This is a genomic window from Nostoc sp. CHAB 5836 (assembly GCF_020829445.1).
Lineage (GTDB): Bacteria > Cyanobacteriota > Cyanobacteriia > Cyanobacteriales > Nostocaceae > Nostoc.
Window position 1 is genome coordinate 1 of sequence record NZ_JAIVFV010000005.1, and the last position, 92115, is coordinate 92115.

Consider the following 92115-nt stretch of genomic DNA (forward strand, 5'->3'; position numbering starts at 1 on the left):
GCAGGAAGTTATGGAAACCATTGTTCAGGTACAGGAAGTAACCACTGATGTGCAACTCAGTGTAGATGATACAGACCAAATTGCTCGTAAACTAAACAAAACATCGAAACAGTTACAGACAAAGCTAAATCACATTCGGATGCGGCCTCTGTCCGATTTAATCGAACGTTTTCCTAGAGCTTTGCGCGATTTAAATGTAGAATATGGGAAAAATGTCCAGTTAAAAGTTGAAGGTGGCAACACTTTAATTGAACGCAGCATTTTAGAAGCCTTAAACGAACCTTTAATGCACCTGTTAAGGAATGCCTTTGATCATGGTATCGAAGACTCTTCCACTCGCCGCCTTTTGGGTAAACCAGAACAAGGATTAATTGAAATTAAAGCTACCCACCGCAGTAATCGCACCATCATCACCATAGGTGATGATGGTTGGGGCATTTCTCTGGAGAAAATTCGCACCCGCGCCCTAGCTATGGGATTGGATGCTTCTCTACTCGCTAATGCTAGTGACGAAGAACTGTTATCACTAATTTTTGAACCAGGTTTTACCACCTCCGAGCAAGTGACAGCATTATCTGGTCGCGGTGTCGGTATGGATGTGGTTCGCAACAACCTCAAACTAATTCGAGGAGATGTTACAGTTGATACGGAGCCAGGAGTTGGTACTACCTTCACCTTATCAGTACCATTTACACTTTCCGTTGCGCGAGTTCTGCTGGTAGAAATCAACAAAATGCTATTGGCATTTCCCACAGATGTAATTTCAGAAATATCTTTACTCCAAGACGAGCAAGTTTTCCAAATGGCAGGTAGCGAAGTTCTAAATTGGCACGGAACCATGCTACCACTAATTCGCCTGAGTCGTTATTTAGAGTTTAATTGCCTGCGTTATCATAGCCCAGAGTTGGAGATTCCGCCAGCAATTAATACTAGCAGTGTATTAGTAGTTAAAGGCAATAATCAGCTAGTAGCAATACAAATAGACCGTTGCTGGGGTGAACAGGAAGTTGCGGTTCGTCAAGTCGAGGGAAATATACCTTTACCTCAAGGCTTTAGCAACTGCACAATTCACGGTGATGGTCGAGTAGTGCCACTAGTTAATATTAATGAATTGCTGTATTGGATTGCTACGAATCGGCGGACTCACAAAGGCACTCAATTACCATCAGCAAGGTTAAAAACACCGTTCCTCATATTTGATGAAGACAAAATATCAGCAGCAGATGTTAAGCATAAAGGCACAATTTTGATCGTAGATGACTCAATTAATGTTCGCCGCTTTTTAGCCCTGACCCTTGAAAAGGGAGGGTATGAAGTAGAGCAAGCTAAAGATGGTCAAGATGCCTTAGACAAACTCCATAGTGGATTGAAAGTTGAGGCAGTAATTTGTGATATTGAAATGCCTCGGCTTGATGGTTATGGCTTTTTAGGTAAGGTAAATTCAGATATTGATACAAAAAATATTCCAGTCGCGATGCTGACTTCTCGTAGTAGCAATAAACATCGGCAGTTGGCTATGCAATTGGGGGCTAGGGCTTACTTTTCTAAACCTTATAACGAGCAAGAGTTACTCCAAACGCTGGAGGAAATAATTCGTAATGTCGCAGAAAAGGCAGCTTCTAATTGAACGTGAATTCGACAGACCTCTCCCTCCCAGCCTCCCTCTCCGAAGCGGAAAGGGAGGAGCAACACAAAAATGAGCTTTTTAAGCCAATACAGTTCAGTTAAGCATTTCTTTGTTCTCTTTCTTCTCTTTCTTCTCAGGATTTACGCAAAAATCGCCGAAAAGCTTAATTTATCGAACCGCCAAGACGCCAAGAACACCAAGAATTCGTAGAGCGTGCGTAAGTCTTACTTCTCTTTCTTTGCGTCCAACTCTTACGAGACGCACTCACGTTCGACATCGCTATGACCAAACCTTTACCCTGCTTAGATTTTGAGCATTTTAGACACTGCACAAATCACAACAGTATGTGAACGAGGTATTTGATATCAAGTCTAAGTTGCATAAGGGTTTTGAGCTAGTCGTTTAAATCTTTGTGAGAAATCCGGGCCAACTCCTAACTCCTAACTCCTAACTCCTAACTCCTAACTCCTAACTCCTAACTCCTAACTCCTAACTCCTAACTCCTAACTCCTAACTCCTAACTCCCAACTCCCAACTCCCAACTCCCAACTCCCAACTCCCAACTCCCAACTCCCAACTCCCAACTCCCAACTCCCAACTCCCAACTCCCAACTTAATTTCCGAGTTCTCCCGAAAGTATAATTTACCTCATCTCCCTAGCAGGGTGTATTTGTGTTAACATTTATGTAAAGCTAATACCCTGAGCGCAGATAAATGGGGAAAGTTTTAGTCTTAAACGCCTCTTACGAACCTCTCAACATAACGAGCTGGCGTCGCGCTGTCGTTCTCTTAATCAAGGGCAAAGCAGAACGCGTGGAACACAACGGTAAATTCCTTTATTCGGATTTTCCGTTGCCGACCGTGATCCGGTTGCGTCATTATGTACGCGTTCCTTATAAAGAAATTCCTCTGACTCGCCGAAATATATTGCACCGTGATGGTCATGCCTGTCAATACTGTGGTTACACAGGCGATGAGCTGACACTAGATCATGTAATACCGCGATCGCGTGGCGGGGGCGAGACCTGGGAGAACATTGTTACGGCTTGTGTCCGTTGCAATGTCAAAAAAGGCAGCCGCACTCCCCATGAAGCTCATATGCCTTTGCGTCATCCCCCCCGCCAACCCTATAGCAGTCTCTATTTCGAGGTCAGCAAACATCTTAAGAGTGGACTGCACACAGAGTGGCAAAAGTATGTTATAGGTCTTTGATCAAAAAAGCAGAGGAGTAAAGGAGAAACAAGAAATACCCTCTTGTTTTCTAGGGGCGCAAGGTCTTGCGCTCCAATGTTTTTTTGAGTGAAAGTCCCTAAATTAACGCGATGTGCAACTTATCCTTAGAATCCCACTTCCATTCCTCTCCCACACTCCTGAGAGGCTTTGATTCTTGCTCCCCAACGCTCCCCGATATACTAAACTTCCTTGCTTTGAGCACCTATAGGCCCTCTAGCGGAATTTAGTTGATTGTTGAACACTTGTGACTGGCAAAAAATATACTTAGATGTATAGTGCAATATCTTGATATTTTTGAGAAGATCAGAATAATGTGGCTAAATTCAGTGAATTGCTGCTCCTAGTATTTCTGAATTAAAGGAGCCTGACACTTTAAAAAAGTTCCCTATGTACTTGAATTCTCCCGTTACTCAGTTTGAGAGTTTGTCGTTGACCACAGAGCCAAACCCAGAGGAACCTGAAATCGAGAAAGCGCCAGTAGAAGTTGCATTTAAGAGTCCGTCATTACCGCCATCGGTAGGTGATGGGGCTATATATCTTAGTCACCGTGGTAATTCTCTGGCGCAACAAAAGTCAGAAGAACTCCAAAAAACCCTTCTGGCACACCGACACGATCGCCAACTGGTAATTCTGCAAGATTTTCCTGACCCTGATGCCCTTTCTTGTGCCTGGGCTTACCAGTTAATTGCCCAGCAGTATGATATCAAATGTGAAATCATTTATGCTGGCGCGTTGAGCCATCAAGAGAATATTGCCTTGGTGAGGCTGACTAATTTACCTATCCAACGCTGGACGCCGCAAACCCTGAAAACCAAAGATTTGTCATCTTATCAAGGTTTTGTCTTAATTGATAACCAGGGAACCACTTCACAGCTACTATTATCGGTGCAGCAGGCTAGAATTCCCCTAGTGGTACTCATCGACCATCACAGTATCCAAGGTGATCTCCACTCAGAGTTTGAGGATATCCGTCCCTATGTAAGAGCAACGGCAACAATTTTTACTCAATACCTGCAAACAGGATTACTAGCATTAGATAGCAGCATAAATCAACACGTAAAATGTGCTACTGCCTTGATGCATGGCTTGCGATCAGATACAAATCGGTTAATGCAAGCGCAAGAAGAAGACTTTATGGCAGCTGCGTATTTAAGCAGATTTTATGACGCCCAACTGCTGAACGCCATTTTACAGGCGAACCGTTCCAAGCGGGTAATGGATGTGATCGAGCGATCGCTAAAAAATCGCATCGTCCAAAACAACTTTTCCATTGCTGGTGTTGGTTACTTACGCTACGACGACCGTGATGCCATCCCCCAAGCGGCTGATTTTCTCGTCACGGAAGAAAATGTCCACACCGCCGTAGTTTACGGCATTGTTCACGACGAAGACGAAGAACTAGAAATAGTCATTGGCTCCCTGAGAACCAGCAAACTCACCCTTGACCCCGATGAATTCATCAAAGAAGCCTTTGGACAAGACAGCGCAGGGCGCTTTTTCGGCGGTGGAAGGACAAGCGCAGGTGGCTTTGAAATTCCGATGGGCTTCTTATCAGGCAGCAACGAAAATTCCGCTTATGCGAAAATGAAATGGGAAGTATTCGACGCTCAAATTAAGCAAAAACTGCTGAGGTTAGTTAATCCTAGAGACAACCCGATACAGTCAGAGTAGACGAAAATCAAGGAGATTGCGAGAACTCCTAACTCAGGGCTATTTCATTCTCATCTACTTTGCTAGGTGATTGAAGCTAAAAACGCTAATTTGGCAAGTAAGTACGTTGGTGCGAAAAAAGTCAAGTATGTTACGAAACGTAAATAAGCTTAAAACCTTTACTAATGACCAATACTTCGACTTACCTCGACTTCGCTCGGCACAAGTCGCTCAGTACAAGTGACAAAGGACAAATGACAGCCTTAGCCAGTTAGCCTTATTTGCGCCAACCTACTTACTTCAAGTACACCTAACTAGGCAAAGTTTGATTGGCGAACTACTAGCCCGTCTCAGAATGAATTCTGAGTCTAATAGCGAAAGTCGTCTAAAGACGACTGAAAAAAGATTATAGTCCGTTTTAACGGACTTTAGCTATGAGCCCGGAACTTCAGTTCCGGGTGGTTTATGTCTAGAATGAAATAGCCCTGCTCCTAACTCATGCAGCAGTCAAAGTGTTTGGTCAAATAGCATCCCTTCCCGACTTTTGTAAAAAGCTCGGAATTTAGATTTTATTAGAGAGGCTGAACTGATTGGTAGTTTGTGCCTAATGTTAAGAAGGTTGGCACAAATAAAATTAACTCGCACCTACTTATTTATTTGGGAAGGAAGAGCGCCATGAAGTCTATAGAACTCCAAATGTTACAAACTCTCTATGAAGAAGATTTTTGTGCTTGGGTAGAGCAAACCGCAGAACTCTTACAATTGCACCACTGGGACACGCTGGATTTAGAACACTTAATTGAGGAAGTGGTGGACTTGGGTAAGAGTCAACAACGGGCGTTGCAAAGTGCGTTGCGGTTAGTGTTGTCACATTTGTTGAAGTGGAAATATCAACCCGAACATCGTAGTCAAAGTTGGCAAGTGACCATTACCCGTGAGCGACTGAATATAGATGAACTGCTGCAAGAAAGTCCTAGCTTGCGCCGTTTTTTAAATGATGCCAAGTGGATAAATACTAGCTATCAAAGAGCGCGGCGAGAAGCAATGGTGGAAACAAGTTTATCAGAAGATAACTTTGCGATCGCTTGTCTCTTTTCTGTTGATGAGATTTTAGACTTAGACTTTTATCCTAACGCTGACGAATAACCATGTAGAATTTTTGTATAAGTGTAGATATGCCCAATATGATGAGGAGTTATCTGTGAAAATTTCTCAAGATATGCACTTGGAATGGAAATAATACCTTTTGAATTTATCATTCCTAGACGACCTGTTTCGTTACAGACAAAGAAAAGAGAAAATCTTCAGGCATGGAAGAATTTTGTGCGCGTTGAAGCCCAAAAAGTTTGGAAAGATAACAGTCCCATTAAAGACGGCGATCTACAACTGACCTTAGTTTATCTTTGTGATGAATTTCCGGCTGACATCGATAACATTATCAAGCCAATTCAGGATGCACTTGTAGACTTAGTTTTTGAAGATGATAGTTTAGTATCAGATGTAGATAGTCATCGTCGATTTATGTCTGATCCGATTGATATTATCAGTCTACCTTCTTTATTACAGCGTGCTGTCATCACAGGTAAAGAATGTGTTTATGTAAAAGTAAGTGAATCTCAACCACTGGAAAAATACTTATGATTAACAATACTAAAATTCTCTCCGTTCAAAAGGTCAAATCTCTGGCAGAGAGGTACAAAAGTCAAGGATTTCGTGTTTTCTTTAAACCCAAAACAGATGAATTACCATTCGATTTGGGTAACTACCAGCCAGATATGATTGCCATTAAAGACGGCTCAGGTTTGGTAATTTCAGTAAAAACCAACCTCAACCGAGTATCAGTTGATCGTTTACAGGCTTTAGCAGAGGAAGTGAGTAAACATCCAGGCTGGCGTTTTTTATTGGTCACCCTTGAAGACATAGAAGCTAAGTCATTACCTGGAACATCCGAACAACTTCTTTCATGGCAAGATTTAGCTGATCGTTTTCACGAAGCTCATAGGCTGATTGAGAATGATGAAATTGAACAAGCCTTTAAAGCAGCCTTTCTTTTGCTATGGAGTACTTTTGAGGGGACGTTAAGAAAGCGAGCAGTTGATGTGTCAATTCCTATTGAACGTTTTCCAGTTATAGGATTACTAAGACATCTGTACTCTTTGGGAGAGTTATCAATCTCTCAATTTGACCTTGCTCAAGCTTGTTTTGAAGTTCGTAATCGTCTGGCTCACGGATATATTGAAAACCTAACTTTGCCAGTTGTACATAATTTTGACAATTTGGTTCGTGAATTGTTAACTGAATGGAAAGTCAAATTCGATGTTAGTGAACTTTCATCAGAGAATCTAGCTGCTTTTCGTGCCTGGTTTGCGGAATTCGATGCAGCAGCCTGGGATAAACGACAAGAATTAATACAAAATTTAATTAATAAAAGCCTTCTTTTAGCACTAGGAAATGAGAAACTAAAGAAAGAATTAAACGTAAACGACGAACAGCTTATAAATGTCGAATGCGATGTTAGTCAACTTTCATCAGAGGATCTCGCCGCATTTCGTAGCTGGTTTGCAGAATTCGATGCAGCAGCCTGGGATAAACAGATTGAAAAAGATGTGGCTCAACAAGAAAGCCTATCGTCTATTACTGACACTCCAACCTTAGAACCTCTAACCGACCTTGACTCCTGGACTCAGAGTTTAATAGGTGTAATCCAGCTAGAAGAAGAAAATCCGACAGAAAATTATTCTCTTCCTCCTGAAGCACAGCGTCAACTCATAGACTTTATTGCTTTTTTGCGACAAAGATATGCAGTAGTTGAACCTGCCTCTCAGCTACCTGATATTGACTTGATAAATGATAGCTTTATTGGGATGTGGAGCGATCGCCAAGATTTAGCTGATAGCACTGCTTGGGTGCGTGGTGTTCGAGAAAATGAGTGGTCAAAGTCACATGACTAACTCAACCATTGTTGATACTGATATTCTAATTGATGCAGGTCGCAGTGTTAAAGAAGCAGTAAAGTGTTTGCAAAATCTGAAAGCTAGTTCTGGTTTGGCAATTAGCATAATCACACAAATGGAACTAATGGTTGGTTGTCGTAACAAAGTAGAATTACAAACCCTAGAAAATTTCCTTAAGCAGTTTTACATCATTAAGATTGACCAGGCTGTATCTGACACAGCAGTTGATTTATTGCGGTCTTATCGGCTCAGTCATAATTTAGCCATTGCTGATAGTCTGATTGCAGCTACAGCAATAGTCTGGAATTACCCGTTTATCACAAAAAACCAACGGGATTACAGATTTATTCAAGGTTTAAACTTATTACCATATCCGTAACTAGAACATTTAACGCCGCGTTGTACTTGACAAATGGCAGATCAACGAATAGGTAATAATGATTAAGATTAGGATAAGTTAATTCACACCAGACGTAAATCCTAACTAAGCACGGGCTAGCCCTGCTACACTCACAAAATTCAAAGTATGGAACTATATTTAATTCGTCACGGCATCGCCGAAGACAAGGGATTAGGCATCAAGGATGAAGATCGCAAACTTACCGAAGAAGGAAGACAAAAAACTGAGAAAGTTGCCGAGCAACTTGTTAAATTGGGTTTAAAATTTGATTTGATTCTCACTAGTCCCTTAGTGCGGGCCCGCCAAACGGCTGATATTCTCATAGCAGAAAAACTAAGTTCCCAATTAGAGGAATCTAGCTACCTCGCCCCCGATGGTGAAATTTCTAGTTGGCTCAAAGACTGGTTAGAACCAAGAAATTATTCCCAAAATACCCAACTGGCGCTGGTTGGACATGAACCTGGTTTGAGCAATTGGGCAGAAACTCTCCTCTGGGGAGAAGTCAAAGAAAGCTTAGTCTTGAAAAAAGCAGGTATGATTGGGATAAAACTACCAGAAACAGGTTCTGCTTTGGGTCGTAGTCAGATGTTTTGGTTGACCCCACCCAAGTACCTGCTGTAACAGTTTTTCAACATTTTCGATTGTTGTTAGAACCGCTACTGTTATGGCGACAATAAATTTCTGGTAAGTTAGCTTGATCAGATATTTCACAAAGCGAATGGTGTTGCCATGATGGTGTGCGAATACAAGCCTGGTTTAGAAGGCATTCCCGCCGCTCAATCAAGTATCAGCTATGTTGATGGGCAAAAGGGAATACTCGAATATCGTGGCATCCGGATTGAAGAATTAGCAGAAAAAAGTACATTCCTAGAAACTGCTTATCTCTTAATCTGGGGCGAACTGCCAAGCAAAGAAGAACTGGAAGCATTTGAACATGAAGTTCGTTACCACCGGCGGATAAAATACCGCATTCGGGACATGATGAAATGCTTTCCAGAAAGCGGCCACCCAATGGATGCCCTACAAGCTTCTGCGGCGGCTTTAGGCTTGTTTTATTCGCTGCGGGATTTACATAATCCTGCCTATATTCGAGATTCGGTAGTGCGGCTGATAGCAACCATTCCCACGATGGTGGCGGCCTTCCAACTGATGCGAAAAGGCAATGATCCCGTGCGTCCCCGTGATGACTTAGACTACTCGGCCAACTTTCTATATATGCTCGATGAGAAAGAACCCGATCCTTTAATGGCGCGAGTTTTTGATATCTGCTTGATACTTCAGGTTGAGCATACAATGAATGCTTCCACCTTCAGTGCCAGGGTGACAGCTTCCACCTTGACTGATCCTTACGCTGTAGTTGCTAGTGCGGTGGGAACTTTGGGAGGGCCCCTGCATGGTGGAGCCAATGAAGAAGTAATTCAGATGTTGGAAAAAATTGGCTCTGTGGAAAACGTCCGTCCCTACATAGAGCATTGTCTGCAAACCAAATCTAAGATTATGGGCTTTGGACATCGTGTGTATAAAGTAAAAGACCCACGAGCCATAATCTTACAAGGACTAGCAGAACAGATGTTTGAGAAGTTTGGGCATGACAAATTCTATGATATTGCCCTAGAGATGGAACGCGTGGTAGAGGAAAAACTTGCTAGCAAGGGGATTTATCCCAATATTGACTTTTATTCAGGTTTGGTGTATAGAAAGATGGGGATTCCCACAGACTTGTTTACGCCAATATTTGCGATCGCCCGCGTTGCCGGTTGGCTAGCCCACTGGAAAGAACAACTAGCAGAAAACCGGATTTTCCGTCCCACCCAGGTTTACAATGGTCTGCACGAAGTTACTTATACCCCCATTGACCAACGGTAAAGGGGCATGAGGCACTTGTAGTGCCCTTAAGAGCGGCACGCATTCGCGCAGGGCTATTTCATTCTGATCTAGCCCGCCTCAGAATGAATTCTGAGTCTAATAGCAAAAGTCGTCTAAAGACGACTGAGACTCATGTTATAGTCCAATACGCTTGGGTTAAGCATTTCTTCGCTCTCTTTCTCTCTTCTCTCTGTGCCGCGCCAGTTGCTACCCTGCGGGAACGCTAAGAGCGAACAAGTCTCTTAACCGCAAGGGCGCACTGGCAACTCTTTGCCTGGAGCGGTAGCCTGCGGCAAGCCGCAACTCTACAAGACGCAAACGCGAGTGCGTCTACGTTAAAGAAAAAGAGTTTTAGCCCTTTTGTGAACCGTATTGGGTTATAGTCCAATACGCTTGGGTTAAGGAGAATCGTAGGTTGGATTGAACGCAATGAAATCCCACAAACCCCCGAAAATGTTGGGTTTCGTTCCTCAACCCAACCTACGCAAAATCAGGTTTTTAGCTCTAACTGAACGGTATTGGGTTATAGTCCGTTTTAACGGACTTTAGTTATGAGCCAGGAACTTCAGTTCCGGGTGGTTTATATCTAGAATGAAATAGTCCTGCGCACTCGCGTTCGACTACGCAGTTCGACTGCGCTCACCGTAAACTCACCAAGCGCGAAGCCGAAGCATGGGCATTGAAAAGAGGCAGAGGGGCAGAGAGCAGGGGGTAGGGGGGAAAACTCATCTCCCTCATCTCCCTCATCCCCCTCATCCCCCCAATAGCCAATCTCAATGCCAACCATAAGTAGAAGTTCTCATCTCGCTTCAGAGGGCCAAAACCATCCAAGGATATACTAGGCATGGGAATTAGCAGCAAATCTTCAATCAAGCGTCATCTGGGCAAAAATTAAAAATGGGTGAATTTACAGGTATTAATTCAACTAATAGTTGTAATTCACCACGACTCGATGTCTTAAAGAGCGGAAACATGAACTCAGGAATTGACCTCCAAGGAACTTTTATTGAATCCCTCCGGGATTTAGGTTTACCAGCAGGAACAGCCAAAGCGATTTGGATGCCACTGCCAATGATACTGATGCTGATTGGAGCAACAATGGGGGTATTAGTTGCTACTTGGCTAGAACGAAAAATTTCCGCCGCCGCACAGCAACGAATTGGGCCAGAATACCAGGGGCCTTTTGGGTTACTGGTACCTGTAGCGGATGGTTTGAAGTTGGTATTTAAAGAAGATATAGTACCAGCCAAATCTGACCCCTGGCTGTTTACTCTTGGGCCAATTATTGTTGTGATTCCGGTGTTTCTGTCATTCCTGATCGTCCCCTTTGGGCAGAACATCGTAATTAGCAATGTGGGCATGGGCGTATTCTTGTGGATTGCTTTGTCAAGCATTCAACCCATTGGTTTGTTAATGGCTGGCTACGCATCTAATAATAAATACTCCCTCTTAGGGGGGTTGCGGGCAGCAGCGCAATCTATTAGTTATGAAATTCCTTTGGCGTTGGCGGTGTTAGCGATCGCTATGATGTCTAACAGCCTCGACACCGTTGATATTGTCAATCAACAGTCTGGCTACGGCATTCTGGGCTGGAACATTTGGCGACAACCAATCGGTTTCCTGATTTTTTGGATAGCCGCCTTAGCTGAATGCGAACGATTACCTTTTGACTTACCCGAAGCGGAAGAAGAAATCGTCGCCGGGTATCAGACTGAATATTCAGGCATGAAATTCGGTCTTTTCTACCTGGGTTCCTACGTTAACTTGATCCTTTCTTCCTTACTAGTAGCAATTCTCTACCTGGGCGGTTGGGACTTTCCCATTCCCCTCAACCTCATCGCTGGTTGGCTGGGAGTCAGTGAACTAAATCCCGTGTTCCAGATAGTAACTGCGGCCTTGGGGATCACCATGACCGTGTTCAAAGCCTATTTACTAGTGTTTGTCGCCATCCTATTGCGCTGGACAGTGCCACGGGTACGGATTGACCAACTGTTAAATTTAGGTTGGAAGTTTTTGTTGCCAGTTGGTTTGGTTAATCTCCTATTAACCGCCGCCCTAAAACTAGCCTTTCCCTTCGCCTTCGGCGGGTAATGAGAGAGTTAAGAGTTAAGAGTTAGGAGTTAGGAGTTATGAGTTATGAGTTATGAGTTAGGAGTTATGAGTTATGAGTTTTTAATTAACTCCTCATTCTTCACTCCTCACTCCTAACTTTTATCCCCTTAAAAGAGTGAGGAGTAAGGAGTTATAAGTCATGAGTTATGAGTTTTTAATTAACTCCAAACTCCTAACTCCAAACTCCTAACTCCAAACTCCAAACTCCTAACTCCTCACTCCTAACTCCTAACTTTTATCCCCTTAAAAGAGAGACAAAAAATGCTAAAGTTCCTGAAACAAGTTGGTGATTACGCCAAAGAAACAGTACAAGCTGCGCGTTACATTGGTCAGGGGCTTTCTGTTACCTTCGATCATATGCGGCGGCGACCGATTACCGTACAGTACCCTTACGAGAAACTCATTCCTGGCGAACGGTTTCGCGGTAGAATTCACTTTGAATTTGATAAGTGCATCGCCTGTGAAGTTTGTGTTCGCGTTTGTCCAATTAACCTGCCTGTAGTAGATTGGGAATTTGACAAAGCCAGCAAAAAGAAAAAACTCAACCACTACAGCATTGACTTTGGAGTTTGTATCTTTTGTGGTAACTGTGTGGAATTTTGCCCCACTAACTGTCTATCCATGACAGAAGAGTATGAACTTGCCACTTACGATCGCCATGAATTGAACTATGACAGCGTGGCGCTGGGTCGTCTGCCCTATAAGGTAACAGATGACCCAATGGTTACACCACTGCGCGAACTAGTTTACCTACCCAAGGGCATCCTCGAACCCCACGGACTACCCGCAGATGCGCCGCGTGCAGGTGCGCGTCCAGAAGACCTGGTAGAAAAAACAGAAAAATAAATGTCATTTGTCATTTGTCCATTGTCATTTGTTATTTGAATAATGACTACAGAAAAATAAATGTCATTTGTCATTTGTCCATTGTCATTTGTCCTTTGTTATTTGAATAATGACCAATGACCAATGACCAATGACCAATGACCAATGACCAATGACCAATGACCAATGACCAATGACCAATGACCAATGACCAACGACCAACGACCAATGACTAAGGACAAAAAACAGTGAATTTAGCAGAAGGAGTACAGTTAGTATCGCTTGGCATACTGGGCGTGATGATGATTGGGGCAGCTATTGGCGTGGTGCTGTTCTCCAACATCGTCTATTCTGCCTTTTTGCTGGGGGGTGTGTTCATCAGCATAGCGGGAATCTACCTGTTACTAAATGCTGATTTTGTTGCAGCTGCACAAATACTGATTTACGTTGGGGCGGTTAACGTGTTGATTTTGTTTGCCATTATGTTGGTGAACAAGCGGCAGAATTTTGTAGCATTTCCCAACTCTTGGGTGCGGAAAGCATTAACAGGTATAGTCAGTATAGGATTGTTTGGGCTTTTAAGTACGATGGTACTTGCTACTCCTTGGGCTTACTCAGCTGCTCCTGTGGTGGGTGGTGAAAGTTCTATAGTTTTAATTGGAGAGCATTTCTTCACTGACTTTTTACTACCTTTTGAACTGGCTTCCATTTTGCTGCTGATAGCAATGGTAGGAGCAATTATTTTGGCACGCCGCGAGTATTTGCCAGACCTATTGACACCATCCAAACTAGGGCAAACTGTTTTGACTTTGCAAGAACGCCCCAGAGAACTAGTATCAACAACTAGCGAAACAAAAGAGTAATATTTGCGACATGAGTCGCAGATAAACAGCGAGATTTTTTTTAGGAGGGATACTCAGATTCATGCAACTCCAGTACTTTTTATTACTAGCAGCAGCTTTATTCTGCATCGGCATCTACGGATTAATTACCAGCCGCAACGCTGTACGGGTGCTGATGTCAATTGAGTTACTGCTCAATGCTGTTAATCTGAATTTAATGGCATTTTCCAACTTCCTCGACTCAACATTAATTAAGGGTCAGGTTTTCACAGTATTTGTGATTACTGTGGCCGCAGCCGAGGCGGCGGTGGGTTTAGCGATCGTGCTGGCCATTTATCGCAACCGTGATACCGTCGATATGGAGCAGTTTAATCTCCTGAAGTGGTAACTGTGCGTGCAACTCAAGCAGGTAATCATTGCTTATAAAGCGCGGGATGCCCGGAGTAAACAATGGGCAGAAATCTGTGCTAAACAACTAGAAAGTCGCGAGTGCCAGGTGTTGATGGGGCCTAGCGGGCCGAAAGACAACCCTTATCCAGTCTTTTTGGCTTCGGCGGCTCAACCAATCGATCTCGCCTTGGTACTCGGTGGCGATGGCACTGTTTTAACTGGTGCCAGACATTTAGCCCCAGCTGGCATCCCTATTCTGGGAGTGAATGTGGGAGGTCATCTGGGGTTTTTAACTGAGTCGGTGGAAGAGTTTCAGGATACGGAGAAAGTTTGGGATCGGCTGTTTGAGGATCGCTATGCTATCCAACGACGGATGATGTTACAAGCTGCTGTGTATGAGGGTCACGGGTCTAATTTAGAACCAGTGAGTGAGCGTTACCTGGCTTTGAATGAATTTTGTGTGAAACCCGCTTCTGCTGATCGGATGATTACCTCGATTCTGGAAATGGAAATCGATGGTGAGGTAGTCGATCAGTACGTTGGGGATGGGTTGATTATTTCCACTCCCACAGGTTCTACTGGTTACACCGTTTCTGCCAATGGGCCAATCATGCATGATGGTATGGAGGCAATTACCATCACTCCAATTTGTGCAATGAGCCTTTCTAGTCGCCCCCTGGTTTTACCCCCTGGTTCTGTGGTGAGTATTTGGCCTTTGGGGGATTACGATTTGAGTACCAAACTGTGGACAGATGGGGTTTTGGGGACTTCAATTTGGCCGGGACACCGCGTTGATGTGCGGATGGCAGAGTGTCGGGCTAAATTTATTATTTTGCGCGAGAACAATTCGTACTATCAGACGCTGCGGGAGAAGTTGCTTTGGGCAGGTACAAGGGTTCACTACAGCAATAATCACCGTAATTAATTTAGTATTTGAGAGTGCATTTACCGCAGATTGCGATGGCGTAGGCGATCGCTACGTCCACTGCAAGCATCGCAATCAAAATTATCCAAGCCCCTGGATTCATCCGGGGGCTTTCTACGCCGATTTTGATTCTTTTAACTCAACGTGAGTTTGACAAGTCTTATTTGACCTCTCTCCTAGCCCGTCTCCGAAGCGGAGAGGGGAGCAAAAAGCTTAATTTTTCCTTGCTCCTCCCTTTCCGTTTTGGAGAGGGAGGCTGGGAGGGAGAGGTTCAAGGAATAAGGTTTTAGAGAGTTATTGCGTAAGTCCTATGTCTTTTAACTGACTTGCATTTATAGCGTATATCAAAGGAAAATTTTGTATCTTATTGCCAGATTTTTTAGTAATTAATATCCATAATAAAAGTACTCTACCTCTAATCCAAGAAAGTAAAAAAGCTCTCTATCAGTTCTTTTCTCACGAACTGTTTCAATCACGCTTCCACACATTAATGCATAATGTGAGCTATTTGTATAGTGCCTAAATCCCAGTACGGTTCAGTTAAGGTTAAAACTTTTTGTCAAACTTAAATTTTTTAACGAACCGCAGAGGCACAGAGGAATCAGAGATAAGGAAAAAATTCTTAATACGATTCCCAATTCTGCATGAAGATGCACATAATAAGACCCCCCAATGCTTTGGCGGGACTACAGGAGGGTAAATATATGCAGCTTCACGAAGAAACGGTATTAGTTATCTCTGATGAACAAACTCAGATACAATTCTAGCGATCGCACCTCATCAGTCCATCTGACTGGATTATTTTAGATAAATTATTGGGAAAATTACTTATGCGCCATCTCAAATTTACTCCGAGTTGGTTGCGATTTTTAATTATTTTTTTATTGGCGATGGGTATATTGTTCCGCTTTTCTAACCTAGATGGCAAAGTTTACTGGCATGATGAAACTTATGCCTCTTTGCGGATTTCTGGTTACACAATTAATGAAGCAAAAGAGGAACTTTTTAAGAATCGTGTCATTGGTAAAGAAAGTTTTGCCCAGTTTCAAGGTGCAAATTCAGTAAAAAGCTTAAATGACACAATTATGTCTTTGGCAAAAGAAGATTCTCAGCATCCACCGTTGTATTACATAGTAGCCAGATTGTGGATGGAAATCTTTGGTAATTCGGTGACGGCCATTAGAAGTTTATCCGCCTTGATCAGTTTGCTGGTTTTCCCTTGTGCTTATTGGTTATGCCGAGAATTATTTAATGTGCCATTATCGGTTCCGAGTGTAGCGATCGCACTCATGGCAATTTCTCCAATTCACCTAGTATATGCCCAAGAAGCACAAGAATATATTCTCTGGTTAGTCACCATATTACTATCCAGTGCATCTTTACTACGAGCAATGCAGCTGGAATCACAAAATAAAGATGAGCTAGCAAAAGAACGACAACGAGCAGATTTATTCACTATCTGGAGCATTTATGCAGTAACTTTAGCCATTAGTCTGTATACATTTCTCTGGAGTGCATTTGTAGCAGTTGCTCACACAATTTATGTGATGATCACTGCCAAATTTCAGTTGACTGAAACTGTCAGAACTTATCTGCTAGCATCACTGGTAGGTTTTTTAGCCTTCATGCCTTGGATAACAGTTATGATGGGTGACTTTTTTCAATTTTTGATTTCAGCCGATCAGACAGCAAAACAGTCAGATTTTATACCTAACTTTCAATTTTTATTAATCCAGTTAAGCCGGATTTTTTTTGATATAAACCTTAGCTCACAAAATTATCTGGGCTATTTAATTACACCAATTTTTTTAACTTTGGTAGGATATGCGATTTATTTTCTTTGTCAAACAACTAACTATAAAGTTTGGTTATTTATCATTATATTAATTGTAGTGCCAGCACTACCCCTAATAGTACCCAATTTAATTCCTAGAGGCATACAATCATCTCCCGAACCATATTTAATACCATCTTATTTAGGAATCCAAGTAACTGTTGCTTACCTACTGGCTACGCAGCTATATAATAGCAGCGTGTCACGCCGGAGCATTTGGCACATAATTATGGCATTAGTGATTATTTGTGGTCTGATTTCTTCTAAAGTGAGTTCCCAGGCAGAAACTTGGTGGAATAAGGGCATGAGCTATGGCAATCCACAAGTTGCCCAAATCATCAATCAAACGACCCACCCACTTTTGATTAGTGATGCTTTGGGCAATAATTATGGGAATGTTTTTTCTCTGAGCTATCTTTTGGAACCAAAAGCGCGATTTCTGCTGGTGAATCATCAAAAAACTCCCAAAATCCCTGATGGCTTTACTGATGTCTTTTTACTGAATCCTTCAGAGACTTGGCGCGAAACAATAGAAAAAAAATATAAATTCAAGACAGATATTGTTTATAATGATGACTATTATTCGGTATGGAAATTAGCTAAATCTCCTAAATCGCGCTAAGGTAATATTGCTGCTAATAATAATTTATCTGCTAGATGATCGTAGTGTAGGGGCAGAGCAATGTTCCCTATAAGTAGTCTGTATTCCATACAATTTAGAACCCTGATAATCCAATACACTTGGGTTAAGCATTTCCTGCTTCTCTTTTCTCTCTGTGTTCTCTGCGCCTCTGTGGTTCGTAAAAAAAGAGTTTCAGCCTTAACTGAACTGTATTGCCTTATAATCTTTTATTAAGATATTCAAATATGTACTTAATTAAAATTAGCTAAAAATAACAAAAATAAATATTAAACAGATTCTCATCTGAAATTAATTTAAGTGATGATAGGATGCTTTATATTCTCCTTTGATATGAATTTAATGATTCATGGAAAGGTGTTGTATGCAAATAACAGATTTTCTTGGTCTTTTACATCCAGCGATCGCAATTATATTCGTGTTTCCACTTATCGGTACAGTGATTAATTTTGCTTGGCAAACACGCCAACGCCGATTGCAAATTTTAGCCGGGAGTAAAAGCAAAATTCCGCCAGTGGTGGGTGTAGAACATAAGCAGTTAGGTGAAAGACTCACAAGTGCAGTTGTTGGATTAACTTTAATCGGATTAAGCTACCCTATTGGCAAAAATATTATCAAAAATCAATTGTGGAATAAAACACCTTTTCAAGTTGTTTTTATCCTGTTAATATTTGCTGCAACCGTTGCCTCTTTAGTATTTCTTTATCAGGCAAAGCAGAAGGTGTGGCGAGCAGCTTTTGCGACCTTAACTGGTGCAGGTTTGGTAATTCTAGGCTGTCAGGATGGAGTATATCGCCGCACCAATGAGTGGTATTGGTCACATTATTATATTGGTATTACCGCAGCACTGCTGATGATTTTTTCATTAGCAATTGTTCAAGATATTTATCAAGATAAGTCCAATCGCTGGCGCACCGCCCATACAATTTTAAACTGCATTGCTTTGTTGCTATTTATTGGGCAAGGCATGACAGGGGCACGAGACTTATTAGAAATTCCCTTGAGTTGGCAAGAACCCTATATTTATCAGTGTGATTTTGCTAATAAAACTTGTCCAACCCCAAATTCCCATCAGGTAGAATCAGGATTTACGCCTAGTTTAAACTCAGTCCAGATGCTGCCCCTGGATGATTTTTTTGCAGATAGCTAGACCAATAGCTGTACCAGGAAATTCTTGTCTATGTTTATGCTGCTAGTACAATGTCTAAGCTAATTTTGAGGGTTTGTAGTAAGCACTTTAGTGCTTAGAAAATAAGGACTGAAGTCCTTACTACCAACTTACTTCCCGTCAATTTAAACTTGACCGGCGCTCTAGATGCATTGGGGTTTTGGATTGGGATACCTGCGGTAAGCTACGCTAAGGCACTTACGTAGTGTTCATGCAGCTGATGACACAAAAAAAGAGTGGAAAGTTGAGGCTATTACACCATATATCCACTCAAAACTTACTATATTAGAGTTACAACAAGAGAACCACGAGATGATTAAAACTTGGGAAAATTCAAGCCAATTAACGTGACTCAGTTCCTTGATTGGGGCTACCTGCGATAGAATCCTCTCCTGGTGCTTCTGGAGTAGCACTGGGTTTAGCATCACTCTTTTCAGCATCGCCAGTTTTGCGGATACTTTCGTCGATGGGGGTTTGGTAGCCACCAGAAGCAGTAGCGGTAGTTTCTTGATTATTAGATTTTTGTTGTTCAGCCATGATTACATTCCCAATCATTTATTCTTGAGATTATCTTAGGAAAATTGGGGGTTTAAGTACATCTATCTAGAATCTAGTTATGACTGATTTGCTCCTCTATCGGAAGTATTGTTTAGCAAAAATCGTTAGCAAGACTGGCCCTAGTAAATAGTGGTGATTCAAACACAATAGCCCAGCAGAGGAGCCAAGAAGTTGACGTTGATTAGGGCTATAGAGTCTAATTCCACGGGGAGAAACTGGCAATAGTTGAGGTTCTGTCTCTTTTTTAGAAGTAATGTCAACCAAGTAGAAGCGTCCACTGGGAGAAAGTACCCGTGCTATCTCACTAAGCACCTGTTTAGGTTCCAAATAGTGCAAGAAGCTAATAGTGCTGAAAATAGCATCATATTGACCATCAGCAAAGGGAAGAGACTCAGCTTTGCCCTCGATATAAATTAAACGTGGACGGTGGCGGTTGCTCTGTCTTGCTACCCGCAACATATTCGCAGATAAATCCAATCCGGTAGCTCGCAAGTCGGGAAACTGAGTTGCAAGGCGCTCAAGTAAGCGACCAGTACCACAGCCAATATCAAGTACATTTGCTCGCTCTGGTAAATCGACGTACTCCAGCAAGCGTTTGTGAACGGTTCGATAAAACACTGAAGGAAAGAGCCAGTCGTAACTTGGCGCCCATAGGTCAAAAAGTAGCTTTTTATTACTGAAAAAGTCATCAGTCATGATTTTTCGCAGCTTCCCTGAAGCTTGTTGCTTTTTGAGGGTAAGTTTAGCTGCGCCTCCAAGAAGTTGATTAACAACACAAGTTAACTATAGCGATCCTGAATTGGTTATGAGACTGGGCTTTTGTAAGGTTAGTTAAGAGGCAATACTACTCTCTTTGAAAAATCATCGGGAACTATAGCACTTGAATGTGTAGTTAATAGTGTTAGGACTTACGCAATAAGTCTCTGAAACTCTTAGAGACCAATTATAAAGTAAACCTTAAATTGTCGGGTGCGTTATCGCTCTCGTGTACGGCACCTGGAAATATTGTACTAAGTGTGGATAGAGACTCATTCTATTTCTGTAAAGAACCAAAGAACGAGCGATTAGTGCATAAAACTATAGAACTGAACCGTATCTATTTATAGAGGTTCAAATACAACAAACTCAATCTAGTTTGAAATTATCAAGGTTAAAAATTATGACAAGCTTTATTCAAGTCAGGTTACACGACGATCTACTGTACCCAGTCCGCGAGTGCTTGGAAACGATAGAAATTCATAACTCCAAATTGGCTCATTTCCTGTGCAAAATTATTCCTGCTCAATGTCCCTTCGAGCGAGACATCACGCTGTTTGGTCGGAAGCTATTTCACATTCCTCCGATGTGTAAATTAAATCCTCTATACGAGGAAGTGGTTGGTTTGCGTTTTAAAGCACTCTGTTATCTTGCCGATGAATGCGGTGAAGATATCACAGCCTATTGCTAATAGCCATAAGTAGGTCGGCGCAATTAAAGATAACTGGTGATGGCTGTCATTTGTCCTTTGTCATTCGTCCTTGGTAAGGGTTTCAAGCCTGGTTGCGTTTCGTCACATAGTTTGATTTATTTTCACCGACTTACTTAGGACTTACGCAAAATAATGAAAAAACGAACCGCAAACGCGAGTGCGTCTCGTAAGAGTTGGACGCAAAGTACACAAAGGAATAAAAGCTTCAGACAGTTATTGCGTAAGCCCTAAGCCAGTTGGATCGTTCTTTGATCAAGCAGCCATTGGTAATTGCAGACTGACGATTGTTACTTACTTAGGTTTATACTAAGCTAACTTACGCTTAAGTTAGATGTTTAGCTATTAAGTAGCTCACACCTCACTAAGCGTTTCCAGACCGGATTATTACTTAACGTACCCCTGCTGAAATCATTAACATCATCATGACGCACATCTTACTGGTTGAAGATGAAGTCAAACTGGCACGATTTGTTGAATTGGAATTGAATTATGAAGGCTATCAAGTCAGTGTTGCCTACGATGGATTAACTGCACTCATGGCAGCGCGTGAGTTGCATCTGGATTTAGTAATTTTAGACTGGATGTTGCCTGGTTTATCGGGGTTGGAAATTTGCCGCCGCCTGCGAAGTATTGTTGATAAAGTGCCGATAATCTTATTAACCGTCAAAGATGAAGTGAGCGATCGCATTGTAGGCTTAGACGCTGGTGCTGATGATTACCTCGTTAAACCCTTCAGTGTTGATGAATTATTAGCCAGAGTCGCCACTCGCCTGCGAAAAAGCCAGCAAGCAGATGTGGCTGAGGTTTTAGAATTTGAAGACTTGAGTTTAAATCGTCGTACCCGACAAGTGTACCGAGATCAACGGTTAATTGAGTTAACTGGTAAGGAATTTGATTTACTAGAATATTTATTGACCCATCCGCGACAGATAATTACCTGCGATCGCATTTTAGAAGAAGTCTGGGGTTACGACTTCATGAGTGATGCCAACATCATTGAAGCTTACATTTACTACCTACGTCTGAAACTTGAAGCCAATAACGAAAAATGCCTCATTCAGACTGTGAACGGTGTTGGCTACACATTGCGTGATTAAACTTAGAATGGGACATTGAGCATTCTCCCTCATCCCCCTCATCCCCCTTCCAGTCTCAAATAACGGTAAAATCCCAAATTTTTCTATCTTAGCAAAATTTGGAGTTTTTGGCAATCTCAGCAAAAACTCATCCAATTCATAGTTAATTATACTAGGATGCACAAAGCTGTCATCATCATAAAATCCAAAACTGCATGACTTATCTAGAAACAGCAGCGCAATTCTACCGCGAAGTTGCCCAAACTCCACAAGTTGGACTTTGTTGTGTGCAAAGTACGCCCCTGCAACTACCAGGTTTGAAAATTCCTTTGCCAATGCAGGAAATGAACTATGGTTGTGGCACTACTGTTCACCCCACCGAACTAGGAAACCAACCTACTGTGTTGTATGTCGGCGTTGGTGGCGGTTTAGAAGCGTTGCAATTCGCTTATTTTTCCCGCCATGTAAGTGCTGTAATTGCTGTTGAACCGGTTGGGGCTATGCGGGAAGCAGCTGCACGCAATCTGAAAATTGCTGCTCAAGAAAACTCCTGGTTTGACATCAGCTTTGTAGAAATCCGCGAAGGGGATGCTTTTAACTTACCCGTTGCTGATGCTACTGTCGATATCGTGGCGCAAAATTGCCTTTTCAACATCTTTGAGCCAGAAGATTTAACTCGTGCTTTAAAAGAAGCCTATCGCGTATTAAAGCCAGGTGGACGCTTGCAAATGAGCGATCCAATTGCCACTAGTCAAATTCCAGCACATCTTCAACAAGATGAACGACTCAGAGCCATGTGTTTATCAGGCGCACTCACCTATGAAGAATATACTCAACGGATTACAAATGCTGGCTTTGGTCAAGTTGAAATTCGTGCCCGTCGTCCTTATCGTCTACTAGATACCCAAACTTATAATTTAGAAGAAAATCTACTTTTAGAAAGTCTGGATTCTGTTTCCTTTAAAGTTGCTATTCCAGAAGATGGTGCTTGTATATTTACTGGGAAAACAGCAATTTATGCTGGTTCAGAACCATTCTTTGACGATTCAGCAGGTCATTTACTTCAGCTAGGTATTCCCGCAGCAGTGTGTGATAAAACTGCTGCTCAACTTGCGGCTATCAAGCCAGCAGAAATTATTATTACCAAGTCAACTTGGCACTATAGCGGTGGTGGTTGCTGTTAATCTCTTAAAAAAGAATTGAGATGTCAGGAGTCAGAATTTAGAATAATTGTCTGCCACTGGAGAAGAAATGCACAACTTGAATATTTAACTAATTCCATTCTGAGTTATTCTCTATAAACTCCAAAATGTTGTTAATTAGTCTATTTTTAGCTACGCTTTTTTTAGCATATTCCAATGGTGCAAATGACAACTTTAAAGGTGTAGCAACGTTGTTTGGTAGCCGAACTAGCAGCTATCAAACAGCAATTTTGTGGGCAACTTTTACAACTTTTGCTGGTGCTGTAACTGCGACTTTGTTAGCAGGAACACTAATGAAAAACTTCTCTGGCAAAGGACTGTTACCTGATGCGATCGCCAATGCTCCAGAGTTTCATATAGCAGTAGCGATCGCTGCTGGTTTAACTGTACTCATCGCCACCTTGATGGGGCTTCCCATTTCCACAACTCACAGTTTGACAGGTGCTACTGTTGGCGCTGGATTAGTTGCGATCGGACTTCAAGTTAATTTTGCAACTTTGGCAACTTCCTTTATTTTACCTCTATTACTCAGTCCAATTATTGCTATTCCCTTGGCAGCAGGAATTTACAGCTTATCTGGCTATATTAATTCCAAATGGCAGTTACCAGTCAATCATAAAATGATTGATACTTGCCATTTTCTCAGCGCTGGAATTGTCAGTTTTGCTAGAGGATTAAATAACACTCCTAAGATTGTTTCACTCATTCTAATTATTGAGTATTTTTCGATTCAGGGAGGAATGATCACCATTGCGATCGCAATGGCACTTGGCGGTTTACTCAACTCCCAAAAAGTTGCTGTTACTATGAGTGAAAAGATTACCTCAATGAATCATACCCAAGGGTTATCAGCAAATATAATCACCGGACTTCTGGTCATTGCTGCTACTCGGTTTGGGCTGACTGTTTCTACCACTTATGTTTCAGTTGCTTCTATTTTTGGTGTGGGATTGATTAGCAAAAAAGCCAATATGTGTGTTTTTTATCAGATCCTACTATCGTGGATTTTAACTATACCAACTGCTGCAATTATTAGTGGAATCATTTATAGATTATTGCAAGGTTAGAAAAAATGAATATATTTGTGCGATTTTTAAGGAGTAGTAAATAATGCAAACTAAACCAAAAGTTTTACTAGATACAGCAGTCACACCCTTCAACCACAAACTCAGTTCACCTTTGACAAAAAAAGGAATCACTGTCTTACAAATTAATCTAGGTAAGCGTTGTAACCTTGCCTGTACACACTGTCATGTCGAAGCCGGTCCAAAACGTACAGAAGAACTTTCTCCGGAAATTTGCGAACAATTGATTTCGCTAATCCATAAATTTTCCGAAATTAAAATTGTGGATTTGACTGGTGGCGCACCAGAAATGAATTATGGATTTAAGCCATTGGTAGAAGCAGCAAAAGCAACTGGTAAAGAAGTGATTGTCCGGTCTAATTTGACTATTTATTTTGAAGATGGATTTGGTGATTTACCAGAATACTTTGCTAAACACCAAGTAAGAGTTGTCGCTTCCCTACCCTGTTATCTAGCAGAGAATGTTGATAAAATGCGCGGTAGTGGTGTTTTTGATAGTTCAGTCAAAGCTTTGCAGTGGCTTAACCAACTGGGCTATGGTCAAGACCAAAATTTAATTTTGGACTTGATATTTAATCCCAAGTTGCCCATCGGCGAAAAATTTTCCCTAGCTCCCGAACAGACCAACCTAGAACAAGATTACAAAATGTTCTTACAAGAACATTTTGATATTGTATTTAACAACCTCTTCACCATTACCAATCTACCAGTTGGTAGAACTAAAATGCATTTAGAGCGAAAAAAACTGTACACCAGCTATTTGCAGTTTTTAGAGTTGCATTTTAATCCCAGCACAGTTGAACATTTAATGTGTCGAGATGAACTTTCAATTGACTATCTGGGAAATGTATATGATTGTGACTTTAACCAAATGATGAATTTACCTGCAAAAACTCGCAATGGTGAAACCTTGACAGTTGGCAAATTGTTAGAAGCTGGCAGTTTAGACTTGATTAGTGAGGTACAAACTGCTGCTTATTGCTATGGTTGTACTGCTGGATGTGGTTCTAGTTGTGGTGGCGCTTTGCTCTAAGAACTAGGAAACTCTAACTCAACTTGATATAGCAGTGCTAAATCATTCTAGGACTTACGCAATAACTCTTTGAAACTCTTATTCCTTTGCGTCCTTCTCTTACGAGACGCTGCGCGAATGCGGTTCCTTTTTTCATTATTTTGGACTTAAACCCACGGGACTAGTTAAATCCAGGGCTATTTCATTCTCATCTAGCCCGCCTCAGAATGAATTCTGAGTCTAATAGCGAAAGTCGTCTAAAGACGACTGAGAAAAGGTTATAGTCCAATACAGATAATTGTAGGTTGGGTTGAAGGTCGTGAAACCCAACAAACCCCGCTCTTCGGTTGGGTTTCGTTCCTCAACCCAACCTACGCAATACAAGGTTTTTGACGCTAACCCAAGCGTATTGGTCTAAAGACGACTGAGAAAAGGTTATAGTCCAATACAGTTCAGTTAAGGCTAAAACTCTTTGCCAAAGTCAGTTTTTTTAACCGAGTACCGTGGGTTTAAATCCCTCGGTTCAAAAAATAAGCAAGTTTTGGGTCGGGGTCTAAATTCCCGGACGCTCTCTACGAGACGCTACGCGAACGCAGACTCGCTACCGCTACGCTAACACAAAACTTAATTACGAATTACGAATTACGAATTACGAATTAATCTTATTTCCCCTGCCATAGCTGCCGCAATGACTGAAAAATATTTACAAATCTCTCTTCTAGCCAAAGCATAATATAATCAAGCCATTCCAAAAGTTGCTCTAAAGGATGCTTCTCATAGCCAGTTGAAGTTGCTTTGGTTTCGATCCAGTCTGGCTGTGCCTCAACTTGACTGCTTTTTTGAAACTGCTGTTGCAAAATTTCCCCCTTAGGACTCCCGCTTTTAGTTTGGGAAATGCTGGTTCGGGTTTGTTTTGCAGAAGCAATTTTTCCAGCTATTTTTTGAATTGAGGCGACATTACTAGTTGGTTGTTTCCTTTGTACCAAGCCAGATTTGACTTGAGGTTGTTTTACACTCAAATTCTTTTGTGAAAAATGCCCCACTGATAAACTTGAGCCGAAAGCAGGATTTGTCCTTTTAGAAAGCGTAACTGGCTTGTCAGCAACGGTTTTGGTGTCACCAAATAAATCATTCCATGTTAGCCAAGGATCATTTGTTAAGTCTTGGTTCTCCAACAGAGGAGTTTTGGACAAGGCTTTTCTAAGGACTGATGATAATAGTTTGCCTGACAATATCTGATCACTAATTGTTGGCTCAAGTCTTTTTCTATTGCCAGCACCAAAAAAATAATTAAGCGCGGACTCAATCAAAGCCTGAAGGTTCAGTGTATAAGTTTCCAAACTATCAGCAGTGGTGACAATTTTTCCCCTAGCAGCTAATTGGTCTTTACCATAAAGAAATATATTTAAATGAGTTTGGGCAACTTGGGCAATTTCCTGGCTACGTTCTTGTACGGGGACTAAAGCATTTGATTCCAACTTCGCAACAGCTATATCTAGAAATGCTAATAATCTATCTGTATTAAGTAAATCTTTTGGTATTCCTTCAGCTAAAACTGAAATTTTAGCTGGATTTACGGCAGTAAGTTTTACTAAGAATCGGTCAATTTGTGGTAATAAGTGCGTTTCTTTTTTAGCTATAATCAACGGCCAAGACTGCCAGTATTTAGCAACTTCGTTAATAATTTGGTCTTCTAATTTTATCTGCTGCTGAGGTGTTAAGATATCTAGAATTTCATTATCGGCAGTAACCAGTACTAAATTCCGATTCATCAAATTTGTGGCAATTCCCCCTACTATTGGAAGATGGTGTTGAAGTGCATTTTGCAAGTGTGAAGGGTTGAGACTTCTGACTTGATTCTCTGTAATATTTGATGATTGAGTAAGATTAGGGTTATTTGTAGAGTTATTATCAACTAATTTCGACCGAAAAACTCCTAATAGCGCTAAGGGATTGAAAGGTTCAACTGTTTTCACAGGAGTAGAGGCGGGTTCATCAAATGACAAATAATTGAGTGCCTCTAGTATATTTTGAATGGGGCTATCAACATTTGGGAGAACTTTCGGCTGGAAATCGGTATCATTTGGTTGTAACTTTAATCTAGTTTCTGGTTCTTTGGTGTGTAGCGTTTTTCCAGATGATTCCGATGACTGAAACAGTAGATACACTGGGTAGAGTAATACCCCCACACCCCACTTAGTCGCGACTTGCAAATGCCGGAAGGTGTGTTCCCACTGTTGTGTCACCCGCCGAGATTGCTGGTGGACAAAGTTAAATAGTCTGCTTTGATAACGACCAGAGGAACCAGAAGACATAGTAGTAATTTTTTAGTTCAAGTCTTGTTCAGTTGTGAGACTCGCGCCAAACAATCAAAACGACCAACACCTCATCTTAGCGAAAATATGACCCCGACTGTCTCTCAATTCCAGACCAAATTGATCTCACAAGCTATTGAGCAATTGCGCTCTTTTTGTCAAGTTAATCTTCAGTCTACTTGGCGATACCAGGAATCTGACCTGATTATTACTGATGTTATGGCTGCTGATTTGTCTTATTGGCAACCTGTTGAGTTGAATGCTAAAGAACATATTGCTTGGACAGGCGGGAAAAAAGTGCTATGGCTTGTGCAAAAATTGCTGGTTCCCCAAGATTTACAGGGTTATCCCTTAGCTGGGTTATCTTTGCGACTGGCGCTGGTTTGGTGGGCTGATTCTGCTGAGATTTATCTAAATGGGGAGTTACTGCTGGAGGGTGATTTATTTGATTGTTCGCCGAGAGTGCTTTTTAGTCAGGGGGTGACGCCAGGGGAAGAGTTTATTGTGGCTTTGCGGTTAGTGAGTCCGGGACATTGTGATGGTGCTTTAGTGCGATCGCTCCTAGTTTATGAGTCTACTGTTGATCATAATCCCGATCCGGGTTTTGTGGCTGATGAGTTAGCTGTGGTGCAACTTTATTTGCAAAGGTTTGCGCCGGAGAGGTTGGATGTTTTGGCGGCGATGGTGGGGGAGGTTACGAACCACGGAGGCGCAGAGGACACGGAGGAAGAGAAGGGAGAGTTAGTAAGATCGTTTTTATCTCTACGCCAAAACCTAATTCAATCCGACATCTTAGCCCCCCTTTTGAAAGGGGGTTGGGGGGATCTAAAATCTAAAATTTTCTTGTTGGGTCATGCTCATTTAGATTTAGCATGGTTATGGTCTGTGAGTGAAACTTGGAATGCGGCACAAAAAACTTTTGAGTCGGTTCTAGAGTTGCAAGAAGATTTTCCTGAGTTAATTTTTTGTCATTCGACTCCCGCACTTTATGCTTGGATTGAGGAACATCGCCCGGATTTGTTTGGGGCGATTCAAAAACAGGTGGCTGCTGGACGTTGGGAAGTTGTGGGCGGAATGTGGGTGGAACCGGAACTCAACTTAATTGCTGGTGAATCAATAGTCCGTCAGCTATTGTATGGTCAGCGCTACATTCAGGAGAAATTTGGCAAGCTTTCAACTCTGGTATGGGTTCCAGACTCTTTTGGTTTCTGTGCAACTTTACCGCAGTTTTTCGCTAATGCTGGAATTGAGTCTTTTGTGACGCAGAAGTTGCGGTGGAATGATACTACTAAGTTTGATTATGGAGCTTTTTGGTGGCGATCGCCTGATGGTAGCGAAGTCTTTAGTTTCATGTCTGCACCCATCGGTGAAAGCATTGACCCAGTTAAGATGGCATCCTATGCTCTTGAATGGCAAACCCAAACTGGTTTACCAGAATCTCTCTGGCTTCCCGGTGTCGGCAACCACGGCGGCGGCCCCACCCGTGATATGTTAGAAACCGCCCAACGCTGGCAAAAATCACCTTTCTTCCCAGACTTAGAATTCACTACGGCTGAAAAGTATTTACAGCAAATTCAATCAGGAGTTAGGAGTGAGGAGTTAGGAGTTGGGAGTCAGGAGTTAGGAGTTAGGAGTCAGGAGTTAGGAGTTGGGAGTCAGGAGTTAGGAGTTAGGAGTGAGGAGTTAGGAGTTAGGAGTGAGGAGTTAGGAGTTAGGAGTGAGGAGTTAGGAGTTAGGAGTTATGATTCTCCCCTACCCCCCTCATCCCCCTCATCCCCCTCATCCCCCCGATTTCCTACTTGGAATGATGAACTATACTTAGAATTCCATCGCGGCTGCTACACTACTCACGCAGATCAGAAACGCTGGAATCGTCGTTGTGAAAATTTATTATATCAAGCTGAACTATTTGCTACCTTGGCAACTGTCAGCTGTGGTGTGACATATCCCAAAGCAGAAATTGAAGCAGCTTGGAAGCTAGTGTTATTTCAACAGTTTCACGATATTTTACCTGGTTCTTCAATTACCCAAGTTTATCTGGATGCGTTGCCCCAGTGGCAGCAAGTGGAACAAGTGGGAACGAGGATATTACAGGAATCACTTTTAGCGATCGCATCTCACATTACCCGATCAGAACCACTAAAACCCAATAGTTTACCTATTTTCGTTTTCAATTCTCTCAATTGGCAGCGTTCTGAAGTAGTCTCTGTAGCCTTACCCACGCCCCCAACAGCTACCCAGAAATGGCAGATTTACGATGCTTGTGGAAAGCAGCTTGTCTCCCAATTATCTCAACCATCAACACTACTATTTTTCGCCCCGGAAATTCCACCCGTAGGCTACCGCATATTTTGGCTTTCCCCCTCATCCCCCTCATCCCCCTCATCCCCCTCACTCCTCCCAGACTGGATTTTAGAAAATGAATTCTTGCGAGTTGTTATAGATCCTGATACGGGAGATTTATCAAGTGTTTTTGACAAAACTTATCAACGAGAAGTTTTGAGTGGGGCGGGGAATCAACTGCAAGCTTTTAAAGACAGTGGTCAATATTGGGATGCTTGGAATATAGACCCCAATTACGCCCAACATCCCTTACCCGCAACAAATCTTCAATCTATTCAGTGGTTAGAACAAGGCCCAGTGCAAAGTCGTGTGCGCGTGGTGCGTCAGTTGGGCGAATCGGAATTTTGCCAAGACTATATTCTCCAAGCTGGTTCACCTCTGCTGAACATAGCGACTACCGCTAATTGGCAAGAAAATCATGTATTAGTGAAAGCTGCTTTTCCTCTGAATATTGAAGCAGACTTTGCTACCTATGAAATTCCCTGTGGCGCGATTCGCCGCCCAACTAAACCGCAAACCCCCGCAGAACAAGCAAAATGGGAAGTTCCCGCTTTGCGTTGGGCTGATTTGACAGCAGAAGACACAATCCAAAATCATTATGGTGTCAGTTTGCTGAATGATTGTAAATACGGTTACGACAGCAAACCAAATCAACTTTGCTTGACACTGCTACGCAGTCCTAATTGGCCAGATTCAGAGGCTGATAAAGGTTTTCACGAGTTCACCTATACCTTATATCCTCATCCTGATAGCTGGGAATCAGCTCATACGGTACGGCGAGGCTATGAATTGAATATACCGTTGCAAGTGATATTGAATCCCGTTAATCAAAACCCACAGAAAAATTATCCCCTCTTTGGTAGCAAAGAGGGGCTGGGGATGACGTTCCTAGATTTATCAGCTGAAAATTTAATATTGATGGCCTTGAAACCATCTGAAGATGACCCACAGCAGTTAATTCTACGGTGTTATGAATGTCATGGAGAAACAGCCGAGTTATCTTTGCAAAGTGATTTAAGGTTGAATCTAGGAGATAGAGTAGATTTGTTAGAGCGTTCCTCTACTACTGAATTCTCATCTGGGCAACAAATCTTGACAATACAGCCTTGGAAAATCGCCAGTTTCAAGGTGATACCAGCGATTAATCCCGGCTAAGTATTGTTCGTAGTAAGCACTTCAGTGCTTAAAAATCCAGGACTAAAGTCCTTACTACGAACTCCAAACTCCTAACTCCAAACTCCTAACTCCAAACTCCTTTAATCTTCGTGGTCATCAAACGGATCGTTCAATTGCTTGCTAGGAGGCCCAAAGGAGGTATAAATCGAGAGTCCAGTGATGGCAACTACTACGGCAGCCATAGAAATGCTAAGAACTATTGCGGGTTCCATAATTGAGGGATAGATTATGAGTGCTATTCTTATAGAATATTACAGAAGATTAAAAAAAGCTTTGGCAAGTAATCTTAGGTGAACTATGGCACAAAGGACTAGGTTGGGAGATATCCTGAAACCACTTAACTCTGAGTATGGGAAAGTGGCTCCAGGTTGGGGTACTACCCCTGTGATGGCTGTTTTTATTTTGCTATTTTTCGTGTTTTTGCTGATTATTCTGCAACTTTACAATAAATCACTGTTGGTTCAGGATGTGGTAGTCGATTGGCGGAGTTTAGGTCGCTAACGGATACACAGCAGCTATCAAGTTTGGATAACAACTTAAGTTACACCCGGTTCATCCGGGTTTTTTTGTTAGCTGCGATTTCCTACTAAGTGGGTCGGCGCAATTAAAGCTAAGTGGCTAAGGCTGTCATTGGTCATTGGTCATTGGTCATTTGCCTACATCACCCGCCTTGAACTAAAGTTCTTTGGCTTTTAGCTAAAGTCTACTGAAGTAGACTAAAGATTATTGGGGATATTTAGTCTACTTCAGTAGACTTTCGTTATTAGCAAGGAACTTCAGTTCCTTGTGGGACATGGTTTATACGTTAAATTGACACCAACAAGTGGTGGAACGAGTGAATCAACTTGAGCCAAGAGAACGACTAGAAATTTCCGCCTCAAATCTTCGCGGGGTTAAAATACGAGAAGGAGCAATTAGAAAATCTCGGTGAAGCTTTGTTAGATTTTTTGGCGATGTCTACGGCGGTAAACTACGCAGATTTAGAAACTTGGTTTAATACATTAGAGCAGAGGGGCGAATAATAATAAATAATTATCTGAGTCTATGTAGTGGTTTTAGAGTTTATAGGAGACAAAAATGAATATATTTGGTATCGGTCTGCCGGAAATGGCTGTAATTATGGTAGTGGCGCTGTTAATCTTTGGCCCCAAGAAGCTACCAGAGATTGGTCGGAGTGTAGGCAAAACAATTCGTAGTTTCCAAGAAGCTTCCAAGGATTTTCAAAACGAGTTTCAAAAAGAAGCAGAACAGTTAGAAGAAGTTGTCAAGACTACCGCTGAATTGGAACCTAAGCAAATCTACCCTGCTAAATCTGAGCAGGATACGGCTAGCTCTTCCCAACCTAGCTAGTGGTCTGTCTCATTAGTTACGAGGCGTGACTAAGTTTGTAGTAAGGACTTTAGTGCTGGATTTTTAAGCGCTGAAGTGCTTACTACAAACACTCAAAACTAGCTTGACAAAGTGCTAGAAGAGTGATGCATATCAATTGACTATAGGCAAAATGACAGAAGCTCTTAAGCAACCAGCTTTGGTGATTCCACAACTAATTGTTGGGTTGGGTAATCCAGAAAGCAAGTACGACCAAACACGCCATAATATCGGCTTTGCTGCTCTAGAAACTCTCTCCCGTTCTTGGCGCATTTCCTTGGCAGAAAACCGCAAGTTTCAGGGTGAGTATGGCGAGGGTATGGCTTTAGGTGGAGGTAAGATTCGCTTGCTGAAGCCGTTGACTTATATGAATCGCTCAGGACAGTCAATACAAGCGGTGACAAGTTGGTATAAATTGCCGCCGGAATCAGTGCTGGTGATTTATGACGATATGGATTTGCCCTTGGGAAAAACTCGTTTGCGTTTGTCTGGTTCGGCTGGGGGACATAACGGCATGAAAAGTGCGATCGCACATCTTAGTACCCAAAACTTTCCCCGTTTGCGCATCGGTATTGGTAAACCCAAAGGTGCAGCTAATAACGATGATTCTGATACTATCTCCCATGTGCTGGGGCGATTTTCGGCTGCCGAAAATCAGCAGATGTCTCTTGTACTTCAGTTCGTGGTTGAGTGTATTGAACTAAGCCTCAAGCAGGGAGTTGAAAAGGCGATGAATGTTTGTAATAGCCGCGCCATTAATAATTCTGAGTCCTGAACTACCCCACCCTGATACTGGAATTTTTCAAGTTCCACTAAATCTTACCTTAGATTAATTTAATTTACGTGAATATACTAAATACACTTTCCGGCTGCAGGCAGCTATCAGTACAAGTAATATTAATTACATAAATTAGTCCTTGCCAGCATTTTATCAAGGTGCTTTAATAGCGATCGCATTCCGCAAAACACTTCTATTTACAGAATATGTAGAAGATGGGCAGCGACTCGACATCAGACATCGCTGCTAGTGTTGATAAAATTAGAGACTCAAAACATTAAACTCAAAGATATGACAAGCTATTAGCATATCCTTGACACTAAATTCTCCCAAAAGCTGAATAGGAGTATATATGGAACCAACAATCATTTTTATAGTTTTAGTGCTTATAGGTTATGCCTTGGGTTCTGCAAAACTGATTAATCAAGGTAATGAAGCCCTAGTTGAACGCTTGGGGCGGTATCATCGGAAACTTAAGCCTGGGCTAAATTTTATTGTTCCCTTGATCGATCAGATTGTGATGGAAGATACCACACGAGAGCAGTTTTTAGACATCAAACCTCAAAATGTGATCACCCAAGATAATATTTATGTGGAAGTGGATGCTATTGTGTACTGGCGCATTACAGATTTTGAGAAAAGCTTTTATGCTATTGAGGATCTCCAAGGGGCACTGACACAGGTGACTACAACCACGCTCCGGGAAATCGTTGCCCAGAACACCCTCGAGCAGACCAATGTCTCCAGAGCGGAGATGCATTCAGCTATCATCGACCAGTTGAATGATATAACGGGAGATTGGGGAGTTGAGATTCTCCGGTTAGACCTTCAAAGAATTACCCTACCTGAGAGTGTACGGAAGTCAAGGGAAGAGGAGCAAGCGGCTGAAATCAAAAAACGGGCGCTGATTACCGAAGCACAAGGACAGAAGGAAGCTGCGATTAAAAAAGCAGAAGGAACTATGAAATCAGTGGAGATAATTTCTCAAGCTCTACGTTCCAATCCTGAAAGCAGGGATATTCTGCGGTATCTTGTGGCTCAAGATTACGTAGATGCCAGCCAAAAACTTGGCGAGAGCAATAATGCCAAAATTGTCTTTGTAGACCCAGCCAACTCAACTGAAATGTTTCAGGAATTGATTGCAGAGTCAACAGTTACAGAAGGTAACGGCAAAAAATCTGAAAATGGTAATACTTAAGAGTCAAACAATTTGTGATTTGGGATTTTAGATTTTGGATTGACCCCATAAGTACGTTCGTGTGAAAAAACCCAAGTATGTTACGAAACGTAAATAAACTTAAAACCCTTACTAATAACCAATACTTCGACTTCGCTCAGTACAAGTGACCAATGACCAATGACAAATGACCAATGACAAATGACAAATGACAAATGACAGCCTTAGCCAGTTAGCTTTAATTACGCCGACCTACTTAGATAAATCTAGAACCTGCTTGCTCTATAAAATCGAAGAATTATTAGCCACACTGTGCTGTTTGTCTAAATAGTGCATCAGCTACTAGGGAAACATCGCGCATTTCTTGAACATCGTGAACTCGGAGGATATCAGCGCCATTAAAAATAGCAGCACAACAAGCTGCTGCCGTTCCCCAAACTCGTGCTTTGGGATTTGGCTGATTTAAAATGCGACCAATGAAACTTTTACGAGATGCTCCTACCAAGATAGGACAGTTGAGTGTTGTGAGCGATCGCAAGTGGCGAAAAATTTCTAAATTTTGCTCATAGTTTTTAGCAAAGCCAATACCAGGATCAATAATAATTTTACTCAGGTCAATGCCCGCAGCAGTTGCTACTCCAATTTGCCGAGCCAAAAAACTATAAATTTCTGTGAGTAAATCTTGATAATCAGTCTGTTGTTCCATTGTCTGTGGTGTTCCCCTGATGTGCATTAAAATCATCGGCACACCTAAATCTGCCACTGTTGGCAACATTTCTGAGTCAAAGGTGCCGCCAGAAATATCATTAATAATATCTGCTCCAGCTTCTACAGATGCCCTGGCCACAGCCGCACGAGTTGTATCTACAGAAATCGGGACTGAAATTTCTGGTCTTAGCACCTGTAACACCGATATTACCCGATCAAGTTCCTCCGCCAAAGTTATTTGCTTTGCCCCTGGTCGAGTTGATTGACCGCCGACATCGATAATGTCAGCACCAGCAGCTACCAGTGCTTGCGCCTGTACTAAAGCCGCAGAGGTAGTGTTAAACTCACCCCCATCACTAAAGCTATCAGGCGTGACATTCAAAATGCCCATCAAATAAGTTCGCTGTCCCCACTCGAAACGGCGTTCTCGAATTATCAAGTTACTTGACATAAATCTACATTGCTATTTAAGTTGTAGTGGGGACTTCAGTCCCCTAAACCAGGACTAAAGTCCTGACTACGAACGAACATTTTTTATTCAGCTTGATTAACGGGACATGATATAAGGCAATACAGTTCAGTTAAGCATTTCTTTGTTCTCTTTGTTCTCTTTCTTCTCTTTCTTTGCGTCCTTGGCGTCCTTGGCGGTTCGTTAAAAAAATTGACTTTGGCAAAGAGTTTTAGCCTTAACTGAACTGTATTGTGATATGAGGCGGTAGCTCGCCTAGAGTCATTCCCATGCCCTGCATGGGAACGAGAAAAAGGCACATCACTGAAAATTCACAATCCGAGCGAAACTCTCAGGTTCTAGACTTGCTCCTCCCACTAAAACACCATCAATTTCTGGTTGGGCCATAATCTCATCAATATTATTCGGCTTAACTGAGCCGCCATATTGAATTGATACATTCTGATTAGTCAACTGGCTACGAATTAAGCCAATTATCCGATTCGCCTCCGCTACTTCACAGGTATCACCAGTACCAATGGCCCAAATTGGTTCGTAGGCAATCACCAAATTATTCTGATCAATATCTACCAAGCCTTTATCGAGTTGGAGAGTAATCAGTGATTCAGTTTCTCCCGCATCTCGTTGTTGTTTAGTTTCGCCAACGCAGAGAATTGGCGTTAAGCCAAACCTTTGAGCAGTTCGGAGGCGCAGATTAACGGTAGAGTCGGTTTCACCGAAGTATTGCCGTCGTTCGCTATGACCGACAATCACAAAGCGCACACCACTTTCTGTCAGCATTGGGCCAGAAATCTCACCCGTATAGGCTCCATATTCTTCCCAATGGATATTTTGCGCCCCCAGTTGGATGAGGCTACCGTGTAAAGTCTTGGACAAAACACTTAAATCAGTGAAAGGAGGACACAATATCACTTCTCGTCCTTGAGGGGTTTCCTCTAAGTGAGGCAGAAATCCTTGTAAAAACTCCTGGGTCTCTGCCTGGGTTTTGTACATTTTCCAGTTGCCGGCAATAACAATTTTCCGCACAGGTAATTTAGTCAAGATCCTAAAGCGTTATTTAGATGCATTTTTCAGTTTATGGTAAAACTATGCAATAATAATATTTTGGGGCATTATTTTCAAGGTTTTGACTTCCTTCAACTATTACTTAGAGTATTTCAGGTTATAAGGGTTATTCGTCCTTACTTTGAAGTAGCTTGTTAATCAGTTCTTGCTGTTGCCGTAACTGTTCCTTTAGTAGGTGAATTTCTGATTGCTGCTGTGGTATTTCAGGGTTGATTTTCCCTGCGAAAACGGCTACATCTTGGTAATGCTTGTTTGATACTTCTATTTGATGACGACATCATTTTGAAACAAATTTTTCATCAATACCTAAATCGTAAACAGCATGAGTAATAAACGTGTGACGTGTGTTGTATGGGGACAGGTATTTAGTGAGTTTACCTTGTTCTATTAGTGTTGGAATAATGCCTTTACATTGTATCGACAAAGAATTTTGTCCGCGCCAAGAATTACCAAAGGTTGCTGAGTTAATTACCCTGCCAATTTTTGATTTAAAAATTACTTCATTTTGTTGACTTTGTGGAATAGATTTTAAAAAGTTCCACAATTCCCCGTCTTTAAACATAGGAAACTTTCTTACCTCTTCACCTTTATAAGTTTTGTCGTTTTTTAAGGGGTAGAATTTTTTAGTTAATCGGTCATAGGTTCTACGAATTAAAATTCGTTCTTTATCCCATTCGACATCGCACCACATAAAAGCTATTGCTTCACCAGTTCTGCATCCAGTCATAAATTTAAATTTGAGAAAATTAAACCAGTGAGGACAACTATTTTTGACATAATTTAATATCGCTTGGGTTTCATCCCATGAATAGGCTTTTTTTATTACCCATTAGTCTATGAGTTGGAGATTATAGCGGTTCTCGCTTGGATGCAATACAGTTTGACCTCACTTCCATTCCTCTCTCCTTTTAGGAGAGAGGCTTTGAATATTACTCCCCTTCCCTTGCTCTTAAGGGGCTGGGGGTTAGGTCTGTATTCCATGCAATTGAGAACCGCTATAGGTATTGGGCGTGGGGCATACTTATTGCCCTTGTGTCCTTTGTAGCCTCATCTCGCCAAACCGCTTCTAAAAATAACTAGGATAGTAAACGGGGTATATCTAAAATCTAAAATCTAAAATCTAAAATCTAAAATTAATATGACTTCGACATTGCCCATGCCTGAACCTCATCAAAGCGATTCCGCTAACACTGACGCAAATTCTCTCAGTTGGGAGGAAGAACTGGATAGTGCTATATTCAGTTTTGAAGACATTCAAACAGAACTGAACTATAAACAAGCACAAACAGCGTTGCGAAACTTGGTAGCTAATCTTGACCTCACCCCCCAAGAAAAAACCGGGTTGGAGACGGAAATTGCTGAGTTGGAAACCATGCTGGGAAAGTTAGACCGGATGGTGGTGCAGATTGCGGCTTTTGGGATGGTGGGACGTGGGAAGTCTTCGCTACTTAATGCTTTGGTTGGGCAAACAGTATTTGAAACTGGGCCCTTGCATGGTGTCACCCGTGCTGCGCAAACAGTTAATTGGAGTATTAGTGAGGAGGCAATTGGGGAAACTGAACGTGCTTTGCGAGTCACTCTCCCTGGTGTAGGTCAATCCCAGGTGGAATTAATTGACACTCCTGGGTTAGACGAAGTAGATGGTGCAACCCGTGCGGCATTAGCTGAACAGATTGCCAAACAGGCAGATTTGATTCTGTTTGTGATATCTAGCGACATGACGAAGCTAGAATACATGGCCCTTTCTCAGTTGCGGGAAGCAGGTAAACCAATCATTCTGGTGTTTAACAAAGTAGACCAGTATCCAGAAGCAGACCGGATGGCAATTTATCACAAAATCCGGGATGAAAGGGTGCGGGAATTACTCACACCTCTAGAAATTGTCATGGCTGCGGCATCGCCATTGGTGAAGACGGCAATTCGTCGCCCTGATGGTACTAGGGGGATACAGTTGCGTACAGGGAATGCCCAAGTTGAGGAACTGAAGCTGAAAATATTGGAAATTTTGCACCGTGAGGGTAAAGCCTTGGTTGCTCTTAATAGTATGCTTTATGCCGATGTTGTAAATGAGCAATTGGTTGAGCGAAAAGTGATGATTCGGGAACAGAATGCCAATCAGTTAATTTGGAAGGCTGTGATGACTAAGGCATTAGCGATCGCACTCAATCCCGTAACTGTGGTAGATATTCTCAGTAGTGTGGTTATTGATATTGCTCTTATTTTGGGTTTATCTAAACTCTACGGCTTCTCCATGACTGAAGCTGGGGCTGTACAATTACTCCAAAAAATTGCCCTGAGTATGGGCGGTATCGCTGCTAGTGAATTGTTGGCAAATTTGGGCTTGAGTGGATTGAAAACTTTACTTGGGATCTCTGCAACAGCTACCGCAGGTGCTACCCTCGGCCCTTATATATCAGTTGCAATCACCCAAGCGGGAGTCGCTGGTGTTTCTTCTTACGGTATTGGACAAGTTACCAAAGTTTATTTAGCCAATGGCGCGACTTGGGGGCCTGATGGGCCGAAAGCAGTAATTAATCGGATTTTGGCAAACCTGGATGAAACTTCAATTCTCAACCGGATTAAAGATGAATTGCTCTACAAGGTAAAATTCAAAAAGTAATGCTAGTTTTTGACGCAAAGCTTTACTAATAGAACTTACGCAAAAACCCTCTTAAACTCTCATTCCTCTGTGGACTCTGCGTCCTCCGTGGTTCGTTTGACCTTACTTTTGCGTAAGTCCTAACTAAGTACAGCTTTGCATAAAATCGTGGGGAATTGAGGGTTGAAATTTAAACGCATAGGCGCTTCGCCTTCCCGCAGGGTAGGGGCGCAAAGGGAAGCGCAAAGGAACGCAAAGAGAATTCGCTACGAATTTATGAAATATTGTATCATCCACGTTGGTGCGAAAAAGTCAAGTATGTTACGAAACGTAAATAAGCTTAAAACCTTTACTAATGACAAATGACAGCCTTAGCCAGTTAACTTTAGTTGCGCCAACCTACTTAAGCACTTCTTAAGGCCACGATTGGGTCGAGTTTAGCGGCGCGACGTGCAGGAACAACGCCAAAGAATAAACCAATACCACCAGAGACACCAACTGCCATACTAATCGCTACAGGAGAAAGACTCGCTTCTAAAGGAGTCAAGGCTCCCACTAACAGAATGCCACTGATCCCAACCCCAGTCCCAACTAAACCGCCAGCTGCGGAAACTATTACTGCCTCAATGATGAATTGTAGCAAAATATCTTGCTCAGTTGCCCCGATCGCTTTCCTTAATCCAATTTCTTGGGTGCGTTCGGTGACGGAGACTAGCATAATATTCATGATGCCAATGCCGCCAACAAACAGAGATATCCCGGCGATCGCTGCTAGCATAATTGTCAATGCACCTGTAATTTGACCAACGGTTTGCAAGGCATCTTTCTGGGTGCGAATGGTAAAGTCATCTTCACCGTTAATTTTGTGTCGTAGACGCAGCAAATTCGTAATTTGAAACTCTGCTGCATCCACACTCTCTGAATCACGAGCGGCAGCAACGAGATAATCTAAGGCGATACCATAGGGAGAATTCTTTCCCACAAGTCGGTTTGCTGAAGTGGTAATCGGTATTAAAGCAGCTTCATCATAATCTGCTCCCACGCTGGAACCTTTGGGTGTTAACGTCCCAATCACTTGAAAGCTAGTGTTTCCGATTCGTAATTGCTGACCGAGCGGGTTACTATTACCAAATAGTTTTTCTGCCAAGTCTCCACCTAATACAACGACTTGGTTACTTCGTTTAATGTCTACCTCAGAGAAAAATCGGCCTTTAGCAGTTTCAAAATCCCGCACTGATAGGAAACTGGAAGTTGTACCAATAATATTGACATCAGTGTTTCTGTTGCGGTACGTAACTACCTGTCTTCTATTTAACTCTGGTGCAACCCCTACTACTGTTGGCACCTGAGAGGCGATCGCATCGGCATCTTGTAATACCAAAGTTTTTGGCACTTCAAAGGAGATACGCTGAGTTTCTCGATTACCTGGAATCACAAATAGCACATTTGGCCCTAATGACTCCAACTGTTTATTCACGTACTTTTGCCCACCTTCACCAATACCAATCATCGCAATCACCGAGGCGTTGCCAATAACTATACCCAGCATGGTGAGGGCGCTACGCAGCTTATTTGACAGCAGGGTTTTCCCCGCCATGTTCATGCTTTCTAAAAAATTCATGTCTTACGAACTAAGTAAGTTGGCGCGAAAAATCAAAGTATATTACAAAACGTAAATAAGCTTAAAACCCTTACCAATGACAAATGACAAATGACCAATGACAGCCTTAACCAATTAGCTTTAATTGTGCCGACCTACTCATTTTGTTCCTTAGCCTTTTCAATTTTGTAGTCTTTGGGTGGGTTAACAAATATGCGATCGCCTTCTTTAACTCCCCCTAAAATCTGAGTTTGGTCTTGGATTTGTGCCCCAACTGTAATTTCGCGGAACTGGGGTTTATTGTTGGCATCTGGTACAAGTACGCCAGTTCTCCCCTTTTCGGTGACAATTGACACCGTTGGTAGTACTAAGGCATTATTAACGCGATCGCCTAAAAAAGTCAGATCCACATTTAAGCCAGAACGTAGTTTATCTATACCAGTATCCAGAGCAACCCGCACCTGGAAGGATGTTACACCTTGTTCCACCACTGCTTCTGGAGCAATCAGGCGCACATGACCTTTAAAAACTTGATCGGGATAGGCATCAGCGACAATTTCCACCTGCTGTCTCGGTTTAATTCTGCCAATATCGGCTTCGGGAACTTGAGCTAATATTTCTAAACCCCTTGCTACGGCGACAATTGAACTGGAAGTTGCCGATGCACTACTAGAAGCAGAGGTTGTCGGTGTCACAAAGGCGCCGGGATCAGCATATTTTTGGGTGACAATTCCCGAAAGAGGAGCGCGAATAATCGTCTCATCTAACTGCACTTGTACACCCTTCAACTGAGCTTCAGCTGCTGCAACTGCTGCTTGACGCTGCACAATTTCTTCCGAACGGGTGCCATCTTCTAACAGAACTAATGCTGCTCGTGCTTCATTCACAGCTGCTTGGCGTTGGTCGATTTCCTCAGCCCTGGTGCCACTTTGAACTAAGGACAATCGTTTTTTAGCTTCTTCTAAATTGGCTCTAGCACTTTTGTCTTCGCTGAGGGCTTGATCAAATAATTGTTTTTTCTCTGCTCCCTGTTTATATAAAAATTGGTAACGTTTTACCTGTTCACTGGTGTAATTTACCCTTGCTTGAGCTGCATCCACTTGCGATTGAGATTGAGCAATTTCTTGGGGACGATTACCAGCCTGGGCTGCGGCTAGCTGGGCTTGAGCTTGTGCTAACCGGGCCTTTGATTGAGCGATTTCTTGAGGACGACTACCAGCAAGGGCTTCGGCTAGTTGTGCTTGACTTTGGGCTAAGTTAGCACGATACTGACTCCTTTGAGCCTCAATGCTGGCACTATCCATGCGAGCGAGGATTTGCCCTTGTTGAATGCGATCGCCTTGTTCCACATATAATTGTGACAGCACTCCGGGGTTCTTCGGACTAATATTTACGCTCTGAACTGGCACGACTTTGCCACTAGCTGTAATCCGCAAAGTAACGTTTTGCGCTGTCACTGGCACAGTTAATTGAGCAATGTCTTCTTTGTTTCTCCCTTGATTTACTAGGGTGTAAGTTGTTGCTGTACCCACAACCAAGACACCCCCTGCTATCAGCCCCATCAGCCAGCGTAATGGATACTTAACTTTGCCAATAACAGGAATTTCTATGTGCGTAGCCATATCTAAAAGCCTATGAATCTTGCTTTCTGGGAGTAGCCTGTAGTTATATAATTATGTGCGTAAAATTGCCCATACTAAAAGTACTCCACCCCGGCCAAAGCAGCGCTTTTGCTCCCCTCCTTACTTGCGGGGAGGGGCTGGGGGTGGGGTTCCTGTTAATTAAGCTTGATTGAGCAGACATAAATACTTAGAGGGCAATTGCAAAAATGCGGAGTTGTTAAAATTTTGGGATTAAATTTTTATTAATACACCAACAACTAGACGCATAATTAGCTTCATAGTTGCTTAATGTTCCTTCATAATAGGTATTCTTTGCCTGTATGCCTTCACCTGAATGGGTGACTTTAGCCACTAGTGCGGCAAGGCGCAAGTCAACACAATTGGCAATACCTCGACAATTAAATATGCGTTACCCAGAACCCTTGTAGAGACGTAGCAGTGCTTCTAGAGACGTAGCAGTGCTTCTAGAGACGTAGCAGTGCTTCTAGAGACGTAGCAGTGCTACGTCTCTACATTCTTTTTTGGAGATGTCTATTGCTGAAATTGGGTTAATAACCAAGCACCAACTTGACTTTGATTCATTTGACGACTTCGGCGTAATGCATCGTTTAATAAAGAAATTGCTAATCCTGGTAATACCTGAGATTCTGTAATCCTCCTACTACCTTGGTTTTCAATAGCGAAAGCCATAACTTGCGCATTCTGGACATTTAAAATCCAGTATTCTTTGACTCCTAAATCTTCGTACAAAAGTCGTTTTTCACCTTGATCATCAGCAAGGGAAGTATTAGCAACTTCTATGACTAAAGTTGGTGCTGGATATATGTCTAGATTAATGATTGAAGTTCCATAAGGAATGATATCAGCATTGTCGCTAAGATAGTAAGACACATCAGGTTGAGCTTCATTAAAGCCTGTTCTCCGATAGGTACAGTTAGTTAAGCCTTTGGCGAGGATGCCTTTGATTGTGCAAAAAAGGTTAACAGCAAAGGCAATAATTGTGTTGTCGCAGGCGTGATCATGACCGAGTGGTGGCATTTCAATCCTCATGTGTCCATTGTGATAGTAGCCTTTGGCTTTTTCATAGGCAGGATTTTCAATTATTTGGATATATTTATCCCAAGTTGCTGCTATCCAGGTATCAGTTACTAGTTGAGTCTGTAATTCGCTCATAATATTGCGAAAAAGGAACTTTAACAACGATCATACAAGTTTTATTTTCCACCACTCAGAGGTGGACGAGAGTTTGTGTAGTAACGATTTCCAATCGCCCAATACTTTTAAAACAACCTCTAAGAGGATGTTTCAAAAGTATTTTTCTCACACCAAAGCCTCCCAAACTTAACCCCGCTAAGGCGTGTTTTCAAACTCGAAGATCCCCCCTAACCCCCCTAAAAAGGGGGAAAAAGAAACTCTAAAATCCCCCCAATCTATCGGGGGATTGGGGGGATCTCCAAAGACTGAGGTGCTTAAAGAAAGGTTTGAAAACACGCCCTAACGCGAATGCGGTTCGTTTTTTCATTTACCTGAAACAGCAAAAGGTAGAAAAAATGCTAAGTACGTTGGTGCGAAAAAATCTAAAGCCAACTATCTAGGACGAAGCAGGAAAAGAACACTAAACTAGGTCTAACCAAGTTTAGGTAAGTTTTTTAGAGCAGCGAAGGCAGTCAAGGTAAGTAATTCGGCAAGAATAAACCAAATTATATTACAAAACGTAAATACACCTTAAACCCTTATAAATGACCAAGGACAAATGACAAATGACAAATGACAAATGACAAATGACAGCCTTAGCCAGTTAGCTTTATTTGCGTCGCTCTACTTATTACGAATTATGTTGTTCTTGTGCTACTAGTTTGAGGCGGCGCAGTTGGGCTTGCATATCTTCTTTTGTCCAAGAGGCGGCAAAGGTGTTGAAACCCCAACTAACTAAGGGGTTAGGAATATTGAACTCAAAACGGTTCAGTAAGCGCGTTCCTTTTTCTGTTGGCTGGCATTCCCAGCGATCGCGCCCTTGAAAAAATCCCTGAAATTCCCAGACTACCAAACCGGGTTGTCGTTCTACAACTACGCTATTCAACGTGGGTTTTAGTAAAGGAATTTGAATGATAAAACGACTTTCACTGCCGATATCCGTACTCCAAGCTTCGCCCACAGGTTCGCAACGCAGGATGGGGTTGAGCCAACGGTGCATGAGGGTTAAATCGCTAATACAGCGCTCCACCACCGTAGCTGTAGCATTAATTTCAATCGATTGTTCCAAAACTTGGGACATTCCACATTTTTGGTGCTGTTGCTGCAATTAGAATAACCCAAAATTCGGCAAAATAGGGAGTGGAAAGAGACGCTGATTCCAGAGTCATTTTACCCCTCCCCTCAATCCCCTCCCCGTTCACGGGGAGGGGAGGTTTTGGCTTTAGACAAAACCGGGGTGGGGTGACGCGGATCGTGATGGTCAGTGAGTGGACTCAATATCATTCCCAGGACTTACGTACAAGTAAGGTCAAACGAACCACAGAGGACGCAGAGGTCACGGAGAAATGAGAGTTTGAGAGGGGTTTGACGTTAAGTTGATACCTATGGGCGCAAGGCCCCTACTACGACAGATGTGGAACAAAATAGATGATTTCTGCTGTAAGTTGCATAAAACCAGGGCTTCAGCCCTGACTACAAGCGAATCATTCTGGAAAAATCAATGACGATTAGCTTATCAATGCCATAGAGGTATGTCTTTACTGGTAAATTGATAGGCAAAACACTGATTCAGTGTTTCCGGTGAATATTTGAGTTTAATTACCGAAAACCATGAACACAACTTGGCAAGGGATAACCCAGGTGATAGGAGTTGATTTGTCTACGACAATACAGCCATTTTTGGCACAATCGCCCACCCTGCAACCAGCAGTTAATCAAGGAATCGCTGATGTACAAGGGATTGTTCAACAGTTGATTCTGTTTACACCCCGTCTGCTGGGGGCAGTGGCAATTTTGTTAGTAGGTTGGCTAATTGCAGCGATCGCAGCGGCCGTGACCCGAGGAATCCTCAATCGCACAAACATCGATAACCGCATTGCGGCAGGGATAACGGGTCGTCAAGATGTTCCCCAAGTGGAGAAATTAATCTCCAGCTTGGTCTTTTGGAGCATTATCCTGTTGACGGCGGTAGCTGTTTTACAGACATTGGATCTGGAGGTAGCTTCTCGACCTCTGAATAATTTTCTCGATCAGCTTATTGGCTTTTTGCCCAAGTTGGTTGGTGCAGGAATCCTTTTGGGAACCGCTTGGCTTTTGGCGACCATTGTGAAGATGATCACTGTGCGCTCATTACAAGCATTTCATCTGGATGAGCGTTTGAATCCAGATGCACAAGACAGCCCACCCAGCCTGAATCAGCTGTCTGTGAGTGAGACCATTGGCAATGCTCTGTATTGGTTTATATTTTTACTGTTTCTGGCCCCAGTTTTAGATACTCTTGGACTCAGGGAGGCTCTACAACCAGTACAAGCTCTAATTACACAAGTTCTGCTAATTCTGCCGAACATTTTAGCGGCGATATTAATTGGCGCAGTTGGCTGGTTTATCGCTAATGTGGTGCGGCGGATTGTGACGAACTTGTTGGCGACAACTGGTATCGATCATTTAGGTAGTCGGTTGGGATTATCTGCAACTGCGGGGGTGCAACCTCTATCGAGTATTATCGGCACAATTGTCTATGTTTTGATTTTGATTCCTGTGGCGATCGCCGCGCTGAATGCGTTGCGAATTGATGCGATATCTGTACCGGCGATCGCAATGCTGCAACAGGTTCTCAACGCTCTACCTGCCATCTTTACAGCTGCTGCAATTTTGATTGTTGCCTTTTTCATCGGGCGGTTTGTTGGGGATTTGGTTACAAGTATCCTCACCAATTTAGGCTTTAATAACATTTTCACCATCCTGGGTCTAACAACACCCAGCAAACGAATCGTAATTTCCACAGAACCAACACCCCCAATTTCAACCCGCACTCCATCGGAAATTGCAGGTATTGTTGCCTTAGTGGGGATCATGCTGTTTGCCACGGTGGCGGCGGTGAATATCTTGAATATTCCAGCCTTGACGGCATTGGTGTCTGGTATTGTGATCATATTCGGGCGAATTTTGGCAGGATTGGTCATATTTGCCATTGGCTTATTCCTGGCAAATCTGGCTTTTAACATCATTACCAGTTCCGGCGATCGCCAAGCCCAGATTTTGGGTCAGGTGGCGAGGATTGCCATCATTGCCTTAGTCTCTGCAATGGCACTGCAACAGATTGGAGTTGCCAGTGATATTGTGAATTTAGCCTTCGGACTTTTACTAGGTGCGATCGCAGTTGCCATCGCCCTAGCCTTTGGTCTTGGGGGACGCGATATTGCACGAGAGCAAGTTCAAGAATGGCTAAACTCTTTCAAAGGTAGAAACTAAAAGTTGATGAAGGCGCAATTTCATCTGTAAATCACAGAAAGTGCAACCGTAATCATCAATAGTGCAGAAAATCTATCGGCAATTGTACCTAAAAGGTTGAAAGTTAGAGCTTAGAAGCGACCTCTCCCCAAACCCCTCTCCGAGGCGGAGAGGGGCTTTGAAGATTGGCTCCCCTTCCCTCGTAGGGAAGGGGCTGGGGGTTAGGTCTCAATACAGTTCAGTTAAGGCTAAAACTCTTTGCTAAAGTCAATTTTTTTAACGTAGACGCTTCTCTACGAGACGCTACGCGAACGGCTTGCCGCAGGCTACCGCCAACGCGAGTGCGTCTCCCCTTCTCCCAAAGGGAGAGGCTAGCGCCAAGGGAGAAGACCGCATTGGCTTCCCTTAATCCCCTCCCCGCAAGCGGGGAGGGGAGACAAAGCGTAGCTTTGGCGGGGTGGGGTTCTTCGGGTTTAGTAAGTAATCACCCGAACTTGATTGAAATACAAAATACAAAGGGAGTTGCGAATTGGTTTAATCATGCTTAAGTACGTTGGTGCGAAAAAACTCAAGTATGTTACAAAACATAAATAAGCTTAAAACCCTTACTAATGACAAATGACCAATGACCAATGACAGCCTTAGCCAGTTAACTTTAATTGCGCCGACCTACTTAATAAGATTAACGATCGCTGTGGCTAAATCTACAGGATCAACGGGTTTCGGTAGGTGTTTTTGAAATCCGGCGGCCATTGCTTGGTTATAATTCATTTCTCCAGCATAAGCTGTCAAGGCGATCGCCGGAATTTGCCCGCCTTGCTCTGGCGGTAATTTTCTCACCTCGCGCACCAACATATAGCCATCCATTAAGGGCATTCCAATATCGCTTAACAAAATATCTGGCTTTGATTGCGCTAATGTTTCCAGTGCTTCGGCTGCTGATTCAACTGTCGTCACAGTCGCGCCATATTGTTCTAGGGCAAAGCTAAAAAACTCTCGCACATCAGCTTGATCGTCCACAAGCAAGATTTGCACTCCTGCAAGTAATGTGTCGTCGTTACTAAGTTCTGGTTGAGAAGCCTCACCACTGCTGATTCGCAACTCAGAATTTTTCAGCAAAGGTAGGCTGACTGTAAAGGTAGCCCCTTGTCCTTCTCCGAGACTCTCTGCCTGAACTGTACCACCATGAAGTTCTACTAGATGGCGGACAATTGCCAGTCCTAATCCTAGTCCGCCAAATACTCTGGTTGTCTTAGCATCTGCTTGTCGGAAGTAATCAAAAACGTAGGGCAAAAATTCCGGGTTGATTCCTTTACCTGTATCAACTACCTGAATTTGGGCATCTAACCCAACTTGCTGTAAACGTACTTCTACAAGTCCCTCTGTGGGTGTGAATTTAACGGCATTGGAGAGGAGATTCCACATCACTTGTTGCAAGCGATCGCTATCGCCGAGAACTTTGCCGATATCATTACTTAATACCGTTTGAATTTGAATTGATTTGGCTTCTGCTGCTAAACGCACCGTTTCTAATGCAGCTGCGATCGCTACTTTCAAATCCACTGCATAAAGATTTAACCTAACTTTACCTTGTAAAATCCGCGAAACATCAAGCAAATCTCCAATCAGTTGAGTTTGTAACTTGGCATTGCGCTCAATTGTTTCCAATGCCCGGATTTTAGTGGCTTCGTCGAACTTACGGGTTCTGAGTAACTTTGCCCACCCTAAAATCGGATTCAAGGGAGTTCGGAGTTCATGAGAAAGGACAGCGAGAAATTCATCCTTAATGCGGTTGGCTGTCTCGGCTTGTGCCCTGGCAATCTTTTCAGCTTCATAAAGTTGAGCGCGAGCGATGGCTTGACCACATTGTTGTCCCAGTGTCAACATAAATCCCCGGTCTTCTTCATTAAATATTTGAACATTGGTAAAACTTAATCCCAATGCCCCAATTACTTTGCCTTCTGCGATCAAGGGAATGGAAGCCCAGGCATTATTGCCGGTGAGAGTCACAATATCTGCTAAACTCGGATATCTCGCAATCATCGCTGCTAAATTTTCTACAAAAATCGGCTGCCCAGTTCTGACTGTTTCTGCTATTTGGTTAGATCCTGTGATCGGAAAACTTGCCCAGGTGTCTATAAGCGATTGTGGATAGCCAATTGCTTGCACAATTTTTAGGTCACTACCGAGTTGGTCAAGTAAGACAACGGAACCACCAGTGCCTTCCAAGGCGGAAATTCCTTGGTTGACTACCACATCAGCCACTTGTTGGGGAGTTAGGGCTTCGGAGAGGGCAGCAGTTATTCTTTGTAAAAGTACCGTGCGATTGACAGACCTTTCGGCTGCCTGTTTTGCCTGTTGAGTTTCTTGATACAGTCTAGCGTTATCGATGGCGATCGCCGCCCGTCGAGCAATATCCTCTGCTAAAGCTAAGTCTATTTGTTGGTAGTGCCTACCCGACTCGGCTGTAAAGAAAGAGATTGCTCCAAATAATTGCCCACGAGAACGAACTGGAATTACCATTAGAGAACGAATACCCAGACTTTGCAGCAATTGCAGATGTTCGTCGTCTTCAGCCATCTCTAAAAGATTAGAGTTAGATAATTCCGAGTAAAAGGCAGATATTCCTAGCTTTAGCTGCCGCACAAGCTGTTTGGTTCTGGTTTTGGGTCGATAACGCCGTCGGATTTCGTCTAAAGTATTTTGTTTTGTGGGATCGGCAATGGCGATCGCAATTTGTTTACTTGACCAATCTGGCTGAAAAACGTCTACAATACACCAGTCGGCTAAGGTTGGAACTGCCAAATTTGCCACATTTTTTAAGGCAATTTCATAATCTAAAGACGCAGCTAGTAAGGTGCTGGCTTCGACTAAAAAGTTTTGTGTAGTTTCAACCTGTTTACGTTCACTAATATCCTCAATAATGCCTAATGCATACTTTGGAACTCCCTTAGCATCCCAAACTGCTGAGGAAGTTAAGTTTACCCAAACTATCGAACCATCTTTGCGGATGTAGCGCTTCTCTAGGGAATAACCATTAATTTCTTGTGCCAAAACTCGCCGAGTATTTTCCCAATCAACTTCTAAATCGTCAGGATGGGCAATTTCCTGAAAATTCATTTGAATTAACTCTTCATGGCTATACCCAGTAATTTCGCACACAGCCGGATTAATTTGCAGAAATTTTCCATCCAAGGCTACGAGAGTAATACCGACAGCTGCTTGGTTGAACATTGCCCGAAACCTTTCTTCGCTTTCCCGCAAGGCTACTTCTGTTTGCTTTGCTGCTGTCACATCTGCCAAAATAATCCCAATTCCTACCGTTTCACCCATTGCATTGTTAACTGGGTAATAGTTGCCTAGCCAGTAACCGTAACTTTTGGGTTGTCCCCTTGTCTCACCGCTCATTTCTACATTTAGCTGGGGTTCTCCAGTATCTAACACGCGCTGTAACTGTCGCTCAAACTCAGTTGCCATCGCTGGCAAAACTTCCCTAAATTTGCGTCCTAGATGTTCTTCGATGGTCAAACCGTTAATATCAGCGAAAACTTGATTAATTCGGAGATATCGCAGTTCCCGATCTAAAAAGCAGACGGCAACAGGAGCTGCTTCCAGCAGCGCATCCAAAAGAGATAGAGATTCGGCATAATGGATTAAAGCCTGGTTGATATCTCGATAAAGTCGGGCATTTTCCACTGCTAAGGCAGCACGATGGGTAATATCTGTGGCTAAAGTTAAGTCCGTGCGATCGTAGCGACGGTTTGATTCGGCACTAACAAAGCTGATGCAGCCGAGTACTCGCCCTTGGGCAATTAACGGCACAATCATCACAGACTTCATTCCCAATTGCCGAACAAGTTCTAAGTGTTCGTGATTCTGAGTAGTCCCTACTAATAGCGAGTCAGATACTTCTGAAATTAATTCTGGTTGCCCGGTTTGTAATACTCTAGTAATTGCACGTACACCCTTGTAATCTGTTGCATACTCCTGAAGTTTACGCGCCAACTCCCCTTTGGATGGGTCTGCATGGGCAATAGGTAGACGACGAATGGAACCATCTTCATTTAAAATATCAACGCTACACCAATCAGCCAGTTGGGGAACTGAGATTTTGGCGATCTGTTCTAAAGTTTCTTCATAATCAAGGGAAGTAGAGAGTAAACTACTAATTTGGGCGATGTAGCGGAGTCTTTCTTCAGCCTGCTTGCGCTCTGTAATATCGACAACAAAGAAAGCTCCTCGATTTACAGTCCCTTCAAAATGGCTAGCACCGATCAAAATCGGGAAGCGTGAGCCGTCTTTACGGATATAGTCTTTCTCGAAGGGTGTGCAAAAGGGGCTGTCTTGAAATTGAGCCAGTGCTTGGTCATCGAGTATTAAGTACTCTGTAGGAGTTAAGTCTTGCCAGCGAAGTGTTCCGGCAAGTAATTCTTCACGAGAATAACCCACCATATTCAGCAAGGCATCGTTAGCCTCTGTGATCCTACCGTCTCTATCCCAGAAGCCAATACCAATCATATTGGACTCAACCACACTGCGAAACTTCGCTTCGTTTTCCCGTAATGCTTGCTCAGTTTGTTTGAGTTGAGTAATATCAGTTGAACTAATGCCCACTCCCAACAACCGCCCATCGGGCAAACACACCGGATAATAGCTGACAAGAGCATAACAATACACCCCAGGGCCATAGGTTTCACCGCTCACTTCTTGGTCAAGCAAGGGCTGTCTAGATTCCATCACTTGCTGAAAAACAGGCTCAATTTGTGCTGCCCATTCCGGTAGTACTTCCCGAAAAGTGCGACCAATATGTTGACTTTGCGGTACACGACTAACGGCGGTTAGGGCTTGATTAACATGAATGAAGCGAAGTTCAGTATCAAGAAAAGCCAGCGCCACTGGTGAACTAGTAAGCCAAGCATTGAGTAACGCCAGAGATTCGTCTTTTTGCTGAATAGCTTGCTGAAGTTCCTGATTCAATCTGGCTTTTTCTAGTTCTGCTTGCTTGCGCTGGGTAATATTCATACCTGTACAAGTAATACCCTGAATGCTATTATTTGCGTCCCTTAACGGTTCAACTAGCAAATCATAGTAACGGTCTTCTTTACAAGTTGTTAAATAAACTTCTTCGCGGGTTGCAATACCAGTCTCTATTACTTTTAGTTTAATAACTTTTAATTGCTCTGCTACTGAGGCTGGAAATAATTCATCATCAGATTTACCTAACATTTCCTCAGCACTTTCTAGACCTTGAGGATTATGAATCCATTGATATCGCAAATCACAATCCTGCTGAAAAAGCAAAATATCTGAACTGCTTAAGGCTAATCGAAATCGCTCCTCACTAACTCTCAGGTGTTGTAGATTCGCATCAGCCTGTTTTTTAGCAGTCCTTAATGCCTCACATAAGATACTAAAGAGCAATCCTTGTAATGCAAACAACCCAATTCTGACAAAATTGGAGAAGTCAGAACTCAGATTATAAACTGGGGGGAGAAAGAAGTAATTGCTCGCTAACGCACACAAGCCGGTTGCTAATAGCCCTGATTTCAAACCACCATACCAGCCACTCACCATTACAGCGCTAAAAAACAGTAGAAAAGGAGTTCCACTCATGCTTAACCAGGGGTCTAGCATCAATATTAGCCCTAAGGAAATTGTGACAATTAATACAACAATGCCATAGGGTAGTAACCGGGAATAATGAATATGGGGCATGAAATGTGTTGGAACAACCAATACTTATTGCAGAGGCTACGTATAGCCTAAGCTAGATTGCAACTTTTAGTAATTTATCTCCAGATAGATTTTTATTTATTTAAAAAACTTCTTTTGTTAGAGGTTAATTACCCAAAAATATAGTATGCATCATAGGGAAAATTTTATGGTTAATTTTATATAGCAATCTTGTTTAATTTGTAAGAACTTATCGCCACAGAATCCTGAATTTTTAGAGACAATTTAAAAAGTAAACCTTAAATGGTAGGGTGCGTTAAAGCAGCGCGTAACGCACCTAAAAATATGGTGCGTTACGGCTAAATTAGACTTTCTCAAACCCTCAAATTCCTACACAGCCGTAACACACCCTACTTAATATAGCGGTTCTCATTTACATGAAGTACACCCGCCCTTGGCGTTAAGGCAGGGTAAGAAACGAAGCGTAATGAAGCAATGACAATTGGGCATTTTTTTACTTGGAGTACTCTAAATAATCGGAAAGCGAATTGGGTTAACAGATATCCTTCAGCACTGCTACCAATTTTTCAATATGTGCTGCTTCATGAGTTGCCATTAAAGATATTCTGATTCGACTTGTGGGCACTGTGGGGGGACGAATTGCTGGGGCAAAAATGCCAGCATTTCTGAGCTTTTTTCCAACTTTGAGTGCATCTGTTGCACTAGGCAATTGAAAACATAGTATGGGTGATTCTGAAGGCAGTAATTTGAGATTAGGTAACTGTTGTTGCAGCAAATTTTTCAAGTGATGTACATTTTGCCACAATTGGGCACGGCGTTGCGGTTCTTGTTGCACGATCTTGATTGCTGCTAAGGACGCCGCCGTATCAGGCGGTGAAAGCGCAGTGGTGTAAATCCAAGTGGGTGCGCGGTTTTGCAAAAAGTCAATTAGGGCGCTACTTCCTGCTACGTATCCGCCTAAACTAGCCAAAGCTTTACTCAAAGTCCCAATCTGAATTAATTGCTTTCCTGTACACCCAAAATATTCGACACATCCAGCGCCAGTTTTTCCTAATACCCCAGTGGCATGAGCTTCATCAACTAGCAGCATACTGTTAAATTCATCAGCAAGATCCAAAAGTTCTGGTAATGGACATAAATCGCCATCCATGCTGAAGACGCTATCAGTAAGAATCAAACAGCGTCGGTAGTTTTGTCGGTGTTGACTCAAATGAGTTTTTAGGACTGCGATATCACAGTGCGGGTATTCCACAACTGCTGCACCGCTCAAAATCGCTCCATTTTTCAGACTGGAATGATTGTACTGGTCAGAGAATATTAAATCACGCTTGCCAACCAGGGCGGTAATTGCACCCAAATTGGCTAGATACCCAGAACTAAAGACCAAGGCATTTTCTGTTTGTTTGGTAGATGCGATCGCCTCCTCTAACTCCCTGTGCAATTCCCGATGCCCACTGAGTAATCTCGAACCAGTGCTACCAGTGCCAAATTCAGCGATCGCAGCAGTTGCAGCTGCCATCAACCTCTGATCTCCAGCCAATCCCAAATAGTCATTGCTAGCAAAATTAATTACCTCTTGCCCAGCTAAAACCACCGTTGCACCCGGACGACCGTGGATTGTTTGTACTGAGCGATACCAGTCTGCCTGATGAATTGTTGCTAAGGAATGTTCTAGCCAAGCATAAGGGTCGGTGGGCATGGGGATGGGGGGGATGGGGGGGATGAGGGGGATGAGGGGGATGGGGGGGATGAGGGGGATGAGGGGGATGAGGGGGATGGGGCAGAGAATAACTTAAGGCTTAGGCAATAACTCTCTGAAACTCTTATTCCTTTGTGTACTTTGCGTCCTTTGCGGTTCGTTTTTTCATTATTTTGCGTAAGTCCTATAACTAATGACAAATGACAAATGACAAATGACAAATGACCAATGACAATTAAACTTGTTCGCTGCTGAGATGAGCGATCGCTTGTTTAATCCAATCTTCGACGTAGGCATCTTTCGGTAGCCCGATGTCTTCACTTACCACATGGAGGGCGTGACTGACCTCATGGGCAGTATATCCCAAGGCAAAGAGGGTCATTTGCACCTCTTCGAGAATTCCCGGTGCTGGGCCACCTGTGGCGACGAAGAACCCGGCTGATTTGCGCCACTCGACTAATTTGCTTTTCAGTTCCAAACAGATGCGTTCAGCGATTTTTTTACCGACACCAGGAGCCTGAATTAAGATTTGTGTATTGCCAGCGATAATTGCTTGGACTAAATCTGGTAGTTCCAGAGTGTCCAAGAGGGCGATCGCTAAGGCTGCACCAATACCTGTGACAGTCAGCAAGTGGCGAAATAAATCGCGTTCAGATGGCGAAGCAAAGCCATATAGGAAGGGTACTTCTTCCCGAATTTGGAAATGGGTAAAAATTTGCGCCACTCCTCCCGACTCTGGTAACTGATTTGCTAGCCGTTGGGGAACTTGCAAATCATACCCCAAGCCATTCACTTCCAGAGTCAGAATCACGCGATTAGCGCCAATTGTTTGGATACCAGCGACTATACCTTTTAGATAACTAATCATTACAAGAGACCAAAATAATTTAATCCTTCGATAATTCCACCTGCACAAAAACTTTTTGCCAGGTAGTGATAGTCAAAAGGGTACTCATTGTGCCATTGGAGTAACTCTTTGCGGGCATTCCCCACAATGATGCCCCGTTCGTTGCCTACAGCAAATAAAGCAATATCATTACCTGAATCACCACAGACAACTGTTTGTTCTGCTGCAAATTTCCACTTCCGGCGTAAAAACTGCATTGCCTGACCTTTATCGCTGCTATGGGGTACAATGTCAAGGTCAATACCGCTACTGTAGATTAACTTTACATTTAATTTATATTTTTTTTGCAACTCTGCTTCAAGTTGTGGTATCACTCTGGCAGATACTTCTTGTTGTAGGAAAAAACTCACTTTGAAGGGACGCTGTTCTGAATCTGGTTGGCGAACTAACTCACGGTATTTCTGGGTAATAGATAATACAGTTTCCCGTTGCCATCCTGGAGAGAGGATTTCTGACCAACCTGAGTCTGGAGTATCAGTACCATCAAGGTAGATTTCTGTACCAACCGAAAGGACGAGGGCATCGGGTTGCAAAATATTTTTTTGAGCTTGGAGTTGTTTATAAAGTACAGGCGATCGCCCGGTAGAATAAACGATTTTAGTGCCGTATTCTTGGCGATGTTGACTTAGTAGTTGATTTAGTTCTGGTAAAGCGTTATCATCGCCCACAGTGCGATATACGAGGGTGTCATCTAGGTCGCTTACAAAAAGAAATGGTTTCATGATTAGACATCTTGCAAAATTTCGTTATTCTACCGCGTGAAGAGACTGTTGCAAAAAGTTTAATTGCTAATAGGGCTGACGCAAAAACCTTCTCAAACTCTCATTCCTGCGTGACACCCCAGTTGCTTCTCCGTAGGAGTACAAGTCTCTTAAGGGACTGACAACAAATAAATTACCCAATCTTGTGTATGGGTGGGCGACACGAGAGCCCATACACAAGGGCTGGTGAGACGCCCACCCCACAATAAGTAGTTGAGTAAGTACGTTGGTGCGAAAAAAATCAAGTATGTTACCAAACGTAAATAAGCTTAAAACCCTTACTAATGACAAATGACGAATGACAAATGACAGCCTTAGCCAGTTAACTTTAATTCTGTCCAGCTACTTATAAGTTCTAGCTAAATGTGAGCTTCAGGATAGTTGCAATTATTATTCATCACTCAAAGTTTCAATCAACAAATCCACCTGTTGCTGTCGCTGCTGTAAAAAACCTTCACACTGACGCAAATACTCAACAGCAGTTGCAAATTGCTCAAACACCGCCTCCAAATCCAACTCACCCGCCTCAATACGAGCAATTATTCCCTCTATTTCAGCAACCTTCGCCTCATAATTCCAACCTTCCTCAGAACTAGAAGCATTCTTACGTTTAACCATCAACCTCTCTGCGTCCTCTGCGTCTTGGCGGTTCGTTTACTTCCATAACCTTCACTTTAACCCCACCCTGCCCCAACTGAATTAACAAATCTTGCCCCACAGCCAACTCAGTCGCAGAACGAGCGATCGCCCCATCTTCCCTTCTCACTACCGCATAACCACGCTGTAACACCGCTTTCGGGTCAAGACTAGCCAACTTTTGCCGTAATAACTCTAGATGCTGCGTTGCTTGCTGCGATCGCCCCGTCGTAATTTGTAGCAAATGCTGACGCTTCCAACCTAACTTGTCCACCTCCTGTTGCACTTGTCGATCTAACCGCAAACGTCGCAAACGATTGCGCAATCCTTGCAGTTGATTGAGAGAATTTTCCCCAAAGTCATGCACCGCCTCATGTAAAGCCACAACTCGCTGCTGATGCTCAGTATACAACTTTGAAAGTGATGGTACAGCTCTTTCCGCCGCCGCAGTGGGTGTATGCACACAAGCATCTGCAACTAAATCTGCCAAAGATTCATCTCGTTGATGACCGATACCAGTAATTACGGGAATCGAACAATTAGCTAGCGATCGCACCACTCCTTCATCATTAAAGCAAGCCAACTCTTCCACCGCGCCACCACCCCGCGATAAAATTAGCACTTGGGCGCGGCCATCTCGTTCCACCCGCTCAATTGCTTTGACGATCGATTCAGGTGCTTGCTCACCTTGTACTGTAGCGGGAGAAAATAAAACTTGTAAACCTGGATACCTTTGCTTGAGAGTTTTTTGAATATCACCCCAAGCCGCCGCAGTTGGGGAAGTGACGACAGCGATGGTTTGGGGGTGGGTGGGGAGCGATCGCTTTCTTTCGGCGTCAAACAATCCCTCAGCCAGCAAGCGATTTTTTAGTTGTTGATAGCGCAACGCCTGTAAACCAACACCAGCAGGTAGAGTTTGCCAAACCGATAACTGATACTCTCCCCGTTGCGGATACACGCGAATACTGCCCAAAATCATTACCTGCTCACCGGGAACGGGTATTTGGGCGAGTTTTGGCAATTGACTATTCCATACCACACACTTAATTCCGGCGGTGCGATCGGGATCTTGGAGCGTGAAAAATAACCCACTACGATGGTGGTTAGCACTGGAAACTTCGCCAGTTACCCAAACTTGCCGTAATTGTTCATCTTGCTCTAACACCAAGCGGATATAGTCAGTTAATCCAGACACTGAAAGTGCAGCATCGAGAATTAGAGAGTCGGGAAGGTCGAAAGTCATCAAAGATGCCTGAAAGCATTTGTGCTGGAGCGATTTTAGCATTTTTCATGAAAATCGAAGTTTATCCCAGTAAACGCTTTAAGCCTCTTTGATCACAACTGGCTTGGCAAAAAACTATCTTCTCCTCATTTCTCTGTGTTCTCTGTCACGACTTACGCAAAATCATGAAAAACGAACCGCAAAGGACGCAAAGGACGCAAAGGAACAAGAGTTTCAGAGAGTTTTTGCGTAAGTCCTATCTGTGTCTCTGACAATTCAGGTCATCTGGAAAAGCTAACGATTAACCTAGGGGTTGCTGAATAACGGTAAAATCCTTATATTTCAAACTTTTCAGGCTATTACCGCAGAAAAAAGTGCAAGACAATAGGTGTATGAGGCTTAAAAGCCTTGCATTGACAATTTCTAGTACCACAATAAATTGGAAAAAATAGGGATAAAACTGTTCCCTGTTAAGAGTTCCCTATTCCCTGCCCTCACCAAAGGACTTTTTCAGCAAGCCCTAACCTAACCCCCTAGGGCGTGTTTTCAAACTCGAAGATCCCCCCTAACCCAATACAGTTCACTTAAGCATTTCTTCCTTCTCTCTTCTCTTCCTTTGCGTCCTTTGCGGCCTTTGCGGTTCGTTAACAAAATTGACTTTGAGACGCACTCGCGTTTGCGTTTACGTTTATTTGAGTAATTTATTTCTTGTCACTCCCTAAGTTTTTTGATACCGCATTCCTGGGAGTTGTGAAACTAAACCCATAAGTTCCAACTCTAACAAAGCACCAGAAACTGAGCCAGCAGCCATACTGGTTTGTTGGACAATAAAATCGAAGGGTAAAGCATCATTATTCGCGATCGCATTCATTACCGTTTGTAATTCTGGGGATAAAGTTAGCAAAATTAACTGTTGGGCTGTTGGTAATGCTTCAACTGTATCAACTTGTGGTATAGCTCCTAACATTGTTAACAGTTCATCTAGTTCTTTGAGAATGAAAGAAGCACCTTGATTGAGTAACTTTAAGCACCCTTGGGATGGTTGATCGTCCACCCTACCAGGGAGTGCATAGACATCTCTGCCAAATTCATTTGCGTAGGTAGCAGTAATTAAAGCACCAGATTTTATCGGTGCTTCCATTACCAGGATGGCGCGGCTTAAACCAGCAATAATTCGGTTACGGCGGGGAAAATGAGTGCGATCGGGTGGGGTTTTTGTGGGGTACTCACTCATGACTAAGCCAGAAGTCAAAATTTGCTTGTACAAATCTCGATTTTTATGTGGATAGATGACATCTACACCAGTCCCCAAAACTGCGATCGTGCGTCCACCTGCTTTCATGGCGGCGATGTGGCTTTCTGTATCAATTCCCTCTGCCATCCCAGAAACAACTGTAAAGCCATTTTTAGCCAAAGCTGTACTAATTTGGCGAGTCCAACGGATACCGTATTCTGAGGGTTGGCGTGTTCCGACAATCCCAACCATTGGTTTTTGTCCGAGATTTTCTTGAAGTTCGACTTCACCGCGATAGTATAAAATCGGTGGCGGACTGGGAGTTTCCAACAGTAAGCGGGGATAATCTGCATCTGCTGGTGTCCAGAAATGGGAATTTTCCTGCTGGTGCTTGCTGAATAGTTCTTCTGGGTGCAAACGCGATCGCTGTTGTATTACTTTTTCTAGTGTCTGAAAACCAAAACCCTCTACTTCTCCTAACTCTACCTTGGTAGCGTTCCAAGCCGTTGCCAGCGTCCCAAAATGCTGTTGCAGCCGTCGCAGTAATACTGGGCCAATGCCAGAAATTTGCGCCCAAGCTAGCCAATATGCACCTTCTTCTACCACGGTTCCATCCTCACGCCTACTGGATTGAGTATTCCCAAATTAGGTTTGGCTGTTGATGTGGAAGGAGATCAGGGGAAATTATTCAATCAATCTCTCCGTTGTCTCTTCTCCATACCCAATGCCCCTTGACTTTTGTCTCTTGACTCTCGACTATTAACTATTGACATCTATCTTGTTATCTTCGGTGATGAAATATTTCTATCGTCTTCTAATAAGTCTATCTGGGTGCTTAATTTTTTTACTGCTGCATAGTGGTCTTGGTTTATTGCCTAGTTTGGCAGCCGAAAAAGTTACTGTCAGGTATGGATTGTTTGAGCAATCGATCCCGGTGGCAGATATACGCAACTATGACGAAACGCAAAAGGTTTCTGCCGATCTGCAATCTTTCCTAGATTACCTTAGCGCGAAGGAGAAACAGAAGTTTCAAGATGCCCTTAAGGTGAAAATATCCCTTGATATTGTGGCTTTGGATCAGCTGATAAACACAGGAATGGGCAAGCAAATTTTATCTTTTGCTTCTGCTGCGATCGCCCGTCGCGATCAAGCCAGTATACAAGCGCTACGATCTTCCATTATCCTGGGAGCAAAATCAGCTGAAGGTCTAGGAATAATCAGCTTTTTAGAAGCTTACCCCAGTAATCAACTAGTTGTTGACGTGTCCAAAATTTCTCAGCTAGTCAGCATGGCAAATTCATCTTCTAGTTCTGCTGATGCACGACCAAAAGATAATGTAAGTTCTTCACCTTTAGGGAAAATTGCATTGCAATATCAGACACTTGCTGCCCAAGATAAACAGTTCTCAGGTTGCTTATTTGGCGATTCTATTTCGGCTGGAGTTGGTAATACCCTTGGAAATGGTACTTTTAATTTTGGGTTAAATGGTCTGAGTACAATCTCATTACTAGAACAACTGAAAAGTTTAATTCCTACCAAGGTGAAATGTGAAAAAACCATTATTGCCATAGGAGGAAATGATGCTTTGTATGGGACTAGTGATGAGTTATTTAGCAAAAATCTGCAAGAGGCGATCGCACTAGTCCGCACAATGGGAAATAAAGAAATTTTTCTCATTCCGGCTTTTTATTCAACAGTTGCAGCAAGTTCAGATCCAACTGTAGCAGCCCCACTTTCTAGACTTGAACAAATTAATGCTCTGATTAACCAAGTTGCTGAAACAGAAAAAGTGCCAGTTGCAGCAGCAGGACTAGAAGCCTTATATGAAAATAATGTTCTTAAAGAGAATTTGACCACTGATGGCGACCATCTGAATGCAGAAGGCCTAAAAATTTATCGCCAAGCTTTGTTACAAATTTTGGCTAAGTAATACCATTTTGGATTTTGGATTTAATGAAAAATCTCAAAGTCTAAAATTCAAACACCCTTTGGGATTTTGGATTTTGAATGGAATGAAAAATCTCAAAATCTAAAATCCTTCGACTGAGCGTAGTCCAAGTCTAAAATCTAAAATTCAAACCCCCTCTAACGCCAATATTTCTGCTGTAAGTCAGTCGGCAAGAATAAACTAAACTATATTACGAAACGTAAATACACCTTAAACCCTTATAAATCAATACGGTTCACAAAAGGGCTGAAACTCTTTTTTTTTACGAACCACAGAGGCGCAGAGAACACAGAGAGAAGAGAGAAAGAGAAGGAGGAAATGCTTAACCCAAGCGTATTGCCTTATAAATGACGAAGGACGAAGGACAAATGACAAATGACAAATGACAAATGACACCCTTACCCAGTTAGCTTTATTCGCGTCGCTCTACTTATAACTTTTAGTTTTGCCAATTCAAAAACCGTCCATAAATATAAGCGATGGCTTCATGAATAATTGTCCGTACACCTTCGCTAGAACCCCACCATTTGCTTGGATTGTAATCTTCGGTTGTCGCAGCAATCACACCAACTTTAATGTCAGGGGTAAGGATTTTTTTGAAAAGAAACCAACTCCTACGGGCATGAACGTCCAAGGAAAAAAGATTAATTGATTCTATCTGTAAATTGGAATTGGATAGCCAGCGATGAAATTCGACAGCAGATGCATAACTACGATCTTTAACCACAAAAGGTGTCGGAACTGCTACTACTTTCTCTGCTTCTAAACCGAGTTTTATAAAGGTAGCGGCTGACACGTCTGCATAGTTATTGTATGCGGTAAGATAACTTCCTTTCCTTAATGTACCTCCGGTAGTAATTATTTGACGATAAGAACCGTTTTGAAATTCAGTCAAAGCTTTTTCTATAGCGTAATCTGGTAGCCATCCTTCAACAACTAATACTTCTGCTGAATTGATCGGGGAAGTTACGGCGAGAAATGAGTGTACATGAGTAATAATGAAAAATATGAAATAAGCAATAAAAGCGATGGCAATCGCCCACCCCTGAGCCGTAAGTGTCCACATTTATTGGCGTTTGATGATTTTGATTTTGGGAAATTTTTGACGCCGACGATTTTTGTCCTGCATTAAACCTTAGCTAAACGTTGTTCTTTTAAGTAGGTAAACACAGATTTATCTCCAATATCAGCCGGAATTGCTTGCACTGTCTTTCGCAGGGCAAATACCAAAAATAACGTCGCCCAAATTCCTAATAAAAGACTTTCCCCCTGAGTTGGTAAAATTCCCACTAAATGTCCTAACAACAGTAGCGGTACTGTTACGGTTAATACTTTGGTTTCCACACGATTGAAGCAAAAAGCCTCTTTAAAATAAATACCCGTCAAAGCAACAAAGATAAAACCAACTCCGAATAAAGTCATCGGCTGATTGTAAACTGTAACAGCCAAAGGTTCACTGCTAGATAGTGCCAATATCATTGATGCGATACTACCAATCGCCCAAAAAACTTGCAACATTCGGTGCAGTAATACCATGTAGATATGAATGGTAAATAAACTTACACCAAGAGCAAGACTAAAACAAGCATATAGAGGCGTTAGTCCAGTTACAACAGCCGGGTTATTGTTGAGTAAAACCAAAGCGCTGCCTATGGCAAAGCTCAATGCTGCTACCATTAACCCAGCGCGGTAGATAATTACGCCAGTGCGATCGCTCTGAGTAATTGTAAATTCGCCAAACTGGCCATGATAAACTTCTGGTGCAGAGAGTGTTTGTGTAGTCATAGCTAAGAATAGAATTATGATTCTCTAGTACAGTACAACAGTAAATTGCTTAAGGGTTACTTTTTTTATTAGACATCTCCATAAATTAGGTTTTCATATAGACAGGATAAGGGTTTGAGATTCTTTTTCACTCCTATGTCTATTATGACCAATGAGACGAACTCAATGCCAGCATCCTTTAACTTACATTTTCTAGTAGTTACTTGATTGCACTTTTTATCAGATAGTATCTTTAGAGCCACAACAGGCGGTTTTAAGCCTGATGATTTTTCACTTTCTTACTTTAGCAATTTTCTCTGGTCTGGTTTTCTGAGAAAAACCAGATTTGTAGTGCATCTTCTAAATTAATCTGTAACTGGGAGTGAGCATTACCGCGATTAATGGCAATTTCTACCCAACCGTGACTCCCAACTAAAGCTATTAGCTCTCCCATTTTTACATCACTATAAGTTTCACAACCTGGTATCTTCAACCCAGGCGCTTGCACACTCCAAGTTTTGCCTTGTACATAACTCCCTGGAATGTTGGTCACTAAGTTGCCAAAATTGTCAATATATTGAACGCAACCCACTATACCAGTGGTTGTCTGCTTGCATTCGCTTATATCCAGTTTTACCAAAGTTGCTGGATCAATTTCTTGTCCTAGCTGTTTGAGGGGGACACCACTAGCAAGATTAGCTCCCACTGGTGCAAAAATATCTCTACCGTGAAAAGTCTTGCTTGGTTGAGAAGTTCGCCAATAGTTAAGATTTGTGAGTTCAACGGCTGCGATCGCCGGACTTTGACTGAGTACTCCACTAAATGTACCATTATCTGGGCCTACCAGAAACCCTTGAGCAAATTCTACTGCGATCGCTCGTCGCTTGCTTCCCACACCCGGATCTACTACTGCCAAATGCACTGTCCCAAGGGGGAAATAGGCGTAAGCATTCATCAGGCAAAACCTAGCTGCGGCTATGTCTTGCGGCGGAATTTGGTGCGTCAAGTCTACCACCGTCAGTCTGGGGTTGATTTGGGCTATGACTCCCTTCATTATGCCTACATAAACATCGCGATCGCCGAAATCGCTTAGTAAAGTTAGGAGTCGTTGTTGACCTATCTGCTTCTTAAGCATATTTTTGCTATAATCTATATTAATTTAGAAAATTCTGTAGCAACAGCTACAAAATATGTGTTATGTTAAGAATGCAAGACATAAAGTAAAAAATTAAAGAGGGAATCACTATGAATCAAAATAGACTACAAAGTGGCAGGAAGGCACAAGAAGCTCACAGAGAAAATATTCAAAAAAGCCTAGAGCATCGCTTGCAAGTAGCCAGAGCAAAGGGCGACGAACAACTGATTCGTCAACTGGAAGCTGAGATAAGGTATTCGGGCTAAATCAAGTTTTCATTGTTCTTAGTTTGTTGTGTAACCCGCTACGGCGGGTTTTTTTTGTTTTTAATAGGACTTACGCAAGTGTCACAAAAAATGAAAGCTTTTAGTTTGTAGTCAGGGCTGAAGCCCTGATGAAAGAGGACTAAAGTCCAATACAGTTCAGTTAAGGCTAAAAACTAAATCTGGTGTAGGTTGGGTTGAGGAACGAAACCCAACATTATCGAGACTTTGTTGGGTAACGCTTATGCTCAACCCAACCTACTTAATATGCCAGTTGCGTAAGTCCTATTTAAACTTCTGGCTCAACACCCAAAGCTCGTAACTGTGCTGCAAAGCGTTCAGCCCGTTGCAGGGCAGTTTCTTTAGCTTCTCGCTCTTGTTCGGCTCGTAAATGTTCTTGTTCGGCTCGTTCTGCACCAGTAGGAATTATATTCCCCGTCGCGTCACACCACCTCAGCCAAACATCCCGCTTACCTTCATATACACCTTCCCACAAACATAAACCTAGCTCAACTTCAGTCAGCCATTGCTGATTCATCGGTATATATTGCCGCCCTCCCAACTCGTAAATCTGTAGAACTTCACCATCAAGTTGCCGACTTGGATCAAAGATAATATAGTACATTACCCGCATCCTGGCATACTCTAAGATTTTCCGTCCTGTTTCATTGCCTTCTCGATTTGAAACAATTTCAATCACCACCTCTGGCGGTTTGCCAAACTCCCAAAAGAAATAGGAGCGATGTTTTTTTTCCCACCAGTTTTCTGCTATCTGTACATCTAGGCTCAAAAATACATCTGGTACAATCGGCGGTTGCTTACCAGTGGCAAATAACCCTACATTAGCAGCAACAAGAAATCCTTGGGCATTACTTGGCCCGTTCCAAGAACTGTAAAGGGTTTCTGTTAGTAATCTTTGTTGTTTTTCTGATGGTAGATTATCCAAGGGTTCATCGTCCTCTGTCACCAGAAGACTAACATCTGGTAATAAATCTTCTGGTAGTAAACTAGCGTCTGTCAAGGTAATAGATTCGCTCATGAGGAATTCTGGGGGTAGCGGCTTAAAACAATTCGCAATTCGCTTTTTCGCCCATTCGCAATTACGTTTTGTGACGGGGATTTAGATTTAGGCGTTCAATTCGTGCTGCCTGTGGAGGCAGGGGAATTAAACCCCATTACTTTGTTAATTCTATTTTGGCAGCAGCATTAAGCATTAATTCTCTTCACCCTAGCAGTAGATTTTCTACACCTACTGTTGTCGTTGTAGTTGCTACCTGGATAATCCTACTGTATTGCAACCGCCACTGTAGTGCGTTAGAAATTGTCAGATAGCCAATTTCCGGCGGTTGCTGCAAAATTCTTTCTGCAAGTATCTCACGCCCAATTTCATCTAATGGAAAGTTGCGTTCTTCTAAAAATGCTATTACATCTTCTTTGTTACCATTACGGCGTAAGATTTCTCTTAACCCGTAGGTTGTTTGATAATCTCCAGTTCTTTCTGTTGATACAAAGACAACATTCTGAAATTTTAAACTAGCAGTGCGATCGCTATGATCATCAATCTTTTCGTATGCTAATATCAGCAAATTATAGCCCAATCCATATACTTTTTGACTAGCATTCCGAAAAGGGCATGAAGATTGGGGTTGACGAACTGATGTCACTTTTAAATCAACTTCTAATCCGGGAAAATCAATTCCTAAAGCAGCACTACCAAGGATATATTCATACTTTGTAGACAAATATTGATTAAAAGTAAACTCAACATACGTTCCTACTGCTTTACCATCTGTAACACCATACAGATTAGGAATAGGTGTTTCACTAAGTACAATACAAAAATCCCGTGCAGCAGTTTTGAGGGAAGATAAGGTTAGCACTTCCATTTTTTAAATAGCCAAACTTAATTGTTGCCAACCAGATTTACTCAATTCAAAGTTTCTTTGTCCGATTCTTTTGCACACCCACTCTACACAAGCTGGGACAACGGCATTCCCAAATAATGCGTATTGATCATAAATTCTGGCAATTTGACACCAATCATCAGGAAAACCCATAAGTCTGGCATATTCAATATTAGTTAAACGTCGAAATTTATCACCTACTTGGTAACGTTCATAATGCCTTGATGTTGAGGCAGTCAATGTTGATGCAATGCCATTAGTTCCGAATATAGTATAACCAAGTCTCGCGCCTCCGTCTTGGTTGTACAATATTTCAACTCCATTACAATAACGATTTACAGGCTTACTTTGCTTAATGCGCTCCAACGTATCGGTAGTAAAATCAAATTGGGTATCCACCATTGACTGATTCTGAAGAATATCCTGAAGCCTATTTCTTGGCTTGATATCAGGCAACGACAAAATATTTTGAGTGAACATCTGATTTTTATAGGCAATTCCCCAATTCTCATTTTTACTTTTCATCGTCATGATTGGCAACATATATTTTACCAATGGATCTTCAATACTTGGTAATAAAATATTATCTTCTTTAGTCAAAAATACTGATAGCTGTTCTAACGTATTAAGTGTTATGTCTGTTGAGTTTAATTTGGTGCCAAAGATAAAAATTCTATCTCTATTTTGAGGGATACCAAAGCTCAAGGGGCTAATTATTCGCCATTCGAGAAAATAATCTAATTCAGAAAGTGCATTTAAAATTAATCTAAAGTGATAGCCATTTTCCATTGTCAAAAGTCTTTTGACATTTTCCAAAAAAAAATATTTTGGCTGCTTCTGGTCTAATATTTCTATAATGCGCTCGAATAATGTTCCCCTAACTATATCTCTTACGCCAAGTTTTTTACCAGCAGGACTAAAAGGTTGGCAAGGGAAGCCAGCAGTTAAAATATCATGATTGGGAATGTCTAAGATGGGGATTTCGTTGATATCGCCTAAAACAATAGAGTCTTTGCCAAAATTAGTTTCATAAACTTTACAGCAAAGTTCGTTAATATCATTCGCCCATACTGTTTGAATATTTGCATTTGCCATACCCAGGCGAAACCCACCGATACCAGCAAAAAGCTCTAAGGCTTTGAGTTCGTTTGTTGTCATGCTACACTACTGCAACTGCAAAGCATAATGGTAAAACTCTTCATTCTTAATGTAATCTCGCGCTTCGTAGAGTTTTTGCGCGGTTATGTTAGAAATTTGAGTAGCTAAAATTACTCGAACGCCTCCACTCTCTTTTGCGTATTCTTCTGCAACACTCATCAATAACTTGGCAATTCCCTGGCGGCGATATGACTCTTCCACATACAAATCGTTCAATATCCATACTCGTTTCATCGACACTGAAGAAAAGTTGGGATAAAGCTGAGTAAATCCAACTAATTCCCCATTGTCATTAGCTGCAAATACTACCGAGTCATTATTCTGGAAACGTTCTTTGAGAAACTCTTTAGCAGCTTCAATATTTGATGGCTGATTGTAAAAAATCCGATATTTATCAAATAGTACTGAAACACTTTCAAGATGATTAATATTAGCTAAGAAAACTTCCATTGCATTTGAGACTGGGGATTGGATGCTGATTGTACTGGGAAGATTTGAATGGGGATTCTTACCCCAACCAAATCTTACTTAAATAATTCTCTAAGTAAGTTGGCGCGAAAAAACCTAAATATGTTACGAAACGTAAATAGGCTTAAAACCCTTGTAAATGACGAAGGACAAATGACAAATGACAGCCTTAGCCAGTTAGCTTTAATTGCGCCGACCTACTTAGTTCGCTAAGACTTTGGTTTATAAGTCGAAGCAACGTGCAATTCTTTCAACTGTTTAACGTCTACACTCGAAGGTGCATCTGTTAATAAACAACGCGCTTGTTGTGTCTTCGGAAAAGCAATTACATCTCGAATAGATTCTTCTTTAGCTAGCAACATTACCAAACGATCTAAACCGTAGGCGATGCCACCATGCGGCGGTGTACCATATTCAAATGCTTCCAAAAGAAAGCCAAATTTACTTTGTGCTTCTTCAGGAGATAAACCAATCGCTTCAAACACCCGTTGTTGAATTTCTCGCTGATAAATCCGCAGACTTCCGCCGCCAACTTCTACGCCGTTGAGTACTAAGTCGTAAGCTTGGGCGCGTGCTGTCTTTAAGTCGCTCAAATCATCAGGATGTGGTGCTGTAAACGGGTGGTGCAGTGCTTCTAAACGTTTTTCGTCAGCATTCCACTCGAACATGGGGAAATCTGTAATCCAGAGCAAGTTGATTTTTTCTGGATCAATTAAATCAAATTCTTTAGCGATCGCTTGCCGTAATCTATCTAATGTTTTATTAACTGTAGCAGCTTCCCCTGCCCCAAACAACAGCAAATGTCCAGCTTTTGCACCTGTACGGCGTAAAATTTCTTGTTTTTGTTCAACGCTTAAGTTGTCTTTAATCGCGCCAATGGTGTCAATTTCGCCATCGTCCCTGACGCGGATATAAGCTAAACCTTTAGCACCGGCTTCGCTGGCTTCTTTAAATAAGTCGCCGCCTGGTTTAATGCGGACATTAGAAATTACATCGTTACCGTTGGGAATGGGCAAGATTTTGACAATACCACCATTAGTAACAGTGTCGCGAAAGACTTTGAAACCAGAGTCTTTGACAACATCTGATACGTTAACTAATTCCAAACCATAGCGTGTATCTGGTTTATCACTCCCGTAGCGTTCCATCCCCTCAGCGTAAGTGAGACGAGGGAAAGGGCGCTGTAACTCAATTCCTTTAACTGTTTTAAAGATATGACAAACTAAGTTCTCGTTTAGTTCGATAATTTCTTCTTGGGACATGAAGCTCATTTCCATGTCCAACTGAGTGAATTCCGGTTGCCTGTCGGCGCGTAAGTCTTCGTCACGAAAGCAACGCGCAATCTGATAATATCTATCTAAGCCGGATACCATCAGCAATTGTTTAAATAGCTGGGGTGATTGCGGCAAAGCATACCACTCACCAGGATTGACGCGACTGGGTAGAACATAATCCCGCGCCCCTTCTGGGGTAGAACGGGTAAGTATTGGGGTTTCAACTTCGATAAAACCTTCCAAATCTTCCAAATAACGACGCATGGCTTTGACAATTTGATGACGCAGTTGCAAATTTTGCGCCATGCGATCGCGTCGCAAATCCAAATAGCGATATTTCAGCCGCAAGTCTTCCCGCACTGTCTCGGTGTCAGCTACAGAAACTTGGAAAGGTAACTGTTTGCGAACAGCATTCAGGAGTTGAATTTTATCGGCGTAGATTTCTACCTCGCCTGTTGGGATGCGGGTATTCAGCGATTCTTCGGGACGTTGTGTTACTCTACCAGTAATTTCGACAACATATTCATTTCGCAGGGCGTTCGCCTGTTCATAAGAATCTGGGGTGCGTTGCGGATCGCTGACGATTTGGACAATTCCAGAGCGATCGCGTAAATCTAAAAATATCACACCACCGTGATCGCGGCGACGGTCTACCCATCCGTAAAAGGTAACTGTTTCTCCAATATGTTCTTTTCGGAGTTCGCCGCAATAGTGAGTTCGCATAAGTGTTAGTTCTGTTTGTCTGGGCTAGATTGGCAAGAAAATGTCAAAGCCTTCCCATTATCTAGCATCAATAGCTTCTTTAATCATCATTGTACTATAAATACTAGGGCGTGTTTTCAAACCTTTCTTTAAGCACCTCAGTCTTTGGAGATCCCCCCAACCCCAATACGGTTCACAAAAGGGCTGAAACTGTTTTTTTACGTAGACGCAAAGCGGCTTGCCGCAGGCTAGCACTCCAGGCGCAGAGAACACAGAGAGAAGAGAAGGGGGAAATGCTTAACCCAAGTGTATTGCCCCCAACCCTCCGATAGATTGGGGGCTTTTAGAGTTTCTTTCCTCCCAATTTATCGGGGGGTTAGGGGGATCTTCGAGTTTGAAAACACGCCCTAGCGATCGCCATGTTTCTTATGGCTGTGGTCTGATACTGCCTGTACTGACTTCCACTTTGTGTGATCCTTCAACGATTTGGTAAAGTTTGTGTTCAAATTTCTGCATACATGACGACCAATCAAAGTCAAGTATAGAAGGGCGAGCGTGTCTAGTCATATCTGCTTTCAAATCGGGATTTTCTAGAATTGCAATTACCCTTTGGGCAAAGTCTGTGGCATTGTTAGGTTGAGCAAGAAAGCCGTTGCGACCAGGAAATATCTGTTCTGAGGTTGACGGTGCAACAACAGCAACTACAGGGGTTCCAGAGGCTAATGCTTCGTTATTTGTAGTGCAGAAGTTCTCCGTGATGGAGGGGTTGACAAAAATATCCGCTCTGGCAAACCAACCTAGAAGTTCTGTACCATGAGACTCACCCCATACAGTAATACCCGATCCAAACTTTTTCGCACGCTGACGAATCTCTTCATCTAGCGGGCCACTACCAACAATCACTAGATGAACATCAGGAATTTTGGCAGCTATGACTGGAAATATATCAAGCAGTTGGTTGACATTCTTTTCGGGTGTGATGCGTCCGACAAACAAAAGAGTCGGTCGATTGTCGTTGGGAATTGGGTCGTAACAAATGTTTCGCGGGTGAAATTTTTCGCAATCGATACCTTGATAAGCGACGTATTCAGCACGTTGGCATTTCAGTTCTTCGTATTTAGTGAGTTGTTCTTTGGAAGAGAAGTAATTGAAGTCATAAGACTCACTAAATTGCTTAACCAAAATGGGAATGATGGGACGAACCAAGCTGAAGAAGCGATCGCCAAAGTAATATTTGATATACGCGACGATATCTGTGTGAAAGAGTGATATTATTGGCGTGCTTGTTCGTTTTGCGTATTGAGTGCCGATAGGACGACCATAACCTTGCAAGAAAAATGAGTATAAACCTCTCATTTGGGCTGCTTCTTCAACCACGATAATGTCAGGCTGAAATTTCTCCAGCAACTTGGTATCACTCCAATGTCGATAGTTCAACGGTTGAGGAAGCGACTTGTAAAATACCAGTGGTTCTGTGGGGAATGCGTAAGCAGAGAAATTGGGGAAAGATTGAATTTCCTCTAAACCAGACATCGGGCGATCGCCGACATTTTTGGGATAGCGATCGTTGATTTGCGGATGAATTAGAAAAACCTCATGTCCCTGTTCTAGCAACCAACGAACCCGTTGATGAACTGCAACGGAAACTCCGGTCAAAAAAGGAGCATACAACCCTGTAAATAGTGCAATGCGAAGTTTTTTCTTAGTCATAATCAAGGGGAATATTTCACGAAAATGCTGGTTTGTAACTTAGGATTTACGCAGCAAATGTTTCATGAACAGCCTGATTGTTTAGCTCAAAAATTCCCACTAATACAGTTAGACTAAGGATTTACGAATTTTAAAATTGCCGAGATTGTCAATTGTGAAAAGTATGTTTCTCAACCAGAGACATAATTCTAGTTCCCCTTCTCCCATGTTTGGGAGAAGGGGTTAGGGGATGAAGACTATCAAGGTTTTTGCACATTTGGGATGCCCAATCAAAGCGTGTATTTTGACAATGATTATAGCTAATTTAGTTCTACTAAATATAAGATAATATAATTTGAAGACTAGCGAATGTTTAGTGTAAGAACTTTCATGCTTTAGTAGTCTATCTCATTAATTTTGATGAGTTCGTAGTCAGAACTTTAGTCCTTGACTTGAGCGCTAAAGCGCTTACTACGAACAGAGTATAGGAATCATATTTGATTTCTGAAAAAATCTAAGTATTTGTAGGGTGTGTTAGGCGTAAGCCGTAACGCACCAAAAGCTTGAGATCGTGCCGTACTTTCGTCTAACACACCCTACGTATAGGACTACTATTTGATTTTTGAACAGATACGTAGGGTGCGTTAGCGCAGAAAGTACGGCACCATTCTTAAGGATTCGGTGCGTTACGCTGTCGCTAACGCACCCTACAAATACTTAATGTTGTTCAAAAATCAAACCGGATTCCTATATATTTCAAAAATCAAATAAGTAAGTCGGCAAAAATAAATCAAACGATGTTACGAAACGTAAATACACCTTAAACCCTTACAAATGACGAAGGACAAGTGACAAATGACAGCCTTAGCCAGTTAGCTTTATTTGCGTCGCTCTACTTACTAGTACTATAGTAGTTTATATCTAGCAATTCAGTTCAAACCCACGTTCCGCACCCTGGGGTGTCACATAGTGTAATTACTAAGTTTTTGTGATTGTTGTAGTTGCAGATTATGCTCGTGCATCTTCATATTTAAGTTATTTTACTGGTTTTATGTATATTCAGTAGCTTTGTTTATGTCTAAAAACCAGTAAAAACCGATTGTGACAGTTGAGGGTGCGGAATGTAGGTTCAAAGAGAAACCTTGCTATCAATAGGCTGATCCAACCATTGATAAGGGCGATATTCCACTAGCCGGATATTCCAAGGCCCTTGAACTCGATAGCTAACACCGCGCCAGGTGACTGTTGAAACCCACAGGGATGATAGCATCGCTAACCCATAAACCCATTGTGTCAAGGGAATCCCAATTAACATCCTGATGATTGTAGCAGCTGATAATTTTGCACAGACGTGCAACGGCTTGCCAATAGAGATCGCCTGGTCATTAGAGCGAACCACTCGCTGTATCTCTAATTCCAACACGAGCATTATTAAGAGTAATCCAACAGTATATACTCCATAGCAGACTAAAAAGAGAGCCGCAGCTTCCCATTTTGCTTCTAACAACGACTCTAAAACTAAAATGATCAGTAGAGTCGGAAACAAAATGCTAGAAACAGCTTCACTAACAAGAGCTAACCAACGGGGGTGATATAGTCGAGAACAAAGGATGAGGCGCTTGAGATAATCTATTAAGTTGAATAAATCAGTCTCTTCACGATTTACAATCAGCAGCGAAGGCACAAACTTTACCTGAAAACCATGTTCTTTCAAGATGTCGTGCATCATAAAATCTTCGCCTAAAGCTTGTCCCCACTTATCTAGCAGTTCTGTTTGGCGAAGTACTTCAGTTTTCACAGCCAAAGTTCCACCCCAAGGAATCTGGAAGATAAACATTTGCACTACTGTGGATACATTGCCGACGTACCGCACTAAAGAACCCCAATATCTACCTGTAGGTACATACCAACGATTACCTGTTGTTGCTCCCACTTTAGCATCGCCTAGAGGACTGACTAATTCTCGCAGCCAATTTAGATGGACAATAGTATCAGCATCTACTAGAGCAACCACCTTGTAGGAGTCGTCCAACTCACGGATAGCTTGGATTAAAGAACTGCATTTGAGACTACAATTGTTGCGTACTATTCTCAGAGGGCTGATTTGAACATTAGTCGCTTCTTGCTCTGTGATGGTTTCACTGGCAATTTTCCAGGCGGGATCTTCGTGACTATCAACGATCAACTTTAAATCATACTGTGGATAGTTTTGATTTAGGAGCGATCGCAAACATCTAGGCAAAAACGGATCAGCACCGCGTAAGCAAAGAATCACTGCGGTTTTAGGTAACTGGTCATCTGGTAATAAGTTTTTTTTAGATGACCGCAGATACCATATAAACACAAGCGCTAAACACACCTGAATAACCAGCCAACCCATCAAAGACTTAGACAGAAATATTGCCAAATCTTCCATTAAATTTTTAATCTCCGGTAGAATTTTGGCTCAGGGATTAGGCATTGGGCATTAGAAAAACACTTTCTTTATCCCGCCATCTCCCTCATCCCCCTCATCCCCCCCATCTCCCTCATCCCCCCCATCTCCCTCATCCCCCCCATCTCCCCCATCTCCCTCATCTCCCTCATCTCCCCCATCTCCCTCATCCCCTCCATCTCCCCCATCTCCCTTTACGAATCCAGCAAATATTTCATAAAGTCTTTGCAGCGCCATGAGCAAATCTTTCAGCAAAAGATATTCTGTCCCTTTTAACTGCTGATGTAGACTTCTATGACAACACAGCCGTTCATTCAAACTCATGGGACTACACCAAATCGAGAGTACATACTCCCAGATTATTCTCCAATGGGGCAATAAAATTTGTCCTTTCTTTGCTGAATCAAACCATACTGCATACCCATAAAAATCCGGGAGCATACTCAATAATGGTTTTTTACTTTTGTCAGCAAACAGCAAGTAATTTGGAAAGAACATACTCATAGATTGTTGCGGATGTCTTCTGACAAAAAACAGGTATTCAGGGATTTCATAAAACCTACCGAGAATACCAAGTCTTAACAACAGAATTCCATCTGCATTACCGTAACCACCCATAGGCGGTGTCATTCTCAGGGCACTGGCGCGAATTACTCCATAACATTGATAACATAAATGCTTAGTCAGCAATTCGTGAAAACGCACCTGTGGTTTTAGTGCATCTGCCTTGAGTTTAATATCATAGTTTTGGATAAAACTCCCTTGTTCATCAATGAAATATGCCTGGGAGTGACACAAGATTATCGTCGGATCTTGGTCAAGCACCTCAACACACTTCTTGATAAAATCTGGAGAATGTAGATCATCATAAGCTGCCCGCTTAAAGTATTCACCTGAAGACAATTCAAACACGCGATTGAAGTTACGGGCGCAACCGATATTTGTGTCATTGCGGTAGTAACAAATACGTTGGTCTTGTCTAGTATATTCTCTACAAATTTCCTCAGTTTTATCTGTGGATGCATTGTCTGAAATAATTAGCTCAAAATCTTCAAAAGTCTGAGCCAAGAGTGAATCTAGGGCTTCTTTGATAAATTTTTCACCATTATATACTGGTAATCCGATGCTCAATCGTGGCTGATTGCTACTCATAGAAAACAAGTATTCAGAAAATCTGTGGATTATTTTAGGCTTAATTGCAAATAATTGTTAGGCAGATGCAACCTAAGATCTGGGTTTGTTGGGTAACGCATTGGCTCAACCCAACCTACAAATATTAAAAACCTACGCAGTATTGCAACCCAACCTACTAAGCTATTTGATCAAGCTTTGAATATCTGTTTTTTGCAGCCATTCGTGTGTTCGCTGCATTCCTGATTCTAGGTCAATTTTTGGTTTATAATTTAACAGATTTTGGGCTTTGACAATGGAACAAGCATAGGGACGAGTCATAAAATCTATGGACTCTGGTAAGATATCAACTTTTTTCCGAAAAAGTTTTTGCCCTTGAACACGTAGCTTTAGAAACAACTTGATTTCGTCTTTTGATAATGAAAGGGGTGCTTGTAAACCTTCCATTGCTGCTAAACGCATAAAATACTCTTTCCACGAAGTTTCTTGTCCGTCGGTGATATTAAATATTTCACCGTAGGTTTCTTTTTCCATCGCTAGAAAGATGCCATCAATCAGGTTATCTATATATACATGATTTATCACTCCTTTCCCATCGTTAGCACAGGCAAATAATTTTTGACGCATCATCAGAATTGGTCTGACTATCCAAGGGATACTTCCTGGGCCGTATACATCTCCGGCTCTAATAACAATTATGCCGAAATCTGAGGAATTATTCAGTTCTAATAGTGCAGTTTCCGCTTCTATTTTAGTTTGACAGTAGGGATTATTTTCGCTAGACAGTGGGCCGGACTCTGTAACACCATCAGGATAGTTAAAACCGTAAACCATCACACTGGATAGATGCACAAATGTTTTGACACCAGCCTGTTTAGCGGCTTTAGCCATGTTGACAGTACCGCCAACATTGATATCACGAAAATGCTTAATAGCACCAGCTTCTTCGGCAATTTGTTCTGTATGTAAAACGATATCTACTCCCTCACAAGCCTTTTGAGCAATAGTAGAATCGGTGGTGCTACCAATAATTATCTCAACACCTAAATGCTCTAATTGTTTGTTTTTTTCTGTAGAATTTTGTAGTCCACGAACCTTCATCCCTTGCGCTATGGCTAACTCGGCTGTACGCAAACCGACAAATTCATCAATTGCAGTAATTAGGAGAGTTTTGTTGTTGAGGTTCATATATGAGGGGTTATACCAATTTTGGATTTTGGATTAAGATAAAAGTGCTAGTTTGGATGGTTTGTAGTCAGCACTTTAGTGCTGAAAAAGAAAGACTAAAGTCCTTACTACGAGCTTAATTAATTGTCAACTTAGACTTAAAAGACTAGTAAGGCGCAAGTTTGCTTATATTTCAATACACTTGGGTTAAGCATTTCTTCCCTCTCTTTCTCTCTTCTCTCTGTGCCCTCTGCGCCTCTGCGGTTCGTTAAACAAAAAGAGTTTTAGCCTTAAGTGAACCGTATTAGCCTATGTTTATCAAGTTGCTCTGAGCAATTTATCTTACTTGGTACAGCTTTGCATAAAATCGTGGTGAATTGAGGGTTAAAATTTAAACGCAAAGGGGCGCAAAGGGAAGCGCAAAGGTTCGCAGAGAATTCGCTACGAATTTATGAAATATTGTACTTAGAAAATATCTCCCGGATCTGCGGAACGGAGTTTATTGATAGCAAGCGCTCCGGAAGTTATACACATTAAAACTGTTGAGGTTAAGACAATCAGTGCATTATTATTGGTCATAACTATTGGTAACTTAGTTGCTTCTGCTGCAAAACTATACAACAATACAGAAGTAATAAGTCCTGGTATATAACCGAGAATTGACAAAATCAAAGCTTGCTGAAATACCACATTCAACAAATACCTATTGGCATAACCTATGGCTTTTAAAGTGGCGTAAGCAACGAACTGCGTAGCAATGTTGCTGTAAAGGATTTGATAGACAATTACTACACCAACAACCGCAGCCATTGTCAACATCAAGTTAAGAATAAAACCAATGGGTGTTCTAACAGCCCAATATTTTTTCTCAAAATCAATGAAGCCTTGGCGTGTAAAAACTTGGATATCATTAGGCAAACTTGCTTGCAAATTTTTTAATACTGTTTCGGCATTAGTACCAGGTTTGAGGGAAATCAAACCGATATCTATCATATCTGCAGGACGAGTATTAGGATTTATTCTGAGGAAAGTTGAGTCACTAACAAGTAAATTTCCGTCTACCCCAAAGGAAGGCCCTAAGCTGAATAAGCCACCAATTCTTACTCTATAGCCAATTAATGAATTGAAGGGAAAAATTTCAATTGTCTGTGCAGTATTTCCCGCATTAAATTTTTCAGCTATTGGGCCAAACTCTGGACGAGAACTGCGGTCAAAAAGCACGACATCGGGAATTTTCAGTTTATCTAAATTTTCCTCAACTTCTGGGATATTTATCACAGGTCTACCTGGGTCGAAACCAATCACATATATTGAATATTTCTCACCAGTTGCCGGATTTTTTAGTTTGGCAAATTGCAAATACATGGGGCTAACTGACTCTACGCCATCAAACCCCAGAGATTGGTATAAACGAGTCCGCGAAAAGCTTTGATTTGAGGTCAAAGATTTATATTGCGAACTAACTAAAAATAAATCTCCTTTGAGATTCTGATGTACAGCAGTTGCACTGGAATAGAGGGCATCTTGAAAACCAAGTTGCACAAACATGAGCAGTACAATAAAACCAATCCCGGCTACAGCTACTAGTAAACGAACTTTTTGCTGGGCTAGCTGTAGCCATGCTAAAGGAATTTTTAAATTCATGGATTTATTTGTCATTTGTCATTTGTCATTTGTCATTTGTCATTTGTGAATGACCTATGGCCTATGACTAAATCTGAATGGCGACATCTACCTGTAAGTTGGTTAAACGAGCTACCCGCTCACTATCTTTGGGATTATCGATGGAGATTTTGACCTCGATTATTCTGCGGTCTGTATCTGAACCAGGGTTGAGGCTGAAGATACTTTGTTTGTCAACTTGCCAACCAATTTCTTTTACAGTTCCTTTTAATGTTCCGGTAAATGCAGTGCTGGTAATGGTGGCTTTTTGTCCTACACGCACTTTTTGAACATCGGTTTGATACACCTCTGCAATCACATACATTTGAGATGTCTTACCTATTTCAGCAAATCCGGTGCTGGTGCTGATTACTTCTCCGGTTTTGGCGTGAATTTTAAAAATTTTGCCATTGATGGGAGATTTGATATAACTTAAATCTAAGTCGGCTTTTGCTTGTTGAACAGATGTTGTTGCACTGTTGACTTCGGTTTGTGCGACTTGAACGTCTACACTACGCACTTCACTAATACTGGTGAGTTGGGCTTGTGCTTGCTTGCGTTGTTCTTGGTATGTATCTTGAGTCCGTTTGAGGGTGGCTTGAGCTTCTGTTAGCTGCTGTTGTGTAGTCTTTAGTTGCAAAGCTTTGGTATCTGCGACAGAAGCCGCGATCGCACCTTGTTTATATAGTTGCTGATAGCGATCGTTCTCGACTTGAGCATTGTCTACTTCCGCCTGGATGCGGGCGATTGTTGCCTGTTGTGTGGCAACGTCTCCTTTATATTGTGACTCTAACCGGGCGATCGCAGCCTTTTGAGCATCGACATCTCCGGTTTTCGCTCCAGATTTAACTTGCGCTAATTTAGCTTTGGCAACTTGCAGTTTATCTAAAGCCTGTTGCAATGCGGTTCTAGAACGACCATAATTTTCGAGATAGGCTAATAATTGCCCTGCTTTAACCGCATCGCCTTCTTTCACCAACAGTCTTTCTACTCGCACCCCATTATTAGAAGCGGGAGCAGTCAAAGAAGTAACTTCGCCTTCTGGTTCCAAACGTCCTAAAGCAGTCACAGCAACTTTCGCAGGCGTAGCAGCTTTTGGAGGATTTGCTGGCGCTGTCACAACTTTCGGTTTAGACCAAAACGGTACCAAACTATAGAAAGTGATTAATCCAGCCGCTAGAGTCAGAGAAGCTGCTAAAATTACTTGCGATCGGCCTACGGGTTTTGTGAATAATCGACTTTCTTTATTTACTGCCATATTTTCATTCCAATTCTGCTTTCTTAGGGAATAGCCTGGTTATATTTAGTCGATTACAATAGACTCATCCGCAAATTACCAAGAGGACTTTTCCTCTAAGTTTTCTACCTTAATAAAGTGGATGGATCTAAATTGGTTTTATATGAATTGTTGTACGCTTTTGCCGCCCAAACTCGCTATTGTGGCGTGATAATTAATGGTGGTGTTACTTCAAAGCTTCCTAAGTTATATCCTAATTTGATATCTAATCCTGTAGCGTAAAATACAATAGCGCTATCCATCAAACTTAACTATCAATAACCACGAATCCCTAACAAAAACGAACTAAAAATTGGGATAAACTTGTTATTAAGTATGGCGTAAATATAAAATTATGTCAACCAATTAACTTGATATAAGTCCTGAATCTTTTACTAAAATATTTCATCATAGTCAGACTAGACACTGAAGAATTTACTCATCACTAATCTTTATCTGCCAATTCAATACAACAGATGGTTAATTGTTAAGCAGATTTGATATTAGTAACAGATTGTTGTTTAGCAAGGTTGTGTATTGTAAGACATTATTATCTATTCTGCTAATAGCATCCTAATTGAGTCAGTATGTTTATCAAGTAACATACTAAAAATTAACATTTGCTTTATAAAATGTTGGGTTTCGTTCCTCAACCCAACCTACACATTAGACATCTGGTGAAAAAGAGACGTAGCAGTGCTACGTCTCTACAAGGGTTCTGGGTAACGCATATTTAATTTCACAGATGTCTATTTTTTATTTTTTTGCCGAAACCTGCGCAGTATTGTAACGCACCCTACAAATACCTAATTTTGTTCATAAATCAAATCGGATTCCTATAGCAGTTCTTGTTTATGTGAGGTACACCCACCTCGTGATGTAATGTTGTACCGCATCTGAACGGGAAACGCTATAAGGTTATTTATAAAATAACTTTAAAGGAATGATTTAGTTTCTGTAAAGTATGTTAGTGTTTTTATTAATTCAATGCTTTAAAGTGGTTAGACAAACTAGTTATTTAATTGATATTTTGAAATTAAAAAGGACTAAAGATAACTAATTTGTCATCACATTGTGTTAGTTTAAGTACTTTTCCAAGTTGCATAAATTCGGATTAAAGGTGGTGTCTTTTGTGTAACGAACTTGTCAACTTTCCTGGTTTAAATAGCATAAAATATATTATCCCGGACGTTGAAACTGGCTATGACATTGAACAAGATACAGAACGTTGTCATTAACAACAGCTATGTTGCTGTGGTTAGCCTAGATAATCAAACGGCTTTGGGTGAAAAACGTTTCTGTTCTCTTAGCTACTCCTCAGTTTCCATCACTCCAGTAGGATACCATTACTCAAAATCTTTACCATTACAAATGGATTAAATTCACTGGTCAAGCAGCTATTACACTCCAAGACTATTTTACCAGTTTTAACGACGTCATTGACTTATTGCCACAAGTTAAAAAGTCTAGCCTTGAATAAGATTTTTTCGCGAGCGCAGTGTGCCAAAGCCGCTTGTAAACATAAGGCTTTACGCTGGCAGTATGTGTCGTGTGGTGTCGATTTGGAGAAAAGCATTTAGCAAAGATAGGATAGCTAGCTGCTTAGAAAACGAGAGATTTTCATTATTTAGTAGGCAACAGAAATTACTGTAGCTACACAATCCACAGTACTAACTATGCCCTATGTCTGCTTATTCGATTGATACTGCCTTAGCGGAGTTAGAGAGCCTGATCAATAATTGTGAAAAGGCTGTGATGAGGTCTATAGAGGAAAAAAACATGAAGTCAGATAAGTCAGATAAATCAGTGTCAATTAACAAAATTAACAGACAATTACAACACAATTCTATTGCTATTGTTGGCATGGCTTCTCTATTGCCTAAAGCCAGAAATTTACAGGAATACTGGCAAAATATTGTCAACAAAATTGACTGTATTACTGATGTTCCTTCCACTCACTGGAGTGTTGAAGATTATTACGATCCTAATCCCAGAACTACTGAAGATAAAACCTATTGTAAAAGAGGTGGGTTTCTTCCAGAGGTAGATTTTAACCCGATGGAATTCGGCATTCCGCCCAGTATTTTGGAAGTTACAGATGTATCGCAACTATTAAGTTTAGTGGTTGCAAAAGAGGCGATGGAAGATGCAGGTTATGGCGAAAAACGTGAGTTTAGCCGCGAGACTGTTGGGGTAATTTTAGGTGTGGCTATGGCCAAGCAGTTAGGAATGCCACTTTCTGCCAGGTTGGAATATCCGATTTGGGAAAAAGCACTTAAAAGCAGTGGTTTATCAGATGAAGATACGCAAAAAATTGTCGAAAAAATCAAAAGCGCTTATGTGAAATGGGATGAGAACGCTTTCCCTGGAATGTTAGCGAATGTCGTCGCCGGTAGAATTGCCAATCGCCTAAATTTTGGCGGAATGAATTGTGTAGTTGATGCCGCTTGCGCTAGTTCCTTTGGTGCTTTAAAAATGGCAATTAGTGAGCTAGTTGAGCATCGTTCTGATATGATGCTGACTGGTGGTGTTGATACCGATAACACCATCATGGCTTACATCTCATTCAGCAAAACACCGGCGGTTTCTCCTAGTGAAAATGTCAAACCTTTCGATGCTAAATCTGATGGGATGATGTTAGGTGAAGGTATTGGCATGATTGTCCTCAAACGCTTAGAAGATGCTGAACGGGACAACGATAAAATCTATGCCGTAATTAAAGGTATTGGTACTTCCAGCGATGGGCGTTATAAGAGTATTTATGCTCCTCGCAAAGAAGGTCAAATTAAAGCCTTGGAACGCGCTTATGAAGATGCCGGTTTTTCTCCCGCTACTGTTGGTTTGATGGAAGCACATGGTACTGGTACAATGGCTGGAGATCCGACAGAATTCGGTTCTTTAAAAGACTTCTTTGATGGACATGATCACAAAAAGCAGCATATCGCTTTGGGTAGTGTGAAATCACAAATTGGACACACAAAAGCGGCTGCGGGTGCGGCGAGTTTGATTAAAACTGCTTTGGCTTTACATCACAAAGTATTACCGCCGACAATTAACATTACTGAGCCAAACCCCAAACTCAACATTAAAAATTCGTCATTCTATCTTAATACCGAAACCAGACCTTGGATTCGTCCAGAAGGGGAAGCGCCAAGACGTGCGGGTGTAAGTTCTTTCGGATTTGGTGGAACCAACTATCACGTGGTTTTGGAAGAATATGAAGCCGACCAAAACGACGCTTACCGCTTACATAGTGGTGCTAGTGAAGTGCTGTTGTTTGCTCCCACAGTAGAGCAATTGTTGAGCAAATCGGAAGAGATTTTAGGTAAGTTGCGTTCACCAGATGCAGTTACACACTACGCGCAATTAGTCAAGGAATGCAAGTCGCCACAGATTCCCCTCTCTGCTCCCAGATTTGGGTTTGTCGCTGAGAATCTCGAAGAAGCTTGCAAGTTGCTGCAAACTAGCATTGACTGGCTGAAACTCAAAGGTTCAGCAGCATCTTGGGAGCATCCCCAAGGGATTTATTACCGCGCTTCTGGTATGGAGTTGGGCGGAAAAGTTGTCTCTCTATTTTCTGGTCAAGGTTCGCAATACTTGGAGATGGGACGCGAACTGGTGATGAATTTTCCTTTGATGCGTCGTCTTCATGGCTATATGGATAGCCTGTTGCTCAAAGATAATTTGCAGCCGTTGTCAGAAATCGTTTTTCCTCATCCTGTGTTTGAGGAAGCAGAGAAAAATGTCCAAATTGCTGCCTTACAACGCACAGAATACGCTCAACCAGCCATTGGGGTGTTGAGTGCAGGGATGTACAGCATATTGCAACAAGCTGGGTTCAAGTCAGATTTTGTGGCGGGACATAGCTTCGGGGAACTGACAGCGCTATGGGCTGCGGGGGTTTTGAGTACGGAAGATTACTTGTTTTTAGTGAAAGCTAGGGGTCAAGCAATGGCTGCACCCGAAGATCCAGATCATGATGCGGGTAGTATGTTGGCTGTCAAAGAAGACATCAGCAAAGTAGAAGCAGTCATCAGACATTTTCCCCAAGTTGCGATCGCTAATCAAAATTCCCCAACTCAATTTGTTTTGGCTGGGCCTACCGCAGAAATAGCGAAAGTCAGAGAGGCTTTACACGAGAAAGGATATACAGCCGTACTGTTACCTGTTTCAGCAGCGTTCCATACACCGTTAATCGCCTTTGCTCAGAAATCCTTTGCGATCGCTACCAAGTCTGTCAAGTTCCAAAGTCCCAAAATCCCTGTTTACAGCAACGTTACCAGTAAGCAGTATCCCAAGGAAGCCCAAGGTATTCAAAAAATTCTGGAAACGCACCTTTCTAATTCAGTGCTGTTTAAACAGGAAATTGAAAATATCTATGCGGCGGGTGGTACTTGCTTTGTGGAATTTGGGCCGAGGAGGATTTTGAGCAACTTGGTAAAAGAGATACTTGGCGATCGCCCACACATCACCGTATCTTTGAACCCCAGCACTCAAAAGAATAGCGATCGCTCTTTGCGAGAAGCAGTTGTGCAGTTACGGGTAATTGGTCTGACTTTGAATCACCTCGATCCTTACCAACTTCCCCAAACTATACCGCCAATTGAGACGAAGAAGACCTTAAATGTCCGTTTAAACGGCATCAATTATAGATCGCAAAAAACCAAAAATGCCTTCGCTCTAGCTTTGCAGGATGGACATCAAGTCACATTATCCAGCCCTGAATATGCTGATACGGCTCCTTTATTTAGTAGCCCAGGTGTAACTCCAACTCTCGCAGCGATCGAGACTAACGGACATAAAAAATCGACCCCAGAAATTAACGTTGTGACTGCGAATATCATCACTCAAACAGAGCAACAGATGAATCCTGTTACCCTGTCACAACCAGCCCAGGAATCTAAGATGCAACCAACACCAGAAAAACTGACAAATTATCAACAACTTTTAGCAAGTTTAGAATACCTCCTGACACAGTTCCAGGAAAATCAAGCCGAGAATTTACAAGTTCACGGTACTTATCTCAACCATCAGATGGAATATGCCAAAGCGTTTTTCCAACTGATGCAGCAGCAGAATTCCTTATTAAGTGAGAGTAAATCAACAGCCGAAACTGCCAAAATGAAGCTAGTTGTCATGGAAAGCTTAGAGCGTAGCATGATGCAGTTTCATTCTCAACAAGGTGAAACCCTACGCATCCATGAACAATATCTTCAAGAGCAGTTGGAATATACTAAAAACTTTTTCCAACTCATCCAGCAAGAGTATTCTCAAATCATCTCTGGTGAGGGAGCAACCCAACTAACAGAGAAACTCAGCAATTTCACTCCGTTCACCACAGAAACAACTGTAACTGATGCACCCGTACCTCCTACTACCAAGATAGTAGAAAGCCAGCCTTTGCTTGTAACTGAGCCTGTAGTTGAAACTTCCTACTCTCCACTTCCCACTCCCCACTTCGCCACTGTGGAGACAGTAGAGCCTGTAGTCGCGCCACCTGTCCCAGTAGTAGAACCTCAAGCTGAGGTTGTAGTCAAAATTAGCTCACCCCCAGTCAACGAAGTTGTTGCATTTATCCCAGAAGCAGCACCCACAACTGCTGCAACTATCGATATTGTTGACTTAGATAAAAACCTGTTAGCCATTACCAGTGATAAGACCGGCTACCCAGTCGAGATGCTGGAAATGGACATGGACATGGAGGCGGACTTAGGAATTGACTCCATCAAACGGGTAGAAATCTTAGGGGCGCTACAAGAAATGTACCCCAGCCTACCCAAGCCCAATTTGGAAGAACTCTCAGAAAAACGCACCATCGGTCAAGTTGTAGAGTATCTGCAATCCCAGGCTTCCAGAAGTGTTTTTGTAGAAATTGCAATTCACGAAGTCGAGACTGCACCAGTAGTTGAAGTAGTTACTGCACCGGAACCAAGCGTAGTTGTCGCATTCAACCCAGAACCCACCGTAACTGATGAATTTGCCAACTTAGGCCAAACTCTACTAGCCATCACCAGCGATAAAACCGGCTATCCAGTGGAGATGCTGGAACTGGAAATGGACATGGAAGCCGACTTGGGAATTGATTCCATCAAACGGGTAGAAATCTTAGGGGCGATGCAAGAAACGTACCCCAACTTACCCAAACCAAATATCGAAGAACTCGGAGAACTCCGCACCATCGGTCAAATAGTCGATTACCTACAGCAGTTAGCTGGAGGTGAAAAAAAAAAGTCTGAACCTGAGTTTGTCCAACAGCCACCGGAATTAGAGCATAATATCCAGCGCCATCCCGTCAAACTCAGAAGCCTACCACAGCCAGATTATTTGGATTTCACCTTACCAGAAGGACACATCGGTTTAATCACCGATGATGGTTCCCTCACCACTTATAAATTAGCTGAATCCCTAATAGAGAAAGGCTGGAAAGTAGTAATTATCAGCTTCCCCCAATCGCTCATCGCCCAACAAGCGCCCTTACCCACAGGAGTAACCCGCGTCACCTTAGCAAACTTGAGTGAAGAACATCTCCAACAACAACTACAAGCGATCGCATCTCACTGTGGAACCATTGGAGCCTTCATCCATCTACATCCACTGTTTGTAGGAAATCACACCGGAAGTATTTCCTATAACGAATCAGAAAAGGCGATCGTCAAGCACGTATTTTTGATAGCGAAACACCTCAAACCCTCCCTCAACGAAGCCGCAAAGCATGGACGTAGTTGTTTTTGCACAGTAGCTCATCTCGATGGAGCCTTCGGTTTAGAGTACAAAGTCAACTTCGGGGCGATCGCTGCTGGTTTATTCGGATTAAGCAAAACCCTGAGATGGGAATGGCCAAAAGTATTTACTCGTGCGATCGACCTCAGCCCTAGACTTGACGCCAAACAGTCAGTACAAAACATCATCGCCGAACTTCATGACCCCAACCTTTATATAAGTGAAGTTGGCTACGGCTCACAAGGACGAGTCACCATAATCGCCGATTAACCTCTTCTCTCTGCGCTCTCTGCGTCTCTGTGGTTCGTAAAAAAAACCGCAGAGGCGCAGAGGACACAGAGGAATTACGAATTAATATCAGAGGATTTATGATACAAACAGCCCCATCATCAGTCTTTGTCGTGAGCGGCGGTGCAAAAGGGATTACAGCTGAGTGTACTATCAGATTAGCCCAACAGCAACCCTGCAAATTCATCCTCCTCGGTCGCTCCGAACTATTAGAAACCGAACCAAATTATGCTCAAAATTCTGACGACTCCGCATTGAAAAAATGCATCATGGAAAATCTTCTTTCCCAAGGAGAGAAGCCCACACCTATGAATGTGCAAAAAATATATAACAAAATAACCTCCAGCCGCGAGATTAAAAAGACTCTAGCAGCAATTGAAAAAACCGGAGCTAAAGCAGAATATATCAGCGTCGATGTTACAGATACACAAGCTTTACAAGAAAAGCTGGCTAATGTTGGGTCGATTACCGGAATCATCCACGGCGCGGGAAACTTAGCTGATAAGTTAATTGAAAAGAAAACAGAAGAGGATTTTGAAAAAGTTTACACCGCTAAAGTTCAAGGTTTAGAAAACCTGCTGGCTTGCGTCAATCCTAATGAACTTCAACATTTAGTTTTGTTTTCTTCCGTCACCGGCTTTTACGGAAATCCTGGACAATCTGATTATGCGATCGCCAATGAAATTCTGAACAAATCAGCCCATATATTTAAGCAAAGCTATCCCTCATGTCATGTAGTCGCCATCAACTGGGGCGCTTGGGATAGTGGGATGGTGACAGCAGAATTAAAGAAGATTTTTCAAGAGCGAAAAATCGAAATAATTCCCATTGCAGTTGGGGCGCAAATGCTCGTAAAAGAAATGGATAATACCAATCACGCAACCGCACAAGTTGTTATTGGTAGTCCACTCGTTCCAATGGCTACAGAGCTAGATTCCGAACTACGAACCCATCGTATTCGTCGCCAAATGACATTGGAGGCTAATCCATTTTTACACGATCATACGATTGCTGGTTCTCCAGTTTTACCAGCAACTTGTGCAATGACCTGGATTATTAATGCTTGTGAACAATTATATCCCGGTTATCGGTTGTTTTATTACCAAGATTTCAAAGTTTTGAAGGGAATTACTTTCAATGAGACATTAGCAAATGAACACATTTTAGAAATCGAAGAAATTTCCAAGGTTAATCTTGAAAGAATCGAACTTAAAGCCAAAATTTCGAGTAAAAACCCTGAAGGGAGAATCCATTTTCATTTTAGCGCTCAACTTAATCTCCAGCGAGAAATCCCAGATGTACCCATTTATGAATCTCTCAATCTCGAAGAAGATAATATCATCACCGCTACAGGAAAAGATTTTTACCAAAATGGGGGAGACACATTATTTCACGGCCCCGGTTTTCAAGAAATCAAAAGAGTTTTAAACATCAGTCCCGAAAAAATTACCACAGAATGTCTTTGGCCAGAACTCACCGCCCAACAACAAGGACAATTCCCCGTTCAATGGGTAAATCCTTACACGACTGACTTGAGTATGCACGCCTTATGGGTTTGGACACAACACTTTCATGAAGAAGGTTGTTTACCTGGAAAAGTAGAAAAATTTGAACAGTTTGAAGTAATACCACATAACGAAACTTTTTACGTTTCTTGTGAAGTAATAGCTAAGACAGCGAGTAGTGCGATCGCAAATTTTATTATACACGATCGTCAGGGTAAAATATACTCACGAATGCTCGGCGCTCATGCGATTATTTGGTCGATGAAATTGCTTAGAAGCTAGTGGGGAATTGAGGGGTGAAATTTAAACGCAAAGGGGCGCAGAGGGAAGCGCAAAGGTTCGCAGAGAATTGGCTAGAAATCTTGTACTAAGCAATAAAGTCTTTACTGCAAACTATCAAAGCTAGCTGAATCTTAGGATTCCTATTACTTATCACTTTAAAGTTTGGGGAACGGCGTAAATCCTATTTGTTAATTATCTCTTGCTAAATACCCAAACTCGGAGCATATCAGTAGTGGAAAAAATAGCCATCATCGCATTATCATGCCTATTTCCCGATGCTAAAAATCCTGACGAATACTGGCAGAACATCGTTAATCAAAAAGATTCAACATCCTCTGCAACCGTCGAGGAAATCGGAGTAGATCCGACAATCTTTCACAATCCAGTTAAAGGTACACCAGACAAAACCTATTCTATCAAAGGCGGATACATCCGCAACTTTCAGTTTAATCCATCTGAATACAATCTACCATCAGAATTTGTTGCTGGTTTAGATAACACCTTCAAATGGTCATTGTATGCAGCTAAACAAGCAATTGTACAGAGTGGTTATTGGGGTAATCAAAATTTCCTGGCAAAATGCGGCGTAATTTTAGGTAATTTGTCATTCCCAACAAAATTATCTAACCAGGTATTCTCTCCAATTTACCAGCAATCTATCACCCCTGCTGTCAGAGAACTTTTGCAATATGAAGACTTTGATTTAGCTGCTTTTCCAAGTGAAACTAAATCGTCTTTATATAATGCGATGATATCTGGCTTGCCAGCATCTATCGTTGCTCAAGCTTTCTCTCTATCCCAGGTTAATTTATGTCTGGATGCTGCTTGTTCGTCATCATTTTATGCTATTAAATTAGCATCTCATTACTTATGGTCACACAAAGCTGATGTCATGTTAGCTGGAGCCATCAGTTGTGCTGATTCTCTATTCGTGCGGATGCTATTTTCCGGTGTTCAAGGATATCCAGAAAATGGTATCAGCCGTCCCTTAGATAAGTCATCTAGAGGATTAATCCCCGCCGATGGTGTTGGGATGGTGATGCTGAAGAGATATTCAGATGCCGTTAGAGATGGCGATAATATTCTTGCTATCATTTGCGGTAATGGCCTCTCCAATGATGGCAAGGGCAAACATTTATTGAGTCCGAATTCTAAAGGACAAGTTTTAGCTTTTGAACGAGCCTATAATGAGGCAAACTTTAGTCCCAAAACCATCGATTATTTAGAGTGTCACGCCACCGGCACGTTGCTAGGAGATACAACCGAATTTAACTCTATAGAAACATTCTTTGGTGAACATCAAGCTGCGCCTCTGGTGGGTTCTGCTAAGGCAAATACAGGTCACTTGCTAACTGCGGCTGGCATGGTTGGCTTGACTAAAGTTATTTTGAGTATGTCTCATGGTATAATTCCAGCAACCATGAATGTTTCTGAATCTTTAGCTTCGGAAAATAGTACAATTCCTGCCGATAAAATTGTTAGAACAGCTACAGTATGGCCCAATAAGAACGCACCAATTAAACGGGCTGCTATTAGCGCTTTTGGATTTGGTGGTACTAATTCCCATCTGATTTTAGAACAAGGAAATACAACAGAATCAGTTGAATCAACTCCACCTGTTCCACCTACCAAAGTCGCCATTGTTGGCATGGATGCCTTTTTTGGTAACTGCAATGGGTTAGATGCTTTTGAACGCAGCATTTATAATGGAACACAGCATTTTACTTCTCTACCGCCTCAAAGATGGCACGGTATAGAAAATCAAGAAAATGTTCTGAAAGAGTACGGTTTAGCAGATGGAAAAGCACCAGTTGGGGCATATATCAAAGATTTTGAAATCGATACTTTATCGTGCAAAATCCCACCGAATGAAATAGAGAAATTAAACCCACAACAATTGTTGCTCCTCAAGGTTAGCGATCGCGCCGTCAAAGATGCGAAACTACAGGAGGGTAGCAATGTGGCGGTTATAGTCGCCGCCGAGACAGAATTCTCTGTGCATCAGCTACAGCAAAGATGGAATCTATCTTGGCAAGTTAAGGATGGCTTACTCAACCAAGGAATTTCTCTACCTGCGCAACAGCTTTCCCAACTCGAAACCATCATCAAAGATAGCATTCACCAACCAGTAGAAATCGGCGAATATGTAAGTCATATCGCCAACATCATGGCGAGTCGAATTTCGGCTTTATGGAATTTCACTGGCCCTGCATTCACCGTCAGCGCTGGTGAAAATTCTGCCCTCAAAGCCTTGGAAGTTGCCCAAATGCTACTCGCTACGGGAGAAGTAGATGCGGTGGTTGTGGGTGCGGTAGATTTGGCTGGTGGTGTGGAAAATGTCTTATTCCGCAGCCAATTTGCCCCAATTAATACGGGTGTGAATACGTTGGGTTATGACCAACAAGCTAATGGCTGGACGGTTGGCGAAGGTGCTGGTGCTGTCGTCCTCAAGCGCTACGAAGCTGCGAAGGAAGATAATGAACGCATCTATGCAGTAATTGATGCCATGAGTTTTGCACAAGGTAATTCTACTTTGAGTGACGCTTTGGTAAAACCTGATGCTTCAGCCATCAGTAATGTCTGCAAACAAGCCTTCGAGATGGCAGATATTCAACCCACAGAGGTTAACTATGTGGAAGTCTTCGGTAGTGGCGTTCCCCAAGAAGATGAAGCCGAAATCACAGGTTTACTGCAAGCTTATCCGAAGGTGGGTAATGGTTTGCATTGTGCATTGGGTAGCGTCAAAGCCAATATCGGCCACACCTATACAGCATCGGGAATTGCTAGCTTAATCAAAACCGCTCTCTGTCTTTATTACAGGTATATTCCCGCCACACCCAAATGGTCTGGTGTCAAAACACCGCAAGTATGGTCAGGTAGCCCTTTCTATGTGGCGATGGAATCAAGACCTTGGTTTGTCGATAAAGGCGGCACACGCAGAATAGCAGCAATTAATAGCATGGGTATAGATGGCAGTTACGCCCATTTAATCTTATCGGAGGAACCCAGCCAAGAGGAGCGGGACAACAGATATTTACAACAAATGCCTTTTCATCTGTTTCCGATTGCAGTTAGCGATCGCACCACTATCCCCGATCTTCTCAACAATCTCCAGCATACCATAGAAGCGAGTTCTTCTTTATTAGCTACCGCCAGCCAAACATTCGCTACCTTTGAACAGCATTCTCATCCAAAATACGTCTTATCAATCACAGGACGTAACACAAAAGATTTACTCAAAGAAATTGAATCTGCCCGCAAAGGTGTAAATAATGCTTTTGAAACCGGTACAGATTGGCAAACACCAATAGGAAGTTATTTCACGGCAAAACCATTAGGTAAAACTGGAGCAATTGCTTACGTTTACCCCGCAGCAGTCAATTCTTATATCGGCATTGGTCGTACCGTCTTCCGCTTATTTCCGAAAGTCTTCGAGGACTTAAAAAGTAACAATCTCTACAACCGGGCTGCCGATGTTGAAAAGTTAGTTTATCCCAGAAGCTTGCCTAAATTGACAACTAGGCAACTAGAAACACTCGAAAAACAATTGTTAGATGATTCACTGGCAATGTTTGAAAGTGAAATTGCCTTTGCTAGATACATGACAGCAATTTTTCGAGATGATTTTCAAGTCAAGCCGCAATCCGTTTTTGGCTATAGCTTGGGTGAAACTAGTATGATGGTTGCCCAAGGAGTTTGGAGTGATTTTGAGGGCGGAAGTAACACCTTAAACTCATCACCTTTATTTGGTGATAAATTATCTGGGCCAAAAAATGCTGTGCGTGAATATTGGGGATTAACCGATTCACCAAACAACAATTTTTGGAATACCTATGTTCTCATGGCTACACCATCTCAAGTTAGAGAATGCCTAAAACATGAGAATCGTGTCTACTTAACGCAAATTAACACACCAGAAGAAGTATTAATTGCTGGAGATGATGCCGCCTGTAAGCGAGTGATAGCAACTTTAGGCTGCAACGCCTTCCCCGCTCCCTTCGACCATGTGATACATTGTGAAGCGATGCGATCGCAGTACGAGGAAATTAAGAAAGTAAACACCTTGCCATCGCAAAATCTTCCCGGTATCGTTTTTTACTCAGCCGCCGATTATCAACCGATCGTACTTGATAGTGATGCGATCGCCGGAGGCGTTGGCGAAGCCATCGCCCATAACATCGCCAAAGGATTGTGCCAAGAACTTGATTTTCCGCAATTAGTTAATCGTGTCTACGGCGATGGAGTCAAAATATTTTTAGAAGCAGGTGCAGGTAACGTTTGTTCTCGATGGATTGATAAAATTCTCGACAACAAAGAACACATCACAGTCTCCCTGAATCGTCGAGGGATGGATGACCATGCTGCAATAGTCAAAGCATTAGCAAAACTACTCAGTCATCAAGTAAACCTGGATTTATCACCACTATATAGCAAAGCCCAAGAAACTGCTAATTCAAATAAAGCAACATTGAGAACAGTTACCTTGGGTGGAAAAGCAATTGCTGCTACAATTTTGAGCGCAGAGAATCGCAAAATAGTTGAAGATATTAAGTGCGATGGCTTCGCCAACGCCAAGGGCGAACGCATACCCGAATTTTTAGATCTTAAACAAACAGAACCAGGAGTTTTAGTCTTAGCTGCCAATGATGATAATCGTCGTGAATTGGGAGATAGAATTGT

General features: G+C 42.2%; 67 protein-coding genes and 1 pseudogene. 34 read left to right on the plus strand and 34 right to left on the minus strand.

Annotated features, from left to right (window positions below; translation table 11 throughout):
* The 11 genes from LC605_RS01880 to ndhI all read left to right on the plus strand — a co-directional run.
* Positions 1 to 1627: hybrid sensor histidine kinase/response regulator (locus tag LC605_RS01880; RefSeq protein WP_229545884.1), on the plus strand; the 1627-nt coding region annotated here is incomplete at its 5' end.
* Positions 1628 to 2341: 714 nt separating this feature from the next.
* Positions 2342 to 2839, plus strand: coding sequence for an HNH endonuclease (locus tag LC605_RS01885; protein ID WP_229545885.1), 498 nt, complete (start codon positions 2342 to 2344; stop codon positions 2837 to 2839).
* 408 nt (positions 2840 to 3247) lie between these two features.
* Positions 3248 to 4531 carry a bifunctional oligoribonuclease/PAP phosphatase NrnA gene (locus LC605_RS01890; RefSeq protein WP_229545886.1) on the plus strand — a complete coding sequence of 428 codons (1284 nt, stop codon included), beginning with the start codon at positions 3248 to 3250 and terminating at the stop codon, positions 4529 to 4531.
* Positions 4532 to 5185: 654 nt separating this feature from the next.
* Positions 5186 to 5656, plus strand: a complete 471-nt coding sequence (locus LC605_RS01895; RefSeq protein WP_229545887.1) for a DUF29 domain-containing protein — start codon at positions 5186 to 5188, stop codon at positions 5654 to 5656.
* Between the two features lie 84 nt (positions 5657 to 5740).
* Complete coding sequence (locus LC605_RS01900) at positions 5741 to 6151, plus strand: RusA family crossover junction endodeoxyribonuclease (protein ID WP_267868379.1); 411 nt, start codon at positions 5741 to 5743, stop codon at positions 6149 to 6151.
* Complete coding sequence (locus LC605_RS01905) at positions 6148 to 7461, plus strand: hypothetical protein (protein WP_229545889.1); 1314 nt, start codon at positions 6148 to 6150, stop codon at positions 7459 to 7461. The genes LC605_RS01900 and LC605_RS01905 overlap by 4 nt, the downstream gene beginning before the upstream one ends.
* The gene (locus LC605_RS01910; RefSeq protein ID WP_229545890.1) at positions 7454 to 7843 is read left to right on the plus strand and encodes a type II toxin-antitoxin system VapC family toxin; all 390 of its coding nucleotides are present in this window, start codon (positions 7454 to 7456) and stop codon (positions 7841 to 7843) included. Before LC605_RS01905 ends, LC605_RS01910 begins: the two co-directional genes overlap by 8 nt.
* A 147-nt stretch (positions 7844 to 7990) precedes the next feature.
* The gene (sixA, locus tag LC605_RS01915; RefSeq protein WP_229545891.1) at positions 7991 to 8485 is read left to right on the plus strand and encodes a phosphohistidine phosphatase SixA; all 495 of its coding nucleotides are present in this window, start codon (positions 7991 to 7993) and stop codon (positions 8483 to 8485) included.
* Between the two features lie 108 nt (positions 8486 to 8593).
* Positions 8594 to 9730 (plus strand): citrate synthase, encoded by a 1137-nt coding sequence (locus tag LC605_RS01920; RefSeq protein ID WP_229545892.1) that lies wholly within the window; start codon positions 8594 to 8596, stop codon positions 9728 to 9730.
* A gap of 972 nt (positions 9731 to 10702) precedes the next feature.
* On the plus strand, positions 10703 to 11821 hold the full coding sequence (nuoH, locus tag LC605_RS01925; RefSeq protein ID WP_229545940.1) for an NADH-quinone oxidoreductase subunit NuoH: 1119 nt from the start codon (positions 10703 to 10705) through the stop codon (positions 11819 to 11821).
* Between the two features lie 282 nt (positions 11822 to 12103).
* Positions 12104 to 12688, plus strand: coding sequence for an NAD(P)H-quinone oxidoreductase subunit I (gene ndhI / locus LC605_RS01930; protein ID WP_229545893.1), 585 nt, complete (start codon positions 12104 to 12106; stop codon positions 12686 to 12688).
* Positions 12689 to 12786: 98 nt separating this feature from the next.
* Here ndhI and LC605_RS32735 read toward each other — a convergent pair whose 3' ends face one another.
* On the minus strand, positions 12787 to 12909 hold the full coding sequence (locus LC605_RS32735; RefSeq protein WP_267868380.1) for a hypothetical protein: 123 nt from the start codon (positions 12907 to 12909) through the stop codon (positions 12787 to 12789).
* Between the two features lie 6 nt (positions 12910 to 12915).
* On the opposite strand from LC605_RS32735, the gene LC605_RS01935 reads away from it, so the two are divergent.
* The 5 genes from LC605_RS01935 to LC605_RS01955 all read left to right on the plus strand — a co-directional run bounded on the left by LC605_RS01935 (position 12916) and on the right by LC605_RS01955 (position 18448).
* The gene (locus tag LC605_RS01935; RefSeq protein WP_309143254.1) at positions 12916 to 13530 is read left to right on the plus strand and encodes an NADH-quinone oxidoreductase subunit J; all 615 of its coding nucleotides are present in this window, start codon (positions 12916 to 12918) and stop codon (positions 13528 to 13530) included.
* 61 nt (positions 13531 to 13591) lie between these two features.
* Positions 13592 to 13897 carry an NADH-quinone oxidoreductase subunit NuoK gene (gene nuoK, locus LC605_RS01940; protein WP_006199065.1) on the plus strand — a complete coding sequence of 102 codons (306 nt, stop codon included), beginning with the start codon at positions 13592 to 13594 and terminating at the stop codon, positions 13895 to 13897.
* 6 nt (positions 13898 to 13903) lie between these two features.
* A complete protein-coding gene (locus LC605_RS01945; RefSeq protein WP_229545894.1) occupies positions 13904 to 14824 on the plus strand; it encodes an NAD(+) kinase in 921 nt (306 codons plus the stop codon).
* An 830-nt stretch (positions 14825 to 15654) separates the two neighbouring features.
* Positions 15655 to 17280 carry a glycosyltransferase family 39 protein gene (locus LC605_RS01950; RefSeq protein WP_229545895.1) on the plus strand — a complete coding sequence of 542 codons (1626 nt, stop codon included), beginning with the start codon at positions 15655 to 15657 and terminating at the stop codon, positions 17278 to 17280.
* A gap of 382 nt (positions 17281 to 17662) precedes the next feature.
* Positions 17663 to 18448: a DUF4079 domain-containing protein gene (locus LC605_RS01955; protein WP_229545896.1), complete on the plus strand. Its 786-nt coding sequence runs from the start codon at positions 17663 to 17665 to the stop codon at positions 18446 to 18448.
* A gap of 360 nt (positions 18449 to 18808) precedes the next feature.
* Here LC605_RS01955 and LC605_RS01960 read toward each other — a convergent pair whose 3' ends face one another.
* Together LC605_RS01960 and LC605_RS01965 are read right to left on the minus strand one after the other, a co-directional pair.
* Positions 18809 to 19003 (minus strand): hypothetical protein, encoded by a 195-nt coding sequence (locus LC605_RS01960; RefSeq protein ID WP_229545897.1) that lies wholly within the window; start codon positions 19001 to 19003, stop codon positions 18809 to 18811.
* Between the two features lie 96 nt (positions 19004 to 19099).
* Positions 19100 to 19720, minus strand: a complete 621-nt coding sequence (locus LC605_RS01965) for a class I SAM-dependent methyltransferase (RefSeq protein WP_229545898.1) — start codon at positions 19718 to 19720, stop codon at positions 19100 to 19102.
* A gap of 463 nt (positions 19721 to 20183) precedes the next feature.
* Here LC605_RS01965 and LC605_RS01970 point away from each other — a divergent pair, with 463 nt between their 5' ends.
* The 5 genes from LC605_RS01970 (at position 20184) to arsS (ending at position 24888) form a co-directional block, all read left to right on the plus strand.
* Positions 20184 to 20471 carry a Mo-dependent nitrogenase C-terminal domain-containing protein gene (locus LC605_RS01970; RefSeq protein WP_229545899.1) on the plus strand — a complete coding sequence of 96 codons (288 nt, stop codon included), beginning with the start codon at positions 20184 to 20186 and terminating at the stop codon, positions 20469 to 20471.
* A gap of 443 nt (positions 20472 to 20914) precedes the next feature.
* On the plus strand, positions 20915 to 21589 hold the full coding sequence (locus LC605_RS01975) for a response regulator transcription factor (protein ID WP_229545900.1): 675 nt from the start codon (positions 20915 to 20917) through the stop codon (positions 21587 to 21589).
* A 194-nt stretch (positions 21590 to 21783) separates the two neighbouring features.
* Positions 21784 to 22752: an arsenosugar biosynthesis arsenite methyltransferase ArsM gene (gene arsM, locus LC605_RS01980; protein ID WP_229545901.1), complete on the plus strand. Its 969-nt coding sequence runs from the start codon at positions 21784 to 21786 to the stop codon at positions 22750 to 22752.
* Between the two features lie 125 nt (positions 22753 to 22877).
* The gene (locus LC605_RS01985; RefSeq protein WP_229545902.1) at positions 22878 to 23837 is read left to right on the plus strand and encodes an inorganic phosphate transporter; all 960 of its coding nucleotides are present in this window, start codon (positions 22878 to 22880) and stop codon (positions 23835 to 23837) included.
* A 43-nt stretch (positions 23838 to 23880) separates the two neighbouring features.
* Positions 23881 to 24888, plus strand: coding sequence for an arsenosugar biosynthesis radical SAM (seleno)protein ArsS (gene arsS / locus LC605_RS01990; protein WP_229545903.1), 1008 nt, complete (start codon positions 23881 to 23883; stop codon positions 24886 to 24888).
* A gap of 641 nt (positions 24889 to 25529) precedes the next feature.
* On the opposite strand, the gene LC605_RS01995 is transcribed toward arsS, so the two are convergent.
* On the minus strand, positions 25530 to 27182 hold the full coding sequence (locus LC605_RS01995) for a hypothetical protein (protein ID WP_229545904.1): 1653 nt from the start codon (positions 27180 to 27182) through the stop codon (positions 25530 to 25532).
* Between the two features lie 87 nt (positions 27183 to 27269).
* On the opposite strand from LC605_RS01995, the gene LC605_RS02000 reads away from it, so the two are divergent.
* Positions 27270 to 30680, plus strand: a complete 3411-nt coding sequence (locus LC605_RS02000) for an alpha-mannosidase (protein WP_229545905.1) — start codon at positions 27270 to 27272, stop codon at positions 30678 to 30680.
* A 101-nt stretch (positions 30681 to 30781) separates the two neighbouring features.
* Here the strand turns inward: LC605_RS02000 and psbN are convergent, their stop codons facing one another.
* Entirely contained in the window at positions 30782 to 30913 is a 132-nt protein-coding gene (gene psbN, locus LC605_RS02005) for a photosystem II reaction center protein PsbN (RefSeq protein WP_229545906.1), read from the minus strand.
* 85 nt (positions 30914 to 30998) lie between these two features.
* Between psbN and psbH the strand changes: the two genes are divergently transcribed.
* The 4 genes from psbH (at position 30999) to LC605_RS02025 (ending at position 34045) form a co-directional block, all read left to right on the plus strand.
* Positions 30999 to 31202, plus strand: a complete 204-nt coding sequence (gene psbH / locus LC605_RS02010; protein WP_229545907.1) for a photosystem II reaction center phosphoprotein PsbH — start codon at positions 30999 to 31001, stop codon at positions 31200 to 31202.
* Between the two features lie 576 nt (positions 31203 to 31778).
* Positions 31779 to 32051, plus strand: coding sequence for a TatA/E family twin arginine-targeting protein translocase (locus LC605_RS02015; RefSeq protein ID WP_100901199.1), 273 nt, complete (start codon positions 31779 to 31781; stop codon positions 32049 to 32051).
* Between the two features lie 151 nt (positions 32052 to 32202).
* On the plus strand, positions 32203 to 32844 hold the full coding sequence (pth, locus tag LC605_RS02020; protein WP_229545908.1) for an aminoacyl-tRNA hydrolase: 642 nt from the start codon (positions 32203 to 32205) through the stop codon (positions 32842 to 32844).
* A gap of 355 nt (positions 32845 to 33199) precedes the next feature.
* On the plus strand, positions 33200 to 34045 hold the full coding sequence (locus LC605_RS02025) for an SPFH domain-containing protein (protein ID WP_229545909.1): 846 nt from the start codon (positions 33200 to 33202) through the stop codon (positions 34043 to 34045).
* Between the two features lie 280 nt (positions 34046 to 34325).
* Here LC605_RS02025 and folP read toward each other — a convergent pair whose 3' ends face one another.
* From folP to LC605_RS02040, 3 genes are all read right to left on the minus strand, one after another.
* Positions 34326 to 35183, minus strand: coding sequence for a dihydropteroate synthase (gene folP, locus LC605_RS02030; RefSeq protein ID WP_229545910.1), 858 nt, complete (start codon positions 35181 to 35183; stop codon positions 34326 to 34328).
* Positions 35184 to 35501: 318 nt separating this feature from the next.
* Positions 35502 to 36227: a triose-phosphate isomerase gene (tpiA, locus tag LC605_RS02035; RefSeq protein WP_229545942.1), complete on the minus strand. Its 726-nt coding sequence runs from the start codon at positions 36225 to 36227 to the stop codon at positions 35502 to 35504.
* A 316-nt stretch (positions 36228 to 36543) separates the two neighbouring features.
* Positions 36544 to 37089: a tyrosine-type recombinase/integrase gene (locus LC605_RS02040; RefSeq protein WP_309143255.1), complete on the minus strand. Its 546-nt coding sequence runs from the start codon at positions 37087 to 37089 to the stop codon at positions 36544 to 36546.
* A 315-nt stretch (positions 37090 to 37404) separates the two neighbouring features.
* On the opposite strand from LC605_RS02040, the gene LC605_RS02045 reads away from it, so the two are divergent.
* Positions 37405 to 38886, plus strand: a complete 1482-nt coding sequence (locus LC605_RS02045) for a GTP-binding protein (RefSeq protein WP_229545911.1) — start codon at positions 37405 to 37407, stop codon at positions 38884 to 38886.
* A 382-nt stretch (positions 38887 to 39268) separates the two neighbouring features.
* On the opposite strand, the gene LC605_RS02050 is transcribed toward LC605_RS02045, so the two are convergent.
* From LC605_RS02050 to LC605_RS02065, 4 genes are all read right to left on the minus strand, one after another.
* Positions 39269 to 40486, minus strand: a complete 1218-nt coding sequence (locus LC605_RS02050) for an ABC transporter permease (RefSeq protein WP_229545912.1) — start codon at positions 40484 to 40486, stop codon at positions 39269 to 39271.
* A gap of 134 nt (positions 40487 to 40620) precedes the next feature.
* A complete protein-coding gene (locus tag LC605_RS02055; protein ID WP_229545913.1) occupies positions 40621 to 42087 on the minus strand; it encodes an efflux RND transporter periplasmic adaptor subunit in 1467 nt (488 codons plus the stop codon).
* 531 nt (positions 42088 to 42618) lie between these two features.
* On the minus strand, positions 42619 to 43260 hold the full coding sequence (locus LC605_RS02060; RefSeq protein ID WP_229545914.1) for a Uma2 family endonuclease: 642 nt from the start codon (positions 43258 to 43260) through the stop codon (positions 42619 to 42621).
* 652 nt (positions 43261 to 43912) lie between these two features.
* On the minus strand, positions 43913 to 44362 hold the full coding sequence (locus tag LC605_RS02065; protein ID WP_229545915.1) for an SRPBCC family protein: 450 nt from the start codon (positions 44360 to 44362) through the stop codon (positions 43913 to 43915).
* Positions 44363 to 44892: 530 nt separating this feature from the next.
* Here LC605_RS02065 and LC605_RS02070 point away from each other — a divergent pair.
* Positions 44893 to 46533 (plus strand): mechanosensitive ion channel, encoded by a 1641-nt coding sequence (locus LC605_RS02070; protein ID WP_229545916.1) that lies wholly within the window; start codon positions 44893 to 44895, stop codon positions 46531 to 46533.
* Between the two features lie 648 nt (positions 46534 to 47181).
* Here the strand turns inward: LC605_RS02070 and LC605_RS02075 are convergent.
* The 8 genes from LC605_RS02075 to dprA all read right to left on the minus strand — a co-directional run bounded on the left by LC605_RS02075 (position 47182) and on the right by dprA (position 59271).
* Positions 47182 to 52227, minus strand: coding sequence for a PAS domain S-box protein (locus LC605_RS02075; RefSeq protein WP_229545917.1), 5046 nt, complete (start codon positions 52225 to 52227; stop codon positions 47182 to 47184).
* A 511-nt stretch (positions 52228 to 52738) separates the two neighbouring features.
* Entirely contained in the window at positions 52739 to 53905 is a 1167-nt protein-coding gene (bioF, locus tag LC605_RS02080; protein WP_229545918.1) for an 8-amino-7-oxononanoate synthase, read from the minus strand.
* Positions 53878 to 54126 (minus strand): hypothetical protein, encoded by a 249-nt coding sequence (locus LC605_RS02085; RefSeq protein WP_229545919.1) that lies wholly within the window; start codon positions 54124 to 54126, stop codon positions 53878 to 53880. The genes bioF and LC605_RS02085 overlap by 28 nt, the downstream gene beginning before the upstream one ends.
* A gap of 14 nt (positions 54127 to 54140) precedes the next feature.
* Complete coding sequence (ruvA, locus tag LC605_RS02090; RefSeq protein WP_094328759.1) at positions 54141 to 54773, minus strand: Holliday junction branch migration protein RuvA; 633 nt, start codon at positions 54771 to 54773, stop codon at positions 54141 to 54143.
* Positions 54773 to 55534, minus strand: coding sequence for a sucrose-phosphate phosphatase (locus LC605_RS02095; protein WP_229545920.1), 762 nt, complete (start codon positions 55532 to 55534; stop codon positions 54773 to 54775). Before LC605_RS02095 ends, ruvA begins: the two co-directional genes overlap by 1 nt.
* A 429-nt stretch (positions 55535 to 55963) precedes the next feature.
* Positions 55964 to 56191 carry an exodeoxyribonuclease VII small subunit gene (gene xseB / locus LC605_RS02100; RefSeq protein ID WP_229545921.1) on the minus strand — a complete coding sequence of 76 codons (228 nt, stop codon included), beginning with the start codon at positions 56189 to 56191 and terminating at the stop codon, positions 55964 to 55966.
* Entirely contained in the window at positions 56184 to 57452 is a 1269-nt protein-coding gene (gene xseA / locus LC605_RS02105; RefSeq protein ID WP_229545944.1) for an exodeoxyribonuclease VII large subunit, read from the minus strand. The genes xseB and xseA overlap by 8 nt, the downstream gene beginning before the upstream one ends.
* Positions 57453 to 58149: 697 nt before the next feature.
* Positions 58150 to 59271, minus strand: coding sequence for a DNA-processing protein DprA (gene dprA / locus LC605_RS02110; protein ID WP_229545922.1), 1122 nt, complete (start codon positions 59269 to 59271; stop codon positions 58150 to 58152).
* 160 nt (positions 59272 to 59431) lie between these two features.
* Here dprA and LC605_RS02115 point away from each other — a divergent pair, with 160 nt between their 5' ends.
* On the plus strand, positions 59432 to 60595 hold the full coding sequence (locus LC605_RS02115) for an alpha/beta hydrolase (RefSeq protein WP_229545923.1): 1164 nt from the start codon (positions 59432 to 59434) through the stop codon (positions 60593 to 60595).
* 457 nt (positions 60596 to 61052) lie between these two features.
* On the opposite strand, the gene LC605_RS02120 is transcribed toward LC605_RS02115, so the two are convergent.
* From LC605_RS02120 to LC605_RS02130, 3 genes are all read right to left on the minus strand, one after another.
* Positions 61053 to 61679 (minus strand): ElyC/SanA/YdcF family protein, encoded by a 627-nt coding sequence (locus LC605_RS02120; protein WP_229545924.1) that lies wholly within the window; start codon positions 61677 to 61679, stop codon positions 61053 to 61055.
* Between the two features lie 62 nt (positions 61680 to 61741).
* A complete protein-coding gene (locus LC605_RS02125) occupies positions 61742 to 62398 on the minus strand; it encodes a DUF2301 domain-containing membrane protein (RefSeq protein WP_229545925.1) in 657 nt (218 codons plus the stop codon).
* A gap of 283 nt (positions 62399 to 62681) precedes the next feature.
* Positions 62682 to 63512 (minus strand): S-adenosyl-l-methionine hydroxide adenosyltransferase family protein, encoded by an 831-nt coding sequence (locus tag LC605_RS02130; protein WP_229545926.1) that lies wholly within the window; start codon positions 63510 to 63512, stop codon positions 62682 to 62684.
* Between the two features lie 110 nt (positions 63513 to 63622).
* Between LC605_RS02130 and LC605_RS02135 the strand changes: the two genes are divergently transcribed.
* Positions 63623 to 63778 carry a hypothetical protein gene (locus LC605_RS02135; protein WP_229545927.1) on the plus strand — a complete coding sequence of 52 codons (156 nt, stop codon included), beginning with the start codon at positions 63623 to 63625 and terminating at the stop codon, positions 63776 to 63778.
* 286 nt (positions 63779 to 64064) lie between these two features.
* Here the strand turns inward: LC605_RS02135 and LC605_RS02140 are convergent, their stop codons facing one another.
* The 11 genes from LC605_RS02140 to LC605_RS02190 form a co-directional block, all read right to left on the minus strand.
* A complete protein-coding gene (locus LC605_RS02140) occupies positions 64065 to 64814 on the minus strand; it encodes a Uma2 family endonuclease (protein WP_229545928.1) in 750 nt (249 codons plus the stop codon).
* A 184-nt stretch (positions 64815 to 64998) separates the two neighbouring features.
* The gene (locus LC605_RS02145) at positions 64999 to 65661 is read right to left on the minus strand and encodes a restriction endonuclease (RefSeq protein ID WP_229545929.1); all 663 of its coding nucleotides are present in this window, start codon (positions 65659 to 65661) and stop codon (positions 64999 to 65001) included.
* 3 nt (positions 65662 to 65664) lie between these two features.
* Positions 65665 to 66837 (minus strand): DNA cytosine methyltransferase, encoded by a 1173-nt coding sequence (locus LC605_RS02150; RefSeq protein WP_229545930.1) that lies wholly within the window; start codon positions 66835 to 66837, stop codon positions 65665 to 65667.
* Between the two features lie 6 nt (positions 66838 to 66843).
* Positions 66844 to 67287, minus strand: coding sequence for a GNAT family N-acetyltransferase (locus LC605_RS02155; RefSeq protein WP_229545931.1), 444 nt, complete (start codon positions 67285 to 67287; stop codon positions 66844 to 66846).
* 227 nt (positions 67288 to 67514) lie between these two features.
* Positions 67515 to 69302, minus strand: a complete 1788-nt coding sequence (gene aspS / locus LC605_RS02160; protein ID WP_229545932.1) for an aspartate--tRNA ligase — start codon at positions 69300 to 69302, stop codon at positions 67515 to 67517.
* Between the two features lie 405 nt (positions 69303 to 69707).
* Positions 69708 to 70991 (minus strand): glycosyltransferase, encoded by a 1284-nt coding sequence (locus tag LC605_RS02165; protein ID WP_229545933.1) that lies wholly within the window; start codon positions 70989 to 70991, stop codon positions 69708 to 69710.
* 1108 nt (positions 70992 to 72099) lie between these two features.
* The gene (locus LC605_RS02170; protein WP_229545934.1) at positions 72100 to 73386 is read right to left on the minus strand and encodes a glycosyltransferase family 2 protein; all 1287 of its coding nucleotides are present in this window, start codon (positions 73384 to 73386) and stop codon (positions 72100 to 72102) included.
* Between the two features lie 51 nt (positions 73387 to 73437).
* On the minus strand, positions 73438 to 74556 hold the full coding sequence (locus tag LC605_RS02175; protein ID WP_229545935.1) for a glycosyltransferase family 2 protein: 1119 nt from the start codon (positions 74554 to 74556) through the stop codon (positions 73438 to 73440).
* Between the two features lie 162 nt (positions 74557 to 74718).
* Complete coding sequence (locus LC605_RS02180) at positions 74719 to 75723, minus strand: NAD(P)-dependent oxidoreductase (RefSeq protein WP_229545936.1); 1005 nt, start codon at positions 75721 to 75723, stop codon at positions 74719 to 74721.
* A 444-nt stretch (positions 75724 to 76167) separates the two neighbouring features.
* Positions 76168 to 77346, minus strand: a complete 1179-nt coding sequence (devC, locus tag LC605_RS02185; RefSeq protein ID WP_229545945.1) for an ABC transporter permease DevC — start codon at positions 77344 to 77346, stop codon at positions 76168 to 76170.
* A 67-nt stretch (positions 77347 to 77413) separates the two neighbouring features.
* The gene (locus LC605_RS02190) at positions 77414 to 78622 is read right to left on the minus strand and encodes an ABC exporter membrane fusion protein (protein WP_229545937.1); all 1209 of its coding nucleotides are present in this window, start codon (positions 78620 to 78622) and stop codon (positions 77414 to 77416) included.
* A 1221-nt stretch (positions 78623 to 79843) separates the two neighbouring features.
* Between LC605_RS02190 and LC605_RS02195 the strand changes: the two are divergent.
* The 4 genes and pseudogenes from LC605_RS02195 to LC605_RS02210 all read left to right on the plus strand — a co-directional run.
* Positions 79844 to 80120: pseudogene (locus LC605_RS02195) on the plus strand (hypothetical protein).
* Positions 80121 to 80323: 203 nt separating this feature from the next.
* Complete coding sequence (locus LC605_RS02200; RefSeq protein ID WP_229545938.1) at positions 80324 to 85630, plus strand: type I polyketide synthase; 5307 nt, start codon at positions 80324 to 80326, stop codon at positions 85628 to 85630.
* A 98-nt stretch (positions 85631 to 85728) separates the two neighbouring features.
* Positions 85729 to 87435 (plus strand): SDR family NAD(P)-dependent oxidoreductase, encoded by a 1707-nt coding sequence (locus LC605_RS02205; protein WP_229545946.1) that lies wholly within the window; start codon positions 85729 to 85731, stop codon positions 87433 to 87435.
* Between the two features lie 232 nt (positions 87436 to 87667).
* Positions 87668 to 92115 (plus strand): PfaB family protein (locus LC605_RS02210; protein WP_229545939.1); only part of this gene is annotated, 4448 nt, incomplete at its 3' end.

Excerpts from the sequence above, each read along its gene's own strand:
- LC605_RS01910 (WP_229545890.1), top strand. The coding sequence starts at position 7,454 with ATGACTAACTCAACCATTGTTGATACTGATATTCTAATTGATGCAGGT.
- LC605_RS02060 (WP_229545914.1), bottom strand. The coding sequence starts at position 43,260 with ATGAGCGAATTACAGACTCAACTAGTAACTGATACCTGGATAGCAGCA.
- nuoK (WP_006199065.1), top strand. The coding sequence starts at position 13,592 with ATGCAACTCCAGTACTTTTTATTACTAGCAGCAGCTTTATTCTGCATC.
- LC605_RS02065 (WP_229545915.1), bottom strand. The coding sequence starts at position 44,362 with ATGTCCCAAGTTTTGGAACAATCGATTGAAATTAATGCTACAGCTACG.
- LC605_RS02190 (WP_229545937.1), bottom strand. The coding sequence starts at position 78,622 with ATGGCAGTAAATAAAGAAAGTCGATTATTCACAAAACCCGTAGGCCGA.
- LC605_RS01975 (WP_229545900.1), top strand. The coding sequence starts at position 20,915 with ATGACGCACATCTTACTGGTTGAAGATGAAGTCAAACTGGCACGATTT.
- ruvA (WP_094328759.1), bottom strand. The coding sequence starts at position 54,773 with ATGATTAGTTATCTAAAAGGTATAGTCGCTGGTATCCAAACAATTGGC.
- LC605_RS02130 (WP_229545926.1), bottom strand. The coding sequence starts at position 63,512 with ATGCTTAAGAAGCAGATAGGTCAACAACGACTCCTAACTTTACTAAGC.
- LC605_RS02045 (WP_229545911.1), top strand. The coding sequence starts at position 37,405 with ATGACTTCGACATTGCCCATGCCTGAACCTCATCAAAGCGATTCCGCT.
- LC605_RS02050 (WP_229545912.1), bottom strand. The coding sequence starts at position 40,486 with ATGAATTTTTTAGAAAGCATGAACATGGCGGGGAAAACCCTGCTGTCA.
- LC605_RS02000 (WP_229545905.1), top strand. The coding sequence starts at position 27,270 with ATGACCCCGACTGTCTCTCAATTCCAGACCAAATTGATCTCACAAGCT.
- folP (WP_229545910.1), bottom strand. The coding sequence starts at position 35,183 with ATGTCAAGTAACTTGATAATTCGAGAACGCCGTTTCGAGTGGGGACAG.
- ndhI (WP_229545893.1), top strand. The coding sequence starts at position 12,104 with ATGCTAAAGTTCCTGAAACAAGTTGGTGATTACGCCAAAGAAACAGTA.
- LC605_RS02145 (WP_229545929.1), bottom strand. The coding sequence starts at position 65,661 with ATGGAAGTGCTAACCTTATCTTCCCTCAAAACTGCTGCACGGGATTTT.
- LC605_RS02015 (WP_100901199.1), top strand. The coding sequence starts at position 31,779 with ATGAATATATTTGGTATCGGTCTGCCGGAAATGGCTGTAATTATGGTA.
- LC605_RS01985 (WP_229545902.1), top strand. The coding sequence starts at position 22,878 with ATGTTGTTAATTAGTCTATTTTTAGCTACGCTTTTTTTAGCATATTCC.
- LC605_RS01960 (WP_229545897.1), bottom strand. The coding sequence starts at position 19,003 with ATGGCTGAACAACAAAAATCTAATAATCAAGAAACTACCGCTACTGCT.
- LC605_RS01900 (WP_267868379.1), top strand. The coding sequence starts at position 5,741 with ATGGAAATAATACCTTTTGAATTTATCATTCCTAGACGACCTGTTTCG.
- LC605_RS02025 (WP_229545909.1), top strand. The coding sequence starts at position 33,200 with ATGGAACCAACAATCATTTTTATAGTTTTAGTGCTTATAGGTTATGCC.
- xseA (WP_229545944.1), bottom strand. The coding sequence starts at position 57,452 with ATGACTTTCGACCTTCCCGACTCTCTAATTCTCGATGCTGCACTTTCA.
- LC605_RS02140 (WP_229545928.1), bottom strand. The coding sequence starts at position 64,814 with ATGAGCGAATCTATTACCTTGACAGACGCTAGTTTACTACCAGAAGAT.
- LC605_RS01920 (WP_229545892.1), top strand. The coding sequence starts at position 8,594 with ATGATGGTGTGCGAATACAAGCCTGGTTTAGAAGGCATTCCCGCCGCT.
- arsM (WP_229545901.1), top strand. The coding sequence starts at position 21,784 with ATGACTTATCTAGAAACAGCAGCGCAATTCTACCGCGAAGTTGCCCAA.
- LC605_RS01995 (WP_229545904.1), bottom strand. The coding sequence starts at position 27,182 with ATGTCTTCTGGTTCCTCTGGTCGTTATCAAAGCAGACTATTTAACTTT.
- LC605_RS02055 (WP_229545913.1), bottom strand. The coding sequence starts at position 42,087 with ATGGCTACGCACATAGAAATTCCTGTTATTGGCAAAGTTAAGTATCCA.
- LC605_RS01905 (WP_229545889.1), top strand. The coding sequence starts at position 6,148 with ATGATTAACAATACTAAAATTCTCTCCGTTCAAAAGGTCAAATCTCTG.
- LC605_RS02200 (WP_229545938.1), top strand. The coding sequence starts at position 80,324 with ATGTCTGCTTATTCGATTGATACTGCCTTAGCGGAGTTAGAGAGCCTG.
- LC605_RS02180 (WP_229545936.1), bottom strand. The coding sequence starts at position 75,723 with ATGAACCTCAACAACAAAACTCTCCTAATTACTGCAATTGATGAATTT.
- LC605_RS02165 (WP_229545933.1), bottom strand. The coding sequence starts at position 70,991 with ATGACTAAGAAAAAACTTCGCATTGCACTATTTACAGGGTTGTATGCT.
- arsS (WP_229545903.1), top strand. The coding sequence starts at position 23,881 with ATGCAAACTAAACCAAAAGTTTTACTAGATACAGCAGTCACACCCTTC.
- pth (WP_229545908.1), top strand. The coding sequence starts at position 32,203 with ATGACAGAAGCTCTTAAGCAACCAGCTTTGGTGATTCCACAACTAATT.
- LC605_RS01965 (WP_229545898.1), bottom strand. The coding sequence starts at position 19,720 with ATGACTGATGACTTTTTCAGTAATAAAAAGCTACTTTTTGACCTATGG.
- aspS (WP_229545932.1), bottom strand. The coding sequence starts at position 69,302 with ATGCGAACTCACTATTGCGGCGAACTCCGAAAAGAACATATTGGAGAA.
- bioF (WP_229545918.1), bottom strand. The coding sequence starts at position 53,905 with ATGCCCACCGACCCTTATGCTTGGCTAGAACATTCCTTAGCAACAATT.
- LC605_RS01955 (WP_229545896.1), top strand. The coding sequence starts at position 17,663 with ATGCAAATAACAGATTTTCTTGGTCTTTTACATCCAGCGATCGCAATT.
- LC605_RS02070 (WP_229545916.1), top strand. The coding sequence starts at position 44,893 with ATGAACACAACTTGGCAAGGGATAACCCAGGTGATAGGAGTTGATTTG.
- LC605_RS02175 (WP_229545935.1), bottom strand. The coding sequence starts at position 74,556 with ATGAGTAGCAATCAGCCACGATTGAGCATCGGATTACCAGTATATAAT.
- devC (WP_229545945.1), bottom strand. The coding sequence starts at position 77,346 with ATGAATTTAAAAATTCCTTTAGCATGGCTACAGCTAGCCCAGCAAAAA.
- LC605_RS02150 (WP_229545930.1), bottom strand. The coding sequence starts at position 66,837 with ATGACAACAAACGAACTCAAAGCCTTAGAGCTTTTTGCTGGTATCGGT.
- LC605_RS02095 (WP_229545920.1), bottom strand. The coding sequence starts at position 55,534 with ATGAAACCATTTCTTTTTGTAAGCGACCTAGATGACACCCTCGTATAT.
- LC605_RS01950 (WP_229545895.1), top strand. The coding sequence starts at position 15,655 with ATGCGCCATCTCAAATTTACTCCGAGTTGGTTGCGATTTTTAATTATT.
- sixA (WP_229545891.1), top strand. The coding sequence starts at position 7,991 with ATGGAACTATATTTAATTCGTCACGGCATCGCCGAAGACAAGGGATTA.
- LC605_RS02075 (WP_229545917.1), bottom strand. The coding sequence starts at position 52,227 with ATGCCCCATATTCATTATTCCCGGTTACTACCCTATGGCATTGTTGTA.
- LC605_RS02205 (WP_229545946.1), top strand. The coding sequence starts at position 85,729 with ATGATACAAACAGCCCCATCATCAGTCTTTGTCGTGAGCGGCGGTGCA.
- LC605_RS02125 (WP_229545925.1), bottom strand. The coding sequence starts at position 62,398 with ATGACTACACAAACACTCTCTGCACCAGAAGTTTATCATGGCCAGTTT.
- psbH (WP_229545907.1), top strand. The coding sequence starts at position 30,999 with ATGGCACAAAGGACTAGGTTGGGAGATATCCTGAAACCACTTAACTCT.
- xseB (WP_229545921.1), bottom strand. The coding sequence starts at position 56,191 with ATGGTTAAACGTAAGAATGCTTCTAGTTCTGAGGAAGGTTGGAATTAT.
- LC605_RS02135 (WP_229545927.1), top strand. The coding sequence starts at position 63,623 with ATGAATCAAAATAGACTACAAAGTGGCAGGAAGGCACAAGAAGCTCAC.
- nuoH (WP_229545940.1), top strand. The coding sequence starts at position 10,703 with ATGAACTCAGGAATTGACCTCCAAGGAACTTTTATTGAATCCCTCCGG.
- LC605_RS02120 (WP_229545924.1), bottom strand. The coding sequence starts at position 61,679 with ATGTGGACACTTACGGCTCAGGGGTGGGCGATTGCCATCGCTTTTATT.
- LC605_RS02155 (WP_229545931.1), bottom strand. The coding sequence starts at position 67,287 with ATGGAAGTTTTCTTAGCTAATATTAATCATCTTGAAAGTGTTTCAGTA.
- psbN (WP_229545906.1), bottom strand. The coding sequence starts at position 30,913 with ATGGAACCCGCAATAGTTCTTAGCATTTCTATGGCTGCCGTAGTAGTT.
- LC605_RS01970 (WP_229545899.1), top strand. The coding sequence starts at position 20,184 with ATGACAAGCTTTATTCAAGTCAGGTTACACGACGATCTACTGTACCCA.
- LC605_RS02170 (WP_229545934.1), bottom strand. The coding sequence starts at position 73,386 with ATGGAAGATTTGGCAATATTTCTGTCTAAGTCTTTGATGGGTTGGCTG.
- LC605_RS01895 (WP_229545887.1), top strand. The coding sequence starts at position 5,186 with ATGAAGTCTATAGAACTCCAAATGTTACAAACTCTCTATGAAGAAGAT.
- LC605_RS01885 (WP_229545885.1), top strand. The coding sequence starts at position 2,342 with ATGGGGAAAGTTTTAGTCTTAAACGCCTCTTACGAACCTCTCAACATA.
- LC605_RS01890 (WP_229545886.1), top strand. The coding sequence starts at position 3,248 with ATGTACTTGAATTCTCCCGTTACTCAGTTTGAGAGTTTGTCGTTGACC.